110 protein-coding genes, 1 tRNA gene and 1 pseudogene (2 of these 112 cut by a window edge) are annotated in these 110322 nt (G+C 70.1%); 59 read left to right on the forward strand and 53 right to left on the reverse strand.

The features are described 5' to 3' along the window. Positions 1 to 594, reverse strand: the 5' portion of a protein-coding gene (locus RJT50_RS02455) for a PadR family transcriptional regulator (RefSeq protein WP_313693772.1). It extends 6 nt beyond the left edge of the window; 594 of the gene's 600 nt are visible here — the first part of the coding sequence; the start codon lies at positions 592 to 594; the stop codon falls past the left edge of the window. A gap of 517 nt (positions 595 to 1111) precedes the next feature. Between RJT50_RS02455 and thsA the strand changes: the two genes are divergently transcribed. After that, positions 1112 to 2764 carry a thermosome subunit alpha gene (gene thsA / locus RJT50_RS02460; RefSeq protein WP_313695900.1) on the forward strand — a complete coding sequence of 551 codons (1653 nt, stop codon included), beginning with the start codon at positions 1112 to 1114 and terminating at the stop codon, positions 2762 to 2764. A gap of 164 nt (positions 2765 to 2928) precedes the next feature. On the opposite strand, the gene RJT50_RS02465 is transcribed toward thsA, so the two are convergent. Then, entirely contained in the window at positions 2929 to 3381 is a 453-nt protein-coding gene (locus RJT50_RS02465) for a DUF302 domain-containing protein (protein WP_313693775.1), read from the reverse strand. A gap of 172 nt (positions 3382 to 3553) precedes the next feature. After that, entirely contained in the window at positions 3554 to 5251 is a 1698-nt protein-coding gene (locus RJT50_RS02470; RefSeq protein ID WP_313693778.1) for a histidine kinase N-terminal 7TM domain-containing protein, read from the reverse strand. Positions 5252 to 5645: 394 nt separating this feature from the next. Between RJT50_RS02470 and RJT50_RS02475 the strand changes: the two genes are divergently transcribed. Then, positions 5646 to 5909 carry a type II toxin-antitoxin system HicB family antitoxin gene (locus tag RJT50_RS02475; protein ID WP_313693781.1) on the forward strand — a complete coding sequence of 88 codons (264 nt, stop codon included), beginning with the start codon at positions 5646 to 5648 and terminating at the stop codon, positions 5907 to 5909. Continuing rightward, positions 5910 to 6128 (forward strand): type II toxin-antitoxin system HicA family toxin, encoded by a 219-nt coding sequence (locus RJT50_RS02480; protein WP_313693784.1) that lies wholly within the window; start codon positions 5910 to 5912, stop codon positions 6126 to 6128. It begins immediately after the preceding gene. A 272-nt stretch (positions 6129 to 6400) separates the two neighbouring features. On the opposite strand, the gene RJT50_RS02485 is transcribed toward RJT50_RS02480, so the two are convergent. The 5 genes from RJT50_RS02485 to gnd form a co-directional block, all read right to left on the reverse strand. Beyond that, positions 6401 to 6473 (reverse strand) — tRNA-Arg (locus RJT50_RS02485). Between the two features lie 48 nt (positions 6474 to 6521). Beyond that, positions 6522 to 8057: an MATE family efflux transporter gene (locus RJT50_RS02490; RefSeq protein ID WP_313695901.1), complete on the reverse strand. Its 1536-nt coding sequence runs from the start codon at positions 8055 to 8057 to the stop codon at positions 6522 to 6524. A 652-nt stretch (positions 8058 to 8709) separates the two neighbouring features. Next, entirely contained in the window at positions 8710 to 9291 is a 582-nt protein-coding gene (locus RJT50_RS02495; RefSeq protein WP_313693787.1) for a 2Fe-2S iron-sulfur cluster-binding protein, read from the reverse strand. Between the two features lie 72 nt (positions 9292 to 9363). Then, positions 9364 to 9948, reverse strand: coding sequence for a hypothetical protein (locus RJT50_RS02500; RefSeq protein WP_313693790.1), 585 nt, complete (start codon positions 9946 to 9948; stop codon positions 9364 to 9366). A 116-nt stretch (positions 9949 to 10064) separates the two neighbouring features. Further along, positions 10065 to 10979, reverse strand: a complete 915-nt coding sequence (gnd, locus tag RJT50_RS02505; protein WP_313693793.1) for a phosphogluconate dehydrogenase (NAD(+)-dependent, decarboxylating) — start codon at positions 10977 to 10979, stop codon at positions 10065 to 10067. 128 nt (positions 10980 to 11107) lie between these two features. Between gnd and RJT50_RS02510 the strand changes: the two genes are divergently transcribed. Further along, positions 11108 to 12241, forward strand: coding sequence for an aminopeptidase (locus RJT50_RS02510; RefSeq protein WP_313693795.1), 1134 nt, complete (start codon positions 11108 to 11110; stop codon positions 12239 to 12241). Between the two features lie 210 nt (positions 12242 to 12451). Here RJT50_RS02510 and RJT50_RS02515 read toward each other — a convergent pair whose 3' ends face one another. Continuing rightward, complete coding sequence (locus RJT50_RS02515) at positions 12452 to 13153, reverse strand: lipoate--protein ligase family protein (protein WP_313695902.1); 702 nt, start codon at positions 13151 to 13153, stop codon at positions 12452 to 12454. A 55-nt stretch (positions 13154 to 13208) separates the two neighbouring features. On the opposite strand from RJT50_RS02515, the gene RJT50_RS02520 reads away from it, so the two are divergent. The 4 genes and pseudogenes from RJT50_RS02520 (at position 13209) to RJT50_RS02535 (ending at position 15883) form a co-directional block, all read left to right on the forward strand. Beyond that, on the forward strand, positions 13209 to 14147 hold the full coding sequence (locus RJT50_RS02520; RefSeq protein ID WP_313693797.1) for a DUF8155 domain-containing protein: 939 nt from the start codon (positions 13209 to 13211) through the stop codon (positions 14145 to 14147). 92 nt (positions 14148 to 14239) lie between these two features. Next, positions 14240 to 14629 (forward strand): annotated as a pseudogene (locus RJT50_RS02525) (30S ribosomal protein S6e); the annotation flags it as partial. 237 nt (positions 14630 to 14866) lie between these two features. Beyond that, positions 14867 to 15301 carry a DUF7112 family protein gene (locus tag RJT50_RS02530; RefSeq protein ID WP_313693799.1) on the forward strand — a complete coding sequence of 145 codons (435 nt, stop codon included), beginning with the start codon at positions 14867 to 14869 and terminating at the stop codon, positions 15299 to 15301. A gap of 135 nt (positions 15302 to 15436) precedes the next feature. Continuing rightward, complete coding sequence (locus tag RJT50_RS02535; protein WP_313693802.1) at positions 15437 to 15883, forward strand: universal stress protein; 447 nt, start codon at positions 15437 to 15439, stop codon at positions 15881 to 15883. A gap of 283 nt (positions 15884 to 16166) precedes the next feature. On the opposite strand, the gene RJT50_RS02540 is transcribed toward RJT50_RS02535, so the two are convergent. From RJT50_RS02540 to RJT50_RS02550, 3 genes are all read right to left on the reverse strand, one after another. Then, complete coding sequence (locus tag RJT50_RS02540) at positions 16167 to 16547, reverse strand: hypothetical protein (RefSeq protein WP_313693803.1); 381 nt, start codon at positions 16545 to 16547, stop codon at positions 16167 to 16169. A 96-nt stretch (positions 16548 to 16643) separates the two neighbouring features. Then, a complete protein-coding gene (locus tag RJT50_RS02545; protein ID WP_313693804.1) occupies positions 16644 to 17207 on the reverse strand; it encodes a GNAT family N-acetyltransferase in 564 nt (187 codons plus the stop codon). Beyond that, positions 17204 to 17572 carry a universal stress protein gene (locus tag RJT50_RS02550; protein ID WP_313693806.1) on the reverse strand — a complete coding sequence of 123 codons (369 nt, stop codon included), beginning with the start codon at positions 17570 to 17572 and terminating at the stop codon, positions 17204 to 17206. Before RJT50_RS02550 ends, RJT50_RS02545 begins: the two co-directional genes overlap by 4 nt. A 158-nt stretch (positions 17573 to 17730) precedes the next feature. Here RJT50_RS02550 and RJT50_RS02555 point away from each other — a divergent pair, with 158 nt between their 5' ends. From RJT50_RS02555 to RJT50_RS02590, 8 genes are all read left to right on the forward strand, one after another. Next, positions 17731 to 18606: a DUF5806 family protein gene (locus RJT50_RS02555; RefSeq protein WP_313693807.1), complete on the forward strand. Its 876-nt coding sequence runs from the start codon at positions 17731 to 17733 to the stop codon at positions 18604 to 18606. A gap of 262 nt (positions 18607 to 18868) precedes the next feature. Beyond that, positions 18869 to 19429 (forward strand): GNAT family N-acetyltransferase, encoded by a 561-nt coding sequence (locus RJT50_RS02560; RefSeq protein ID WP_313693809.1) that lies wholly within the window; start codon positions 18869 to 18871, stop codon positions 19427 to 19429. 175 nt (positions 19430 to 19604) lie between these two features. After that, on the forward strand, positions 19605 to 21092 hold the full coding sequence (locus RJT50_RS02565) for a sulfatase (RefSeq protein WP_313693810.1): 1488 nt from the start codon (positions 19605 to 19607) through the stop codon (positions 21090 to 21092). A gap of 4 nt (positions 21093 to 21096) precedes the next feature. Beyond that, positions 21097 to 21516: a GtrA family protein gene (locus RJT50_RS02570; RefSeq protein ID WP_313693812.1), complete on the forward strand. Its 420-nt coding sequence runs from the start codon at positions 21097 to 21099 to the stop codon at positions 21514 to 21516. Between the two features lie 606 nt (positions 21517 to 22122). Beyond that, positions 22123 to 22656: a DUF5810 domain-containing protein gene (locus RJT50_RS02575; protein WP_313693813.1), complete on the forward strand. Its 534-nt coding sequence runs from the start codon at positions 22123 to 22125 to the stop codon at positions 22654 to 22656. Positions 22657 to 22679: 23 nt separating this feature from the next. Further along, entirely contained in the window at positions 22680 to 23168 is a 489-nt protein-coding gene (locus RJT50_RS02580; protein WP_313693814.1) for a DUF5809 family protein, read from the forward strand. Between the two features lie 31 nt (positions 23169 to 23199). After that, a complete protein-coding gene (locus RJT50_RS02585) occupies positions 23200 to 23583 on the forward strand; it encodes a hypothetical protein (protein WP_313693816.1) in 384 nt (127 codons plus the stop codon). Continuing rightward, positions 23580 to 24182 (forward strand): NUDIX hydrolase, encoded by a 603-nt coding sequence (locus tag RJT50_RS02590; protein ID WP_313693817.1) that lies wholly within the window; start codon positions 23580 to 23582, stop codon positions 24180 to 24182. Before RJT50_RS02585 ends, RJT50_RS02590 begins: the two co-directional genes overlap by 4 nt. Before the next feature lie 293 nt (positions 24183 to 24475). On the opposite strand, the gene lysS is transcribed toward RJT50_RS02590, so the two are convergent. Both lysS and pyrH read right to left on the reverse strand, forming a co-directional pair. Further along, positions 24476 to 26191 carry a lysine--tRNA ligase gene (gene lysS / locus RJT50_RS02595; protein ID WP_313693818.1) on the reverse strand — a complete coding sequence of 572 codons (1716 nt, stop codon included), beginning with the start codon at positions 26189 to 26191 and terminating at the stop codon, positions 24476 to 24478. Further along, on the reverse strand, positions 26188 to 26904 hold the full coding sequence (pyrH, locus tag RJT50_RS02600; protein ID WP_313693820.1) for a UMP kinase: 717 nt from the start codon (positions 26902 to 26904) through the stop codon (positions 26188 to 26190). The genes lysS and pyrH overlap by 4 nt, the downstream gene beginning before the upstream one ends. Before the next feature lie 432 nt (positions 26905 to 27336). Here pyrH and RJT50_RS02605 point away from each other — a divergent pair, with 432 nt between their 5' ends. The 3 genes from RJT50_RS02605 (at position 27337) to RJT50_RS02615 (ending at position 29955) form a co-directional block, all read left to right on the forward strand. After that, entirely contained in the window at positions 27337 to 28116 is a 780-nt protein-coding gene (locus tag RJT50_RS02605; RefSeq protein WP_313693823.1) for a molybdopterin synthase, read from the forward strand. 266 nt (positions 28117 to 28382) lie between these two features. Further along, positions 28383 to 28640, forward strand: coding sequence for a DUF7123 family protein (locus RJT50_RS02610; protein WP_313693825.1), 258 nt, complete (start codon positions 28383 to 28385; stop codon positions 28638 to 28640). A gap of 178 nt (positions 28641 to 28818) precedes the next feature. After that, positions 28819 to 29955 (forward strand): site-2 protease family protein, encoded by a 1137-nt coding sequence (locus RJT50_RS02615; RefSeq protein WP_313693827.1) that lies wholly within the window; start codon positions 28819 to 28821, stop codon positions 29953 to 29955. 157 nt (positions 29956 to 30112) lie between these two features. On the opposite strand, the gene thiL is transcribed toward RJT50_RS02615, so the two are convergent. Next, entirely contained in the window at positions 30113 to 30982 is an 870-nt protein-coding gene (gene thiL / locus RJT50_RS02620) for a thiamine-phosphate kinase (RefSeq protein ID WP_313693830.1), read from the reverse strand. A 134-nt stretch (positions 30983 to 31116) separates the two neighbouring features. Here thiL and RJT50_RS02625 point away from each other — a divergent pair, with 134 nt between their 5' ends. Both RJT50_RS02625 and RJT50_RS02630 read left to right on the forward strand, forming a co-directional pair. Then, entirely contained in the window at positions 31117 to 32145 is a 1029-nt protein-coding gene (locus tag RJT50_RS02625; RefSeq protein ID WP_313693833.1) for a lysylphosphatidylglycerol synthase transmembrane domain-containing protein, read from the forward strand. Positions 32146 to 32265: 120 nt separating this feature from the next. Continuing rightward, positions 32266 to 32721, forward strand: coding sequence for a 30S ribosomal protein S19e (locus RJT50_RS02630; protein ID WP_313693834.1), 456 nt, complete (start codon positions 32266 to 32268; stop codon positions 32719 to 32721). A 263-nt stretch (positions 32722 to 32984) separates the two neighbouring features. On the opposite strand, the gene RJT50_RS02635 is transcribed toward RJT50_RS02630, so the two are convergent. The 3 genes from RJT50_RS02635 to RJT50_RS02645 form a co-directional block, all read right to left on the reverse strand. Then, positions 32985 to 33803 carry an arylamine N-acetyltransferase family protein gene (locus tag RJT50_RS02635; RefSeq protein WP_313693835.1) on the reverse strand — a complete coding sequence of 273 codons (819 nt, stop codon included), beginning with the start codon at positions 33801 to 33803 and terminating at the stop codon, positions 32985 to 32987. Positions 33804 to 33917: 114 nt separating this feature from the next. Beyond that, positions 33918 to 34511, reverse strand: a complete 594-nt coding sequence (locus tag RJT50_RS02640; RefSeq protein WP_313693836.1) for a DUF7411 family protein — start codon at positions 34509 to 34511, stop codon at positions 33918 to 33920. Then, positions 34512 to 34862: a DNA-binding protein gene (locus RJT50_RS02645; RefSeq protein WP_313693837.1), complete on the reverse strand. Its 351-nt coding sequence runs from the start codon at positions 34860 to 34862 to the stop codon at positions 34512 to 34514. A 350-nt stretch (positions 34863 to 35212) separates the two neighbouring features. Here RJT50_RS02645 and hisS point away from each other — a divergent pair, with 350 nt between their 5' ends. Next, the gene (gene hisS, locus RJT50_RS02650) at positions 35213 to 36529 is read left to right on the forward strand and encodes a histidine--tRNA ligase (RefSeq protein WP_313693838.1); all 1317 of its coding nucleotides are present in this window, start codon (positions 35213 to 35215) and stop codon (positions 36527 to 36529) included. Positions 36530 to 36952: 423 nt separating this feature from the next. Next, entirely contained in the window at positions 36953 to 37774 is an 822-nt protein-coding gene (gene truA, locus RJT50_RS02655; RefSeq protein ID WP_313693840.1) for a tRNA pseudouridine(38-40) synthase TruA, read from the forward strand. Positions 37775 to 37807: 33 nt separating this feature from the next. Here truA and RJT50_RS02660 read toward each other — a convergent pair whose 3' ends face one another. The 4 genes from RJT50_RS02660 to RJT50_RS02675 form a co-directional block, all read right to left on the reverse strand. After that, a complete protein-coding gene (locus tag RJT50_RS02660) occupies positions 37808 to 39136 on the reverse strand; it encodes a M28 family peptidase (protein ID WP_313693841.1) in 1329 nt (442 codons plus the stop codon). Positions 39137 to 39220: 84 nt separating this feature from the next. After that, positions 39221 to 40465, reverse strand: a complete 1245-nt coding sequence (locus tag RJT50_RS02665) for an ABC transporter substrate-binding protein (RefSeq protein ID WP_313693842.1) — start codon at positions 40463 to 40465, stop codon at positions 39221 to 39223. A gap of 80 nt (positions 40466 to 40545) precedes the next feature. Further along, complete coding sequence (locus RJT50_RS02670) at positions 40546 to 41589, reverse strand: halocyanin domain-containing protein (protein ID WP_313693843.1); 1044 nt, start codon at positions 41587 to 41589, stop codon at positions 40546 to 40548. Between the two features lie 2 nt (positions 41590 to 41591). Further along, positions 41592 to 42737 carry a multicopper oxidase domain-containing protein gene (locus RJT50_RS02675; RefSeq protein WP_313693846.1) on the reverse strand — a complete coding sequence of 382 codons (1146 nt, stop codon included), beginning with the start codon at positions 42735 to 42737 and terminating at the stop codon, positions 41592 to 41594. A 234-nt stretch (positions 42738 to 42971) separates the two neighbouring features. Here RJT50_RS02675 and RJT50_RS02680 point away from each other — a divergent pair, with 234 nt between their 5' ends. The 7 genes from RJT50_RS02680 to katG all read left to right on the forward strand — a co-directional run bounded on the left by RJT50_RS02680 (position 42972) and on the right by katG (position 53413). Further along, a complete protein-coding gene (locus tag RJT50_RS02680) occupies positions 42972 to 44237 on the forward strand; it encodes an ABC transporter substrate-binding protein (RefSeq protein ID WP_313693847.1) in 1266 nt (421 codons plus the stop codon). A 208-nt stretch (positions 44238 to 44445) separates the two neighbouring features. Then, the gene (locus RJT50_RS02685; protein ID WP_313693848.1) at positions 44446 to 45564 is read left to right on the forward strand and encodes a class I SAM-dependent methyltransferase; all 1119 of its coding nucleotides are present in this window, start codon (positions 44446 to 44448) and stop codon (positions 45562 to 45564) included. Positions 45565 to 45632: 68 nt separating this feature from the next. Next, positions 45633 to 47429, forward strand: coding sequence for an oligoendopeptidase F (pepF, locus tag RJT50_RS02690; protein ID WP_313693850.1), 1797 nt, complete (start codon positions 45633 to 45635; stop codon positions 47427 to 47429). A gap of 200 nt (positions 47430 to 47629) precedes the next feature. Continuing rightward, on the forward strand, positions 47630 to 48493 hold the full coding sequence (locus RJT50_RS02695; protein ID WP_313693852.1) for a S49 family peptidase: 864 nt from the start codon (positions 47630 to 47632) through the stop codon (positions 48491 to 48493). Then, a complete protein-coding gene (locus tag RJT50_RS02700) occupies positions 48483 to 49454 on the forward strand; it encodes a hypothetical protein (RefSeq protein WP_313693854.1) in 972 nt (323 codons plus the stop codon). Before RJT50_RS02695 ends, RJT50_RS02700 begins: the two co-directional genes overlap by 11 nt. 130 nt (positions 49455 to 49584) lie before the next feature. After that, entirely contained in the window at positions 49585 to 50817 is a 1233-nt protein-coding gene (pan2, locus tag RJT50_RS02705; protein ID WP_313693856.1) for a proteasome-activating nucleotidase Pan2, read from the forward strand. A 457-nt stretch (positions 50818 to 51274) separates the two neighbouring features. Continuing rightward, positions 51275 to 53413, forward strand: coding sequence for a catalase/peroxidase HPI (katG, locus tag RJT50_RS02710; protein WP_313693858.1), 2139 nt, complete (start codon positions 51275 to 51277; stop codon positions 53411 to 53413). A 126-nt stretch (positions 53414 to 53539) separates the two neighbouring features. Here the strand turns inward: katG and RJT50_RS02715 are convergent, their stop codons facing one another. Further along, the gene (locus tag RJT50_RS02715; protein ID WP_425499699.1) at positions 53540 to 53857 is read right to left on the reverse strand and encodes a cupin domain-containing protein; all 318 of its coding nucleotides are present in this window, start codon (positions 53855 to 53857) and stop codon (positions 53540 to 53542) included. A gap of 116 nt (positions 53858 to 53973) precedes the next feature. On the opposite strand from RJT50_RS02715, the gene RJT50_RS02720 reads away from it, so the two are divergent. Together RJT50_RS02720 and RJT50_RS02725 are read left to right on the forward strand one after the other, a co-directional pair. Beyond that, positions 53974 to 54456, forward strand: a complete 483-nt coding sequence (locus RJT50_RS02720; RefSeq protein ID WP_313693860.1) for a pyruvoyl-dependent arginine decarboxylase — start codon at positions 53974 to 53976, stop codon at positions 54454 to 54456. A 66-nt stretch (positions 54457 to 54522) separates the two neighbouring features. After that, positions 54523 to 54903, forward strand: a complete 381-nt coding sequence (locus RJT50_RS02725; protein WP_313693862.1) for a DUF5811 family protein — start codon at positions 54523 to 54525, stop codon at positions 54901 to 54903. A 359-nt stretch (positions 54904 to 55262) separates the two neighbouring features. Here RJT50_RS02725 and infB read toward each other — a convergent pair whose 3' ends face one another. Further along, positions 55263 to 57077 carry a translation initiation factor IF-2 gene (gene infB, locus RJT50_RS02730; RefSeq protein WP_313693864.1) on the reverse strand — a complete coding sequence of 605 codons (1815 nt, stop codon included), beginning with the start codon at positions 57075 to 57077 and terminating at the stop codon, positions 55263 to 55265. A 226-nt stretch (positions 57078 to 57303) separates the two neighbouring features. On the opposite strand from infB, the gene RJT50_RS02735 reads away from it, so the two are divergent. Both RJT50_RS02735 and RJT50_RS02740 read left to right on the forward strand, forming a co-directional pair. Then, positions 57304 to 57552 (forward strand): PRC-barrel domain-containing protein, encoded by a 249-nt coding sequence (locus tag RJT50_RS02735; RefSeq protein WP_313693866.1) that lies wholly within the window; start codon positions 57304 to 57306, stop codon positions 57550 to 57552. Position 57553: 1 nt separating this feature from the next. Then, positions 57554 to 58012, forward strand: a complete 459-nt coding sequence (locus tag RJT50_RS02740) for an NOB1 family endonuclease (RefSeq protein WP_313693868.1) — start codon at positions 57554 to 57556, stop codon at positions 58010 to 58012. Positions 58013 to 58158: 146 nt separating this feature from the next. Here the strand turns inward: RJT50_RS02740 and RJT50_RS02745 are convergent, their stop codons facing one another. Both RJT50_RS02745 and RJT50_RS02750 read right to left on the reverse strand, forming a co-directional pair. After that, the gene (locus tag RJT50_RS02745) at positions 58159 to 58992 is read right to left on the reverse strand and encodes a CPBP family intramembrane glutamic endopeptidase (protein WP_313693869.1); all 834 of its coding nucleotides are present in this window, start codon (positions 58990 to 58992) and stop codon (positions 58159 to 58161) included. After that, positions 58989 to 60272 (reverse strand): glucose-6-phosphate isomerase, encoded by a 1284-nt coding sequence (locus RJT50_RS02750; protein ID WP_313693871.1) that lies wholly within the window; start codon positions 60270 to 60272, stop codon positions 58989 to 58991. Before RJT50_RS02750 ends, RJT50_RS02745 begins: the two co-directional genes overlap by 4 nt. A gap of 933 nt (positions 60273 to 61205) precedes the next feature. Between RJT50_RS02750 and RJT50_RS02755 the strand changes: the two genes are divergently transcribed. Both RJT50_RS02755 and RJT50_RS02760 read left to right on the forward strand, forming a co-directional pair. Continuing rightward, positions 61206 to 61769: a DUF8056 family protein gene (locus RJT50_RS02755; protein ID WP_313693872.1), complete on the forward strand. Its 564-nt coding sequence runs from the start codon at positions 61206 to 61208 to the stop codon at positions 61767 to 61769. Positions 61770 to 61856: 87 nt separating this feature from the next. After that, on the forward strand, positions 61857 to 62420 hold the full coding sequence (locus RJT50_RS02760) for a DUF5812 family protein (RefSeq protein ID WP_313693873.1): 564 nt from the start codon (positions 61857 to 61859) through the stop codon (positions 62418 to 62420). A 39-nt stretch (positions 62421 to 62459) separates the two neighbouring features. Here the strand turns inward: RJT50_RS02760 and RJT50_RS02765 are convergent, their stop codons facing one another. Together RJT50_RS02765 and RJT50_RS02770 are read right to left on the reverse strand one after the other, a co-directional pair. Continuing rightward, complete coding sequence (locus RJT50_RS02765) at positions 62460 to 62861, reverse strand: VOC family protein (RefSeq protein WP_313693876.1); 402 nt, start codon at positions 62859 to 62861, stop codon at positions 62460 to 62462. Positions 62862 to 62972: 111 nt separating this feature from the next. Then, entirely contained in the window at positions 62973 to 63284 is a 312-nt protein-coding gene (locus RJT50_RS02770; protein WP_313693879.1) for a DUF7968 family protein, read from the reverse strand. 495 nt (positions 63285 to 63779) lie between these two features. Between RJT50_RS02770 and secF the strand changes: the two genes are divergently transcribed. The 3 genes from secF to RJT50_RS02785 all read left to right on the forward strand — a co-directional run bounded on the left by secF (position 63780) and on the right by RJT50_RS02785 (position 66846). Next, entirely contained in the window at positions 63780 to 64649 is an 870-nt protein-coding gene (secF, locus tag RJT50_RS02775; protein WP_313693882.1) for a protein translocase subunit SecF, read from the forward strand. Beyond that, on the forward strand, positions 64646 to 66199 hold the full coding sequence (locus RJT50_RS02780; protein WP_313693885.1) for an MMPL family transporter: 1554 nt from the start codon (positions 64646 to 64648) through the stop codon (positions 66197 to 66199). The genes secF and RJT50_RS02780 overlap by 4 nt, the downstream gene beginning before the upstream one ends. Positions 66200 to 66375: 176 nt before the next feature. Continuing rightward, entirely contained in the window at positions 66376 to 66846 is a 471-nt protein-coding gene (locus RJT50_RS02785; RefSeq protein WP_313693887.1) for a GNAT family N-acetyltransferase, read from the forward strand. 94 nt (positions 66847 to 66940) lie between these two features. Here RJT50_RS02785 and RJT50_RS02790 read toward each other — a convergent pair whose 3' ends face one another. Next, entirely contained in the window at positions 66941 to 67252 is a 312-nt protein-coding gene (locus RJT50_RS02790) for a HalOD1 output domain-containing protein (RefSeq protein WP_313693889.1), read from the reverse strand. A 304-nt stretch (positions 67253 to 67556) separates the two neighbouring features. Here RJT50_RS02790 and RJT50_RS02795 point away from each other — a divergent pair, with 304 nt between their 5' ends. Then, complete coding sequence (locus RJT50_RS02795) at positions 67557 to 70037, forward strand: MEDS domain-containing protein (RefSeq protein ID WP_313693891.1); 2481 nt, start codon at positions 67557 to 67559, stop codon at positions 70035 to 70037. Positions 70038 to 70083: 46 nt separating this feature from the next. Here the strand turns inward: RJT50_RS02795 and rnhB are convergent, their stop codons facing one another. From rnhB to RJT50_RS02830, 7 genes are all read right to left on the reverse strand, one after another. Then, entirely contained in the window at positions 70084 to 70743 is a 660-nt protein-coding gene (gene rnhB / locus RJT50_RS02800) for a ribonuclease HII (RefSeq protein ID WP_313693894.1), read from the reverse strand. 120 nt (positions 70744 to 70863) lie between these two features. Next, complete coding sequence (locus RJT50_RS02805) at positions 70864 to 71076, reverse strand: hypothetical protein (RefSeq protein WP_313693896.1); 213 nt, start codon at positions 71074 to 71076, stop codon at positions 70864 to 70866. Positions 71077 to 71382: 306 nt separating this feature from the next. Beyond that, positions 71383 to 72666 carry a tRNA pseudouridine(54/55) synthase Pus10 gene (locus RJT50_RS02810; RefSeq protein ID WP_313693898.1) on the reverse strand — a complete coding sequence of 428 codons (1284 nt, stop codon included), beginning with the start codon at positions 72664 to 72666 and terminating at the stop codon, positions 71383 to 71385. A 119-nt stretch (positions 72667 to 72785) separates the two neighbouring features. After that, complete coding sequence (locus RJT50_RS02815) at positions 72786 to 73133, reverse strand: hypothetical protein (protein ID WP_313693899.1); 348 nt, start codon at positions 73131 to 73133, stop codon at positions 72786 to 72788. A gap of 1022 nt (positions 73134 to 74155) precedes the next feature. Further along, a complete protein-coding gene (sucD, locus tag RJT50_RS02820; RefSeq protein WP_313693901.1) occupies positions 74156 to 75025 on the reverse strand; it encodes a succinate--CoA ligase subunit alpha in 870 nt (289 codons plus the stop codon). After that, positions 75022 to 76167 (reverse strand): ADP-forming succinate--CoA ligase subunit beta, encoded by a 1146-nt coding sequence (gene sucC / locus RJT50_RS02825; RefSeq protein ID WP_313693903.1) that lies wholly within the window; start codon positions 76165 to 76167, stop codon positions 75022 to 75024. Before sucC ends, sucD begins: the two co-directional genes overlap by 4 nt. 108 nt (positions 76168 to 76275) lie before the next feature. Then, positions 76276 to 76569 (reverse strand): hypothetical protein, encoded by a 294-nt coding sequence (locus RJT50_RS02830; protein ID WP_313693905.1) that lies wholly within the window; start codon positions 76567 to 76569, stop codon positions 76276 to 76278. 90 nt (positions 76570 to 76659) lie between these two features. Between RJT50_RS02830 and RJT50_RS02835 the strand changes: the two genes are divergently transcribed. Further along, the gene (locus RJT50_RS02835) at positions 76660 to 77625 is read left to right on the forward strand and encodes an NADPH:quinone reductase (protein WP_313693907.1); all 966 of its coding nucleotides are present in this window, start codon (positions 76660 to 76662) and stop codon (positions 77623 to 77625) included. Positions 77626 to 77704: 79 nt separating this feature from the next. Continuing rightward, positions 77705 to 78409, forward strand: a complete 705-nt coding sequence (locus RJT50_RS02840; RefSeq protein WP_313693909.1) for an SDR family oxidoreductase — start codon at positions 77705 to 77707, stop codon at positions 78407 to 78409. 201 nt (positions 78410 to 78610) lie between these two features. Here RJT50_RS02840 and RJT50_RS02845 read toward each other — a convergent pair whose 3' ends face one another. Both RJT50_RS02845 and RJT50_RS02850 read right to left on the reverse strand, forming a co-directional pair. Next, positions 78611 to 79108 carry an SHOCT domain-containing protein gene (locus tag RJT50_RS02845; protein WP_313693911.1) on the reverse strand — a complete coding sequence of 166 codons (498 nt, stop codon included), beginning with the start codon at positions 79106 to 79108 and terminating at the stop codon, positions 78611 to 78613. Between the two features lie 63 nt (positions 79109 to 79171). Further along, positions 79172 to 79318 carry a DUF7563 family protein gene (locus tag RJT50_RS02850; RefSeq protein ID WP_179169186.1) on the reverse strand — a complete coding sequence of 49 codons (147 nt, stop codon included), beginning with the start codon at positions 79316 to 79318 and terminating at the stop codon, positions 79172 to 79174. A 237-nt stretch (positions 79319 to 79555) separates the two neighbouring features. Here RJT50_RS02850 and RJT50_RS02855 point away from each other — a divergent pair, with 237 nt between their 5' ends. Together RJT50_RS02855 and RJT50_RS02860 are read left to right on the forward strand one after the other, a co-directional pair. Continuing rightward, the gene (locus RJT50_RS02855) at positions 79556 to 80623 is read left to right on the forward strand and encodes an ABC transporter ATP-binding protein (RefSeq protein WP_313693913.1); all 1068 of its coding nucleotides are present in this window, start codon (positions 79556 to 79558) and stop codon (positions 80621 to 80623) included. Next, positions 80620 to 81513: an ABC transporter permease gene (locus RJT50_RS02860; protein ID WP_313693914.1), complete on the forward strand. Its 894-nt coding sequence runs from the start codon at positions 80620 to 80622 to the stop codon at positions 81511 to 81513. The genes RJT50_RS02855 and RJT50_RS02860 overlap by 4 nt, the downstream gene beginning before the upstream one ends. A gap of 3 nt (positions 81514 to 81516) precedes the next feature. On the opposite strand, the gene RJT50_RS02865 is transcribed toward RJT50_RS02860, so the two are convergent. After that, positions 81517 to 82434 (reverse strand): HhH-GPD family protein, encoded by a 918-nt coding sequence (locus RJT50_RS02865; RefSeq protein WP_313693915.1) that lies wholly within the window; start codon positions 82432 to 82434, stop codon positions 81517 to 81519. A 157-nt stretch (positions 82435 to 82591) separates the two neighbouring features. On the opposite strand from RJT50_RS02865, the gene RJT50_RS02870 reads away from it, so the two are divergent. Then, positions 82592 to 82744, forward strand: a complete 153-nt coding sequence (locus RJT50_RS02870; protein ID WP_313693917.1) for a hypothetical protein — start codon at positions 82592 to 82594, stop codon at positions 82742 to 82744. A 37-nt stretch (positions 82745 to 82781) separates the two neighbouring features. Beyond that, positions 82782 to 83102 (forward strand): ribbon-helix-helix protein, encoded by a 321-nt coding sequence (locus RJT50_RS02875; RefSeq protein ID WP_313693918.1) that lies wholly within the window; start codon positions 82782 to 82784, stop codon positions 83100 to 83102. 198 nt (positions 83103 to 83300) lie between these two features. Here the strand turns inward: RJT50_RS02875 and RJT50_RS02880 are convergent, their stop codons facing one another. Next, the gene (locus RJT50_RS02880) at positions 83301 to 84650 is read right to left on the reverse strand and encodes an aminotransferase class III-fold pyridoxal phosphate-dependent enzyme (protein WP_313693919.1); all 1350 of its coding nucleotides are present in this window, start codon (positions 84648 to 84650) and stop codon (positions 83301 to 83303) included. Between the two features lie 120 nt (positions 84651 to 84770). Then, complete coding sequence (locus tag RJT50_RS02885) at positions 84771 to 86057, reverse strand: MgtC/SapB family protein (RefSeq protein ID WP_313693920.1); 1287 nt, start codon at positions 86055 to 86057, stop codon at positions 84771 to 84773. Positions 86058 to 86190: 133 nt separating this feature from the next. On the opposite strand from RJT50_RS02885, the gene RJT50_RS02890 reads away from it, so the two are divergent. After that, positions 86191 to 87405 carry an AI-2E family transporter gene (locus tag RJT50_RS02890; RefSeq protein ID WP_313693921.1) on the forward strand — a complete coding sequence of 405 codons (1215 nt, stop codon included), beginning with the start codon at positions 86191 to 86193 and terminating at the stop codon, positions 87403 to 87405. A gap of 22 nt (positions 87406 to 87427) precedes the next feature. Here RJT50_RS02890 and RJT50_RS02895 read toward each other — a convergent pair whose 3' ends face one another. Beyond that, a complete protein-coding gene (locus RJT50_RS02895) occupies positions 87428 to 87709 on the reverse strand; it encodes a PadR family transcriptional regulator (protein ID WP_313693924.1) in 282 nt (93 codons plus the stop codon). A 203-nt stretch (positions 87710 to 87912) separates the two neighbouring features. Here RJT50_RS02895 and RJT50_RS02900 point away from each other — a divergent pair, with 203 nt between their 5' ends. Then, a complete protein-coding gene (locus tag RJT50_RS02900) occupies positions 87913 to 88188 on the forward strand; it encodes an amphi-Trp domain-containing protein (RefSeq protein ID WP_313693926.1) in 276 nt (91 codons plus the stop codon). Positions 88189 to 88419: 231 nt separating this feature from the next. On the opposite strand, the gene RJT50_RS02905 is transcribed toward RJT50_RS02900, so the two are convergent. Both RJT50_RS02905 and coxB read right to left on the reverse strand, forming a co-directional pair. Continuing rightward, the gene (locus RJT50_RS02905) at positions 88420 to 88566 is read right to left on the reverse strand and encodes a hypothetical protein (protein ID WP_313693929.1); all 147 of its coding nucleotides are present in this window, start codon (positions 88564 to 88566) and stop codon (positions 88420 to 88422) included. 70 nt (positions 88567 to 88636) lie between these two features. After that, complete coding sequence (gene coxB / locus RJT50_RS02910; RefSeq protein ID WP_313693930.1) at positions 88637 to 89401, reverse strand: cytochrome c oxidase subunit II; 765 nt, start codon at positions 89399 to 89401, stop codon at positions 88637 to 88639. Between the two features lie 289 nt (positions 89402 to 89690). On the opposite strand from coxB, the gene RJT50_RS02915 reads away from it, so the two are divergent. The 3 genes from RJT50_RS02915 (at position 89691) to RJT50_RS02925 (ending at position 92158) form a co-directional block, all read left to right on the forward strand. Next, complete coding sequence (locus tag RJT50_RS02915) at positions 89691 to 91085, forward strand: heme o synthase (RefSeq protein WP_313695905.1); 1395 nt, start codon at positions 89691 to 89693, stop codon at positions 91083 to 91085. Between the two features lies 1 nt (position 91086). Beyond that, the gene (locus RJT50_RS02920) at positions 91087 to 91767 is read left to right on the forward strand and encodes a DUF7546 family protein (protein WP_313693931.1); all 681 of its coding nucleotides are present in this window, start codon (positions 91087 to 91089) and stop codon (positions 91765 to 91767) included. Between the two features lie 148 nt (positions 91768 to 91915). Then, on the forward strand, positions 91916 to 92158 hold the full coding sequence (locus tag RJT50_RS02925) for an Rdx family protein (protein ID WP_313693933.1): 243 nt from the start codon (positions 91916 to 91918) through the stop codon (positions 92156 to 92158). A gap of 29 nt (positions 92159 to 92187) precedes the next feature. Here the strand turns inward: RJT50_RS02925 and RJT50_RS02930 are convergent, their stop codons facing one another. Then, complete coding sequence (locus RJT50_RS02930) at positions 92188 to 92826, reverse strand: class I SAM-dependent methyltransferase (RefSeq protein WP_313693935.1); 639 nt, start codon at positions 92824 to 92826, stop codon at positions 92188 to 92190. Between the two features lie 102 nt (positions 92827 to 92928). Beyond that, a complete protein-coding gene (locus RJT50_RS02935; RefSeq protein WP_313695906.1) occupies positions 92929 to 93924 on the reverse strand; it encodes an aldo/keto reductase in 996 nt (331 codons plus the stop codon). Between the two features lie 546 nt (positions 93925 to 94470). Between RJT50_RS02935 and ribH the strand changes: the two genes are divergently transcribed. From ribH to RJT50_RS02965, 6 genes are all read left to right on the forward strand, one after another. Continuing rightward, positions 94471 to 94881 carry a 6,7-dimethyl-8-ribityllumazine synthase gene (gene ribH / locus RJT50_RS02940; RefSeq protein ID WP_313693937.1) on the forward strand — a complete coding sequence of 137 codons (411 nt, stop codon included), beginning with the start codon at positions 94471 to 94473 and terminating at the stop codon, positions 94879 to 94881. Beyond that, complete coding sequence (locus tag RJT50_RS02945) at positions 94878 to 96029, forward strand: pyridoxal phosphate-dependent aminotransferase (RefSeq protein WP_313693938.1); 1152 nt, start codon at positions 94878 to 94880, stop codon at positions 96027 to 96029. The genes ribH and RJT50_RS02945 overlap by 4 nt, the downstream gene beginning before the upstream one ends. Before the next feature lie 148 nt (positions 96030 to 96177). Beyond that, on the forward strand, positions 96178 to 96852 hold the full coding sequence (gene nthB / locus RJT50_RS02950; protein ID WP_313693940.1) for a nitrile hydratase subunit beta: 675 nt from the start codon (positions 96178 to 96180) through the stop codon (positions 96850 to 96852). Between the two features lie 636 nt (positions 96853 to 97488). Further along, positions 97489 to 98124: a nitrile hydratase subunit alpha gene (gene nthA, locus RJT50_RS02955; RefSeq protein ID WP_313693941.1), complete on the forward strand. Its 636-nt coding sequence runs from the start codon at positions 97489 to 97491 to the stop codon at positions 98122 to 98124. Further along, positions 98121 to 98633: a nitrile hydratase accessory protein gene (locus RJT50_RS02960; RefSeq protein ID WP_313693943.1), complete on the forward strand. Its 513-nt coding sequence runs from the start codon at positions 98121 to 98123 to the stop codon at positions 98631 to 98633. Before nthA ends, RJT50_RS02960 begins: the two co-directional genes overlap by 4 nt. 76 nt (positions 98634 to 98709) lie before the next feature. Next, positions 98710 to 100701: a DEAD/DEAH box helicase gene (locus RJT50_RS02965; protein ID WP_313693944.1), complete on the forward strand. Its 1992-nt coding sequence runs from the start codon at positions 98710 to 98712 to the stop codon at positions 100699 to 100701. Here the strand turns inward: RJT50_RS02965 and RJT50_RS02970 are convergent. Next, entirely contained in the window at positions 100698 to 102077 is a 1380-nt protein-coding gene (locus tag RJT50_RS02970) for an oxidoreductase (protein ID WP_313693945.1), read from the reverse strand. The two genes, RJT50_RS02965 and RJT50_RS02970, sit on opposite strands and share 4 nt — an antisense overlap. Before the next feature lie 124 nt (positions 102078 to 102201). Here RJT50_RS02970 and RJT50_RS02975 point away from each other — a divergent pair, with 124 nt between their 5' ends. Continuing rightward, on the forward strand, positions 102202 to 103047 hold the full coding sequence (locus RJT50_RS02975; RefSeq protein ID WP_313693947.1) for a formate/nitrite transporter family protein: 846 nt from the start codon (positions 102202 to 102204) through the stop codon (positions 103045 to 103047). Between the two features lie 67 nt (positions 103048 to 103114). On the opposite strand, the gene RJT50_RS02980 is transcribed toward RJT50_RS02975, so the two are convergent. The 6 genes from RJT50_RS02980 to RJT50_RS03005 form a co-directional block, all read right to left on the reverse strand. Then, the gene (locus RJT50_RS02980; RefSeq protein ID WP_313693949.1) at positions 103115 to 104347 is read right to left on the reverse strand and encodes a digeranylgeranylglycerophospholipid reductase; all 1233 of its coding nucleotides are present in this window, start codon (positions 104345 to 104347) and stop codon (positions 103115 to 103117) included. 102 nt (positions 104348 to 104449) lie between these two features. After that, entirely contained in the window at positions 104450 to 104950 is a 501-nt protein-coding gene (locus RJT50_RS02985) for a macro domain-containing protein (protein ID WP_313693950.1), read from the reverse strand. Between the two features lie 331 nt (positions 104951 to 105281). Next, positions 105282 to 107450, reverse strand: a complete 2169-nt coding sequence (locus RJT50_RS02990) for a S9 family peptidase (RefSeq protein WP_313693951.1) — start codon at positions 107448 to 107450, stop codon at positions 105282 to 105284. Positions 107451 to 107595: 145 nt separating this feature from the next. Continuing rightward, positions 107596 to 108483, reverse strand: coding sequence for a DUF4349 domain-containing protein (locus RJT50_RS02995; protein ID WP_313693952.1), 888 nt, complete (start codon positions 108481 to 108483; stop codon positions 107596 to 107598). A gap of 146 nt (positions 108484 to 108629) precedes the next feature. After that, a complete protein-coding gene (locus tag RJT50_RS03000; protein WP_313693953.1) occupies positions 108630 to 108983 on the reverse strand; it encodes a VOC family protein in 354 nt (117 codons plus the stop codon). An 8-nt stretch (positions 108984 to 108991) separates the two neighbouring features. Beyond that, positions 108992 to 109651, reverse strand: a complete 660-nt coding sequence (locus RJT50_RS03005; protein WP_425499700.1) for a bifunctional 4-hydroxy-2-oxoglutarate aldolase/2-dehydro-3-deoxy-phosphogluconate aldolase — start codon at positions 109649 to 109651, stop codon at positions 108992 to 108994. Between the two features lie 400 nt (positions 109652 to 110051). On the opposite strand from RJT50_RS03005, the gene RJT50_RS03010 reads away from it, so the two are divergent. Then, positions 110052 to 110322: the 5' portion of a zinc-binding dehydrogenase gene (locus tag RJT50_RS03010; protein ID WP_313693958.1), read on the forward strand. 770 nt of this gene lie beyond the right edge of the window; only the first 271 of its 1041 coding nucleotides appear in the window; the start codon lies at positions 110052 to 110054; its stop codon lies beyond the right edge, outside the window.

Here is a 110322-nt window from a genome sequence, read left to right on the forward strand (position 1 = left end):
GTCGCTGGCCCGTCCTTCGGCTTCCACGTTGTCGTCGTCGTCCTCCCCGCCATCTTCGTCCGCCTCGTTCCGTTCGGATGCGGGGGAGCCGCCGTGTGTCCCGTAGAACTCCGCGGGCGTGTCGGGGATGCGCTCGAACTCGCCGAAGTCGCGCTCGTGGTGTCTGACCATCTGCTCGACGATCCAGGCGGAGAAGGTGTCGTCGAAGCACCACTCGTCGGCGGGGGCGTCGGTCTCGAAGCGCTCGTCGGTGGCGAACGCGACGTAGACGTGATAGAAGCCGAGGATGACGTCCGCGAAGTCGCGGGCTTTCCCGCCCGTCTCGGCGCGCTTCTCGGCGAGGTGCTCGTGGCCGGCGTCGGTCAGTTCGAAGTACTTCCGGTCGGGTTCGTCCTCGCGCTCGATGCGTTCCGCCCACCCCTCGTCCTCGAACTTGTAGAGGATGGGGTAGACCGAGCCGTAGGAGGGCTCCCAGTGCCCGCCGCTGATCTCCGTGATCTCCTTCAGTATCTCGTACCCGTACCGCGGTTTCTCCTCCAGCAGTTCGAGCACGAGATACGAGATGAGGCCACGCGGCGGGCCGCTCTTCCGCATTGCCCGTGAGTTCCCGAGTTCGGAGGGTAAGGGTTTCGGTCCCTACAACGCCGTTTACTGGCCGGTCAGTTCGTCGGGTGGGATCTCGGTCGGTTCGTGGTTCGGGCAGCGTCCCGGTCCGTGGCTCGGACGGGAGGGCCGACGAATGGACCACTGCTGCTGGCGGTGAGTACGGGCCACAGCCTCCCGTCCCTCGGAGCGAACGTTTCGGAACTCGCTCTCGCTCCGCTCACGTGAACAGCCGCTTGCGGCCCTCGCGGGGCTCGCGAGCTCGCTGTACATCTCACCTCTCGCGCGCGAGCCCCGCGAGGGGCGAGCGTCACGCGCGCCACCGCGCCGGAAACGGCTCATCGGACCCGTTCGGACCGATATATAAATACTCGCGTGTTATTCGGTGCCATACGTCGGAATCGTGGTGTGTGAGTGGGGTTGTCAGCCCCAGGCCGATGCTTTTATATAGAACTGAGAACAATCAACGCTCGTCATGTCTCAGCGGCAGCGCATGGGCAACCAGCCCATGATCGTACTCTCGGAGGACAGCCAGCGCACGTCCGGAAAGGACGCGCAGTCGATGAACATCACGGCCGGCAAGGCCGTCGCCGAATCGGTCCGCACGACGCTCGGCCCGAAAGGGATGGACAAGATGCTCGTGGACTCCTCGGGCGGCGTCGTCGTCACGAACGACGGCGTGACCATCCTGAAGGAGATGGACATCGACCACCCCGCGGCCAACATGATCGTCGAGGTCAGCGAGACCCAGGAGGACGAGGTCGGCGACGGCACCACGACCGCCGTCGTCATCGCGGGCGAACTCCTCGACCAGGCCGAGGAGCTCATCGACTCGGACGTCCACGCGACGACCATCGCGCAGGGGTACCGACAGGCCTCCGCGAAGGCCAGCGAACTCCTCGCCGAGAAGGCCATCGACGTCTCCGCCGAGGACCGCGAGACGCTCGAACAGATCGCCTCGACGGCGATGACGGGCAAGGGTGCCGAATCCGCCCGCGACACGCTCGCGAAGCTCGTCGTCGACGCCGTGCTCGCCGTCCGCGACGACGACGGCGCCGTGGACACCGACAACGTCTCCGTCGAGACGGTCGTCGGCGGCTCCATCGGTAACTCGGAGCTCATCGAGGGCGTCATCGTCGACAAGGAGCGCGTCGACGACAACATGCCCTACATGGTCGAGGACGCCAACGTCGCGCTGTACGACGGCGCCCTCGAGGTGCAGGAGACCGAGATCGACGCCGAGGTCAACGTCACCGACCCCGACCAGCTCCAGCAGTTCCTCGATCAGGAGGAGAAGCAGCTCCGCGAGATGGTCGACCAGCTCGTCGACGTCGGCGCCGACGTCGTGTTCGTCGGCGACGGCATCGACGACATGGCCCAGCACTACCTCGCCCAGGAGGGCATCCTGGCGGTCCGCCGCGCGAAGGACTCGGACCTGAAGCGGCTCGCCCGCTCGACGGGTGCCCGCGTGGTCGCCAACCTCGACGACGTCGAGGCGGACGACCTCGGCTTCGCCGGCTCGGTCGGCCAGAAGGACATCGGCGGCGACGAGCGCATCTTCGTCGAGGACGTCGAGGACGCCAAGTCCGTCACGCTCGTCCTCCGCGGCGGGACCGAGCACGTCGTCGACGAGGTCGAGCGCGCCATCGAGGACTCGCTCGGCGTCGTCCGCACGACGCTCCAGGAGGGCAAGGTGCTGCCGGGCGGCGGCGCCCCGGAGACCGAGCTCGCGCTCGAACTCCGTGACTTCGCCGACTCCGTCGGCGGCCGCGAGCAGCTCGCCGTCGAGGCGTTCGCCGACGCGCTGGAGGTCATCCCGCGCACGCTCGCCGAGAACGCCGGTCTCGACCCGATCGACTCGCTCGTGGACCTGCGCGCCAAGCACGACGGCGGGCAGTTCGACGCCGGCCTCGACGCCTACACCGGCGACGTTGTCGCCATGGAGGAGGACGGCGTCGTCGAGCCGCTCCGCGTGAAGACGCAGGCCATCGAGTCCGCGACCGAGGCGGCCGTCATGCTCCTCCGCATCGACGACGTCATCGCGGCCGGCGACCTCAAGGGCGGCGGCACCGACGACGGCGGCGACGACGAGATGCCCCCGGGCGGCGGTGGCATGGGCGGCGGCATGGGCGGCATGGGCGGCATGGGCGGCGCGATGTAAGCGCGGCTCAGGCCAACACCCATCCACCCGCGGCCGACCCTCGCACCGCTTCCCGAACACGTTCCGACTTCCTTCGCGCGCACCGTTCACCTCCCCGGAGCGCCGCCGCTCGCGGTGCTCCTGTCGGCGGGCCGACGTAATCGCGTGCCCGAACGCCCGCCGGCTCAGGCGACCGAGTCGGCGTGCGTCTCGATGTTCGTCCAGACCGCCCGCATGCGCTCGCCGGTCAACTCGATGAGCGCCTCGACCTCGGCGTCACAGTCCCCGGGCGCACAGCCCAGGTCCCGAATCGCCTTGGTGGCCGAGAAGTGGTGGACGTGGACCAGGTCGTCGTCGGCCCGCTCGTAGACGACGGTCGTACAGGGTAGCATGCCGCCGAGCGACGGGTCGATGGCGAGCGCGTCGCGGGCGATCTCCGGGTGACAGACGACGAGCAGCGCCGTGCGCTCGACGTCCTCGCCGAGCATGCCGGCGATCATCTCGTCGAGTCGGGTCACTTTCACCGTCTCGAAGTCCGCGAGCTCGTGTTCCAGCTGGACGAACGGGACGACGTCCTCGAACGGGGCCTCCAGCGTGAGGTGCATCGCCTCCTCGGCAGTGGGGGACCGCTGGCTCATACGTTCGGCTGTGAGCGGTGGTCGCATAAGCGTGTTCCCCCGTCCGATTCGCGGGACGCGTGGTGCCGCCGTCCGTCTGATTTCGCCGTCCGTGCCGCCCCGCCATGGACGACTCAGCGGCGTTCGTTCCCGCGCCAGACCGCCCCGCCGCCGACGTCGGCGAGCGGGCGTCTCACCGATCCCGGTCGCCGTCCGGCGGGTCCGCCCGCGGCAGGTCGATGGCGATGACGCTCCCGTCCCCACCGTCGGTGTCCACCGAGAGCTCGCCGTCCGACGCCTCGACGACCCACTGGACGAGCCACAGCCCCAGCCCGCTGCCGTGTTCCAGGGACGTCTCCCGCTCGCGCTCGATCACGGCGACCTCGGCGGCCGGGATGCCCGGGCCGTCGTCGGCGACGGTGATCCGAACCGTCTCCGCGCGCGGCTCGACGGTCAGCCGGACCGACGCGTCGGCCGCGGGGTTGTGCGTGATCGCGTTCTCCCCGACGCTCTCTACCGCCACCGAGAGCTGGTCGTACCCGACGGCGGTCGCCCACGCGGCGTCCGGCGCGTCGACGTGAACCGACGCCTCAGGGTGGGTTTCCCCGAGGCTGTCCGCCGTCTCCCTCACGATCGCCGCGACGTTCACGACCTCGTCCCCGGTCCGCTCGGAGCCGATGGTCCGCTGGACGTGGCGGGCCTTCTCGCTGATCTGGAGGATGCGGTCGGCGGCCCTGTCGATCGTCTCGACGTGTTCGCGCCGGTCGCCGTCGAGTTCGCCAAGCAGTAGCTCGCTGTGGCCGGCCACGACCGTGAGTTCGTTGCGGATGTTGTGCCGGAGCACCCGGTTCACGACCGAGAGCCGCTGTTCGTGATCCCGGAGGATCTGGAGCGTGGTGACGTCACGCAACAGGACGAGGCGGCCCACCAGCTCGTCCCGGAAGTCCGTGAGCGGCGTCTCGGACACCTCGTAGGTCGTCGACCGGCCGTCGCCATCGAGGGACACGACGTCGCGGTCGATGTCGTCGGACCGGCCGATCACGGTGTCGGCGACTGGTCGCCCCTCGACGTCCTCGCCGAGCGCGCGCCGGGCCGCCGGGTTGGCGTCGACGATCCGGTCGGCGGCGTCGAGGACGAGGATGCCGTCGGTCATGTCCTCGATGAGCGTCTCGCGGGCGACCGGCGAGAGCCCGAGCATCCGGAAGCGGAACAGCGCGAGCGCGAAGCAGACGCCCGAAACCGCGAACGCGAACGGCGTCAGGTCGAGGTTCGTGATGGGGTTCAGCCCCGGGACGACGTGAAACAGGGTGTTCACCCCGATGGCCACGGTCGCGCCCAGGAGGATGAGGACGCTCTGCCGGCGGTACAGCCGGCTCGCGCGGACGATCACGCCGACGAACAGGGCGGTCCCGACGAGAAACAGGAGGTACGAGTAGGCGACGTTCGCCCAGTAGGCGGGCCCGAAGACGAGTTCCGGCGTCGTGATCGGCCCGGTCGCGTCCAGCGACGCGCTCTGCCAGATGAGCCCGTGGGATCCGTTCGTCCACACCAGCAGCAGGACGACCGCCGGTTCGACGGCCAGCAGGCCGACGCGCCGCCGGGTGAGCCACTCCTCGTAGCCGGCGTACTCGACGGCCAGCAGCAGCCAGGCGGTCGGGGCGACCACCGAGCCGATCCACGCCACGCGGTCCCAGAACAGCATCGGTTCGAGCGCCGTGTAGCCCAGTTCGATCCCGTAGCCGAACGACCAGACCGAGAGGCCCATCAGGAAGACGGCGAAGGGGACGGCGGCGCGGTTCTCGCGTCGTCGCCAGGCGTACACGGCGAGCGCCAGCGTGACGACCCCGGCCGCGAACGTCGGCAGGAGGTACGGGGAGAACCGCCAGGCCATTTTCGAGTATGGGCCCGTGTGGCGGCATAAATGTGTGTCTCAGTTTGCGCGTCGTTGATACTCGGGCGGTCACCGATGGGGGTTTCTGTGGTGTGGTAAACTTGCCCCGGTCTCGGTGCCGTTGGATACACCGGATGCGTTCCCGTCCGTCGGGAGTGGCGGCGACCCGGTTTGGCTTGAGGGATGGCGCGAGGGACCAAGGTGGCGGTTAGATCGGGGCGGATTGACCTTGCGATTCTATGCACGATTCGGCGGGGCGCTGCTCGTCGAGATACATGGATCGCGTTCGGCGTATCATCCGTGCATGTTCCCGACGTTCCGACCTCTGAACCCCCATTCGCGGGGTTCCTCGGCGGCCGAACGCTTATGCGGCCCCGACGACTCGTTTTCGAACATGGCGAGCGCGACGCGCAACGGAGATGACCCGGACGGTGGTGTCGAGTTCATCCGAGAGGACGACGGGAGTATCACCGCGCGGGACCTCGAAACCGGCCTCGCACGCGGCGGCGACTCGCGGGCCGAGGCGCTCGCACAGTTGGCCGAAATCCTCGCACTCGAAGCGGGCGAGGGCGAACCAGTGACTGACGACGATATCCGGGAGATGGGGTTCGACCCGGACGCTGGCGACGACGAGGAACTGCCCGAGTTCATGCGGTAGATGGTCAGGTACACCTTTTCCGGTCGGGAAATCATCTCCGTCCTCCGAAGCTTCGGCTACGTGCCGAAATCGCGGCGTGGGAGTCACGTTCGCCTTCGGTACGAGAACCCGGACACGGGTGAGATTCGCAACGTCGACGTCCCGATGCACGACGAGATAAAAATCGGGACGCTCCGGTCCATCGCAGACCAGTGTGGAGCCGACGACTTCGAGGTCTAGTGTCGGTGGATCGACGAACACGCGTAGGGTTCTCGGTGGAGTTAATCGCGGGAGAACGGCGGACAGCTCGGCGACAGCTCCATCCCGTGCAGTTCGAATTGGGACCACGTTTGGCACCGGAACCGGGCAGACTGCGAGGAACTTGACCCACGCCGAGACGGTCACTCCCTTCGGTCGCGCTGCGACTCGTCTCCTTCGAATCCCTCTCGCAATCACGATTCGCCGGACTCGGCTCCTCGCTCCGCTCGTCGCGGTGAGTCCGGCAGAACTAGCGGGCGGCGAGGGATTCGAACCCCCGACCTTTTGGTTCGGAACCAAACGTTCTATCCACTGAACTAGCCGCCCTCACCGTCGACTTTCACACCTCGGAGGTTAAGGCTTCGGAAAGCCGCGCTACCCACCCGCGGCCGTCTCCCGGCCCTCGATGACCGTCTCCTTCCACGTGCCACGGGTGAACCACGCCGCCGCGGCGACCGCGCCGATGATCTGCCCGGCGGCCATGCCGATCCAGATGCCCTGCTCGGCGAAGCCGAACTGGAACGAGAGCAGGTAGACGATCGGCACCCGGCCGAGCCAGAGCGCGACCAGCGAGAACGCCAGCGCCGTCTTCGTGTTCCCGGCGCCGCGGTAGGCGCCGAGGACGACCTGGAGCACGCCGATGAACGCGAACTCGACCGCTCGGACGCGGATGTAGTCCGCGCCGTAGCCGATGGTCGCCGCCGCGGCGTCGGTGCCGGTGGCGATGAACACGCCGACGACGGGTTCGGCGAACAGGTACGCGACGATCGCCACGACGACCATCACCGCCGTCCCGACCTTCGCCGCGAGCCAGACCGCCCGCTCGGCGCGCCCCGGCTTCTCGGCTCCGAGGTTCTGCCCGACGATGGTGTTCGTCGCGCGACCCAGCCCCAGCGCCGGGAGGAACACCAGCGAGACGAGCCGGTTGCCCAGCCCGTAGGCCGCCACAACCTCCGGCGCGAACGTCGCGACCATCGCGGTCAGCGCGATCTGTCCCAGCGCGGCCGCCGACTGCTCCAGCGCGGAGGGGACGCCGATGGAGACGATCTTCCGGATGAACTCGAGCCGCGGCCGGAAGTCCGCCAGCGAGACGGTCGGCCCGGCGTCGGTGCCGAGCAGCACGTAGAGGCCGACGACCGTGGCGAGCCCGCGGGAGACGACCGTCGCCAGGGCGGCACCCTGCACGCCCGCGCCGGTGTAGTTCGTCGCCGCCAGGAGGCTCGCCTCCAGCCCGCGGACCCCCAGCATCCCGAACAGCGGGTTCGACTCGAAGCCGAAGATGAGGAACGGGTCGAGCGCGACGTTGACCGCGACCGAGAACGCCATCACCAGCATCGGGGCGCGGGTGTTGCCGTAGCCGCGCATCAGCGAGGAGAAGACGAAGAAGCCGAACAGGAACGGCATCCCGAGGAAGAACACCTCCATGTAGCCGCTGGCGGCGGGGATGACCTGGGTCGCCGTGGCCTCGTTGGCCGGGAGCAGCCCCAGCAGTTCGTCGGCGAGCAGGTACCCGAGAACGCCGACCACGACGGCGATGGCCCCGATGAACGAGAGCGTCTGGCCCGCGACCGTCCCGGCCGTCCCCCGGTAGTCGCCCTCGACGGGCGGGGCGTCCAGGTCGGAGTCGGCCGACGGGTCACCCTCGTCGGCAGCCTCCGCGTCCTCGACGGTCGCCGGGTCCGATTCGTCGCCGTCGGACCGCGAGCTCGCGCCGGTGTACTGGGCGACCAGCGTCGCGCCGGCGACGTTGAACCCGCCGCCGACGCTGATGAACAGGAAGATGAGCGGGAACGCGAGGCTCAACGCGGCGACGGCGTCGGTGGAGTAGCGCCCCAGCCAGAGCGTGTCGGCGAGGTTGTACGCGACCTGGAGGAGCTGCGTGACGACGATGGGCCACGCGAGCGCGAACATCGGGCGTGCGAGGGTCCCCTCGGTCAGGGACCCGCTTCCGGGGAGTCGACTCGACACTTTCGGTTCGTAGTATCCGCTCTCGGCGGGGGGTGTTGAACGATTCGGAACGGTTCCTGGATGGACCGTTCACCGATTTCGCCGCAGGGATCGGCTCGGTAAGCGCGACTGCTACCGTGGTGGCGATCGCGGAAGCCCCCGCGTTTCTCGGCTCGCGCGCCACGCGCTGGGCTCCTCGCGCTCGCTCCGCTCGCGCTGTGGTGCTTACGGTGTCGTGCTTCCCCGAGAAACGCGGCCCCTTCCATTTCCGCCCGTCGGTAATTCGGTCGAGCGACGCTCCGCTGGCTGACCGATGTGTGCCGTCGGTCGGTCAGCCGGCATCGGCGCGCGGCGGCCGCGCTCCGCGCGGCCGCTCGTGCGAGGCTCAAGCGAGCGCAGCGAGGGTGAGTTCCGAGGAGCGTGCTCCGAGGTAAAGACGAGGTCCCGACCGAAGGGAGGGGCATCGCCGGTTGGGGAGGGCGAGGCTGCGGTCGGGTAGGGCTTCGTGGATGGTCGCAGTCGCGACCCGGCTTCACTACCGATCTAGTCATCGCGGCTCGACCGCTACTGCGCGTTGTTGTGGACGAACACCGTCACTCGAAACTCTTCCTGAAAATCAGGGCGCTTCGCCCGTCTCGATCGTGAAGTCCGCGCGCGGGTAGGCGACGCACGTCAGCGTGTAGCCGTCGTCGAGTTCGGTCTCGTCCAGCATCTGCTGGTTGTCGTGGACGACGTAGTCCTCGGCGTTGCCGCCGTCGGTGATCTGTCCGGCACAGGAGACGCACTGGCCCTCCCGGCAGGCGTACGGGAGGTCCCAGCCCTCCTCCTCGCCCTGGTCGAGCACCGTCTCGTTGTTGGCGAGTTCGACCGTCGCACCCTCCTTGACGAACTCGACCTCGAAGTACTCCACCTCGTCCTCGGGGATGTCCGCCGGGCTGGACGACTCCTCGGCGGCCTCGTCGCCCTCCTCCAGTTCGCCCTCCTCGCCGGCCGGCACCGCGCCGGCGACGCCGCCGCCGCCGATGGCCCGATTTCCGGGCTCGGGGAAGTCCGTCTCCGGGACGGTGGAGGCGCGCTGCTCGAGCACCTCCTCGGAGATGTCCGCGGTCGGCTCCCAACCCGTCCCGCGGGCGAAGTGCAGGGCGACGAAGACTAGGACGAGGCCCGCGCCGAACCCGATTGCAACGGGGTCAACCATGGGCGCTGGTTGGGAGTGGGGGGTAACAAGGATTGTGATTGTCCACCGGTCGGGACGGCGGGACGGCTCGGACTACGTCGCGGCCCCGGACCCGTTCGCCCAGACCTGCCGGGGCTCGCCGTCGCCCGGGCGGAACCGACTGCACCCCGTTTCGAGCGGGCTGGTAACGCTCCCGGAACAGCCGGCGTACTCGCCGTTCTCCAGCCAGAGAACCCGCGTCCCGTGCGCGTCCGGCACCAGCCCCTCCGGGCTTCCACCACCGGGGGTGATCGTGACCCGGTACAGCACGCCGGTCTCGCAGGTCGCGTTCGCCGGCCCCTCGTGGTGGGAGTCGACGCGGACGCGGAACGTGCTGAGGTCCGCGCCCGGCGGCGACGTTCGCACGACGCGGGCCGAGAGGTTCGCGTCGACGCTCCCGGTTCGGACGAACGCGGTCTTCGTGTAGTTGCCCGCGTCGTAGGCGCTCCCTGCGCGAGTCGCCACCTGCTCGGCACAGCCGGCTTCGAGGCGGTCGAACGACGTGACGCGCATCTCCGACGGGCCGGTGTGATCGGAAAAGCCCGGCAGGGCGTTCACCGACGGGCCGAGGAGGAGACCGATCGCGAGTCCGGCGAGGGCGGCGACGGCGACCCGTCGCCACGACGGGCTGGGGACCATGTCGACCCGTTCCGCCGCCCGCCGGAAAGTCGTGGTGTTCCGCTCGTCCCGGGTGCGCGTGGGCGGCTCCGCGTCGCGCCGGAACGCGAAACCGGGACGCTCCGCGGTGTCGAGGACTACTCGCCGTCGCGCCGCGGCACCTCGTGCCGACCGAAGCCGTACCGGAGCCGGTTCGACAGCCGTCGCGAGAACCGGCCGTCGTCGGCCCGCGACCCGAACCGTTCGGAGAGCGCCTGGTAGATGAGCGGCAGCGGCACCTCCTGTTCGAGCGCCTCCTGCACCGTCCAGGTCCCGGTGGAGCCGCCCTCCACGCGGTCGGCCACGTCGCCGAGGTCGCTCCCCTCCTCGCGGAACGCCTCCTCGCAGAGCTCGAGCAGCCACGATCGGATGACCGCGCCGTTGTTCCACGTCCGCGCGACCGCCTCGAGGTCGAGGTCGTACCGGCCCTCGTGGAGCAGTTCGAACCCCTCGCCGTAGGCTGCCATCAGCGCGTACTCGACGCCGTTGTGGACCATCTTCACGTAGTGGCCCGCCCCCGACCCGCCCATCCGGTCGTGACCTGCCGGGCCGGTGGCGACGGCGTCGAACACCGGCGCCAGTTCATCGTAGGCCCACTCGGGGCCGCCGACCATCAGCGAGAACCCCGCCTCGGCGCTCGCCGGGCCGCCGGAGGTGCCACAGTCGAGGTACGCGGCGTCGGTCGACTCCGCCCGGCGCGTCGAGTCCCGGAAGTGGGAGTTGCCGCCGTCGACGACGACGTCCGCCGCGTCGAGATGCGGGTCGAGTTCATCGAGGGTCGCGTCCACCGCGTCGCCCGCGGGGACCATGAGCCAGATTCGCTTCCCGTCCCCGCCAGTGGCGAGCCGCTCCGCGAGGTCCGCGACCGAGTCGGCGGGGGTCGCGCCCGCCTCCGCCGCCGCGGCGGTCGCCTCCGCGTCGAGGTCGAACGCGACCACGTCGTGGCCGGCCGCGAGGCTCCGGTCCACCACGATCCGCCCCATCCGTCCGAGGCCGATGACGCCCAGTTCCATACGGTCGCGTCGGCCACGTGGGGGGTAGGCGTTGCGGTTCCCCCGGAGCCGGCCGTCGCGGTTCGGATCCGCCCCCGATTCGAGCGCGAACCGTCGGGGCTTTGGCCGCCGGAACCGCCAGTGACCGCATGGACGAGCGAGTCAGGGAGCACGCGAAGGTACTGGTCGACTGGAGCGCACGCGTCGAGGCGGGCGACCGGGTCGTGGTGGACGTCGCGGAGGACGCCCACGACCTCGCGGTCGCCGTCGCTGAGAAGCTCGGCGAGCGCGGCGCGACGCTGTTGACCACCTACGGGAGCGACGAAGTGTCGCGGGCGTTCCTCCGGGCTCACGACGGCGAGTTCGCCGAGAACGACCCGAAGCTGGCGATGCTCGAGGCCGCCGACGTCTACCTCCGCCTCGGCGGCGGGCGCAACACGACCGCGACCGCCGACGTCCCGACCGAACGCCGCCGCGCCGCGAAGCAGGCGAACAAGCGCGTCCGCGAAGCCCGGATGGACACCGACTGGGTGAGCACGGTCCACCCGACGCGCTCGCTCGCCCAGGGGGCCGGCATGGCCTACGAGGAGTACCAGCAGTTCGTCTACGACGCCGTCCTGCGCGACTGGGAGTCGCTCGCAGACGAGATGGCGAAGGTGAAGGACGTGCTCGATGAGGGGAGCGAGGTCCGCATCGAGACGGATCGAACGGACCGAGACGGCGGCCGGGGACCGTCTCGGCGCACCGACCTGACCATGAGCATCGAGAACCGGACGGCCGTCAACTCGGCCACGTCTGTCGCGTACGACTCGCACAACCTCCCCTCGGGCGAGGTGTTCACGGCCCCCTATGCGACCGAGGGCGAGGTGTTCTTCGACGTGCCGATGACCATCGACGCGACCCGCGTGGAGGACGTGTGGCTGGCGTTCGAGGGCGGCGAGGTCGTCGACTTCGACGCCGAACGGGGCGAGGAGGCCATCGCGGGCGTGCTCGACACCGACGAGGGTGCCCGCCGGCTGGGGGAACTCGGCATCGGGATGAACCGCGGCATCGACCGCTTCACCGACTCCATCCTGTTCGACGAGAAGATGGGCGACACGATTCATCTGGCCGTTGGTCGGGCCTACGACTCCTGCCTGCCGGAGGGCGAGTCGGGCAACGACTCGGCGGTCCACGTCGACATGATCACCGACGTGAGCGAGGACTCGCGGTTGCTGGTGGATGGCGAGGTCGTCCAGCGAGACGGGACGTTCCGCTGGGAGGACGGCTTTTCTTCCGCGTAATCGGGGTTCTGATCGGTTTCTGGTCGGTTCCTCGTGCGGCCGAGTTCGGGTTCGGGGTCCCGGTCGTGACCTCGGTCCCTCTCCTCGCACTCGGCTTCTCCGGGTTCCCGTCGCCGTGGCGTCGTTCCCGACGGCCCTCCCCCCGCTCGATCGGCCGTGCGGTCGAAGCAAGGACATCGCTCCTACCGCGGCGGGTACCCGGAGTCACGCTCAGTCCTCGGTGAGCAGGTCGCTCGCGTCAAGCCGAACCGGCTCCTCGTCCCCGAGGAAGGCGGATTCGAGCGCGTCGCGCACGGCGTCGGGGTCCGCGGGGCCGGCGGCGGCGGCGACCGAGCCGACCGATCGGGGGTCGAAGGGGACGGCCAAGGCGTCGTACACCGGGGCCAGGACGTCGCGGAGTTCGTCGCGCCCGGCGACGGTGACACAGCCCGAGACCAGCGCCGCGTCCTGCCGGACCCGCTGTGCGATGCCGGCGATCTTGCCGCCGTCTGCGACCCGGACCGAGTGGTCGCCGGGGCAGTAGGAGTCGCGCGGCTCGCCGGGTTCCGCGTCGGCGCCGATTCCACGGAGGGCGTCGACGATGGTTTCGACCGCCGCGTCGTAGCGCTCGTCCATCCCCCGGCGCATGTCGGCGAGCGGGACGGCGTGGGCGAACGCGAGCGTCGAGTCGGCGTACGCGACCGCCCGGCCGCCGACCGAGCGCTCGGTCGGGGGAAACCCCCTGTCCTCGGCCGCTCGCCTCGCCTCGTCGTACCCCTCGGCGCGGGCGTCGCGGCGGCCGAACGCGACCTGTCGGCCGGGCGTCCAGACCCGGAGCGCCGGCTCCCCGGAGTCGGCCGTCCCGGCGAGCATGGCGGCCGTCGCGGCCCGGTCGCGCTCCCGCGTCGGGAGGGGTCCACGGTACACCCGAATCACGCCCGCCGGTCGGAGTCGCGTCGCCTAAGCGCTTCCGCCACGGAGACGGGGTATGGACGAGACCGGGGGGACGGAGCCGGTTCCGCTTCCGGCCCACTTGATCGAGCGCTACCCCCGCTTTTCGCTGTACAACTCGCCGTACCCGGCCCACGACCACGGGCACGCGATCGACCTCTACCCCGACGATGATGCGGGCCGTTCGGGCGTCTCGCCCGTCGCCGGCGAGGTCCTCGACGTCAGGACGGTCGGCTGTCCGGACCGCCCGTACGCGGTCGACACCGACCACCTGATCGTCGTCGACGCCGGCGAGCACCTGGCGCGGATCCTCCACGTCGACCCCGCGGTCGAACCCGGAGACTCCGTCGCCGTCGGCGACTCGCTCGGGGAGATGGTTCGCTCGGGCTTCTTCGGCCGCTGGGTCGACAACCACGTCCACCTGGAGTTCCGCGGGCACGACAGGAACCCGTACCGGGCGTCCGGGTCGCTCCCGCTGGACGTCGACGTGCCGGTCGCAGCGCTCGACTGGGACGGGACCGGAACCGTCGTCGAAACCGGCGACAGCTACGCGCTGCTGGACGCGCCCGGCGGCCGGGTGGACGGCTACGCCGCCGTCGGTTCGGACGCGGGAGTCCCGCTGGACGGCGGACTGGCCCACTACGGCGCCGGCGGACGGTTCGGGCCGGCGCCGGGGTCGTCACAGTTGGCGGCGATGTCGTCACCGTCGGCGTCGGCGGGAGCCACGGACGCCACGGTGGTCGAACTGCTCGGCGAACCGGTCGGCATCGTGGACGGGCGGGACGTCGCGTGGGGCGACGTGACGGTGCTGGCGAACGGCGACCCCATCACGGGGCTGTCGCTGTTCGCCTCCCGGGACGACGGGTTCGGCGTCAAACTCGTGACGCGGCCGGGGGCGGGCGACCCGCAGTTCGGGGTGGGCGAGGACGTCCGCGTCTCGACGGTGTCGACCGACGAGCCGGTTCGGCTGGATTGAGCCGCGACGGGCAGCGTGGCGGACTCTCCCGGAGTACCCCGCGGACCTCGCTTTCGACGCTCTTTTCTCTAACCGACGAGTTCGTTCCCGTAATGGCTGAATTCAAGGTCGTCGTGGGCGACTCCGCCGGCGACACGCAGCAGTTCGACGTGGACGGACAGGACGCGAACCGGTTCCTCGGGCTCGACATCGGCGACGAGGTCGACGCCGGCGTCGTCGACGCCGAGGGGATGACGCTCGAACTGACCGGCGGCTCGGACACGGCCGGGCGGCCGATGCGCGAGGACGTGCCCGGCGCGAACCTGAAGGAGCTCCTCCTGGAGGGCGGCGTCGGCTACGAGCCGTCCCGCGACGGCGAGCGCAAGCGCGTCACCGTCCGCGGCCGCGAGGTCTCCGAGGAGACGGTCCAGATCAACGCCCGGCTCGTCGACGGTACGTTCGAGGGCGGCGCGGAGGAGGCCGAGGCGGAGACGGAAGACGCCGGGGCGGTCGAGGCGGACGAGGAAGCCGAGGCGGACGAAGCGGAAGCCGAGGAGGCCGAAGCGGAAGCCGAGGAGACCGACGAGGAAGCGACCGAGGACGCCGAGTCCGGGGAGGAGACGGCCGAGACGGAGGAGGCGGACGAGTCGGATGCCGACGTCGAAGACGACGACGAAGCGGAGGCGGCCGACGACGAGGACGGCGGCGAGGACGACGAGGAGTAGCTCCCTTCCCGCTCCATGTCCGACAGCATCGCCAGCGACGCGGACGCGGTTACCACCTATCGGGCCCACCTCACGCGCTCGGGCGGAACCCGGCTTCCCTGCCTCCGGGTCCCCGAGGACGCCGCGGTCGAGGCCGGGGACGAGATCCGACTCGTCATCGACGGCGAGTCCTGCCACGCCCGGGTCGAGAGCGACGCCCGGGGTCGGCTGCTTCGGGGCGCGTACGACAACCGGCGGCTGGCCCGGAACCCCGGCGAGGGCGAGAACCGCCTCGTCGAGTGGTGTCGCGAGCACGGCCGCGAGGCCGACGACGCGGTCGACGTCGACGAGGTGGATCCCGGCTACCTGTACGGCGTACGGGTGCCCGGCGAGCGCACCGTCTACGAGATGACCGGTCGGCCGGACGAGGGGCTGCGGGACATCGCCGATTCGCTGCTCGGGGACGAGTAGCACGGCGACGCCGCTCGGTCGAGCGCCGCGAGGTCCGGCGGCCGTACCGGGACACCGCCCGAAACGGCCCGATGATGGGGTTCGAACACGACGAAGAGGGCAACACCTTTCACGAATTCCGCCACAGTACCCGCCATGAGCCTGACCGTCGAACGCGTCCTGGCCCCGGTGGACGGGAGCGACGAGTCCCTGGAGGCCGTCGAGTACGCCGTCGCGGTCGCCGAGCGCTACGACGCAGCGGTCCACGCGGTGTACGTGCTCGGCGAGGAGGTCGTCCGGGCCATCGAGACCGACGCGATCGACGAGGCCGAGGTCGCCGAGGACACCGAGGTGTTCACCGAGAGCGTCGAGCTGGTGGCCCGGGACCACGGCGTCCCCGTCTCGAGCTCCATCGCCTACGGCTTCTCGACGAACCGGAAGTCGCGCCACCCGGGCAGCGTCATCCTCGACACCGCCGAGGAGATCTCCGCGGACTTCCTCGTCATCCCGCGCGAACCGCTCACGGGCGAACCGGGCGAGGTGCTGGAGAAGGCCGCCGAGTACGTGCTGTTGTACGCGAGCCAGCCGGTGCTGTCGGTCTGAGCCGCTGTCATCCCCCGATTCGTCGGTGGTCGCCGAATCGACCGATCACTCGTCGTTCCCGGTCCAGGAGAGCACGTGAGAGAACAGCCCGGCTCCCTTCCCGGAGCGCTGTCCCTTCGAGAGCGCTTCATCGCGTTCGTCGTCTCTCATCACGTCCCGACGTAGGTCGGTCTCGGTTAAAAATCACGGCGAGTGCGGTCGACAGGAGTCCGAGAACGAGGAACGCCTGACACGCCGAGAGGAGACGGCTGTTCCGCTCGGTCACCGAGTGGTTCTCCTCGATCTAGAACCCCGTCGTGTGGAGGTGGTCCTCGTTCCACGGCCGACCGTGGAAACCGTTCCGAATCAGCTGTTCGACGTAGGTACCCGTCGGCCCGAGAACGAGGTCCCGTGACTCCGAGTACGTGATGAGGCCGGCGACGATGGAGACGAACAGCGCCCCGCCACCGACGACGAGCAGTTCCCGGTGGAACAGCGACCCGTCGCTGACGTTCCACGCGGTCAGAACGGCCCCGACGAGGAGCGCGGTCAGGCGGACGGTCCGCATCGCCTTCTCGTCGATGTCCGAGACGATCCGTCGCTGGGAGTTGAGCACCTCACGGACCTCCCGATACGTTACCGCCTCCCGACGTTCCGGCCACGCGAGCTCCGGGTCGTCCGACATGGGGGGAGTGGTCCCGTCTCCCCCGATAGAGGTTACCGCCCTCGACGTGGCGTTCCAGTGGGCTGGAAAACGGCTTCTCCAGGCTGTCTCTCGCCGCTATCCGTCCCCACGGGGAGTTCCCAACCACGCCGTCATCTCCAGTTCGAACGACTCGGCGTCGCTCGTCTCGAAGCCGACCTTCTCGTACAGCGAGACGGCCGGACGGTTCCAGCGCTCGACGGTGAGCCACACCCGCTCGACGCCGTTTTCGGCGCCGTGGCCGAGCAGCCCCTCGATGAGTCTGGTGCCGATGCCCGCGCCCTGATACGCCTGGAGGACGAAGATCGCCAGTTCGTACACTTCGTCGTCGTCAGGGACGAGCGTGGCGTGGCCGGCCGCCCGGTCGCCGTCCCAGGCGATGACGTTGAACCCGCCGCCGCCGAGGATGCTGTCGAGCCAGTCGCGGATCGCCGACTCCCGGCTCGGCGGGATGCCCTGCGCGCGGTCGGCCGGGTCGAACGCGTCGTACATCTCGACGAGCGCCGCGAGTTCCTCCTCGCTGCGGTCGGCGTCGGCGTGGAACGGCCGGACCTCGATCTCGCGCCCCTCGCCGTCCGAGAACGAGAACGGCGGTTCGGCGAACGGGCCCGCCGGCTCGTCGGGGTAGGTTCGGTCGCTCATCGGACGAGGGTCACCGAAACGTGGGAGTTCAGGAGCACGAACTGTGCGATCTGGCCGAGGTTGATCTTCCCCATCGGGCTGGTCTGTCCGCCGCCGAGCGCGATGTGGTCGAACCCCTCCGACTCGGCGATGTCCACCAGCCGGCTCCCCGCGTCGCCCTCGACGCGCCGCACCGTGGCGTCGAGGTCCGCATCGCCGAGGAGGTCCCGGACGCGCGATTCGACGTCCGCCAGCGAGGCGTCCGACTCGGGGTTCTCCACGACCGCCACGGTGAGGTCGTCGCCCGCCTCCCGCGTGCGCTCGACGGTCCGTTCGAGCGCCGTGAGCGAGTCGCCGCTCCCGCCGATTCCGAGGAGCACCTTCATGGCCGAGGGGTCGGAAGCGCCGGCCAAAAGCGTGCCGCCACGGTCGACGGCGAGCGGATGCCGGGACGGGCGATCCGAGGGTTTGGGCCACCGTTCCTGTCGGCCGGGCGTCAGACGCGCGGGAACGGGTTTTTACCAGCGGGCCGGATAGGGCCGGTATGGCCGATAACGCCGGGCAGGGGCGGGGACGACCGCCCGAAGGGGAGGGTGACGGGGTCGAGGGCGACCGTGCCGGGGACGCCGACGGCCGGGACGCGTCCGGGACCGAGCGCAGGGAGGACGTGGCTGGCGAGGAGACGGCCGCCGGGGATGAGGCCGTCGGCGAGGGGACCGCCGGTGCCGACGGCGCGGGGGCGACCGAGGACGAGGCCGTTCCGGGAGACGAGCCGATTTCCGGGGACGAGGTGGCTCCGGGCGACGAACCAGCGCCCGGCGAGGACCCGGCCGCCGGCGACGACGCTGCCAGGGAGTCGCCGCCGGGGTCGGTGCCGGGGCCGGACGTCGACGCCGACGTGCCCGCGGACGTGCGGAAGTACGACCGCTTCCAGAAGATGGAGCGGGCCGAGTACGACCGCGTCAACGAGTTCCTGCGGGACCGCACCTACGTCACGGCCCGCGAGTGGGCCATCGCGCGCCTCTGTGCGGACTTCCGGACGGAGACGGGCGTCGAGATGACGAAGATCGGCGAGAACCTCCCGCGGCTGGTGCCGTTCATGACCGACACGTACACCCCGCAGGCGGTGAACCAGGCGCGGGCATCCTTCGAGGAGAAGGTGAACAAGGCCGGCGCGACGTTCCTCTACGGGGCGATGTGCGGCTTCTTCACCGCCGAACAGCTCGACGACATGATGTACGAGGTGACGGAAGTCGCCAAGTTCCTGCTGGAGGTCGAGGGCGTCGACCTCGCCGTCGAGGACGAACTGGAGGCCGAGGACCGCATCTCGACGGTGATGCGGGAGGTGCGGCAGGCGAGCGCGGAGGTGCGCGGCGAGGAGGTCAAGTGTCCCGAGTGCGGGCACGTTCACGAGTCCTGAACTGCTTTCCTGGCGACTGAACGGGGCTATTTTCCGCGGGATCCGAGTGTGCTGCTCGACGTGCGCCTGCGATGACCGCCTCGAAAGCCCCCGCGGCGCTCGACTCCCCCGCACCACGCGGTTGGTCGAGCAGATGCGGTCGGTGCGGGCCGTTCACGCGAGCGAACCGAACGCGACGAGCGTCCGACTCCACGCCGAACGCCGACCCAAACCGACCGGAACGGCCGCTGTTCTTATCCCTCGCTCCGCCGTACACGGACCAATGACGACGTCGCGCCGCGCGTTGCCCGACGACGCCGACGGAGCGGCGAGCGGGGCGGCCGCGGACGTCGAGATCAGGCCGGCGACGCGGGCCGACCTGCTCGACGTGTTCCGCATCGAGAAGGCCGTCTTCGACCAGCCATGGCCGTTCGCCGCGTTCGAGAAGGCGCTGAACGCGCCGGCGTTCCTCGTCGCCGACGGGCGCGACGCGGCGGTGTCGGTCGGCGCCGACGGCGTCGCCGCGGGCGACACGCTCGGCTACGTCATCGGCGACGTGACGCCGAACCACGGGCGCGACATCGGCCACGTCAAGGACATCGCCGTGCGCCCCGACGCGCAGGAGCTCGGGCTCGGCCGGCGGCTGCTGCGCGAGTCGCTGCGGGAACTGACGGCGGCCGGCGCGGCGGTGGTGAAACTGGAGGTGCGCGAGTCGAACCATCGCGCCCAGCAACTGTACGCCGACGAGGGGTTCGAGCCGGCCAGGCGGATCCCGCGCTACTACGCCGACGGCGAACCGGCGTTCGTGATGGCGCTCGACCTGGAGGGGTGGGCCCGCCGGTGAGTCGCGCGACCGGTCGCGTCCGCTCGGCCCGACCCCCGTTCGACGCGTGCAAGACGATGCAAAACACTTAGCCGTCTCGACCAGAATCCCCCGTGAGTAACCCGAACACGCGCCACGAAGCACGGGGGAACGGCCGGCAGGGCCGGGCGGGTGCGAGCACGGGAGCCTCACCGACATGACCGACACAACACCCGAGGTGGAGAACGTCCTCCTCGTCACGGTCGATTCGCTGCGAGCCGACGCGCTGGGCGGCGACCGCACGCCGGTCATCGACGACATCGCCGCCGACGGGACGACGTTCGAGAACGCCTTCGCGACGGGCAACTGGACCCCCTTTTCGTTCCCGGGCATCCTCGCCTCGCGGCCGGTGTTCGCCGAGGGGGCCGACATCGGCGTCCCGTCGACCCCGACGCTGGCGGAGGCGCTCTCGGAGGCCGGCGTCCACACCGGCGGTTTCAACGCCGCCAACGGCTTCCTCACCGAGCACTGGGGGTACGACCGCGGCTTCGACGCGTTCGACTCGTTCGTCGGCGACGCCTCCAGCCGGTACAGCCGGTATCTCGCCGCCCACCCGACCGTGCAGGGCTGGCTCCAGTTGCTCCGTTCGCCGTTCCGCCGCGCCGCCGCGAAGCTCAACCGTTCGGACGACGGCCGCCCCTTCGCGGACACCTCGCGCATGCTCGACGTCGAGCGGAACGCCATCTCGTTCATCGAGGAGACCGAGGGGCCGTTCTTCCTCTGGGTCCACTACATGGACCCGCACACGCCGTACGTCCCCGCGCCGCGCTACCTCCGGGCCGTCTCCTCGGACCGGGTCGGCACCGGCCGGATGCTCCGGGCACACGTCCGAACGGGGCTCGGTCGCGCCGTCGGCCCGCGGACGCTCGCGGACCTCCACACGCTGTATCACGGCGGCGTGCGGCAGGTCGACGACAGCGTCGGCAGACTGCGGGACGCGCTCGCCGGGGCCGGACGGGCCGACGACACGGCCATCGTCTTCGCGGGCGACCACGGCGAGGAGTTCCAGGAGCATGGCCACCTGGCCCACTACCCGAAGCTGTACGACGAGCTGATCAACGTCCCGCTGGTCGTCGACGTGCCCGGCGCCGAGGGGCGGAGCCTCGAGCGCGCGGTCGGCCTCGACGCGATTCCGCCGACCGTCGCGTCGCTACTGGGCACCGACGCCCCCGACGCCTGGGAGGGCGAGGACCTGACGGGCGCCGTTCGGGACGGCGAGTCGACCCGGCCGGCCGGTGAGTCCGAGCCGGTCGTCTCGGTCGCCGTCCGCGGCGAGGAGGTGACCCAGCAGCCCATCCCGCGCTCGCTGGTCGAGGGCGACCTGCTCGTCTCGGCCAGGACCGCCGAGTGGGCGTACATCGAGAACACCGAGACCGGCGTCGCGGAGCTGTACGACCGCCGGAACGACCCCGACCAGGAGTGGGACCTGCTCGCCGAACCCGACGCGAACCGGCCCGCCGTCCTGACGACACTCCGGGAGACGGTCCGGGAGCACGCCGAGCGCATCGGCGGCGAGGGCTCCGAGGCCGCTCCGGATCGCGGCGACCACGGCCGCGAGGGCGACCGGACCGCGCCCGACGAGGAGGGCGAGGAGGGGATGGACTCGGCGATCGCCGACCGCCTGGACGCGCTCGGCTACCGCTGACCACATGGCGACACCCACAACGAGCACCGTCGACGGTGCCACGGTCGGCCGGATCGCCCGGTTCGCCACCGTGGGGGCCAGCGCGGCCGGCGTCCAGACCGGGCTGCTCTGGGCGTTCGTGGAGCACGGCGGCGTGAACTACCTCGTCGGCGCGGCGTTCGCCATCGAGATCACCATCCTGCTCCAGTACGTGCTCAACAACGCCTGGACGTTCAGCGCCTCCCGGCACACCGGCCGGGGCGAGTACCTCCGGGGGCTGCTCAGGACGAACCTGGTTCGCGGCTCCGCCATCCCGATCCAGCTCGGGCTGCTGGCGGCGTTCGTGAGCTGGGCCGGGGCCGGCTACATCGCGGCGAACCTCGGCGCGATCCTCATCAGCGGGACGTACCGCTACCTGCTCGACGCCAGGTGGACGTGGAAGTAGGCTGGGGGCATTTCGGTCCGTGGTTGTCAATTTCGGGGTTGGTTCGTTCACCGACTCCGGTTTTCTCCGTTTAGACGGTTACTACCTGGTTCGATCTCTCAGGCCGGTTGGTCGGTGAGGTAGACCACTACTGTTGGCGGTGATTGTAGCCACGGCCTCCCCAGCCGATTGCGATGCTCGCTCGCAGGCTCGCTGCGCTTCTCATCCCTCGCGCGCATCCGGCGCGGACGGAGCCGCGCCGGCACGCGCCGACCGCGGCCAACTCGACCAGGCCACGTGGTGCGCGGCGGCCGCCCCTCGTGGGCGACCGCTCGTGCGAGGGACGAGCACCGCAGGCCGAAGCTCTCGTGAGCGACGCAGGAGCGAACGAGAGCACGCGGGTCGAGCGAAGCGAGTCCCGCGAAGGCCGAGAAGCGCAGGAGGCTGGCGAGAGTGAGGTGCGGTGCCGTGCGGTGGGTGGGACTGAAAGGGGCCGCGGGGGCTTTCGAGGCGGTCACCACGAGAGGGAAACCAACGAACGAGTCCACAGATGAGGGAACTCGCCGAACACGACGAGCCAGAATCGAGACAAGAGGGGTTTTCCCGCCCCGCCCCACACGACCGAGCATGGGATACGCCTGCCCCGTCTGTGAGGTCCCCCAGCGGGACGGGGAACACCTCGCCAACCACCTCGCGTTCACCGCGATGCTCCGGGAGGACGACCACGAGGCCTGGCTCGACGAGCACGTCCCCGGCTGGGGCGAGGAGACGCCGGGCGAACTCGCCGAGCGCGTGACCGACCACGCCGAGGAAGCCGAGTTCGACGAGGTGTTCGAGGACACGACCGAGGGGGCGGGCTCACACGACCACCCGCACGGACACGACGGGGAGCACGATGGCGGGAGCCGCCCCGACGCGATGAACGGCCGGGAGGCTGGCGGGTTCGAGGGGATGGCCGAGGCAGTCACGGATGAGGCCGTCGAGTCGGTCATCCAGGACGCACAGGAACTGACCGAGGAGATGTACGGCTTCGACGAGGAGGAGTCCGAGGAAGCCGAGGAGGCGGGCGACAGCGGTGCCGATACCGGAGACGCCGGGGAAAACGGGCGCGATACCGGGAACGCTGACGAGGACGACGACCCCGAAGGGAACGACTCTTGATTCGCCCGGCCGCCTAGCCTGACATGGACACCGAGGGGACGCTGGCACCGGCGACGCCGGCCGAGGCGCGCGCGGAGTACGGATCGCTCGTGCCGGCCGCGAAGGTCGCCGTCCGCGAGGCGGCCAGGGCGATGGACTTCGACCGCGAGGAGTACCGCGACCGCGTCACCGGCGAGGTGATCGAGACCGTCCGGGACGCGCTGTTCGCGTCGCTGCTCCGGGTCCACGTCGGGACGGACGAGGAGTTCGACGAGTGGCTCGACGCGAACCCGGGGTACGGGTCGGACGTCGCCGGGAGCGAGAACGTCGAGCGCGTCGCCTGGCACCCGGTCCCGTTCGCGGGCGAGGGCGGCGTCGCCGTCGCCGCGACGTTTCAGGACGAGCGGGAGGCCGCGCTGGGGACGCTCCGCCGTCGAGCGTTCGGGGTGGTCTATCGGGAGCACGTCGCCGATTCAGACGACCACGACGACGCCGGCGTCGGCGACGACGAGGTCGACGACCCCGAGGCGTAATCGGTTTGCTGGGGGCCTCCCAAGCCGGGGTATGCGACCCATCGCGCGGAACGGACTCCTCCTCCTGGTCGGCGTCGTCCTGGCGCTGCTGGCGCTCGGGGCGCTCCCGCAGTTTCTCGCCGCGGGCGACCCGTACTACCTGACCGTCGAGGGGGCCGAGGACGGCCCGACGCTCGAGGTGGACAACTTCTCGGCCCGGCAGTACCCGTACCTGTTCGAGGCGCTTTCGAGCGACGACGGCCGGTCGTCGGCGTACCGGCGCGGACCGTGGGGCCTGAAGGAGCCGTTTACCAACTCGCCGTTCGACGAGTTGCAGTCGCTCCTGGAGTTCGCGCCCGAGGGCGCGGCGACGGCCGAGGCCGCGTTCGTCGAGTACGAGGGGACCAGATACCGCGTGGCGGTGGTGCAGCCATGACCGACGGAACGGAGGAGGGTGCGGACGACGCGCCGGCGTTCGACGACGGTCGGCGACACGACTGGCCCGGCGAGCCCGAGTGGCCGGTCGTGGAGAGCGCGGTCGAGTACGAGACCGGCTGGGTGACCGCGGGCTACGATCTGGTCGAACAGCCGGACGGCACCCGGAAGCGCTACTACTGGGCGGAACTCCCGAGCGCGGTCGTGGTCGTCGCGCGGGCGGATGACCGGCTCCTGTTCGTCGAGCAGTACCGGCCGACGATCAGGCGGACGCAGCTCGAACTCCCGGCCGGCATCATCGAGGCGGGCGAGTCCGACACCGCCGCGGCCGAGCGCGAACTCCGGGAGGAGACGGGTTTCGCGGCGGGGAGTACGTCGCTGCTCCAGGAGGTCTGGTGCTGTACGGGGCTGTTGCGCCACCGCCGTGCGTTCGTGTTCGCCGAGGACCTGACGCCCGCCGAGCAGTCGCTCGACGAGAACGAGTTCCTGACGCCCCGGTCGGTGCCGGTCGAGGAGGCGATCGACCTGGTTCGTGGCGGCTCGACGAACGACGCGACCGTCGAGGGGCTGTTGCTCGCCGAGGTCGAGGGCCTGCTCTGAACGGTGCTGGTTCGCCGTCGGCGCCCTCGTCGTCGGGCACGGTACGTCCCTCTATCGGCTGATCGGTGACGCGGATCGCTGCTTCCGGCGGTGATCGGGCCACAGTGTCGTTTCGCTCGGAGCACCCTCCTCGGAACTCACCCTCGCCACGCTCGCGTGAGCAGCCTCCTGTGCTCCTCGCGGGCGTCGACTCAACCCCATCAGGAGGGACGGGTCACGCGCGCAAAACGCCAAACAGCGCCGACCGCAGGAAATGCCCCGCGTGACCCGACCGTTCGGTCAACGCGAGAACCCTATTCCTCGCGCCGAAGCCGCCGGACGACGAACTCCCGCTCCAGTTCGCCGAGGAACTCCCCGAGCCGCGGCCCCTGCGTCTCGTCGAAGAACAGCCGGTAGCCCGCCGCGAAGAAGTCCGACACCTCCACGTCGTGCCGGCGGGCGGTCTCGTGGATTTCGCCCTGGATCGCCTCGCCGTCGTGGCCCGCCGCGACGAACTCCGCCAGGTCGTCCAGGGCCGCCTCGACGTCGGCGTCGAACTCGTGGTCGGGGAGGTCCGTCTGGAGTCGGTAGGCGTACTCGTTGTCGTTGCGCTCGGCCCAGCGACGGGCGCGCTCGACCCGTTCGAGCGCGTCGTCGATGGCCCACTCCGGGGTCTCGTCGGTGAAGTGTCCCTCGTCGCGTGCCAGTTTGATCCTGAACTCGCGGTCCTCGACCATCCCGAGCACCGCCGCGAACGTGTACGGGAGGCGGACGCGTTCGGGGCGGACCTCGTCCACGACGAACGGGTACGCGCGCTCGGCGAGCGCCGTCAGGTCCTCGTCGGCGTCCGCCTCGCCGAAGGAGACGCGCTCGAACCGGTCGAACTCGTCGACGAGCAGGTCCAGCCGTTCGAGGTTCAGGTCCTTCGCCTTCTTCGGATTCCGGGCGAAGAAGTAGCGGAGCACCTCCGGCTCCACGAGGTCCAGCACCTCGCTCACGGTGACGACGTGGCCCTCCGAGGATGAGAGCGACTCCCCGTCGAGCGTGAACCATTCGTACACCATCGGCACCGGCGGTTCGTTCCCGAGCACGTTCCGGGCGACGTCGACCCCCGAGGGCCAGGAGCCCTCGGCGTGGTCCTTCCCGAACGGCTCGAAGTCGACGCCGAGCACCTGCCACTGGGCGGGCCACTCGAAGCGCCAGGGAAGCTTCCCGTCCCGGAACGACGCGGTCCCCTCGTGCCCGCAGCCCTCGATGTGTCGGCCGCCGGCCTCGATGCCCGAACAGCGGTAGTCGACGGTCCGCGCGTCGAGGTCGAACCCGAGGATGTCCTGGGTCAGCGTCCCGCACTCCCCACACTGGGCCATGAACGGCACGTAGTCCGCGTCGACCCCGTCCTGGTACTTCGCCAGCGTCTCGCGCGCCAGGTCGACGTTCCGGAGGACGTGCTCGAGGACGTCGTCGAACGCCCCCTCCTCGTACAGCTCGGTGTTGGAGACCATCTCCACTGGAATCCCCAGCGCCTCGGCGTCGGCCGACAGCAGCGCCGCGAAGTGGGCGGCGTACGACTCGTGGCCGTCCTCGAACGGGTCCGGGATGTCGGTGTAGGGTTTCCCGAGGTTCTGCCCGAGCGCGCCGGCGTTCACGTCGCCGAGTTCGACGACGTTCCCGTCGGTGTCGGCGAGTTTCCGGGGGAGCTTCCGGAGCGCGTCCCGGTCGTCGCTGGTGAACACCTGCCGGACCTCGTGGCCCCGCTCGCGGAGCACTGCGGCGACGAAGTAGCCGCGGATGATCTCGTTGAAGTTCCCGATGTGGGCGATGCCGGACGGGGAGACGCCGCCCTTGATGACGATCGGTTCGTCGGGGTCACGGGCCTCGATCTCGTCTGCGACCTCGTCGGCCCAGAACGCCCGGTACTCGTCGTCACGCCCCTCACGGTCGCCGCCGCCGACCGCGTGCGGGTCGATGGACCCGTCCACGTCGCCGGCTTCCTCGCCTCCGGGCCCGCCGCCGTCCGCGTCGGCGCTCATCGCTGCGCCCAGTACGTCGGCTCCTCGCCGCCCGTCGGGACGATGTCGGTGCCGGTGTGCTCGCCGCGGAGCACCGCGTCCTCGACGGCCGCGGGGTCGTGTCCGTCGAGCACGACCGTCCGCATGCCGGAGCGTTCGATGAGTTTCGCCGCGAGCAGGTCGACCGGCGCGGACGCGCCGGCGTCGCGGCTCATCGGCGCGATGATGTCGACCAGTTCCGCCGGGGTGAGTTCGCCGTACTGCTCGGCGTCGTCGACCTCGTTCGGGTCGGCGTCGTAGATGCCGTCCGCCCCGGTGGCGTACACGAGCAGGTCGGCGTCGACGTACTCCGCGAGCGCGGCGGCGACGGCGTCGGTCGTCTGGCCGGGCATGACCCCGCCCATGACCGAGATGTCGCCGCGGCGGATGGCGTCGCCGGCCTCGTCGTAGTTGTGGGCCGGGGTCGGGTCGACCATCTGGCCCAGTGCGGCGATGAGCAGGCGGGCGTTGATGCGGGTGACGTCGATGCCGAACTGGTCGAGCTGGACCTCGTTGGCGCCGAGCTCGCGGGCGGCACCGATGTAGTCCCGGGCGGTCCCGCCGCCGCCGACGACCGTGCCGAGCTCGCAGCCCTCGTCCGCGAGGCGTTCGATGGCGGCGGCGTGGCCCGACACCCGCTCCGGGTCGAGTTCGGGCGCGAGCACGCTCCCGCCCAGCGAAATGACGACTCTCATTGCAACGGCGTTGCCGCGATTCGCTCTTAAGGCTCCCGGACTGGTCGTTCCGCGGGTCGCGCTGGCGGGGACGTCCTTCCCGGTTTCGAACGACCAAACGACCGGATGGCGCGCGGCGGCCGCCCCTCGTGGGCGGCCGACTCGCGCGAGGGATAGAGTGAGGGGAGCGACCGAAGGGAGCGCCGAGCGAATCGGCTGGGGAGGCGTGTGGCCGTGCCGTGCGGAGCGGGTGCGGTGGGTGGGACTGAAAGGGGCCGCGGGGGCTTTCGATGGGCCGAAGCGACGACCGAACCAACGCTCGAACCGAGAGCAGCCGGGGCTTTCGAGGCAGACACCATACTCTCAGTCGATCACACGATCGCCCCGACTCAACGAACACGAACCACCGAGACTGGCCGAAGGTCTAAGCCGCTCGCACGCCCCCACTCTCCCATGCAGGCACTGAGCATCGTCGGCCCGGACGCCCACGCCGTGCTCGACTCGCTCGCGGCCCGCCTCGACGGCCGCGTGGCGACGGTCCGGCGGGCCTACGTCGAGGCGGAACTCGGCCCAGAGGACGCCGATTTCCGGGTCGACGAGGACGGGTCGTGGCGCGGGACCGGCCGGGGGGAGTCCGTCGACGCCGTCCTCGACCGGCTCGCGCCGGAGTTCGACTACGCGCTCGTGGCCGGCTACTCGCGGCTGCGGCTCCCGACGGTCGTCATCGGCGAGGAGTCCGTCCCCGGTGACGTCGTGGCGCGCCACGGGGACGTGGGCGACCTCGATCTCGACGCGCTGGCGACCCGGATCGACGACGTCCAGCCACACGTCACCCTGGAGACGCTCGTTCGGGCGGTCAACGCCCACGAGGACGCCGAGCGCTCGGGGGCCGTCGCCACCTTCACCGGGCGCGTCCGCGCGAAGGACTCGCCCGACGACGACCGGACGACGCACCTCGCGTTCGAGAAGTACGACGGCGTCGCCGAGGAACGGCTCGAACGGATCGAACGGGAACTCGAAGCGCGCGATGGCGTGTTCGCGGTTCGAACCCACCATCGCGTCGGCGTCGTCGAGGACGGCGAGGACATCGTCTTCGTCGTCGTGCTGGCCGGCCACCGGGCCGAGGCGTTCCGGACCGTCGAGGACGGCATCGACCGCCTCAAGGACGAGGTTCCCATCTTCAAGAAGGAGACGACCACCGACGAGGAGTTCTGGGTCCACGACCGCGCGTGAGTCACGTTCGGTCCCCGCGACGGCCGGATATGGGCCAATATTGCCTGATTACGCGCCCGTCAGCCCGGCGTCAGACGGCGGCTCTTCAGGAGAAAACGAACGGTTCTAACACGGCTATAAAACATCTAACCGTCTCCTGAACCGTCGTGAACGGTTTCGTTTCCCCCGTTTCACGCGGCGCCTGACATGAACGGAGTCGAATTACCGGTAACGGACGCGCCCTTATACCATCCCCTGGGCAGTAGGCAGGAACGAGGTGACACAGGATGAGCGCAACTGCAAACCCCTCCACCGAACCTGACGTCGATAGCCCCTCCAAGGAAGAGCGCCTCAAGGGCTTCCTGCTCTCGAAGGCCCAGGATGGCGAGCTCTACTTCAAGAGCAAGTTCATCGCCGAGGAAGTCGGGCTCTCCCCGAAGGAGATCGGCGCACTCATGGTGAAACTCAAGGACTCCGCCTCGGAGCTCACCATCGAGAAGTGGTCGTACACGAGCGCGACCACGTGGCGCATCGAACCGGCATAACGAACCGACCCGACGACCGATCGACCGGCGGATCGAATCGGCGCACAGTTCGCTCACGCGTGGTCCCCGCACGCGTCGAACGACCGGCCCCTCGCGGCCTCGTCCCCCGCTTTCCTCCGGTTCCCATCGTCGATAGCGCCGGGGAGGACTTATCCATCCGTGGACCGAACGCTCGCCAATGAGCGAAGCGGTCCCGGGGGACGTCCCCCGGCCCCCGGAACTGAACGCCGTCTTCCACCTCTCCGAGGTGCGGACCGACGGCGAGCGCGTCCTCTACTACGGCGTCAGCGACGTGGGCGAGGACGCGCTCGTCGAACGGATCTGGCCGGCGTTCCGCGAGCGAGGGTACGAGGTCCAGGTCGTCCAGACGGACCGCGGACTCGACGTCGTCGTCGCCCGGCCCTACTCGACCGGCGTCGACGGGGTCCCGTGGACCAACGTCGTCCTGTTCTGTGCGACCCTGCTCTCGACCCTGCTCGTGGGCGCGACCGCGTGGTACTACATCCCCTTCTCGGCGATCCGCGAGAACCCGCTCGTCGCGCTCCAGGCGTGGCCGTTCACCGCGGCGGTGCTCGGGGTGCTGTTGACCCACGAACTCGGCCACTACGTCATGGGCCGGTACCACGACGTGGACGTGTCGCTCCCGTACGTCATCCCCTTCATCCTCCCGTTCGGGACGATGGGCGCGATCATCCGGATGCGCGGGCAGATGCCCGACCGGAAGGCGCTGTTCGACATCGGCGTCGCGGGGCCGCTCGCGGGGCTCGGGGCGACGGTCGTCGTCACGGTCGTCGGCCTCCTGCTCGGCCCGTTCCAGGTCCCGGCTGAAATCGTCCAGCAGGGCGGGCGCGTCATCGTGTTCAACAACCCGCCGTTGCTCGATCTCATCGCGGGCGCGATCGGCCAGCCGACCGGCTACGCCGACCCGAGCCGGACGGCCCACCCGGTGATCATGGGCGCCTGGGTCGGGATGTTCTTCACCGTGTTGAACCTCCTCCCGGTCGGTCAGCTCGACGGCGGACACGTCGTCCGCGCGATGGTGGGCGAGCGCCAGGAGACGGTCGCCTCGCTCGTCCCCCTCGCCCTGTTCGGCGTCTCGGCGTACCTCTACTACGTCCGCGACCTCGGGCTCAACGAGTCGGTCGGCCTCTGGGCGTTCTGGGGGCTCTTCTCCGCGTTCATCGCCTACCGCGGCCCGGCGAACCCCATCGACGACTCGTCGCTCGACGGGAAACGGATGGCCGTCGGCGTGGTGACGTTCGCGCTCGGCCTGCTGTGTTTCATGCTGGTTCCGATCCGCGTCGTGACGCTGTGATCGGGCCGCCAGCCGCCCCGGCCGACCTCCGTACTGATCCATTCCGGACCTGACTCGTCCCGGACTGATCCATTCCGGACCTGACTCGTCCCGGACTGATCCATTCCGGACCTGACTCGTCCCGGACTGATCCGTCCCGGACCCGACCCGTCCCGACTCAGTGACTGTATCCGCGGTCCGGCAGCGGCTCACCGTCCATCTCGACGCCCGACCCGGTCACGGTCCCGATGCGCGTGAGCGCCGTCGGCGACGCCGCGCGCGCCGCCTCGACGTCGCGCTCGGGAACCGTGCAGACGAGTTCGAAGTCCTCGCCGAAGAACAGCGCCAGTTCGCGCTCGTCGGCGTCGTCACCGGCGACCTCCGTCACGGCCGGGTGAATCGGAACGGCGGCGTCCTCGACAGCGAAGCCGCAGTCGCTCGCGGCCGAGAGCTGGTGTAACGAGCGCGCGAGTCCGTCGCTCGAATCCATCATCGCGGTCGCGTATCGCCCGACCGCGCCCCCGGCGGCGACGCGGGGGGTGAACCGGAACAGCTCGTTTCCGCGGTCGACGTCGCCCCGGTCGAACCGCCGGACGGCGGCCGCGGTCCGGCCGAACGACCCGGTGACACAGACGGCCTCGCCGGGGTTGGCCCCCGAGCGCGGAACCGGGTCGTCGGTGACGCCGACGGCGGTCGTGGCCACGGTGAACTCGTCGGTCCTGTCGAGGTCGCCCCCGACGTACTCGCCGCCGACCGCCTCGCAGACGTCGCGCGCGCCGCGGACGTACGCGAGCAGTTCCTCGTCGTCGAGCGTCGGCGCGGCGTAGGCCGCGACGGCAGCCTCGGCGCTCGCGCCCATCGCCGCCACGTCCGAGAGCGAGGCCCCGACCGAGCGCCACCCGGCGGTGTAGCGGGTGACGCCGGGCGGGAAGTCCGTCGTCTCGTGGAGCATGTCCGTCGTGAGCACGCGGTCGCCCACGACGGCACAGTCGTCGCCGACGCCGGGGAGTTCCCCGGCGAGCAGCGAGAGCGCCTCGCGTTCGTCCATCGACGGAGTGTCGGTGTGGCCGGCCCGAAACGCTTTCGACGTGGGCCGGTCTGACCGCCCCGGATCGGGCCGCCACCGCCCCGCCGCCCGAATCTTTCGACGGCTTGATACCGCGCCCCGCCGGACTCGGGGGCATGGATCGGGACCAGCTTCGGGCCACCGTCCTCGGGTTCGGCGGCGCGATCGCCGTCCTGTCCGTGTTGCTCTACTTCGTCGGCGTCGACGAACTGGTGGCCGAACTGTCCCGCGCCGACAGCTCGACGGTGCTGCTCGTCGTCGGCGTGACGCTCGCCTGGCTGCTGGCCTGGGCGATCGCGCTCAAGACCGTCCTCGGGGTCCTCGGCGTCTCAGTCTCGCTTCCCCGGTCGTTTCTGGTGTTCAACGGGGCGATGTTCTCGAACAACGTCACGCCGTTCGGGCAGGCGGGCGGCGAGCCGGTCGCGGCGCTGCTCATCTCGAAGATGGCCGACACCGAGTACGAGAAGGGGCTCGCCGCCATCGCCAGCGTCGACACGCTGAACTTCGTCCCGTCGGTCTCGCTGGCGCTGATCGGGGCGGCCTACTTCGCCACCGAGACGACGTTCGGCACGCGATTACAGCTCGCCACCGGCGCGGTCGTCCTCCTCGCGGTCGCCGTCCCCGGCGCGGTGTACGTCGGGTGGAAGTACCGCTACAGCCTGGAGAACCGGGTCGTCTCCGGGCTCACGCCGCTCATCCGGTGGATCACCGACCGGATCCCGGGCGTCCCGGTCCCGACCCCGGCGTCGCTCGAGTCCCGGATCGGCCACTTCTTCGGCGCGATCGAGCGCGTCGCGACCGACAGGCGGGCCATCGCGGTCTCGCTGGCCGCCTCGACGCTCGGCTGGGGGTTACAGATGTCCGGGCTCTGGCTCGCGTTCGTGGCCATCGGCGAGTCCATCCCGTTCTCGGCGGTGCTGTTCGTGGTGCCGATGGGCGCGATGGCCGGAATCACGCCCCTCCCGGGCGGGACGGGCGGCATCGAGGCGGTGCTCGTGGCCGTGCTCGCGGCGCTTCCGGGGGTCACCATCGGCGTGGAGACCGCGCTCGCGGCCGTGGTCATCTACCGCGGCGCGGTGTACTGGGTGCCCGTGCTCGTCGGCGGGACGGTCGTGAGCGTCGTCGGCGCGGACAGCTTCGGCTGAGCAGTACCGATGGAACCGCCGGACGACGGTCGTTGCTGGCCGGCCGGTACGGGCCGTGTGGCCGACCACGAGCGGCGGAGATACGACGAGTTTAAACGGCGGGACACTGAATTCGGCCGTATGGTCACTCTCTACGACGTCCCGGCGGCGGACCTCATCGAGGAGGTCGCCGACCGGCTCGAGGAACGCATCGAGGAGCCGGAGTGGGCCGGCTTCACGAAGACGGGTCCGAACCGCGAATTGCCGCCCCAGCAGGACGACTTCTGGTTCGTCCGCACGGCCTCGCTGCTCCGCAAGGTCGCGGACAACGGCCCCATCGGCGTCGAGCGCCTGGCGACCGAGTACGGCGGCTCGAAGGCCGGTACGAACCGCTACCGCGTCTCCCCGTCCGAGCACTCGGCCGGCTCGAAGAAGATCATCCGGGTGGCGCTCCAGCAGCTCGAGGAGGAGGGGTTCGTCGAGACCGCGAAGGGCGAAGGGCGACGGATCACCGACGACGGGACGGCGTTCCTCGACGAGGCCGCCGGCGACGTGCTCGAGGAGCTCGATCGGCCGGAACTGGAACGCTACGCGTAACGTTTCCCCTGTTGTGGCGTGTGGTTTTCGAACGTGATCGGTGAGCGACCGGTATCGTTTCCAGTTGCTAGCGGGGTCGGTGGCCGTGTGTCCGGCTGGGGCAGCAATCGTCGGGGAGTCTCCTGATCGGTGACCTCGAGCGCCGCGGGGGCGCTCCGGAACTGCGTCAGACCGACCGACTCGACGACCGAGTCGGCCACCGCCGTTCCCCACTCCGTCGGTTACGTACCGACCTCGGGGACGGATCCGGCCGAATCGATCACTCAGGAGGACTCGTACCGGAGGCCAAACTCGCGTTCCAGCGCCTCGAACCACTCGTCCTCCGTAACCGACTCCCCGGTTTCCTCCCCGTCCACGTTCCACGTCACCGAGTCCACGCGCAACTTCACGTGTCCCCCGGGTGTCGCAACCGAGACCACGGGGTCGCCCGTGAACGTCGACTCGGGCGCGCTCTGGAGGTAGTCACACGTCGCCTCGAAGTACGACAGCGAACGCGGCTCGTCGCTGAACAGGTACCGATCGGTCCACTCGTCACTCCCGGGCTCCCGGTACTGGGTCAGGTACGTCTCGTCGGGGCGGTCGCTCTCGACGACGCGCCAGGCGTAGCCCGCCGCATCGACCACCACCGCGCCGTCGAGCGGCGTCGGGCGGCGCATCGTCGGCACGCCCATCCCCACGTCCACCAGATACCGACGGCCGTCCGGTTCGACGACGTTCGCGTGGTGGTTCGCGGGCGGGCGACCGGTCCCGTCGTCGCCGACGACCCTGGCGGCGACCCGGTCGACGTCGACGCCGAGGTCGGCGAGCAGCGCGTGGGCCAGGCCGTTGAGTTCGAAACAGAACCCGCCGCGCTCGCGCTCGACGATCTTCTCGTACAGGTGCGGCAGGTCGAGAACCACGCCCGCGCCGTCGTCGGATCCGTCGAACGGGTGACCGGTGACGGCGAGCGTCTCGAACGGCACCGAGCGGACGTGTGCCGTCTGGAGGCGCTCGATCGCGTCCAGGTCGGGCCCGCCCGGGGCGTGCCACGCCGGAGCGTCGGGGTCCAGCCCGATTCGAGTCAGGTAGCGGTCCGAATCCATGGTCGTCCCGGCCGGACCTACCGGGCCGACGGTCAAAAGCGGTCCCTGAACCTCGTTCCTGTAACGGGGCTGATCCGTCCGCGGAATCGGCGGACGTGACTCACTCCAGCGTGCTCACTCCAGGGTGCCGCGGACGTACGTCTGCTCGTGAGCCGGGAACACCTCGGCGACGGCGTCGTCGCCGCCGTCCGCCCGGAGGAGTTCGCGGAGTTCGCCCTCGTAGTCCGACTTGGGGATCTCCTCGCTCGGGCCCGATTCGACCTCGAGCGTCTCCCCGACCAGCCGGTCGACCGCGTTGCGGCCGAACCCGGAGAGCGGGGCGATGTAGTCGACGCCGTGTCGGTCCTCCAGCGACTGGGCGAACGCCCGCGAGACGGAGGGGACGCGGTCGTCACGCCGTGTGCCGTCGGCGACGGCGTCGACGTCGAGCGCGGCGACCTCCTCCATGGCGTGCTCGTGGACCTGCTGGATGCCGTTTCGGGGGTAGCCGTCCTCGCGCATCGTCTCGACTGCCTCCGCGGCGACCTCGGGGTCGAGTTCGTGCGTCTCGAACGGGAAGCCGAGCGCCGCGGCCGCCTGGCGCGCGTGCTCGTGGTCGTCGGTGACGTCGAAGTGGGCCGTGACGAGCCGGACGTCGTAGAAGCCGTCGAGGACGAGCGCCGCGAGCGAGGAGTCCTTCCCGCCGCTGTAGAGGAGCGCGAGTTCCATTCAGCGGCGGCGGATGTCGAAGCTCTTCTGCTCGGGCTGGAGTTCGCGCAGCAGCGACTTCATCTGCTCCTCGTCGATGCGGTCCTGGATGCGCCCGCTCTTGGCCAGCGCCGTGACCTGCTGTTTCACCTGCTTGGCGAAGTCGGGCTTGCTCATCTCGACGGCGTTGAGCCGCTGGCGCGCGCCGTCGGTGAGGTACTGTTTGAGCAGCGCGTCCTGCTGTTGCTGGGCGCGCTCCTGGGCGGCCTGCTGGGCCTCCTGGTCGCCTTCGCCGCCGGCCTGTTCCTGAAGCTCCTGCATCTTCTGCTCCCGGAGCTCCTCCAGTCGCTCGTCGTCGGGGGTTTCGCTCATGCTGGGTGTGCGTTACTGTGGCGCGGCCAAAACGATTGCGGGTGAGGCGTGGATGGTGTGGGGAGAGTTGGTACGCGGGCGGTCACCGTCGCTTCTGCTCCGTCGGCTCATTCTCCTCGATGCAGTTCCGGAAACTCCCGGCCACTCTTGGCTCCCGGTGTGCGGTCTTCGGTCCTGGCTTGGTCGTCGTGGCGGTCGAAACGACGACCAAACAACCGCAGAAGCCGACAGCCACGGGAGTCCGCGAGGCGACTCACGTCGTAACATCGCGACCGACCGAACCCACCGACTCCGAAGGAAGAAACGGAAGAACCACGACCTTAAACCACGTCACGCGAATACTCCGACCCATGCCCACCTACGAGCGCCTGAAGGGGTTCCGCGACTTCTACGCCCCCGAGATGGCCGCGCGCCGCGAGGTCATCGACACGATCGAGGACGTCGCGCGGCGCTACGGCTTCCGGGAGATCGACACGCCGCGGCTCGAACGCGCCGAGATGTGGACCGACAAGAGCGGCGACGACATCGTCGACGAACTGTACGCGTTCGAGGACCACGGCGGCCGCCACGTCACGCTCGCCCCGGAACTGACGCCGACCGTCGCGCGGATGTACGCCGCGAAGGCCCAGGAGCTGTCCAAGCCCGTCAAGTGGGTATCGACCCGGCCGTTCTGGCGCTACGAGCAGGTCCAGCAGGGCCGCTTCCGCGAGTTCCACCAGACGAACGTCGACGTCTTCGGCTCCGCGGAACCCGAGGCCGACGCCGAGGTGCTCGCCGTCGCGGCCGACGCGCTCACCGGCCTCGGCCTGACGCCCGAGGACTTCGAGTTCCGCGTCTCCCACCGCGACATCCTCGGGAGCCTCCTGCGCTCGTTCGACGCCCAGGTCGACGTGACCGCCGCCATCCGCGCGGTGGACAAGTCCGAGAAGGTCGACGAGGACGAGTATCTCGGCCTGCTGTACGACGCCGGCCTGTCGTACGACCAGGCGCGCGAGTTCGACTCGCTGCTCGACGTCCGCGACCCGGCGACCCTCGACGAACTCACCGAGTTCGCGCCCGACGCCGAGGGGCTCGCGGACGCGGTCGAGAACCTCCGTGCGGTGCTCGCTGCCGCCGAGGACTTCGGCGTCGGCGAGCACTGCGACCTCTCGCTCCGGACCGCGCGGGGGCTGGACTACTACACCGGCGCCGTCTTCGAGTGCTTCGACTCGACGGGCGAGGTGTCCCGCTCGGTGTTCGGCGGCGGGCGCTACGACGACCTCATCGAGGAGTTCGGCGGCCAGCCCACCCCCGCGGTCGGCGTCGCGCCGGGCCACGCCCCGCTCGCCCTGCTGCTCGAACGCGCCGGCGTCCTCCCCGACGCGGAGCTCTCGACCGACTACTACGTGCTCGGGGTCGGGGACACCCGCGACGTGGCGGCGCGGGTCGCACGGGACCTCCGCGCGGGCGGCAACGTCGTCGAGTCGGACGTCGCCGGTCGGAGCTTCGGCGCGCAGATGGGCTACGCGGACTCGGTGAACGCCGAGACGGTCGTCATCGTCGGCGAGCAGGACCTGGCAGACGGGAACGTGACGGTCAAGGACATGGGGTCGGGCGAGCAGACGACCGCGCCGGTCGAGGAGTTCCCCGGCGGACTGGAGCGGCCGACGTACGACGACTTCGCGTGATTAGTCAGGTTTGGGGGGCTATGGGTTGTTGCAGCCTTCGTTGAGTCGTTCTCGAACGGCCCCAAGGCGCTTGGCTTCGGTGCAGGTCCGGTAGTCGTGGCGCACCCCTCGAAAGGCCCCCGCGGCGCTCGGCTCCCACGAACCGCGCTGCGCTCCTCGTCACTCGCGTTGCTCGCTCCTGTGGTGCTTGCGGGTTCGGGGTTCGCCGAGAGCCGCGGCCCCTTTCAGTCCCACCCTCCGCACGGCACCGCACCTCACCCTCCCCAGCCTCCTGTGCTCCTCGGTTCACTCGCTTCGCTCGTTCACCTGCGGTGCTCGTCCCTCGCGCGCGTCGCCTCGCCCCTTGGGGGCTCGCCGTCACGCGCGCCGTCCGGCTGGTTCCCATCCACGTCGCCTAAGTCGGACGCCCGCCTGCCACGAATCGTGCGCGCGTTCCGAGTCGCCTACGACGGCCGGCCGTTCTACGGCTTCCAGCGCCAGCCGGACGTCCCGACCGTCGAGGGCGCGCTGTTCGACGCGCTCCGCGCGCTCGACGTACTGGAGGACGACGATCGGAAGCCGCCCGGCTACGCCGCCGCCGGCCGCACCGACGCGGGCGTCTCCGCGGTCGCCCAGACGGTCGCGTTCGAACCCCCCGGCTGGCTGACGCCCCGCGCGTTCAACGCCGAACTCCCGGGCCGGATTCGCGTGTGGGCCAGCGCCGACGCCCCCGCCCAGTTCCACGCCACCCACGACGCGGCCGGGCGCGTCTACCGGTACCACCTCCACGCGCCCGCCGACGGGCCGGCCGGGTCGGACGCGCCGCTCGACCGGGCGCGCGACGCTGCCTCGCGGCTCTCGGGCGAACGCGACTTCCACAACCTGACGCCGGACGACGACGGGACGGTCCGGGAGCTCGACTGCTCGGTCGCCCGGGACGGGGAATTTCTGGTGGTTCGGGCCGCGGCTGGCGGGTTCCCGCGCCACTTCGTCCGAAAACTCGTCGGCGTCGTCCACGGCGCGGCGACGGGCCGGACCGGACCCGAGCGCGTCGACGCGGTGCTCGGCCCGGAGCCGCTGGCCGACGAGGCCGGCGTCCCGATGGCGTCGGCCGAACCGCTCGTGCTCGTCGGGGTCGACTACCCGGACCTCGACTTCGACCGTGATTCGCAGGCAGCCGGGACGGTGGCGGACGTCTTCGGGGCTGCACGGACGGACGGGCTCGTTCGCGCGCGCATCGCGGACGAGGTTCTCGACGGCGTGTAAGCCTGAACTGCCGGGTCGCCCGGCCGCCCGACTCTACTCCCAGCTCTCGGGCCAGAGCCCGGCGGCCTTCATCCCGGGCTCGAACGCCGCCTCCCTGAACGCCGCCTCCAGGTCGTACTCGTCGAGCGCCGGCACCTCGACGGGCTCGCGGGCGAGTTCCCGCACCAGCAGCGCGGCGAGGATCCCGTGCTCGCGGACGTTCCGGTCGTCCACCTTGTCCCGCGTGTCCGCGTGTGTGTGCCCCCAGCCGCGACCGCGCTCGCCGCTGTCCGAGTGGAGCTGCAGCGCGGGAACACCCCCGCGGACGAACGGCCACTGGTCCGAGAACGGGTGCGGCTCCTCGCGCACCTCGATCGGCTGGCGGGTCCGTTCCTCGATCCGTCGGGCGACGTCGGCGGTCGCCTCGGAGGTGTGGCTCATCGCGACGAGGTCGCGGAACCGCCCCGCGCCGTCGACGTTGACGACTGCCTTCACCGAGTCGAAGTCGGTCTCGGCGGCGAGGTGTTCCGAGCCGAGCAGCCCCGTCTCCTCGCAGCCGACCGCGCCGAACCGGACGCCGACGTCGAGGTCGATCGCGGCCAGGACGCGGGCGGCGACCAGCAGCGTGGCGATCCCGCAGCCGTTGTCGAGCGCGCCCTCCGCGATGTCGTGTGCGTCGTAGTGGGCGAGCAGCAGCACCGACTCGTCCGTGTCCGGGCCGACCCGGCCCAGGACGTTTCGGCTCTCGCCCGGCACGGTCTCCGCCTCGACGCTCAGTTCCACCTCGCCGTCCGCGTCGGCGTACTCCGTGAGCCACGCGCCCGTCTCCTTGCTCACGCCGACCGCCGGGATCGACGCCTCCTCGCCGAACGTCAGCGACCCCGTCGGCGGAAGCTGACCGGGCACGTGGTTGACGAAGACGAACGCCACCGCGCCGGCGTCGGCCGCGTAGCCGTACTTCTCCATCCGGTGGACGAATCGGCCGCCCGAGGGCGTCGTCGTGCTCGCGACCGCGACCTTGCCCTCGACGTCGACCTCGTCGATCTCGGCGGGCGTGCCGTAGCCGACGTCGACCAGTTCGCCCGAAACTTCCCCGGCGGGACTGTACGGCAGCGCGATCGCCTCGAACTCGCGGCCGTCGGGCGAGACGAGGTGCAGGTCCGTCGTGCCGCGTCGCCACTCGTTGACGGCGAAGGGCCGTTCGCGCACCCGATCCAGGCCGGCGTCCTCGAAGGCCTCCGCGACGAGCGCGGCCGCGCGAGCCTCCCCCTCGCTGCCGCCCATCCGGTTCCCGATGGCGGTGAGGTCGGTGAGGAACGCCCAGGGTCGATCGTCGAGCCACGCGCGTCCCACGGCGTCGGCGGTGTCGTCCTCGAGTTCCATATGTACGGGGTCCGTCACCGGCGCAAAAAGTCCGCGGGTGGCGGGGAACCGCGCCGCCGGCACGTCTCGCTCGCGTGACCGGTTTCAGAGCTCGCCGGCGATCGCGTCCGCGACGGCCTCGCGATCGAACAGCCGTTCGCCGGCCGGGATCTCCGGGTACGGCTCGCCGTCGACGTAGCCCGGCCACTCGCCGAACGCGTCGGGATAGAGCTGCTTTGCGGCCATCTCGGTCTGGAACAGGTTGAGGATCGGGCCCTGCCGGCGCGCCCCCTGCGTGTAGACGCGCCCCTCCCGGACGGCCGTGATCTCCCGCGTGACCTCGTCGTCCTCGAGCCCGCTCCTGATCTCGGCGATGTCGTGGTACTCCGTCATCGGGCCGAGCACGAGGAGCACGTCCGGATCCGCCTCCAGCAGCAGTTCGTCGTTCAGCGTGATGTTCCGCCCGTCGTCGCCGTACCCGTCCCCGACGGCGTCGGCGAGCGCGTCGGTCGCGCCCAGCGGCCGGGTGTGTGCGGCGTAGTAGCCGGGGTAGTTCAGCTTGTACCCCCACATGCCGTCGTCGCTCGTCGAGAACAGCACCTGGGCCGCGCTCGGCCGCTCGTCCGCGGGCGGCAGGTTCGACTCGATCTCGCCCATCATCGAGTCCCGGACGGCCGCGAGCGCCTCGTACCGCTCGGTCTCCCGGAACACCTCGGCGACCCTGCCGAAGATCTCCCAGAGGTCGTAGTACTCGTACTCCTCGCCCCACCCCGCCGGCGGGGACTGCCGGGTCCCGCTGAGCGTGTTGCCGAACCACGGCGCGACGTTGCGCTCGATCTCCGCGAGGTCGTCCTCGTCCCACCCGTCCGCGGTGGCGACCTTCGCCGGGTCGGCGAGGTGGACGTCGCTGTCGAGTTCGTACAGCTTCTCCTTGGTCGGCGGCCATGAGGAGTACAGCCCCTCCCAGTCGACCGAGACGCCGTCGAGTCGCTCCAGGAACTTGGTGTACAGCGACTGGGTGTACCCCGGCGCGTGCATCGCGTTGACCGCGTCGCCGCGGCCGAGCGCGAGCACCATGTCGGTGTGGTGGCTGAGGATCGTGAACACGTCCTCGGGGACCGACTCGAACTCGACCTCGCCGGCCGGCGCCATCGTGACCGTGTACGACTCGTCCCCGGCCGCGGTCCCGGTGGCCGTCGCCGTGTCGGTGGCAGTGGCCGGCGAATCGGGCGTCGACCCCGCTCGGTCGCCGGTACAGCCCGCGAACAGTCCGCCGCCGATGACGGTGCCGCCGTACTTTACGCAGTCGCGCCGCGTCGGTGCGCCCTCGTCGTCCGCTTCGGATCCCATGGTTTAGGCTCACCAAAACAGTTGAAATAGGTTCCGGATTTTAGGCGGTCCGAAATCCTTCGCCCGTTCCGACCGCCCGATCAGCGCTCGGACCACCTCCGGGCGCTCCCGTCGGTCACGTTCTCGAAGTGGTACCTGACGCCGAGCGCGACGGGCGCGGCGATCAGGCCGGCGACGCCGACGCCCGCGCCGACGCCCCGCCAGGTCAGTTCCCCGACCGGCCCTTCACCCACGAGGACGACGCCGCGCATCCCGCGGTCGCCGTACGCCGAGCACTCGTACTTCGAGAGGCCGTCGCCCCCGAACTCCACCGCGAACACGCTCCCCTCGCCCCGGCCCTGCTCGCTGGCGTATCCGAGCGTCTCGTCGACGACGTCGTACGGACCCTCGGTGCCGACCCACTCCCAGCGCACGACCGTCCCGGGGTCGACGTGGACGGCGGCGGGTTCGAAGGCGAACTGGCCGCCGTTGCCCGACGCGCCGACCTCGACGGTCACCTCGTCCTCGCCGCGCCGGTCGGCGACCCCGCGGTAGTTGTCGGTGTCGTCGAGCCAGCCGTCGAACGAGCGCATCGGGCCCAGTTGCTCGGGTTCAGGCGTGCTCGTCGGGGTCCCCGCGGGGCTCCCCGTCGAACTGCCGGGGAGCGTGACCTCCACGTCGCCGACGACCAGCGCGCCGCGCATCCCCATCGCCCGGTGGGGGGCACAGGCGTACCGGACGACGCCGGCCGAGGCGGGCGTCCGGACGAACGTCTCGCCCGCCTCGCCGTGGTACTCCGACTCGAAGGACCCGTCGCTCGCGACGACGTTGTGGCTGCCGCCGTTCCCGGTCCACTCCCAGGTCACCTCGGTCCCCGGGTCGACCCGGAGTACGGGCGGGCCAAAGCCCAGCGCGCCGCCGTTCCCGTCCGCGCCGACGGCGACCGTCACGGCGTCCCGACCCCGCTCGTCGACGACCCGCGTCGCGTTGTCGGTCGAGGAGAGCCACTCCGTGAGGTCGACAGGTCCCTCCTGGGCCGCGCTCGCCCGGCGCGGCAGGAGTCCCGCCCCGAGGGCTGCTCCCGCCCCGACCAGTACCGTCCGTCTGGCGTAGCCGCGTCCCGTCCGTCCGGCGTGGTCCGACATGGTCACCCCTCGTAGCCGGCGTAGTCCATGATCTGTCCGAACAGTTCGGTGTCCATCGCCGGCGTGTACACCACCGCCGAGAGCATCCCGCCCGGGTACGAGGAGCCGTTTCGGACGTGGTTCACCTTGTGGCAGTGGATGAGGTAGATGCCGGGGTCCGCGTTCGCCTCGAACTCGATGGTGTACCGTTCGGCGGGCGCGACGTTCACGACGTCCTCGGTCAGTTGCATCGCCTCGGGGATGGGGCTCCCGTCCTTCTCCACGACCCTGAACCGGTGGTTGTGGAGGTGCATCGGGTGGCTGTGGAACCCGGCGTTGACCCAGTGGATCCGAACGGTGTCGCCGGGTTCGACGATGACCGGCGACCCCGTCTCGGGGTTGAACGACGCGGGTGCGGACTTCCCGTTGATGGTGAACGTGTCCATCCGGCGGTCGGTGAGGTCGTAGCTGACGTCCTCGCCGCCGTACTGGCGGGAGAGCCTGCTGTCCCACTCCCTGATCGTCATGAAGTACTCCCGGTCGGCGCGCTCGTACCCCTCCGGTTCGACGCGCATCGTCCCGTACATCCCCATCTCCATGTGCATCGGCGTCTGGTAGTGGCAGTGGTAGAGGTGGGTCCCGGGCGTGTTCGCGGTGAACTCGTAGGTGTGCGTCTCGCCGGGGCCGACGGTGATCCCCGTCGTCGTCGGGACGCCGTCGTTCTCCCACGTCTTCTGGATGCCGTGGACGTGGAACGTGTGGGGCATGTCCATCCCCGTGTTGTCCAGCGTGACGGTGAACTCCGCGCCCTCCTCGACCCGGAGGATCGGACCGGGAACCGAGGGCGTGCCGTCGTCGGCCTGCCAGGCCCAGACGACCGGGAGCGTGATGGGGCCGTTCATCGACTCGCCGGGGTGGACGTGGTGGACCGCCTCGACCGTCTTCAGTGTCACCTCGTAGTCCCGTTCGGCCAGGTCGACGACCTCCGGGCGTCCAGTCGTCGGAAGGTCGCTCGTCGCCGCCCGCCGCCCGTCCGCAGCCACCTCCGAGACCGAGGGCCGTGACGTCGTCACACAGCCCGCGACCGCGGAGAGGCCCGCCGCGCCGGAGGCCGCGAGGAACCGTCGCCGTCCGATGCCGTCGCCGGGTGCGCCGATCTCGCTCGTCATACATGTCGACGTGGGGCCGCGGACGCCAAATGAACACCAGACGGTTCCCGGGAACTGGGAAACGGCATTGAGAGGGAATCTACCTTGCGAAAATCGGCCTTTTCTCCGAATTGGTCCGAGTCCTCTGCCATGATGCCCCCGAGGACGGACACGTTCGGAACGGATGCGGCGGTCCGAATGATTCGGCCGACCTAAATCGGAGGCGTTAACAGTTATTAGGTGGGCCTAAATCACATGGCGAACGACGAAACTGAACACGGGGAACCGACGCGGCGCGACTGCGTGAAGTACGGCGGCGCGGTCGTGGGTGGCGGACTGCTCGCGGGCTGTTCGAGCCAGCCCGGGTCCGGTTCGACGCCGACCCGGACGGACGCAGCGGGCGCGTCGACCGCCACGGAAACGGACACGGAACCGGTCAGTTCGGAGGACGGGAGCTACTCGGTGACGATGTCGCCGGTGGGCGAAGTCGAGTTCGACCAGGTTCCGACGAGTCTGCTGACGTACTATCCGATCTCGGCCGGGACCGCGGTCGCGCTCGGGCACGGCGATTCGATAACCGCCATCGGCTACGACAAGGAGCTGTTCGGAAACACCGTCGATTATTACTACGACAGTCTCGACGGCGTTGCCTTCCAATGGGAGGACCTTGGTCGGGTCACACGAAGCGGCAGCCCCGGTTCGCTCGACAGGGAGCTGTTTTACGAACTGGACAGCGACGTGCACTTTCTCGATCCGGCGCTCCTCCGGAGTAGTTCGTTCGGCTGGAGTCAGCGGGAGGTCGAGTCGATCGCGTCGGACGTCGGCCCGTGGTTCGGGAACTACTACAGCCGAACGAACGGCCAGCCGCCGGAGGCGTATCGCGAGCAGTACGAGTACTACTCCCTCTGGGAGTACATCGGCAACATCGCGGCAGTGCTCCGTGAGGAAGAGCGGTATCGGGCGCTGAAGGGGCTCCGTGACAACGTGGTCGATCGGATTCGGGCGGACCTCCCGCCCGAATCCGAACGGCCGTCGCTCGCGGTCGTCGCGTACACCGGCGGGACGTTCTGGCCGTACGACTTCACGCAGGACGGCTACCTCTGGGAGCACGTCCGCCCGTTCGGCGTGAAGAACGCGCTCTCGGAAACTGCAGGTGGGCCCGGTGACGACGGGTCCTACGATTACGAGGGGCTGATCGAAGCCCAGCCGGACGTCGTCGTGCGCTACTGGGGGACGGCGCTGGGGGAGTCGTTCATCGAAAACAGATCGACGGTCCTGAACGACCCCCTCGCGGAGGAGGTGCCGGCGTTCCGGAACGGGCGCTACCACGCGTCAGGACACGGCATGCAGGGGCCGGTCATGAACCTCTTCCAGCTGGAGATGACCGCCAAGCAGCTGTTCCCCGAGCGGTTCGGCGAGTGGCCGGGGTTCGGTGCCGGGGAGTCCTATCCGGATATCCCCGCCGAGGAACAGTTGTTCGACCGCGAGGCCGTCGCGGACATCATCACCGGCGACGGATAGCTGGACGGAACAGCGCTTGCGCGAGCGTTCCACGCTCTGCTCAGTTCACGAGTTCGGGGCCCGATTCGAATGGACGCCTCTGTACGCTCCGCCAACACTGTGGGCAGGAGTATCCGATTTCCTATTGCAGCATAGGATTTACAGGTTGGACTTATGCGTCGTCCGGTCGTATCCCTCGCATGACCGAATCCGGCACGGAGGACCGCTAATGCCCATCAAACCCGGACTCGTCGACCGGATCGCGCTCCGTGCGAACCTCGCGCCCGCCGCGATGACCGACTTCTACGGCGGGGTGGCGCTCCACGCCGCTGTCACGGCCATGGACCTGGGGCTGTTCGAGGAACTGGCCGAACCGCGCTCCGCCCGGGAACTCGCGGCCGACCTCGACTGCGACGAGCGCGGGATCGAGTCGCTCGCGAACCTGCTGGTCGAAACCGGCTACCTCGGGCGGGATGGCGTGCTCTACTACACGACCAACCGGACCCGGAAGTGGCTCACCGACGCGAACGGGACGAACCTGGGCCCGTGGCTCTGGTTCTGGGTCGACGTCGTCCTGCCGTACTGGCGCGACCACGTCGACGCCGCGGTGCGGACCGGCGACCCCGGCGAGACCATCTACGACTGGCTGGGCGAGGATGAGGCGGGGTGGGAACGGACCCAGGAGGGGTTCCGCGCGGCGGCGACGCTGCTGGTCGACCCCGTCTCGGACGCGCTGGGCGACGTCTCGGAGCTGCGAGTGCTCGATCTGGGCGGCGGCCACGGCGCCTACGCGGTGGGACTCGCGCGGCGGGGGGCCGACGTGACGCTGTTCGACAGGCCGGACGCGCTCGGCGTCGCATCCGAGACGGTCGCGGGCGAGCCGGCGGCCGTGCGCGACCGGGTGACGCTCAGCGGCGGCGACTACATGACCGACGACCTCGGCGATCTCGACGGCGACGATGGCGACGATGGCGACGATGGCGACGACGGCGGCGACGGCGACTACGGTGACGAGGGGAGATACGACCTCGTCCTGCTGTTCAACGTGCTCCACGCCCACGACCCCGACGAGTGTGAACGCCTGCTCGGCCGCGCGGCCGACTCGCTGTCACCCGGCGGGCGGATCGCCGTCCTCGACCAGTTCGCGGACGACGGCCCGACGCGACTCGCGGACGTCGGCATCGCCGTCGTGGACCTGGCGTACCTCGTGACGCTGGGCGGTCGGACCCACGAAACCGGGGCCGTCCGGCGGTGGCTCGCGTCGGCCGGCTGTCGGGTGACGGATTCCGAGACGTTCCGGCGCGCGCCCGGCGTCCGCCTGCTCGTGGCCGAGAACCGGCAGCAGTGACCGGGAATCGGAACCCCCGTTCGGCCGGGTTTGACAAGACTTAGGGCCGAGGACGGGTAGCTTCGGCCATGAGTTCGGTTCCCGAGCGGTCCGAAATCGACGAGGAGTACACGTGGAGCATCGGCTCCATCTACGCCTCCGACGACGAGTGGGAGGCGGCCTACCAGGCGGCCGAGGAGTCGGTCGAGGACGTGGCGGCCTACGAGGGTCGGGCGACCGAGAGAGCGGCGACGCTCCGCGAACTGCTCGAGACGTACGAGTCCGTGATGCGCGAGGTGTCGAAGGTGGTCCAGTACGCGAACCTCCGGTCGAACGAGGACACGCGCGACCAGGAGTATCAGGCGATGGCCGCGAAGGCGTCCTCGCTCTCCTCCGAGGCGTCGAGCGCGGCCAGCTTCATCGAGCCGGAACTGCAGGAGCTCTCCCGGGACGACATCGCCGAGTTCGTCGACGAGGAGCCGGCGCTCGCCGAGTACGAGCACTACTTCGACGACGTGTTGCGGACGAAGCCGCACACGCGCTCGGCCGAGGTCGAGGAGCTGCTTGCGGAGCTCTCGGAGGTCACAGACGCTCCGGGCGAGACGTACTCGATGCTCACGAACGCGGACATGACGTTCCCGACCGTCGAAGGGCCCGACGGCGACGAGATCGAGATCTCGCAGGGCAACTTCACCACGCTCCTCCAGAAGCCCGACAGGGAGTTCCGCCAGCGCGTCCACGAGTCGTTCTTCGAGGAGTGGGCGACCGTGCGCAACGCCGTCGGCACGACGCTCTCGAAGTCGGTAAAGACGGACGTGAAGATGGCCGAGGCGCGCGACTACGAGACCGCCCGCGCGGCGGCGCTCGACGGCACGAACGTGCCGGTCGAGGTGTACGACACGCTCGTCGACACCGTCCGTGACAACCTCGACTCGCTCCAGCGCCACGCCGACCTGAAGCGCCGCGCGCTCGACGTCGACGACCTGGAGATGTGGGACCTCTACATGTCCCTGACGGGCGACGAGGGGCCGGAAATCCCGTACGAGCGGGCGAAGGAACTCGTCGTCGAGGCGGTCGAACCGCTCGGCGAGCCGTACCAGGAGCGGATGGCCGAGGGGCTCGAGTCGCGCTGGGTCGACGTGTACGAGAATCGGGGGAAGCGCTCCGGGGCGTACTCGGCCGGAACCTACGACACCCAGCCGTACATTTTGATGAACTACCAGGACGACGTCTCCTCGATGTTCACGCTGGCCCACGAACTGGGTCACTCGATGCACTCGGAGCTCGCCAAGGAGGCCCAGCCGTGGCAGTACGCGAGCTACGAGATCTTCGTCGCGGAGGTCGCCTCCACCGTGAACGAGACGCTGCTCACGGAGCACCTGCTGGAGAACGCCGAGAGCGAGGAGCTGCGTGCCCACGCGCTCGACCAGTACCTCGAACGGTTCCGCTCGACGCTGTTCCGCCAGACGATGTTCGCGGCGTTCGAGCAGGCGATCCACGAGCACGCCGAGGCCGGGCAGCCGCTCACGCCCGACGTCCTCGACGAGCTGTACGGCGACCTGAAGGGCGAGTTCTACGCGAACGCGGTCGTCGACGAGCACATCCCCCGCGAGTGGATGCGCATCCCGCACTTCTACTACAACTTCTACGTCTACCAGTACTCGACGGGCATCTCGGCGGCGGCGGCCATCGTCGACCGCATCCGCGAGGAGGGCGACCCGACGGCCGCCGAGTACCGCGCCGCGCTCGAAGCCGGCGGCGCCGAGTACCCCATCGACGTGCTCGAGATGGCGGGCATCGACATGACCTCGCCCGAGCCGGTCGAGTCGGCCATCGGCGTCTACGACGAGTTCCTCGGGCGGGCCGAGGAGCTGCTCGATCTGTAGGAACCGGGACGGCGCGGCCCGGACTCGACCACCGTCAGGATTCGTTATCGGGCCGGATTCGACCACTGCCCGGGTTCGCCACCGGTGGGATTCGCCCCCCGCGACGGGGTCGACTCCGTGTGGTGTGTGAACGTCACACGAGATATTATCGCGCGTCTTCCGGGTGAATTAAGGGACGACTCCCTGACGATTCGGACGCAATGTTCGACAACTCGGGCCCGTCGAGCAGGACCGCGATCCTGCTCGTCGTGGCCGCTGCCCTCCTCACGAGCGCCGCGCTCGCGCCGATGGCCTACGAGGCCAGCGGTGGGCCGGAGGGATCTGTCATGGTCGTCTCCATCGGCAGTTCCATCTCCGCCTCGTCGGTCGACGAGGCCGTCGCCCACCTGCGTGACGCGCGGACGAACGACTCGGTGGAGGCAGTCGTCCTGAAGGTGGACAGCCCGGGCGGGTCGGCCGCCCAGAGTGAACGACTGTACATGGCCGTCGAGCGCACGGCCGCACGAATGCCCGTCGTCTCCAGCGTCCAGGGGATGGCCGCTTCCGGCGGGTACTACGCCGTCGCGCCCACCGACCGCATCTACAGCCTCCCCGCCGCCGAGGTCGGCTCGGTCGGCGTGATCGCCACGGCCCCCGCCGACACCCCCTCGAGTTACATCAAGAGCGGTCCGGACAAGTCGGCCGGGCGTGCCGACCAGACCCGCCGCGAGGTCGAGGAGCTCCAGGCGGCGTTCGTCGGGAGCGTCATGAAGCACCGCGAACTGAATATGACGCGCACCGAACTCGAGCACGCGAAGACGTACATCGGGATGCGCGCCGTGGAGAACGGCCTCGTCGACGAGATCGGCACGACCGCCGACGCCGTCGACTACGCCGCGAGCGAGGCCGGTCTCGACAGCTACGACGTCGTCCGCCGCGACGCGACCCCGAGCACGGGGCTCCTCTTGCTCCAGGAGAACGCCAACGGGACGGTCGTCCTCTCGGCCGACACCGACTCCCCGTACCGCTACTACATGACGGTCGGCGAACCCGCCGACGAGGTGGTGATCTACGATGCCAGCTAACCCCGCACGACTCGTCGGGACGTTCCTGCTCGTCGTCGTCGTCGTCGTCGGCGGCGCGGCGGCCGTCCCGCTCGTGTCGACCCAGCAGACCCCCGACCCGGCACAGCTCGACAACCCGCAGTTCCAGCCCGACGAGTCCCTGATCGAGGACGCGGCCGAGGAGGGAACCGTCGAGATGGAGTCTGACGCCGAGCCGAAGACGGTGCTCGTCGACGCGGGGCACGGAGCCGCACCGTCGGCATCCGAGCTCGATCCGCTCGCCTCGGCGCTCGTCGCCAACGGCCACACGGTCGAGTTCTACGACCCGCAGGCCGAGCCGCGCGTCACGCTGAACGAGTCGCTGCGCGGCGCCGACGCGTTCCTCACCGTCGCGCCGTCGGCCCGCTACAGCGACGCCGAACTCGCCGGAATCGCGGCGTTCACCGACGCCGGCGGCCGGCTCGCGGTGCTGTCCGACCCCGCAGGCGGCTCCTCGGCCTCCAGCGTCCTGGGCGGGCTGCTCGGCGTCTCGGCCGGCGCGTCCGGCCCCGCGACCACGGGGCTCTCCTCGCAGTACGGCATGGAGTTCCAGTCCGGGTCACTCTACGAGATGGACTCCGAGCGCAACTACGCGGCCGTCTCGGCCACCGGTGCCGACGGCTCGCTGGGCGCGGGCGTCGAGAACGCCGTCCTGCGCGACGCCGCGCCGGTCGTCACGAGCGACTCGGCCACGGTTGCGCTGACCAGTACCGAGGGAACCACCCGTTCGACCACGCGCCGCGAGGGCAGCTACGCCGTCGCGGCACAGCAGGGGAACGCCGTGATCATCGGCGACACGGACTTCATGACCCCCGACGACGCCTACCGCGGGGACAACGAGGTCCTGATCGGCAACCTCGCTGACTTCCTGGTTTCGGGCGAGAAGTCGCCCGAGGACGCACCGACGACGTCCTCGCCGGGCGGCCCCGCGGGCGGGGTCTGAGCCGGTCAACGCCCGATCCGTTCATTTTTCGACCGTCGAGTGCCGATCCCGTCGGTTCGCCAACCCGCCGAGGCGAACGCTCCCGCGACCCAAAGCCACATTAATGCCGCAGTCGAAAACCCGGGCAAGAATGTCTCGGAGCCCGTCCCTTCCAGACCGCCCTCGCCTCGATCTCGATCCGGACATGAGCGAGGCCGAACGGCTGGAGGCCCTGCGCCAGCACTTCGAGCGGCTCGTGCAGGTGAACGACGAACTGGACGACCGCCTCGAACGGGCGGAGTCCCGCGGCGGCGACCTCCAGGGCGAGGTCGACGAACTGAAGCGGCGAAACGAGGCGCTGAAGACGTCGTCGCTGTACGTCGCCACCGTCGAGGAGATCACCGACGACGGCGCGGTCATCAAGCAGCACGGCAACAACCAGGAGGTGCTGACCGAGGTGTCCTCGCGGCTGGCCGACGACCTGGAGGCCGGCGACCGTGTCGCGATCAACGACTCGTTCAGCGTCCAGACGGTGCTGGACGACGAGACCGACGCGCGGGCCCAGGCGATGGAGGTCGACGCCTCGCCGGCGGTCGACTACGCCGACATCGGCGGCATCGACGACCAGGTGCGCGAGGTGCGCGAGGCCGTCGAGGCCCCGCTGGTGAACGCCGAACAGTTCGAGTCGGTCGGCGTCGAACCGCCGAGCGGCGTCCTGCTCCACGGGCCGCCAGGCACCGGGAAGACGATGCTGGCGAAGGCGGTCGCGAACGAGACGGACGCGACGTTCATCAAGATGGCCGGCTCCGAACTCGTCCGGAAGTTCATCGGCGAGGGCGCGCGGCTGGTCCGGGACCTGTTCGACCTGGCCTCGGAGCGCGAACCGGCGGTCATCTTCATCGACGAGATCGACGCCGTCGCCGCGAAGCGGACGGACTCGAAGACGTCGGGCGACGCGGAGGTCCAGCGGACGATGATGCAGTTGCTCTCGGAGATGGACGGCTTCGACGAGCGCGGCGAGATTCGCATCATCGCCGCCACCAACCGCTTCGACATGCTGGACGAGGCGATCCTCCGGCCCGGCCGATTCGATCGGCTCATCGAGGTGCCAAAGCCCGAGATCGAGGGCCGTGAGCGCGTCCTCGACATCCACACCGACGACATGAGCGTCGCCGCCGACGTCGACTTCCACGGTCTCGCCGGCGATCTGGAGGGCTACTCCGGCGCGGACATCGCCGCGCTGTGCACCGAGGCGGGGATGTTCGCCATCCGCGACGACCGGACGACGGTGACCCACGGGGACTTCGAGTCCGCCCGCGAGAAGGTGGAGGCCGACGACGAGGGGGCGGTGACGAGCGACGGGTTCGGCGCGTACCAGTACTGAACGCAGGGTTGCGGCTCCCCACCGACGGGTCCCGTCGGTCGCGGGCGGCTTCCGCGGACCGGGACGCCGTCCGCGTTCGAACTCCATCCGCCGATCAGCCGCGTTCGAACTCCGTCCGGCGATGCTCGCTGCAGTTCCGGAAGCGGAACCCGTGCTTTTGCTCGGCGGCCCTTCGAACCGCATCTCGGCCGTCGTCCGCCGCGGTTCGAGCGCGACGGGTGGGTACATCCCCGAGAGCGGAACGAACGGCGGGTGTCATCGCCGTCGCAGCGACGACGTTCACGGCGCGCTCGATCAGGAACTCGTCGCTGACGGTGCGGGACGGGCGTGCAGCCGACCGGCGAGGGGGCCCGTTCGCCCACGAAACTTGATTAATGGGAAAGATTGCTTGGGGTGTAGCGAATAGTTCACACCGGATTAGAAACTCATTAATACGGAAAGCAGTAACAATTCGGTGATGACTGGGTCCGATCAGGGCTGGTGGCCGAATCAGTTGAAACTGGATATCCTCGATCAGAACGCTCGCCGGACCGATCCGATGGGCGAGGAGTTCGACTACGCCGAGGCGTTCGAGACGCTCGACCTCGACGAGGTGAAGGCGGACATCGAGGACGTAATGACGACCTCCCAGGAGTGGTGGCCGGCCGACTACGGCCACTACGGGCCGATGTTCATTCGGATGGCCTGGCACAGCGCGGGCACCTACCGGACCGTCGACGGCCGCGGCGGCGCGTCCGGCGGCAGACAGCGCTTCGCGCCGCTCAACAGCTGGCCGGACAACGTGAACCTCGACAAGGCGCGCCGACTGCTCTGGCCGGTCAAGCGGAAGTACGGCCGCAAGCTCTCCTGGGCCGACCTGCTCGTGCTGACCGGGAACGTCGCCCTGGAGTCGATGGGGTTCGAGACGTTCGGCTTCGCCGGCGGGCGCGAGGACGCCTTCGAGCCCGACGAGGCCGTCGACTGGGGGCCCGAGGGCGAGTGGGAAGCGTCCGACCGCTTCGACGAGGACGGCGAGCTCTCGGAGCCGCTCGGCGCGACCGTGATGGGGCTCATCTACGTGAATCCGGAGGGTCCCGACGGCGAACCGGACACCGAAGGGTCGGCCGAGAACATCCGACAGGCGTTCAGCCGGATGGCGATGGACGACAAGGAGACGGCCGCGCTCATCGCCGGCGGCCACACGTTCGGGAAGGTCCACGGCGCGGATTCGGGCGACAACCTCGGGCCCGAACCCGAGGCGGCCCCCATCGAGAAGCAGGGGCTCGGCTGGGAGAACGAACACGGGTCGGGCAAGGGTTCCGACACGATCACCAGCGGCATCGAGGGCCCCTGGACGGAGTCGCCGATCTCGTGGGACATGGGCTACGTCGACAACCTGCTCGACCACGAGTGGGAAGCCCACAAGGGGCCCGGCGGCGCGTGGCAGTGGCGCCCCGTCGGCGACGAACTGGAGCGGACCGTGCCGGACGTCGAGGGTGCCCCCGATTCGATCACACCGATGATGCTGACGACGGACGTCGCCCTGAAGAAGGACGACGAGTTCCGCGCGATCCTGGAGGAGTTCCGGGAGGACCCGGCCGAGTTCCGCGACGCCTTCGCGAGGGCCTGGTACAAGCTGATCCACCGCGACATGGGCCCGCCCGAGCGGTTCCTCGGCCCGGAGGTCCCCGACGAGGAGATGCTGTGGCAGGACCCGGTCCCCGACGCCGACCACGACCTCGTCGACGAGGCGGACGTCGCCGAACTGAAACGGGCGCTCCTCGACTCGGAGCTCTCCGTCCCCGAACTGGTCAAGACGGCATGGGCGGCGGCGTCGACGTACCGCGACAGCGACAAGCGCGGCGGCGCGAACGGGGCCCGCATCCGCCTCGACCCCCAGCGAAACTGGGAGGTGAACGAGCCGGAGCAGCTCGCGACCGTGCTGGAGACCCTGGAGGGGATCCGCGAGGAGTTCAACGGGTCGCGCGCGGACGGGACGAAGGTGTCGCTCGCGGACCTGATCGTGCTTGGCGGCAACGCGGCAGTCGAGCGGGCGGCCGCTGACGCGGGGTACGACGTTGAGGTGCCCTTCGAACCGGGCCGGACGGACGCCACGCCCGAGCAGACGGACGTCGAGTCGTTCGAGGCGCTCAAGCCGCGTGCCGACGGGTTCCGGAACTACCTCGGGGACGAGGCCGACCAGTCGGCCGAGGAGCTGCTGGTCGACAAGTCGGAGCTGCTGAACCTGACGGCCCACGAGATGACGGTGCTGGTCGGCGGCATGCGGGCGCTCGGTGCGACCTACGGTGACGCCGACCACGGCGTCTTCACCGACCGGCCGGGCACGCTGACCAACGACTTCTTCGTGAACCTCCTCGGCCAGGACACGGAGTGGGAGGCGGTCGCGGACTCGGAGAACGTGTTCGAGGGCTACGACCGCGAGACGGGCGAGCTCGAGTGGACGGCGACCCGCGCGGACCTCATCTTCGGGTCCCACGCCCGGCTCCGGGCCGTCGCGGAAGTGTACGGAAGCGACGACGCGGAGCGGAAGTTCGTCGAGGACTTCGCGGACACGTGGCACGACGTGATGACCCTCGACCGCTTCGACCTCGAGTGAGCTGAGCCGAGGGCGGCGTGGTCGGCCGGGCGACCCGTTTTTCACCGACGAACGTCAGGCCGCTCGATCCCTTCGGCCGCTCGGTCGTGTCGACCGCTCGATCGCTCCTGTCCGTCCCCCGATTCCCTACGGTGCGCCGACGACGACCATCCGGCTCGGCTCCGCGAACTCGTAGTTCCGGGTGGCCGCGGGCGACACGCGGACCGCGTCCCCGACGTCGAGCGGGAGGGCCTCGCCGTCGACCGTGATGGTTCCCGAGCCCTCCAGCAGGAGGTACACCTCCTCCTGTCCGCCGTCCGCGTGGTCGTGTTCCATCCCGGTCCACTCGGAGTCGCCCTCGACGACCGTGATGCCGAGCGAGTCACAGTCCAGCGCGTCCCGGAGGAAGTGCATGCCGGGCGCTTTCGGTTCGACGTCGCCGTAGTTCTCCTTCGAGTATGCCACGTCGGAGGGTGGGCGGAGCGGGCCAAAAGCGTTCGGCCGGGCCGCCGTCGGAACGAGTCCGCCGTCGGAGCGCCCGGCTTCGATACGCACTTCACCCGCCGCCCGCTGGTTCGGATATGGAGATCCACGTCGCCGGCGGCAGCGGGCGGGGCCCGACCGCCATGGCGGCTTACGACGCCGCGCTCGCGGACGCGAACCTCCACAACTACAACCTCGTGACGGTGTCCTCCGTCGTCCCCGCGGACGCCACGGTGCGGGCCGTCGAGGCGGTGCCGGACCTCGGCCCCGCGGGGAACCGCCTGACCGTCGTGCAGGCCCGCGCGGCCGCCACCCCGGCGGACGCACGCGAGACCGAGGAGGTCGTCGCCGGACTCGGCTGGGCGACCGGCCCCGGCCCGGGGCTGTTCTATGAGGCCGACGGCACGGATCCCGAGTCGGTCCGGACCACGGTCGAGGAGGGGCTTCGAGCGGGCGCGGCCCTCCGGGACTGGTCAATCGTGGACGAGCACACGCTGGTCGAGCGCGCCGACACCAGCGAGGACGCCTACACCTCCGCGGTCGTCCTCGCGGCCTACGGCGAGAGCGAGCCCATCGCGTGAGGGGACTCCGCTTGCGGCCGCCGACGGCTTTATACACGCCACACGCCAATCCCGCCTACATCCTCAATGAACGGCAACAACCCGTACGCGGGGGCCCCTGGCGTCGTCGATGCCGGTCGACCGGAGGAGGTCGACCTCTCGATCGAGCAGAAGGACGCGCTGAGACGGGCGGTCGCCGGCATCGTCTCCCGGACCGAATCGTACCTCCCCGACGGCTACGCCGTCGGCTCGGAACTCTCCTACGGGACGGAGGGTCCCCAGGCAACCGTCGCGGTCCGGCCGCCCGTGGGCCACGCCGTCAGCGCCGGCTTCACGCCCGATCTGGACGACCTGGAGGCCGGACTCGACGAGACCGACCACGGCGAGGTTGCCCGTGGGCTCGCTGCGAGTGCCGCGGCGCAGGTGATGAACGCCGTCGGCGACGACATCGAACCGACGGCTCGCTAGGGGCGACTTTCGGATTGCGACTCGTCGAGTACCGTTTCGTGGTTTTCTCGTGGTTATTCGTCGGTTTTGCGTAATGAAGTGGCTGAATAGGGGTCTCAACCGTCGGCTCTTCCGTTGATCCGGTCGTCTTACGAGCCACTACGGCTGTCGTCCCCGTCAGTTTAGTCGTCGCTTCGACCGCCTCGAAAGCCCCCGGCTGGCTCCGCTCCCGCGAACCACGCTGCGCTCCTCGGTTCACTCGCTGCGCTCGTTCACCTGCGGTGCTCGTCCCTCGCGCGCGTCGACTCACCCCACGAGGGGGTTCGCGTCACGCGCGCCATCCGGCTGGGTCCCGGTCGACCCGACGAAAAATCGTCCCTCTACTTGCCCCAGAACGGATCCGACTTCCGGCGCGCGTTCAGGTAGGCGTTCAGCGCCTCCAGTTCGTCGGCTGGGATGTCCTCCGAGAGCTCCTGTTCGAGGATCTTCGCGTGCTTCTCGGGCAGTTCGATCCACAGTTCGTCGCCCTCCTCGATCTGTCTGCCCACCGTCGGCCCGTCGATGGCGATCGAGACGCGCTCGCCCGCTCGGGCCTCGTCCACGTCGTCGCCCTGGTGCTGGATGCCGGAAAGCTGGCCGACGCGCTTCGGGTCGTTCCCCTCGAACTTCGCCACGTGGCGGTTGTTCTGCACGGTTCCCGAGACCACCTCGACGCCGACGACCGCGGGGTCGTTCTGCCGGAACGTGTGGTCCTCCAGGATTCGGAAGCGGGCGGGGCGGACGATGCGGTCGAGCACGGTCTCCTGCTGGGCGCGCTCCAGTTCGTCGACGTACTCCTCGTACTCCTCCACGAGCTGATAGATCACGTCGTCGGTGAACAGTTTCACCTCGCTCTCCTCCAGTTCGCGCTCAGCGTTCGAGAGGACGTCCACGTTGAACCCGAGGACGACCCGGTTCGTCTCCTCGTTCGCGGTCTCGGCGACCGCGACGTCCCGCGGCGCGACGTCGCCGACCTCGGCCCGGAGGATCGGGATCTCGGCCTCGTCCAGCGCGTTCGCCATCGCCTCCAGGCTCCCGAGCGTGTCGGCCTTGACGACGACGCCGTCCTCGGCGGTCTCGACTTCGATCCGGGCCAGTTCCTCGCGCACCTCCGCGAGAACCTCCGCCTCGGGCCGGTCGCGGACGACCCGCACCGGCGCGCCCGCCATCGCCTCGTCGAGGTCCGGCGCGGCGATCTTCACCCCGGCCGCGGCCGAGACCGACTCGACCGTCTCGAACCGCTTTTCGGTCCGGATCTCGGCGTTCGGCCGCGGCTGGAGGAGCGCCCGAACCTCCGTGACGATGGGCTCGTTCTGCCCGCCGACGACGATGGTGTCGCCCGTCCGGATGACGCCGTCGTACAGCACGACGTCCAGCGTCGCGCCGAACCCGCGTTCCTCCTTCACCTCGAGCACCGTCCCCTTCCCTGGGCCGGTCGCGTCCACCGACATCTCCGATTTCAGGTAGCGCTGTGAGAGCCCCATCAGGACGGTCAGCAGGTCCGGAATCCCCTCGCTCGTGAGCGCCGAGAGCGGGACGACGCCGATGTTCGCCTGGAAGTCCTGGACGCGCCAGTAGAAGTCCGCCGAGAAGCCGGCGTCCGAGAGGTCGCCGATGAGTTCGTAGAGGTTCTCGTTCAGCCGCGACTCCGCGCGGTCAGACTGGGCCTCCAGCGACCGCTGGATCGGCTCGCCCTCCTGCGGGTTCCACCCCGGCGTCGTGTCCACCTTGTTGGCGGCGACGACGAACGGCGTGCCCGTCCGCTTCAGGATGTCGATGGCTTCGACCGTCTGTGGCTGGAACCCGTCGTTCACGTCGACGACGAGCACCGCGATGTCCGCGAGCGCGCCGCCGCGGGCCCGGAGCGTCGAGAAGGAGTGGTGGCCCGGCGTGTCGATGAACAGCAGGCCCGGCAGGTCGAAGTCCGACGGGTCGACGAGCGCGCCGGCCATCTCCGAGACGGTTTCGAGCGGGACGGCGGTCGCGCCGATGTGCTGGGTGATCGCTCCGGCCTCGCCCTCCTGGACTGCCGAGCCGCGGATGCGGTCGAGCAGCGTCGTCTTCCCGTGGTCGACGTGGCCCAGCACGGCGACGATGGGCGTGCGGAGGGCGTCGGCGTCCTCGTCCGTGGTCGTGTCGGCGTTAGTGTCTGACATGGCGAAATCCCCGAAGAACGGTCCTTGTCACCCTTCGTCCGGGCGGAGCCCTAAGCGCTTCGACTCGGCGGGGCCGCCGCTTCCGACCGACTGCTCTCCGATTCGACTCGCAGTCGGGTGGTTTCGGACACGCTCCGGGCCGGCATCGCTCCGGTGGCCGGGACCCGTGCGCCTCGCGTCAGACGTTGGCGTGGCGTTTATTGCGCCGCACCGAAATTGGCGATGTATGGCCGATATCCTCGCCGAGAACCTCTCGGGCAAGGCAGTCATGGGTTCGGACGGCACCGAGCTCGGCATGCTGTACAACATCACGATGGACCTGAAGACTGGGGCGCTCTCGGACCTGCTGGTCACGCCCAACGAGAACGTCTCGCCGGGCCGCATCCCGTTCGAACGAGACGAGGCCGGCCGCGTCCACATCCCCGTCTCGACGGTGCAGGCGGTGAAGGACTACATCGTCGTCGACACGTCGTAGGATGCGAGTGCTCGATTCGTCGGCGTTTATCCACGAGTATCACACCGACGAGCCGACGGCTTCGATCCCGAGGGTCCACGAGGAACTCGAGGGCGAGGCCGCGTTGCGCTTCGACGCGAACGAGGGCGCGGGGATGCACATCCACGTCCCCGACGGCCAGACGGTCGATCAGGTGCGGCGCGCCTCCGGCGAGACGGGCGACGAGGAGACGCTCTCGGAGACGGACACGCGCCTGCTCGCGGCCGCGTTCGAACTCGACGCGACGCTCGTGACCGACGACTACGCGATGCAGAACGTCGCCGGAAAGCTCGGCGTCGACGTCGAGGTCATCGCCCGCGACGGCATCGAGGAGCAGCGCGACTGGACGTTCCAGTGTGCGGGCTGTGGCCGCGAGTTCGACGAGGACCGCGACCGCTGTCCGGTCTGTGGCAGCGACCTCTCGCGGAAGAACCCGGCCTGACTCGGCCCACGGATTCTCCGATTCCTCACACAGTACTGCGATTCCTTCGAGAATCCCTCGTCCCGCCGGAACCCGGGGACGACGCGGGCAGACTCTCAGTCTCGGGGTTCGATCCACGGCACGACTCTCGGTCTCCGGATTTCGATTCACAGCATCCCGGTCGCGCCGCCGTACTGGATGGCGTACAGCGCGGCGTTGTACAGGCCGTGTGCGAGCGCGGGGACGACGAGGTTGCCGGTGTACTCGTAGAGGTAGCCGAGCGGGAGCGCGAGCAGCGTGACGACGAGGACGTAGGCCGACTGTTCGAGGACGGTGCCCGTGCCGGCGATGAAGTGGATGGAGCCGAAGAGGAACGCCGCCAGCGAGACGGCCGGGGCGGCGGGCAGCGCCTTCCTGAGTTCCCCCTGCACGACGCCGCGGAACACCAGTTCCTCGGCCGGGCCGACGACGAGGATCGACACCGGGATCATGTAGAGGAAGTAGATCGGCGCGTCCCGGCCCGGCCCGAGCGCCCGGTTCGTCGCCACCTCGACGCCGACCGCCCCGAGCACGAGCAGCAGAGCGAACTGCGCGAGTACCATCCCGACGGCGGTCACCGATCCGAGGCTCCACCCGCGTGCGTCCGGGAGCCACGCCGTCACGAGCCCCCGGTCGTTCGCCGACGTCATGAACGCGGCCGCCGCGAGCGCGAAGCCGACGAACTGCCCGACGTTCCGGATCGCCGCCAGTTCGGGCGATTCCGGCGCGACGCCGACCGCCAGCGCGAGGCGCTCGGACCAGGGGAGCACGGCCGCGGCCGCCAGATACGCCGCGACGACCATGAGGAGCGACTGGCCGAGCCTGATCGCGACCGCGTTCCCGTCCACCTCGGACGTCCTCGAGGTCGTCCCGCCCGCCGCGCTCCCCTCGCTCGTTCCGCTCCCCTCGCCCGTCCTGTTCCCCTCACTCGTCCCCCTTGGTCCCGACGCCCCCGACATCATTCGACCTCCAGCCGGCGCTTGCCCCGGACAGCCTCGGCCTCGGTGAACTCCCCGCCGCCCAGCAGCCCCCGCGCCGCCTTCTTGCCCCACTCGACGGCCGGCTGTGTAAACGTCGAGACGTCCGCGAGTTCGCCGTACAGCACGCAGGCGGCCTCCGTCGCGTACAGCAGTTCGCCGAGGCCGCGCTCGTCCACCCGGTCGATCTCGAGGCGGACGTTCTCGCGCCCGGCCGCCGCGAGGCTGGCCTCCGTCGCCCGGAACTCCGCGTCGAGCAGGTCGCCCAGCGTCGAGCCGCCCAGGTACGAGAGCCCCGCCAGGTCCGTCTCCGGGATGCTCGCGTCCGTCGATTCGCGCGGTCGGACGAGCGTGACGAGCTTGTCGGTGGGGCCGGCGCGGTACAGCTGGAGCTGGGAGTGCTGGTCGGTCGCGCCGAGCGCCCGCGCGGGGGTCTGCCCGCGGCCGTCCTTCCCGAGCGACTCGGCCCAGAGCTGTGCGTACCACTCGGCGAACCGTTCGAGCGACTCGGCGTACGGCATCATCGCGTTCACGGCCGCGCCGCGCTCGGCGAGGGCGTACGAGACGGCGCCGTAGGCGTACGCGGGCGAGTCGTACAGCGACCCGGAGAGCTTCTCGGCCTCCGACGCGGCGCCCGCCAGGAGCGCGTCGAGGTCGTGGCCGGCCACCGCCGCGGCGAACAGCCCCACGGTGGAGAGCGCGGAGAAGCGGCCGGGGACGCCGTCGGGGACGGTGAGGGCGGGCAGGTCGTGTCTGTCGGCCATCGCCCGCAGGTTGCCGGACTCGCCGGTGGTGACCACCGTCCGCTCGGTCCAGTCGACGCCCGCCGACGCCATCGCCTCGCGGACGACGAGGAAGTTCGCCAGCGTCTCGGCGGTCGTGCCCGAGCGGGAGACGACGTTCACGACCGTCTCGGAGAGGTCGAGGCCGCCGACGAGGTCCCGGACCCAGGCGGGGTCGACGTTGTCGAGATAGCGGGCCTCGACGGGCGAGTCGAGCGCGTCGGTGATCGTGGCCGCGCCGAGCGCGCTCCCGCCGATGCCGACCGTCAGGACGGTCTCGGGATCGAAGCCGGCGGCCGCTCGGCGGACCGGCTCCGGGTCGCAGGTCTCGGGGAGATTCAGCGCGGCGTAGCCGTGCTCGGATTCCCGTCGCCCGCGTGCGATCGTCTCGTGGGCGTCGGCGACGCGGTCGTCGAGGTCGTCGAGGGCCGCGCGGTCGAGGCCGAGTGCCCCGTCGAGCGCGTTCCCGATGTCCGCCTGCATGGTCGTGTGGCGGGGCCGGGGGCCGAAAACGATTGCCCCCTCATTCTGGGTGTTCGGCCTGGCCCTCCGGATGATGGGTAGTTTTGCTTCGGGGAACGGCTCGAAAGCCCCCGCGGCTCTCGACTCGGTGCGGCCGCTGCGCTCCTCGCTCCCTTCGGTCGCGCTGTCGTTCGAAAATCGAAGATTTCGTGATGACGAGAGAGCTCCGCTCTCTCGAACCACGGTGCTTGTCGGTCCGCGCCGTTCACGAGAGCAAAGCTCTCGTGAGCTCACGAGACGCCGTGCGTCTCGTGAACGTCGTCGAGAGCCACGGCCCCTTTCAGTCCCACCCGCCGCAACCGCCCCGCATCCACGGCCTCTCCAGCCGACGAGGTCCCGACCGGAGGGAGGGACCTCGTCCCTCGCGCGCGTCTGCTCGCCTTCCGGGCTCGCCGTCACGCGCGCCACGGCGTTGACCGACCGAGCCACGTGGCGCGCGGCGGCCGCGCTCCGCGCGGCCGCTCGTGCGAGGCTCACGCGAGCGCAGCGAGGGTGAGTTTCGAGGAGCTCGCTCCGAGAAAAGACGAGCACCGCAGGCGAACGAGCGAAGCAGTGAGCCGAGGAGCACAGGAGGCTGGGGAGGGTGAGGTTCGGGGCGGTGGTGTGGGTGGGACTGAAAGGGGCCACGGCGCTCGGCGAACCCCGAGGCCTCAAGCACCGCAGGAGGGAGGCCGCAGGCCGACCGACGAGGAGCGCAGAGCGTCTCGCGGGAGCCGAGCGCCGTGGGGGGGCTTTCGAGGCGGTTGGAACGGTCCAACTCGCGGCTCGATCGACGTTGACGAGGACGGGGGCGTTCGAGACAGTCGCACCACGGTTGTCGCGAGGAGGACGACACCGACGATCACTGCGTCGAATGACGGGGTGCTTAACAGCCGCCACGCCCAAGCCCGGCCAATGCCCGCGGAGACGAGCACCGAGGACCCCAAACCAACCGAGAAAGACACGTATCGGGGCCTGTTCGGCGCGTTCCCGTACGCGTTCCGCGCGAGCGACTCGTGGCTCTTCCGGAGCTACGTCGTCGTCGGCGGCCTCGCGGCGCTGCTCCTCTCGGTCGTGTTCGCGCTCGCGCTGATTCGGCTGTTCGGCGCGACCGCCCGCGCCCGCTTCTCGGTCGTCCGGGCGTTCTTCTTCCTCGTCGGCCTCGCAGCCGTCGCGCCGACTATCGCGCCCGTGCTGCTGGTCGCCCGGTCACGCCGCCGGGAGATCGCCCGCGCCCCCGGCTACGAGGCGGGCCTCGCGCTCGCCGGCTACCTGTTTCTCGCCTCGCTGTACCTCGGACTCGTCGCGGCGATGCCCGAGACGTTCACGCTCGACGGCGAGACGATCACCCGCCCGCCGCCGACGGGCGCGTTCGCGCCGGCCATCAGCTTCCTCTACGGCGTCCCGCAGGCCGTGGGAGCGCTGTTCCCGGTGCTCGGTGCGGCGCTGATCGCGCTGGTCCACCGGCTCCGCGGCTGAAGTCCCGGCCGGCGACCCGCCGAGCGGCCCGAACCACGTTCGCCCGGGAGCGAAACCCCGAAACCGCCCCGCCGCCTACCGGGTCCAATGACCGACGACGAGTTCGACGTCGACGCGCTCGAACGGGCCCTGTCCGAAGCGGGGGAAGCCCCCGGGTCGAGCGAGACTGCGCAGGGAGCCGATCCCGAGCGGACGGAGGGAACGTTCCTCGTCACCCACGCCGAGGAGGAGTCGGCGGTCCTCCGGGAGGTGTCCACCGGGCGGGTGCTCACGCTCTCGGAGAACCCCGGCGTCGAGGCCGAGGAGGCGATCGAGGGCGTCCTCGCGCCCGAACCGCCGATGAACGTCACCTGGGAACTCGTCGAGGTGGCGGAGCGCCGGACGCTCTCGCTGGCGGAGGGCGAGGAGCCGCCGACGCGCGACAGCCTCGACACCGCGGCCGAACAGGAGGTGGGCGAACTGACGCGGACCGAACGGGCCGGCGTCGGCGAACTCCACGTCGTCACCGTTCCCGAGGAGCGGACGGAACGGGCGGTGGCCGACGTGCTCGGGGACCGCGAGGCGACGCTCGCACGCGCCGCCCGTCTCGGGGTCAACCGCGTCGAGGTCCGGTCCGCGCCCGGCGTCGTCGTCGTCCGGTATCTGCCCTGACCGTCCGGACGGCGACGGTTCGTCCGCCCGTGGCGGGCCTCAGTCTCGGGGCTCGTGGAGCTCTGCGAGGACGATGCGGTTCCCGTACGGGTCTTCGAAGTGGACGTTCGAGCCGGACGGCCCGGCTTCCGGCTCGCCGCTGAACTCGACGCCGCGCTCGGCCAGCGTCTCGTACGTCTCCCGGATCTCATCGGTGTAGAGCACGAACGCCGGCTGACTGCCCGTCTGGTTCCCGATCAGGGCGCGCTCCTCCTCCCCGGTCGCTTCCATGAGCCAGAGTCCCGAACCGGATTCGCCTGCCGGTCCGACGTGGAGTGCTCGAAAGCCGCCGTCGAGTTCCACGTCCGCGATCACGTCAAACCCGAGCGTCCCCGTGTAGAACGCCAGCGCTTCCTCGTACTCCTCCACGAGCACGGTCGTCCGGCCGATCTGAGTGATCATCGACTTCCACGAGACGGTACACGACGATAACCGCACAGGTTCCGGTCCCGCCCGGTGTTAACTGTTCGGTCGCCGAACTCGACGTCGTCCATCGAGTCTCGCGGCCCCGAGCTATCGAGGTCCGCCGGCGCTCTGGACCCGCCAGCCGCCCTCCACCTCACCCACGCGCGTGACGAGGTCGACGTCGGTGTCCTCCCCGACGCGCCCTCCGGCCTCGACTGCTTCGACGCGGAAGGTGAGATCCAGCGAACTCCCACAACAGCCGACGTCGACGAACTCCTCGCGCTCGTCGCCGACCGCCGGCGTCTCGAAGACGCGCCGGAGGTACCTGCGGTAGCGGCCCGTCTCGATCTGGTCGCGCCCCCACTCCGAGAGTCCGCTCGGGTACGAGAGCACGAGTCTGGTCGCCGTCTCACTGCTCATGTGTCCACGGAGGAGTGGGAACTACATCGACCTGTCGCCGGCGGCGGCGGATTTAATCCGAAGAATAGAAGGGAGGAAAGCATTGGCTAAACGTCGATATTGTGGTTGCAGGAGGCTCGAACCGCTCGAATCGGCATTTCCCATTCCTCGTAGTAATGAACTGCAAGACGCTATATCGAATACTCGGGGGCGGCTATTTCACGACCACTTCTGGTGAATCAAATTCGAAAACTACGAAACAAGCTGGAGAAGAGTTCTACTGCCGAGAATGGCGGCTTGAGGGCTCGAGTGCACGTTCGGTGCGCCCGGTCATCGGCCGGGCGAGTCCGGCCACCGGCTGACCTGGCTCGTCCGGGGGGAGCGTGCTGGCCGGCGGACGGCCCGCCATCGGCGAGGGCAGGCTCGGGCCTCCTCTGGCGAGGACGAGCGACGTGGCCGCGCCGGCCGTCCTCGAACATAAGAAGGCTTATTCGGGCCGCGGGGGGAGTCGGCCCCATGGCTCGTTTCGAGGTACCGGAGGTCGATTACACCCGGTACACGAACCGACAACTCGCGGCGGTTCCCCTCGCCGTGCTCGCGGTCGCCCTCCTCGTCATCGGGGGGTTCTACGCCACGACGGGCTCGCCGGTCACGCCCGGCGTCGAGTTCACCGGCGGGACCGAACTCAGGGTCGCCGTCGACGGGGGGAACGCCCAGGAACAGATCGACTCGGCGTTCTCTGCCGAGCCGGACAGCGTCCAGTCGGTCGTCGACAGCGACGTCTACATCCTGACGTTCAAGGAGGCCGACGCCACGACCGCGGAGCTCGAATCGCAGGCGGAGGCGGCGGACTTCACCGTCCGGTCGACCAGCGACGTGTCCGCAAGCTTCGGCGAAGACACGCAGTTGCTCGCGCTGCTGGGTGTCGGCGTGGCGTTCGCCGGGATGGCGGTCCTCGTGTTCGCCCTGTTCCGGTCGTTCGTCCCCAGCATCGCGGTCGTCATCTCGGCGTTCTCGGACATCGTCATCCCGGTCGCGATGATGAACCTGTTCGGCATCGAACTGACGCTCGGGACCGTCGCCGCGCTCCTGATGCTCATCGGGTACTCGGTCGACTCGGACATCCTGTTGAACAACCACATCCTCCGGCGGTCGGGTGACTTCTACGAGTCGACCCACCGCGCGATGCGGACCGGCGTGACGATGACGCTCACCTCGCTCGCGGCGATGGCCGTGATGGCGCTCACCGCGTCGCTGTTCGGCATCGGCCTGCTCTCCAGCATCGGCATCATCCTGGTGTTCGGGCTGGCTGCCGACCTGATGAACACGTATCTGCTCAACCTCAGCCTGCTGCGCTGGTACCAGTTCGAGGGGGTGGCGCGATGAGCGTCCTCGACTCGGTGCGCGACAACTGGCGCGTCGCGCTGCTCGTGGTCGTGCTGGTGCTCTCGGCGGGGTTCCTCTTCGCGCCGGGCTTCGGCCAGCAGGGCTCCTCGGCCCCCGACACGGCGACGAACCTGAAGTACGGGCTCGGGCTCTCGGGCGGCACCCAGGTCCGGGCGCCGGTGGTCGGCATCACCGCCGAGGACGTTCGCTTCGGCGGCGATAGCCTCTCGGAGGTCGAGATCGCCGTCGCGGGGAACCTCGAGGGCGTGGAATCGACCGACGTCATCGCCCGACAGACCACGGGCACGAACGGCACCGTCGAGGTCGTCAGCCGGAACGCGACGACCGACGAACTGGCGACGGCACTCGACGAAGCCGGCTATGCCCACGGCGAGGTCAGCGACGGCGTGACCCAGGCCACCATCGACGACATGGTCAGCACGCTCGAGTCGAAGATCAACGCGGCCGGCCTCTCGGGCGGGAGCGTGACCGACACCACGACCGCCGGCGGCGAGACGTTCATCCTCGTGGAGGTGCCCAACGAGGACCGCTCGGAGGTGCTCGACCTGGTCAGCTCGCGCGGGAGCGTCAGCGTCGTCGCCTACCACCCCGCCGCGAACGGCTCCGGCTACACGAACACGACCGTCATCCGCCAGGAGGACTTCCAGCGCATCGGCAGCGCCCAGCGCGGCGAGCAGGGGCCCGGCCCGCACGTTCAGGTCTCGGTGCGGGCGGACCAGGCCGAACGCGTCCAGCGCCAGTTCGAGGAGACGGGCGTCGCCCAGCAGGGCGGCACCGTCTGTACCTTCGAGTCGAGCCCGCAGAACACCCAGCCGTGCATCCTCGTCGTCCGTGACGGGGCCGTGGTCTCCTCGTTCGGCATGGACGGGGACCTCGCCGGGTCGATGCGCTCGGGCGAGTGGGCCGAGAACCCGACGTTCATCCTGGTGACCGGGAACTACTCGGACGCACAGCAGGTCGCGGTCGACCTCGACGCCGGTGCGCTCCCCGCGCCGCTGGCGATCGACCAGGGGACGACGACCTCGATCACGGCCGCCCAGGGTGAGACGTTCCGGACCGACTCGCTCATCATCGGCATCGTCGCCGTGCTCACGGTGAGCATCGTCGTCTTCTTCCGGTACGGCGACCTGCAGGTGGCGGCCCCGATGGTCGTCACCGCGATGTCCGAGGTGTTCGCGCTGCTCGGCTTCGCCGCGCTCATCCAGTACCCGCTGGATCTGGCGGTCATCGCCGGCTTCATCGCGGTCATCGGGACCGGGGTCGACGACCTGGTCATCATCGCCGACGAGGTGATGAGCGAGGGCGAGGTGAACTCCCGCCGGGTGTTCCAGTCGCGCTTCCGCAAGGCGTTCTGGGTCATCGGCGCGGCCGCCGCGACGACCATCATCGCCATGTCGCCGCTCGCGGTGCTCTCGCTGGGCGACCTGCAGGGGTTCGCCATCTTCACCATCCTCGGCGTGCTCGTCGGGGTGCTCATCACCCGGCCCGCCTACGGCGACATCCTGCGGGCGCTGCTGACCGAGCAGTGACCGGCTCGGGCTGACGCCCCGGGGTTCTTCGAGTTCGGATACGCTTCGAGAAATCACCGTACGGGAGCGGAGTTCGGAACGGACGCCCTCGACGTCCTCTGGACCCGGAAGCCGCCGGGCCGTCCGACCGCCGCGACGAAAACGACTACCGGACCGCCTTCCGTAGCGTGTGGTCGATGGACGACCTCGAGGTCCGGCCGGCGCGGACGGCCGACGCCGACCGGCTCGCCGCGGTGTATCGGAGCGCCTACGAGCGGAATCGCGAACTCGGGTTCCCCGCAAAGGCTGAGTCAGCCACCGGGGCCGAGGTCGCCGAGTGGATCAGCGAACGTCGGGTGTACGTCGCCACGGTCGGGGACGACCCGGTTGGCGGGGTCAGGCTCGAGGAGACCGACCCCGGTCGCGTGAAACTGGGTCGGCTGGCGGTCCACGACCGCTGGAAGGGACGGGGAATCGGAGGGCGGCTGTTAGACCACGCCGAGGAGGCGGGCCGCGACCTGGGTGCCGAAACCGTCCGGCTCACGACGCCCGAGGGCCACCCGTTCCTGCCGGCCCTGTATCGGGATCGTGGCTACGAGAAGACGGGCGAGTACCCGCTGGCGTACCGCGAGTACGACGAAATCGTGCTGGAGAAACAGCTCCGGTAACGGAACGCGTACCGTCCGTTCACTCCCCCGTGGCCTCACGCGCCGGATCGGTGGCCGCAGGCGCGACCACGCGCGTCACGTCGCGGTCGCCGGTTCAGTCGTCGGCGGGGGTGCTCGGCGTCTCGACCGTGCTCGCTGCCGTCGGAGTGACGGTGACCTCCCCCGCCGCGTGGACGCGGACCTCGTGTTCGGCGAACCCGAACTGCACGAACGCGTCGGTCCCACGTCCCTCGCTCCCGGGCGTGTCGAACAGCGACTCGATCGCGTCCGGGTCGACGGCGTCGTTCAGTCGCGTGTCCAGTTCGGTCGGGTCCGTCCGCTTCGCCGCCGCGACCGCGTCGACGATCGTCCCCACGAGCGTGTCGGTCCCCACTTCCCGCGTGATTTCGCGTGCCTCCGATGTCATCCACCGACGGTACGACCCACGGGAGTTTTCGGCTTTCACCTATCAGGATGTGCCGCCCCGAACTCGGTCCCTATCCAGATTTGGGCCGCGGCGTGACCCCGGCGGCTTCGCTCGGTTTCCTCGATCGCCCGAGTTCCCCGGGCGGCCGGTTTCCTCGATCACGTCCTCGCCGTTCCGTGACGGTCGCCGGTGGAAGCGTTCGTCCGCCCGGGTTCGGGACGCGCTCGCAAGCCACTCGCTAGTAGGTGGGGCGTGCTCCTTTTCAGCGTTCGGCGATAACGGGGTGGAGAGGCTTATTCGTTCGATGTCCCACAACTCACAGTCCGAGCCGACCGATGGCGACCCCGTCGGGACGGAGCCGAACGGCCCCGGCTCCCCCGGTCCCGCCCGACAGGGACACGAGCACGGACCGGACGGCGACGGCGGCCCGGAGAACCACCGGGCGCTCATCTACGAGACCCGCGCCGAACAGCTCTCCGCGGTCGTCCCCTTCGTCCGACAGGGGCTCGAACGGAACGAGCGGGTGATGTACGTCCTCGACGAGAACTCGCGGGCGGACATCGTCGACGCGCTGGCGCGGGGCGGCGTCGACGTCGATGCGGCGCTCGAGTCGGGAGTGCTCACCTTCCACTCGAAGGCCGACACCTACGGGCGGAACGACGAGTTCGACGCCGAGGAGATGATCGAGTACGTCGACGAGACTGCCCGGGAGGTGATCCACGACGAGGGCTACGACCGCTTCCGGATCACGGGCGAGATGACGTGGGCGCTCGAGGAGGACACCGACACGCTGGACCGGATCGTCGAGTACGAGGGAAAGCTCAACGACTACTTCCCCGAGAACCCCGTCATCGGCCTGTGCCAGTACGACCGGACCCGGTTCCCCGCGGACCTGCTGTACGACATCGTCCGGGCACACCCCCATCAGGTGTACAACGCCACCGTCACGCAGAACTTCGCGTACCTCCCGCCCGAGGAGTTCTTCGCAGCCGAGACCCCCTCGGCCGGCGTCGAGGAGTTCGTCGACGCTCACCTCGACCGGGTCCGGGCCCACGGCCGCCTGGAGGAACGGGAACGGACGCTCTCGGCGCTGGCCGACTCCGGCCGGGACCTGGTTCACGGCGACACGGACACCATCGTCGACCGGACGGTCACGACCGTCGACTGCGGGCTCTCCCCGTCGGTCGCGGCCGTGTTCTCCTACGACGAGGAGGCCGACGAACTGCGCCCCGAGCGCGTGGCGCTCTCGGGGCGGGCGGACGCGGACGCCGTCTCGCTGCCCGGGAGCTACCGCGACCTCCTCCGGAACACGTTCGAGGCCGACGACGCGCGGGTGTTCTCGAACTTCCAGTCCGACGACGAACTCACGGAACTGAACGCGGTTCTCCAGAGCGGGATGGCGTTCCCGCTCGACCGCTACGGCGTCATGTTCGTCGGCTCCACGCGGGCGTACGCCTTCGACGAGGCCGACGTGGAGTTCGCGCGCACCGTCGCGCTCTCGGCTCACACCGCGCTCGAACGGGCCGAACACGAGCGCACGCTCGAACGCCGAAACGAGGAACTGCGCCACCTCGACGGGATCAACCGGACGATCCGACGGATCGATCAGGCGCTCGTCCGCGCCTCGAACCGCGAGGAGATCGAACGCGTCGTCTGTGACCGCCTGGCCGACGCCGACTCCTACCGGTTCGTCTGGATCGGCGACCGGGACCCGCTCTCGGAGCACGTCACTCCCCAGCAGTGGGCCGGCGACGGCGAGCAGTACCTCGACGAACTCTACTCGACGGCCGGCGCGGCGAGCGGGGCCGACGGATCGACCGACGACCGCGACGTCGTCGAGCGTCCCGAACGCCGGGCGATGAACTCGGGGCAGGCCTGTCCGGTCCCGAACGTGTTGACGACCACCGAGTTCGACGACTGGCGACGGGTCGCACTGGAGAACGGCTTCAACTCGGCCATCAGCGTCCCGCTCGTGTACGAGGGGACCGAGTACGGCGTCCTGAACGTCTGTGCCGGGGATGCGAACGCGCTGACCGAGATGGAACGGACCGTGCTCGAGGAGCTCGGGGCGACCATCGCGTACGCCATCGACGCGACCGAGACGCGGGCGGGGCTCCAGGCGGACAGGCTGACGGAGGTTGGGCTACGGATCACCGACTCGCGGAGCCGCCTGCTCCGCTTTGCGGACCGGATCGGAGGCCCGCTCGACGTCGAGACCGTCCTGCCGGCGTCCGACGACGAGCTTCGGCTGTTCTTCACGGTCGCGGACGTGCCCTCCGAGACGGTGCTCTCGGTCGCCGACGAGTCGGTGAGCGTGACGTCGGCCCGGCTTGTCGCGGACCGCGAGGGGGCGTCACTGTTCGAGGCGGTGTTCAGCGTCGATTCGAGCGTCCTGACGACGGTGCGGTCGTTCACGGGCTCGGTGACCGAGTTCACCGTGAGCACCGACGCGGTCGAACTCGTCGTGGCCGTCCCGCAGACCGCGGACGTGCGCTCGTTCGTCGACCGGTTCCGGGAGGCGTACCCCGGGACTGCGGTGACGTCCGTCCAGTGGGTGACCGAGCGGTCGCCGACCCACGAGTCGTTCTACGAGGAGGTCGAGGACCGACTGACCGAGCGACAACTGGAGTCGCTCCGGCTCGCGTACCACAGCGGCTACTTCGAGTGGCCACGCGAGAGCTCGGCCGAGGACGTCGGGCGGTCGCTCGGCGTCTCACAGCCGACGTTGAGCGGCCACCTCCGGGTCGGCCAGCGGAAACTCCTCTCGCTGCTGTTCGACGACTGATCGCGGGAACTCGGAACGCGCTCGCGGCGAAGGGTGCCGCGCGGGGTCAGAACTCCTCCAGTGCCGACTGCTCCGCGGCGGCGAGCACGTCCGCACACGTCGCCCACGAGCGCCGGGCGCAGTCGGGCAGGTCACCGGTCGCACCGACGTACTCGCGCAGGAACTCCCTCGTCGCCGGATCGGACGGGTAGCCGCTGCCGACGCCCCCGTAGTCGGCGTACTCCTCGTCGATGGCTGCGACCCGGCTGTCGCGCTCCACCTTGGCGACGATGCTCGCGGCCGCGACGACCGGGTACGACTCGTCCGCGCCGTGCTCGCCGCGGACCGCGATGTCGACGCCCGGGTCCGCGTCGGCGACGCCCTCCCGGACCCGTCGCGCGAAGCGCGTCTCGCTCACGTCGCCGGCGTCGACGACGGCCTCCTCGCCGGCGTCCGCGACCTGGGCGAGCGCTTCGGCCTGCCCGGCGGCGGTGAGCCGGTTCATGTCCGTCTCCGGGGCGTCGATGCGCGTCGGCGTGACGAGAGCGACCCCGACGGACACGTCCGGGTGCTTCCGAAGCGCCGCGTCGAGTCGCTCGCGTCGCTCCGCGGGGAGGCGTTTCGAGTCGTCGACGCCGTCCGGGATGGCCTCCTCGGGCGCGCTGACCGCGGCCGCGACCATCGGCCCGAGCGCGGGTCCCTTGCCTGCCTCGTCGGCGCCGAGCATGGGCGGGTGGTCGACGGGCGACGACTAAGCGGTTGTCATGCGGGCGCGGCTGCGACGTGGGATCCGGGCGGTGCGGCGAAAAACGGGGCTGGGTCCGATTCCGGGCGGCGTCCGGACCGCTCAGTCGCCGGCCGGCGACGTCGGCACGTCGGGCACCTCGGACTCCTCGCGCTCCTCCTCGGCATCCGGCGCTGTCTCCTCCGGTTTCGCCGGCTCGTCGGTCGGTTCCGCCGCCGGCTCGTCGGTCGGTTCCGCCGCCGCCTCGTCGAGCCGTTCCCGGATCGCCTCCCACTCCTCGATTTCACTGTGATGGCACATGGTATCTCCCCACATGGCGTTCGGGAGTGTGGGTGAAAAAATCGGGGGTTTTCTCGGGCCTCAGTGGCTGATTCGGTTGAATTTGGTTACCAGAGGATGTCCGAGTGGGTGTCGGGATCCGTCGGGTTCGTCGGCTCTTCCGTCGACACGTTCCGTGCTTCGACTGCCTCGAACGCCCCCGTTCAGTCCCACCTGACCGCCACCGCACCCTCCCCAGCCGATTCGCTCCCTTCGGTCGCTCGTCCCTCGCGCGCGTTTGCTCGCCCCTGCGGGGCTCGCCGTCACGCGCGCCGTGGCGGCTCTCGGTATCGACGCCCCCGGTCAGTCCAGGAAGAACGCCTCGTCCTCGAACGGTTCCTCCTCGCCCTCGACGGCCAGCACGTCGAGCGCGGTCACGACCGCGTCGACGCCGAGCAGGCCCGCCAGGCTCGGCTCCGTCCGGCCCTCGTCGCCGGAAATCAGCTCCTTGATGTACAGTCCGCCCTCGCCGTGGACGTCGACGGTCGCGTGCCGGGCGTCCGCGAGTTTGCCCTCGACGTCGTGGACGACGCGTGTCCGGGTCTTGGCGGCACGGCGGTGGTCCACCCGGTTGGGCGTGTACTGCTCGATGGTGGCCCCGTCGAGGCTGTCGAGCGCGTCCGCGAGTTCGTCGGCGGTCACGTCCCCGCCGAACTCGACCGCGGCGCGGTAGCGCTTGCTCGCGTCGTGCCGCTTCACGCGCTCGACCATCCCGTGGCCCGCGAGCCGCAGGCCCTCAACCTCGACTTTCCCCTCCGCGAGGGCGTTGACGTCGGCCTCCAGCCGCTCCACGTCGACGTCGCGCCGGCGGGGCTCCTCCACCTCGACGACGAACGGGCGGCCGGTGCCCAGCATCAGCGCGTCGACGTCCTCGCGGCCCGCGCCGTGGAACACCGAGTCGACGCCGTCCATCACGTCCTCGACGACCGGCGCGGTGAGCTGCTGGACGCTCTCGGGGTACAGGAACCCCGTCCCCTCGCACGTGGGACACGGGTCCGCGCCGTCGCGTCCCGAGCCGCGGCAGTCCGAGCAGGGCCACTCAGTCTGGGGGATGTCCCGCTCCAGTTTCCGGTAGCGACCGTAGACGAACGCCGAGTTGACCTCGACGTCGACGCGGTCGGCCTCCAGGTCGAGGAGGAACTGCACGTCGGGCCGGCCCAGGTCGACCTCGGTGTCGGTGAGTCGCCCGAACCGCTTGCCGACCTCGCGGTTGCACTCCTTGCGCAGCGGCTCGCCGGCCTCGGGGTCCATGCCCGCGTCCTCGCGGAGCAGGGCCTCGTTCTCCTCCAGCAGCGGGGGGACGCGCGTGCCGACCTGGTAGGTGGCGAACTCCACGCCCTCGACGGCATCGACGGCGCGCTCGGCCCACTCGTCGAACCGGGCGGTCGCGCCCTCACAGACCCAGCACTCCGCGGGGTCGGGCGCGTCGTAGTCCTCGTCGTCGGCCAGCGCCAGCGCGACCCGGAGCCCGCGGCCGCGGTCGGCGTTGCCGAGGCCGAACGAGCGGTCGGCGAACGGCCGGCCGAGGCAGTGATCACAGAGCGGCCCGGTCGCGAGCAGGCCGCGGGCCGGCGAGAGAACGTCCATGCGGGCCACTCCTCGGGGCGGCCACTACCGTCTTTCGTTCCGCGGGCTACGGGGTCGGCGTCGCCGAAAAGACCGCGTCGGCTGAACCGCAGTCGTGCTTGCGTCGGCTGAACCGCGGGTCAGGCCGCGTCGGCGGCGGTGCCGTCGGCAGCCTCGGCGGCGTCGGGCGGGACGCCGCGCGTCGCGTCGACGGTGACCGCCGAGACGCCGAAGGCGTCCTCGAAGTCGGCGGCCAGCGCCGCCGGCTCGTCGGGCAAGTCGGCGTCCAGCGCGAGCGTGGTCTCGACCTCGACGGTGAGGTCGTTCAGGCCGGGCTGGAGGCCGCACAGCTCGAGCGACTCCACGGCGCGGACGCCGTCGAGGCGGGCGAGCTTCGTTTCGACGCCCGCGGCGAGGTCGCCGGGGGCGGCACGGGACACCGCGACTGTCATGCTGGCATCGGCCAGTCGGGCCAGTTGGACCGACATAGGCTCCCCGCGCGAGTCGAACGCGCGTCGGGCCACTCCGCGTGGGTGCGGTTCGTGCACCCCGATGCGGTTCCGTGGGAGTGGCCGCGGGAACGTGGACGTCGCCGGGACGATGACCCGAACGGTAGGAAGGACAGGGAGAGTCCGCCTCCGTTCGGGCGTTCGCCCGAAGCGTCGTCGCGTTCACGCGGCGATGGAGGCGGACCGTACGTCGAACCGGAGTCCGTCCGCGTTCCCCTTCGGATTCGCCATCGGGGAATCGGACCGCCACTCGCCATAGCCGGCACTGGTCGCGTGAGCGAGCGTGCCGGTGGTGGTAGTGGCGGTCATCGGAGTCCGGCCGACTTGCGTCGGTACCTGCCACGTTCGTGGGTGTTCACTTAACGATTCTCCCGCCGTGTTGCGGTGTGGCATGGGTTCGAGTGTGGGTCTGTGGTGGATTTCCTTCCGCCGGGAGTACGGCTACCTCGAAAGCCCCCGCGGCTGTCGGCTCGGGGGACCACGCCTGCGCTCCTCGCGCTCGCTTCGCTCGCGCTGTCGTTCGAAAATCGAAGATTTTCGTGATGCTGTCGGATTCCGACGGAATCCGACCGCTGACGGGGAACCGTCGGTTTCCCGTACTGACGAAAGACGCCCTGGCGTCTTTCGAACCACGAGGGTGCGTTCCGAGGAGCTCGCTCCGAGGTAAGACGAGCATCGCAGGCCAGCGAGCGGAGCGACCGAGGCGAGAAGCACAGGAGGCTGGGGAGGGAGAGGTGCGGTGCGGTGCCGTGCGGTGGGTGGGACTGAAAGGGGCCGCGGCGTTCACGGGCGCTTGCGCCCGTGAATTCGGGAGAGCGTGCTCTCCCGTAAGTCGACGCGGGCGCGGACCGACAAGCACCGCAGCCGAACGAGCGAAGCGAGTGAGGCGAGGAGCACAGCGGCCGCACCGAGTCGAGCGCCGCGGGGGCTTTCGAGGTGTTCGCGTCGCCGAAAACCCTTCCACCGAACTCGAAACTCCGGGAAACCGAAACGAACCGACGCTAGAGGAAGTCCTCGATGTGGTCGGCGACCTCGTTGGGCGTGTCACCGACCGGAACGCCCGCGTCGTTGAGCGCCGAGATCTTCGACTCCGCGGTCCCCGTCCCCGAACCGCTCACGATCGCGCCCGCGTGGCCCATGCGCTTGCCCGGCGGGGCCGTCCGCCCGGCGATGAAGCCCGCGACGGGCGTGTCCATGTTCCCCGCGATGAACTGGGCGGCCTGCTCCTCGTCCTCGCCGCCGATCTCGCCGCACATCACGACCGCCTCGGTGTCGGGGTCGGACTCGAACGCGTCGAGCGCGTCGACGAACGACGTGCCGATGATCGGGTCGCCGCCGATGCCGATGGCGGTCGTCTGGCCGATGCCGCGCTCGGTCAGGTTCGAGACGACCTGGTAGGTGAGCGTCCCCGAGCGGGAGACGAGGCCGACGTCGCCCGACTCGAAGATGTTGCCCGGCAGGATGCCCAGTTTCGCCTCGCCCGGCGTGATGATGCCGGGGCAGTTGGGACCCAGGAGGCGGGTGTCGACCTCGGAGAGGCGCTTGTTCACCTTCGCCATGTCCTGGGTCGGGATGCCCTCGGTGATGGCGACGACGAGGTCCACCGGCGAGTCGAGCGCCTCGAAGACGGCGTCGCCGGCGAACGCCGGCGGGACGAACACGACCGAGGCGTCGGCGTCCTCCTCGCGCGCGGCCTCGCTCACGGTGTCGTACACCGGGACGCCGGCGACCTCCTGGCCGCCCTTGCCCGGCACCGCGCCGGCGACCACGTTGGTGCCGTACGCGAGCATCTGTTCGGTGTGGAACTTCCCCTCCCCGCCGGTGATGCCCTGCACCACGACGCGGGTGTCGTCGTCGACGAATACACTCATTGGTTCACCTCCTCGGCGTTCGCGACCGCACGCTGGACGGCGTCCTCCAGCGTCGATTCGACCTGCACCAGGTCGGTGTTCAGGATCTCCATCCCCTCCTCGGCGTTCGTGCCAGCGAGGCGGACGACGACCGGCTTCGGGATCTCGTCGAACTGCTCGAGCGCCTCGTTGATCCCCTTGGCGACCTCGTCGCCGCGGGTGATGCCCCCGAAGATGTTGAACACGACCGAGTCGACGTTCTCGTCGGCGAACACCATGTCGAGCGCGTTCGCCACGCGCTCGGCCTTCGCGCCGCCGCCGATGTCGAGGAAGTTCGCGGGCGACCCGCCGTAGTGGTCCACGAGGTCGAGCGTCGTCATCACCAGGCCCGCGCCGTTGCCGATGATGCCGACGTTGCCCGAGAGGCGGACGTAGTCGAAGCCGTACTCGTTCGCCTTCGCCTCGAGGTCGTCCTCGGCGGCCTCCTCCTCCATCTCGGCCAGTTCGGGCTGGCGGAACAGCGCGTCCTCGTCGATGTTCATCACCGCGTCGGCCGCGACGACCTCGCGGTCGGCGGTGATCATGACGGGGTTGATCTCGATGTCCGCGGCGTCCTTCGCCTCGTAGAGATCGTAGAGCGTCGAGACGATGGAGGCGACGTCGCCGGCGACGTCGCGCGGGATTCCGGCCTCGTAGACGACCTTCCGGGCCTGGTACGGGTGGAGCCCGAACGCGGGGTCGACGTGCTCGCGTGCGATGGCCTCCGGGGTCTCGGCGGCCACCTCCTCGATGTCGACGCCGCCCTCGGTCGACACCATGGCGACTGGCTCGCCCTCGCCGCGGTCCATCGTGATGCCGACGTACAGCTCGTTCTCGAAGTCGACGCCGGCCTCGACGAGGACCTTCTCGACCGTGTAGCCCTTCAGGTCCATGCCGAGGATGTCCTCGGCTGCCTCGCGCGCCTCGGCCTCGCTGGTCGCGATCTTGATCCCGCCGGCCTTGCCACGTCCCCCGACGTGTACCTGCGCCTTGATGGCGGCCGGGTAGCCGATCTCCGCGACCGCGTCCACGACCTCCTCGACGGTGGACGCGAGCCGCGAGTCCGGGGTCGGAATCCCGGCGTCGGCGAAGACCTCCTTCGCCTGATACTCGTGAAGTTTCATCCGTTTCGAAACCGGGTCCTCGCGCGCTTAAATCCCGACGATTCGGTCACGTGCTGCCGCGGCAGCGCGGTCGATTACGGGGGGAGCCGTCACCCCAGCTCCGACCCGCTACTCCGTTCCGAGCGACGCCCGGACGTGGCCGGCCGCCGCGACGACGAGGCCGAACAGCGCGAGGAGGTACGCGAGCGCGAACGTCGGGTCGAGCGTCCTGGCGTTACAGCCGTTCGAGTAGAACACGCGCGGCGGCCAGACCTGCACGCCCTGGAGGACGTACTCGGAGAGCGACCGCTGGCCGGGACAGAACGCCTCGGTGGTGGCGAGAACCGGGTCGAGCACCAGCAGCACCGTTCCGACGAACAGCGCGGCCGCGAACGTCGTGAACCCGACCCGTCGGAGGGACATGAGACGCCCGTCTCGCGCACGGGAAATCAGTCCGTCGGTCCACCTCGCCTCGGCGGCCGGTTTTATGCCCGCTCCGCGGGAGGAGTGACCATGCGCGCAGTCCGCTTTCACGAGCACGGCGACGAATCGGTGCTGGGGGTCGACGAGGTGGACCGACCGGATCCGGGTCCCGACGAGGTGCTCGTCGAGGTTGCCTCGGCCGGCGTCAACCCGGTGGACACGTACTTCCGCGAGGGGTCGTACACGCCGTACGCACTGCCCGCGGTTCCGGGCGTCGACGCCGCCGGCAAGGCGGTCGAAGTCGGCGAGGGAGTCGAGGGGATCGCCGAGGGGGACCTCGTGTACGCGACGGGGCTGAGCATGGCGATGCCCGGCGGCTACGCGGAGTACGTCGCGGTGCCGACGGACCGTCTCGCGGTGCTCCCGGACGACGCGGACCTCCGGGCGGCCGGCGGCGCGGGCGTCGCCGCCGTCACGGCCTGGCGGGCGCTGATCGAGCACGCGGACCTCCGCCCCGCCGAGACCGCGCTGATCCACGGCGGCTCGGGCGGCGTCGGCCACGCCGCGGTCCAGGTCGCGGCGGCGACCGGCGCGCGGGTCCTCACCACCGCCTCGCCGGCGTACCACGACCGGCTCCACGAACTCGGCGCGGACGCGGCGTTCGACTACGACCGCGACGACCTCGCGGACGCGGTGACGGACGCGACCGACGGCGACGGCGTCGACGTCGTCCTCGACCACCGGCTCGACGACTACCTCCAGTTCGACGCCGACGTCGCCGCCCACGGCGCCCGCGTCGTCGGCATCGGCGAGAACGAGCAGGCGATCGGGTTCGACAGTTCGGCCGGCGCCCGTTCGAAGGACCTGCGGCTCCAGCTCATGTCGATGTTCAACACGCCGAGCCTCGCGGACGCGCTGGCCGAGCTGGCGACGCTCTGGGAGGCGGGCGACCTGACGGTCGAGGTGGATCGGAGCTACGACCTCGCGGAGGCGGGCGAGGCCCAGCGGGACGTGATGGCCGACAGCTTCCTCGGAAAGCTGGTCATCGAACCGTAGCCGGTTCGGAACCGTTCGCGGGGCGTCGGAGCGGCCCACCGACGGTACCTTTGTGGTCGGTCGCGCCGAACCACGCCCCATGCACGCCGAGTTCGACTTCACGGATCGAGTCGCGCTGGTCACCGGCGCCTGCGGCGCGCTCGGCAGCGCCGTCGCGGAGGCGTTCGCCGACGCCGGCGCGACGGTCGCGGCCTGTGACGTGATCGACGTCGACGACGAGGACAGCCTGCTCGACCCCGGCGAGGACACGACGTTCCACCGGGCGGACTTCACCGACGAGGCCGAGGTCGAGGCGACGATCGAGGACGTGATCGACCGACACGGTCGCCTCGACTGCCTGTTGAACGTCGCGGGCACCTGGCGCGGCGGCGATCCGGTCGGCGAGACGGACGGCGACCAGTTCGGGATGCTGTTCGACGTGAACCTGAAGACGGCGTTCCTCGCGACCAAGCACGCGCTGCCGCACCTCCGGGAGACGGAGGGGTCGATGGTGGCGGTGTCGGCCCGATCCGGGCTGGAGGGCGGCGAGGGCGACGCGCTCTACCGGGCGAGCAAGGCCGGCGTGCGCATCTTCACCGAGTCGGTCGCCGAGGAGAACCTGGGAACGGTACGTGCGAACTGCGTCATGCCGTCGGTGCTCGACACGCCGACGAACCGCGAGATGATGGAGTACAGCGACGAGTGGGTAAAGCCCGCGGAGGTGGCGCGGGTGATGCTGTTCCTCTGTTCGGACGCCGCGACGCCGACGAGCGGGGCCGCCGTTCCCGTGTACGGCGAGGCGTGATCGCTAGCCGGCCGACCGGAGGCGAGGCCACCGATAGCGATCGCGTCTCGTTCGAAGCGTAGGTGCCAGCCGGCCGAACGGAGGTGAGGCCATCGCTTACACCTACGCTTCAGAGAGGCGTGACCCGAACCCTGCGAGCGGATGCGAGCCCCCGGTCGGAGTCAGGCTTCAGAGAGGTGTGATCGCTGGCTGCCCACCCTGCTACCGTGAGGATTCGGTCTCGCGCCGTCGCGTCCGGGACCCCTCCCGACGGTCGGGTCCGGGTCGTCGGTCGTCGGCGTCGAACAGCGCGTCGAGCCGTTTCTCGAACTCCTCGCGCGAGATCTCGCCCTTCGCGTAGCGGCGCTTCAGCGTCGCCTCGGCGTTCTCGGCGGCCTCCCGGCGCACGTCGAACGACCGCTCCTGCTCGGGGTACGCGTCGGGCGACTCCACGTTCCCGATGAGCGAGAGGTAGACGGGCCAGAGGCAGACGACGCCGAGGAGGAGACTGAACGGCGACGCGAGCAGGAAGAGCAGTCCCATGAGGAAGACGAGAAGCGAGGTCGGCCCGCCGAGCATGGCGAAGCCGCCGATGAACAGAACCGGCGCGAGGGCGAGCATCGGAAGCCCGAGCAGTACTCTGCCGAGCAGGCCGTCGGGGGTGTAGTGTTCGAGGAGGCGATGGAGGCGTCGTGGGGTGGAGGCGTCGGGACCGGACATGATTCGAGAGTGTCAGACCGAGCGGCAAAGCCGTTCCGGTCCAGCCGCTGTCACGAGTCGGGCTCAGTTCTTCTTCGCGCGAACCGTCTTCCCGCGACGAACCATGTCCTCACAGTGCGGGCACGCCCGGGGGCTGGTGATCCCCTCGGGTTCGAACACCTTGACGTACCGTTCCGTGACGAACGACTCGCAGTTCTGGCAGGTAGGCATACCACCTCCGCGGGCCGACCCGGATAAACCGTTTGTGGTCCACGGCGGGGGTGTGACGAAGTTGCTTGGGGACCGTTCGCACGACGAGTACGGGTCGTGACTGGCGGATCTATCACTGACGTTTCACTCCCGACCCGGTGGCGCCCCGATCGGCCGGCTCGGCGATCGCCGCCGGGCACACGGTCGAACGATCGCCCCGTCCCAAGGTCTATGCGAGCCCTCGCCGTTGCCGATGGCGTGAACGCAATCGACGCTCGCAACGTCGAGTTGACGTACGCCGACGGGACGGAGGCGGTCGAGGACGTGACCCTCGAGATCCCCGAGGGCGAGTTCTTCGGCTTCCTCGGCGCGAACGGCGCGGGAAAGACGACGACGATCAAGACGCTTGTCACGCTCCTGAAACCGACCGGCGGGGCGATCACGGTCAACGGCTACGACGTGGTCTCGGAGTCGCGCTCGGTCCGGGAGTCGATCGGCTACATGGCCCAGGAGACGAGCATCGACCCGGAGCTCACCGCGCGCGAGAACGTCCGGTTCGCCTGCGAGGCGTACGGCGTCCCCGCCGGACGGCGCGCCGACCGCATCGACGAACTGCTCGAACTGGTCGATCTCGCCGACGTCGCCGACAAGCAGGCGAAGGACTTCTCGGGCGGCATGAAAAAGCGGCTCGACGTCGCGACAGCGCTTGCCCACGAGCCGCCGATCGTATTCCTCGACGAGCCGACGACCGGTCTCGACCCGAAGGCGCGCAACCGCCTCTGGGAGTACTTCGAGCGCATCAACGACGAGGGGACGACCGTGTTCCTCACGACCCAGTACCTCGAGGAAGCCGATCACCTCTGTGACCGAATCAGCGTCATCAGGGACGGCCGGATCGTCGCCTCCGGCTCCCCCGCGGAACTCAAGTCCCGGGTCGGGGGCGACGTCCTCGAGGTCACCCTCGCCGACCCCGACGAGGACTCGATCGAGCGCGCACGCGAGGTCGCGCGCGAGTCGGGGCTCTTCGACGCCGGGGAGCCCGTCGAGCCGATCGAGCAGGGGATCAGCGTTACGTCGGGCGACGCGAGGCGGCTGGGCACCGACCTGCTCGTCGCGCTGCGGGACGCGGGCTTTACCGTCACCGGGTTCAACGTCCGGAGCCCGACGCTCGACGACGTGTTCCTGGCCGTCACCGACGAGGGGCTCGGCGACGACGGCAGCGGTCCCGACGACGGCGGTCCGGATGACGAGGGAGCGGCCGACCCTGCCGGCGAGGGATCGACGGGGGACTCGTCCGCGGAGACGGCCACGGAGGCAACGAAATGAGCGCCGGGACCGGAGGCGGTCGGACGGCACCCGGGACCGGGTTCCTCTCGGACACGTGGGTGAACCTGAAACGCTGGGTGCTGAAGACGACGCGGAACCCGTTCGTGATGACGGTCTCGCTGCTGAACCCGGTCATCTTCCTCGTCCTCTTCACCGAGGTGTTCGGCCAGATCACCGGCGCCGCCATCGGGCGGAGCCTCGGCGCGGACGTGAGCTACGTCACCTACCTCGTCCCCGCCATCGTCATCCAGGTGGCGCTCATCGCCGCGACGACGTCGGGCATCGGGCTGGTCGACGACATCGAGAACGGGATGTTCGAGAAGGTGCTCGTCTCACCGATGCACCGCGGCGCGGTGTTCCTCGGCAAGTCGCTCTCGGAGGTGCTGCGGGTCGTCGTCCAGATCTGTATCATCCTCACGCTCGGCTACGTGCTCCTCTGGTTCGACACCGGCGCGAGCCCCGGCGAGTACGTCGCCACCGGCCTCGCCGGCGCGGTCGGCATCGTCGCGGTCGGCATCGTCTTCTCCGTCTGGTTCACGGCGTTCTCGAACATCACGGCGCTTTTGACCCGCGACCAGGAGTCGACCATCATCGCGGTGAACCTGCTCCAGTTCCCGCTGCTGTTCCTCTCGAGCGCGTTCCTCCCGCTCGACATCCTCCCGGGGTGGGTCCGGACGGTCGCCGCCCTCAACCCGATCACGTACGGCGTCGACGCCGCGCGGGCGCTGATGTTCGGGCAGGACGTCATGACCGTCATCGAGGTCACCGTCTTCGGCGGGATGTGGAACACGCTCGTCCCGGCGCTCGCCGTGCTCGGCGCGCTCGACCTGGTGCTCGGCGCGGTCGCCGTCTACTTCCTGAACCGGGCGTCGAGTTCCGAGGTCGCGTAGGGTTCAGCGGCGAAGCGTCGCCACCGTCTCCCCGTCGCGCTCGGCCAGTTCGACCAGCCCGTCGTCGGCCAGATCACTGAGCAACCCGCGGAGCCACTCCTCCCCGGTGTCGCCGCCGTAATCGACGCGGACGCGGGGTCCCAGTTCCGAGAGCGCGAGCGCGTCGTGTTCGCCGAGCGTCCCCACGACCCGGCCGCGGAACTGCCGCCTGCTCCCCTCGAAACTCGGCTGTTCGGGCACGTCGGGAGCGGTGAAGTCGCCCGTCTCGTAGGCGTGACACCAGCGCCGCCACGGACAGCCCGCCTCGTCACAGCGCGGGGTCCCGCCGCACGCGACCCCGCCGAGTTCCATGACGGCGTTGTTCCAGACGCGCGACTCGCCCTCGGGCATGAGAAACGTCGCGGCCTCCTCGAACGCCGCGTCGTCGTCGGGGACGCCGAACGCGCGGTGGAGCACGCGCTTTACGTTCGTGTCCACCACGGCGTCGCCGGCGTTGAACGCGAACGAGGCGACCGCGTTCGCGGTGTACGGGCCGACGCCCATCAGCTCCTGCAGTTCGTCGGGCGATTCGGGGAACTCGCCGTCGTACTCCGAAACGACTTGCCCGGCAGCCTCGTGGAGGTACTTCGCGCGGTTGTTGTAGCCGAGCGAGTGGTCCGACCAGAACGCCACGACGTCGCCCCGGTCGGCGGCCGCGAGGTCGTCGACCGCGGGCCAGCGGTCGAGGAAGTCGGCGTAGGCTTGCTCGACCCGCGAGAGCTGCGTCTGCTGGCTCATCACCTCCGAGACGAGGATGCGGTACGGATCGTCGGTCCGCCGCCACGGGAACGCGCGGTGGTCGGCCTCGTACCACGACACCAGCGCCTCGCGGACGGCGTCCGGGTCCGCGTCGGCGGCCAGTTCCGGGAGGCGCTCGCTCATCGTGGGAGCCTGGGGGGAGCGGGCGTTTATGGCTCCCGGTTGTCCGGCGTGACGAGCGTCGGGCCGGGGTCGCGCCGCGGCCCCGGACGTGTCGTCGCCCGGACACCCCGCGGACCAGCACGGAAGACTTACAACCGTCACCCGGTTTCCCCCGCCCGTGTCCCGCTCCGCAGTGACCCTCGGTGCCGGCGTCGGCGTCGTCGCGGTCCCGCTCTCGCTCGTGGCCGGGTCGTCGTTCGGCGCGACGGCCGCCGTCGCCGCCATCGCCCTGATGGGAACGGCCGTCGCGGCCGCCATCAAGACGGCGTAGCGTAACTGGTATCCCGCGCTCGACCCTCGCGCTCCACATGGGACTCGACGACCTCGAGGACGCCGTCGGCGACGCCTACGCCGACCTGGACGAGGAGACGACCGTGGAACTCGACCGACAGAGTCGCAACGAACTCGCGCTGCTGGCGGCCGCCTTCGACGCCGACCGCGACGAACTGGTCCGGCGCGGCATCCACGCGCTGTTCCGGCAGACGGTCGACACCGCGGACCTGGATTTCAACCTGCGCGAGGGGTTCGACGTCACCTACGACGAGTATCTCGCGGGGATGACCTACGACGAGATGACCGGGCAGGACCAGTACCCGCAGCGCGACGACGAGCGACGGTACCAGATGTAGGAACGAACCACGACCTCTTTTCCGGGGGTCCTCCTCGCTCGGCCGTCGAACCCCCGCAAAACCCGTCGATGCCAAAATGCCGCGAGCCACGGTCGGCGCGGCTTCGCCGCGCTTCCCTCGCTCGCGGTACTGATGCTGGTGACTCCGCAGTCGGTTGGTCGGCAGTTGCGCGGAAACGGGGTTCGGCCCGATTCAGTTCTACGCCGCGTCCTCGATCGCGTCGAGCAGCATGTGTGCGCCGACGTCGATCTCGCGCTCGGTGACGTCCAGCGGCGGGAGGATGCGCAGGACGGTGGTGCCACAGGCGAGCGTGAGCAGGCCCGAGGTGAGCGCCTGGTGCTGGACGTCGTCCCGGCGCTCGGTCGACTCGAACTCGACGCCGAGCATCAGCCCCTTCCCGCGCACGTCGACCACGCCGTCCGGGTCGGCGTCGCGCAGCGTCTCCATGAACTGCTCGCCGCGGGCCGTCGCGTTGTCGAGCAGGTCGTACTCGTCGATGGCCTCCAGCGTGAAGGTGCCCTGCATCGACGCGACGACGTCGCCCGCGCCCCACGTCGAGGAGAGCCGGGATCGCTCGTCCGGGAACAGTTCGTCCCTGCCGATCGTCGCGCCGACGCGGGCGCCCTTCGCGGCCGTGATGACGTCCGGTTCGATCGGGTAGTGGTCCGAGCCCCACAGCTCGCCCGTCCGGCCGATGCCCGACTGGATCTCGTCGGCGACGAGCGGGATGTCGTACTCGCCACACAGGTCCGCGACCTCGCGCATGAACGCCGGCGAGGGGAACCGATAGCCGCCCTCGCCCTGGATCGGCTCCATGATGAGGTAGGAGACCTCCTCCGGGTTGATGTGGCCGCGCTTGGGGTGGAGTTTCTCGCGGAGGACGGAGGTGTCGCCGCCGTCGACGAAGAAGCCGCAGTCGCAGGCGGCGGGGTCCTCGCCCGCGTCGTCACAGAACGGGACGTCGTGAACCCCCTGGATCTCGGGGAACCGCTTGCGGTAGACGGACTTCGACCGGTTGAGCGAGAGCGCGCCGAGCGTCCGGCCGTGGAACGCGCCGTCGAACGTGATGCCGTACTTCCCGCCGCCCGAGTCGTCATAGCAGATCTTGATGGCGTTCTCGACGGCCTCCGCGCCGGAGTTCGAGAGGAACACCGTGTCCATCCCGTAGTGGGACGTGACGTCGGTGAGGCGGTGCATCAGGTCGGCGGGGCCGGGGAGCGTCGAGTCGCCGGGGTCGCTGCCGTCCGAGACGTAGAAGTCCTGCCCGGCGATCTTCGTCGGGTCGACGAGGTCGAACTCGGCCATCCGGTCCATGATCTTCGGGTTGTTGTACCCGAGCGGGGCGGCGGCGACGTGGGAGGTGAAATCCAGCAGGACGTTGCCGTCGACGTCGGTGACGAACGGTCCCTCGGCGTCGGCGGTGATGTCCCAGACGAAATCGTAGACGTACGTGCTCGTCGCGGCCGCGTCACGGTGGTACTCGGCCCACTCCCGTGCCCGCTTTCCGGGCACGGTCGTGACGCTGGGTTCGACGGTGTCGCGGTCCATGTCGGCGGGACGGCAGGCCCGGAAATAAACTCGTTGTAATCGTTTCCCTCCCGACAGTGATTGCCGGGCGGGCGCGCCGTCGTCGTCCGTTTCGTCGGGGCTCGCGCCCACCCCGCGCGGTCAGACGATCGCCAGCACGACGGTCGCGCCGCCCGCGACGACGAGCAGCGTCGCGCTCCATCCCGCGACCCGCCGCCCGAACCCTGGCGGGCCGGCCAGCGCCAGCCCCGCCTTGACGGCCACGCTCGCGGCGGTTGCGAGCAGGATGGCGACGACGGCCGCCTCCTCGCCGATGCTGCCCGCACGGTAGAGGAGCACGGCCGAGGTCGTCGCGCCCGCCGAGGAGACGAGTCCCGAGACGAACGCGGTGATGTAGAGCCCGGCGGTGCCCAGTTGTGCCTGTGCCACGCTGCTCCCGGCGAGGATGAACAGGAACACCGAGCCGAACGCGAGCGCGTTCTTCAGCGAGAACGGCGACTCCAGGTCCACGTCGACGTGCTCGGTCCAGTCTGCGGTCAGCCCGGCGACGGCGAAACTACCCAGCACGAGCAGCCCGAGCGGGACGAACACCCCGGTCAACATCGGCCCGTCGTGGCCGACCGTGAACGCCACGGCGATGGCGAGGTTCCGCACGGCCATCGCGGCGTTGGCGAGCAGCACCGCGGCGACGGCGTAGGACGCCCCGGTCGACTGGTCCCGGACGTAATCGAGCATCGTGCCGACGACGGCCGTCGAGGAGGCGAGCCCGCCCAGGAACCCCGTGACCGCGATGCCGCGGCCGCCGTACGTCCGGACGAGCGCGTAGTTCACGATGCCGATGCCGGCGACGGTCACCACCATCAGCCAGGCGACGCGCGGTTCGAACGTGATCCCGAGGACCGTCTGGCTGCCGGCCGGAAGCAGCGGGTAGACGACGAACGCGAGGATGGCGAACTCGATCATCGAACGGAGCTCCTCGCGGGAGAGGTCGCCGGCGAACGAGTGGAGTTCCCGCTTCAACACGAGCAGCGCCGAGGAGACGAACGCCACGGTCACGCCCTCGAGCACGTAGCCCGCGGCGACGAGCGCGCCGACGCCGTACGCGGCCATCAGCGACACGGAGGTCGTGAGCGAGAGCGACTCGTCCTCGCGGTCCCTGCGCAGACCCCGCACCGCCAGCAACACCCCCTGGACGATGACGAGCACGCCCCCGACGGCGAGCAACGCCTCGCCGAAGCGGGTCTGCAGGGCGAACAGCGTGAACACCGCGGCGACGAGGCTCGTCAGCGAGAACGTCCGGATGCCGGCGGTCTTCTGTGACCACTCGCGTTCCAGTCCGAGGAACAGCCCGAGGACGGCCGCGAGCACCAGCCGGACGACGGGCTGTGAGAGCGAGCCGGCGAGGGCGTCAGCCTGCAGGGGGACCATGATGGCTATGTAGTACTCAATAGCACTCCTTAAATCTCTCCCCGGACGGCGGTTCGTTCGGCTCGGGCTTGCGGCCGGTTCGTTCCGATCACGTCCACGACACGCTTTTGTCGGTTCCGCGACGGAAGGGGGTATGGGAATCTCGGCGATCGACCGCGGCCGCGCGACCTGGTGGGGCGTCGGTGCCGTCCTGGCCGCCGCGGTGCTGTTCGTCGTCTACTCGTTCGTCGGGACGTTCGTCTTCGGGGTGTTCATCTACTACTCGACCCGGCCGGTCTACAGGCGGATCCGCCGACGGATCCCCCAGCCGAGCATCGCCGCCGGGGTCGCCATCTTCGCGCTCGCGCTCCCGGCGATGGTGCTCGTCGCCTACGCGCTGCTCATCGTCGCAGACCAGGTGTCGACGCTGGCGGGCAACGGGGTGTTCGACCCCACGGACCTCCCGGGCGTCGATCGGGAGCTACTCGAGTCCGTCTCCGACCCGGAGGTGCTGCTGGCGATGGACTGGCAGCAGTACATGACGGCCGACACGCTCCAGAGCGTGCTGGACTCGCTGTCGGGGGCGATCGACACGATCGCGCTGCTGGGCACGGCCCTGATTCACCTGTTCGTGATGCTCGCGCTCGCGTTCTACCTGCTCAGGGACGGAAGTCGGCTGTGGCGGTACGTCGTCCGGTACGCGGACCAGGGCGGCGTCGCCGAGGCGTACGGGCGAGCGATCGACAGGGACTACAACAGCATCTTCTTCGGCAACATCCTGAACGCCGTCCTCACGGGAACCATCGGCGTCATCGTCTACTCCGTGCTCAACGTGGTCGCCCCGCAGGGCGCGGCGATCCCGGCCGCGGCGCTGGTCGGCCTGCTCGCGGGCGCTGCGAGCCTCATCCCCATCGTCGGCATGAAGCTCGTCTACTTCCCGGTCGGCATCTTCATGGCCGGCCGCGCGGTAGCGCTGGGTGCGACCGAGACGCTCTGGTTCGTCCTCCTGTTCGCGCTCGCCTCGTTCGTCGTCGTCGACACCATCCCCGACCTCGTGCTTCGCCCCTACGTCTCGGGACGGTCGCTGCACGTGGGCGCGGTGATGGTCGCCTACACGCTCGGACCGCTGCTGTTCGGCTGGTACGGCATCTTCCTGCTGCCGATGCTGCTCGTGCTCGTGGTCCACTTCGTCAGGATCGTCCTCCCGGAGCTGATCTCCGGGACCGAGATCAAGCCGTACGCGGTCGACCCGTCGTACCTGACGGTCGATGAACCGTTCGTCTACGGGGACGTAGAGAGCGCCGACGGGGGAACCGCGGACGGCCCGTCGGACGCGTCGGTGGGGTCAGGCGGGCAAGAGGAGGCGTGAGCCCCGCCTCCCGACCGGGTCCTCACTCCTCGAGGTCGACGTACTGGTCCTCCCACTCGCGACGGGCCTCGATCTCGCGGCGGCCGCGGCGCGTGAGGGTGTAGTAGTTCGTTCGGCGGTCGCGCTCGCCCTTCTCGACGAGCCCCTTGTCGACCAGCGTGTCGAGGTTCGGGTAGAGTCGGCCGTGGTGAATCTCCTTCTCGTAGTAGTCCTCGAGTTCGTCCTTGATCGCCAGCCCGTGCGGCTCCTCCTGTCCGGCGATGGTGTACAGCAGGTCCCGCTGGAACCCGGTCAGGTCGTACATTGGTAAGTTCTGTACGACGGTTATTGTCGGTTCGAAATAAACATATCGGCCTCCCGCCGGAAGCCGGCCGTCCGTGGCTGATTTCGGAGGGTTCCACCCGCCGAGGACACGTAATCCGACTGTAACGTTCGCCGATCGGACCGTATCCGCCTGCCGACAGGCCGGCGGGGGGCTTATGCCGGTCCGGAGCGTAAAACCGTCCCATGCCCGAGGAAGTCATCTTCGAGACGGAGCGTCGCCGGAGCAGAGCCGACGTCGCCGCACTGTTGCGCGACGTTGCCGACAAACTCGACGGCGGTGGGGACCTCACCCTCTCGGCCGGCGAGGAGTCGCTCACGCTCGACGTTCCCGCGGAGGTGACGTTCGAGGTGAAAGCCGAGCGGGAGACGGGCGGCGGGGAGGACGAGTTGAGCGTCGAGTTCGAGCTGGAGTGGGACGAGGGCGACCACACCGCTGACGGCGCGTTCAGCGTCGAATAGCGTCGTCAGAGGTAGTCACGTCGTCAAAAAGATGGCGCCGCGTGAAATCCGACGCCGCGGTCGTCGACGGCGCCGTGGCTCACGAATCTGAGAAACCAGGGGCGGCGGGCCGCAAAAACGCGGCCGGCCGCCCGTGAATTGGTCCCCGCTGACGCTTCGGCCCTCCAGACGAAGCGTCACCTACCGCTATCGGAGTATTCCACTTAAAGCTACCGGGCCATCATGGTCGGTCTATATGTACTCTTCCTCAAGCACCCAGCCCAGCGCCCGCTTGTAGTAGGTGAACATCCCCCTGATCCGCTCGTGGCGCATCTCGTCGGACTCTAGCTGTTCGGCCAGGAACTCGTACTGCTCGCGGATCTCCTCCTCGTCTCGCATGCCTTCGACTACGGGCGTGGAGAACTTGAAAGGGGAGCCACTCGGGTCGCCCGGCGTGCCGGACCGGCGCTCAGGCGGACGCGTTCGCCGACGTCGCGTTCTGGTTCGACAGGAACGACTGGTAGTCGTCCTGCGGGACGACGACGACGCTGAAGTACATCTGGGAGTGGGCGACGCCGCAGTACTCCGCACAGTAGCCCTGGTAGACGCCGGTGTCGAGGGTGTGGGTCTTGATGGTGTTCGTCTGGCCGGGGACCGCGTCCTGTTTCAGCCCCATGTCAGGGACGTGGAGCGCGTGGATGACGTCCTGGGACGTCACCGAGATGTAGACGTCGCGGTCGGCCGGCAGGACGATCACCGGTCCTTCCACCCCGTCGGCCTGTGCGAGTTCGACGTCACCCGCCGTGAGCGCGCTGACGTTCTCCTCGGGGTAGTTCATCTCCCAGTTCCACTGGTAGGCGTCCGCCTGGACGTGGACGTCGCTCTCGTTGGGCGCGATCTCGTCGCCGGTGTAGGTGACGTCCTCGTGGGCCAGCACGCCGTAGGAGGCGACGCCGACGAACAGGAGGATGATGGCCGTCGCCACCGTCCAGGTGATCTCGAGTCGACGGTTCTCGCGGGTCGGTTTCGCCTCGTCGGCGTCCTTGAAGTTCAGGACGGTGTAGATGAGGATGACCTCGACCAGCAGCGTGATGGGAACCCCGATGTAGAGGAGCCGATCGTTGAGCTGATTGATGAGCTCGGCTGTGGTGGACGGCTGGGCCGCCGCCGTTCCGACGAACAGCGTGAGGCCGCCCAGCGTCGCAAGGAGGGTCCCGAGACGCGTGCCCTTCATGTGTTCCCGGGTTCGGCCAGGCGACGTAAATACCTGCTGTCTTCCGTCGAATCCGACCGCGTCCGTGCGGTTTCGCCACCCCCGCCGAGCCGCCAGTTCGCGCGTCTCACACCCGTTCGCGGCTCGCTGGCTCCCGCCCGTCCCGGTAGCGCTTCCCGCCGGCTCCCGCTCGTGTACCCGCTTGTCCGCGACCGCGACGTTCCCCGAAGCGGGGGGTTGATATGCGACGCGTGGATACCCCCCGCTAGTGCACACGAAGCGGCTCCCCGCCCTGCTCGCCGCGACGGCGATGGGGGTGTACCTCCTGCTGGTCGTCGGTGCCACGACGGCCGTCACCGACGCGGCGGCGGCCTGTAGCGCCTGGCCGGCGTGTGGCGACGGGCTCGCGGCACCGACCTCGCTCGCGGGGTGGGTCGCGCTCGGCCACCGCGCGGTCGCGCTCGCGGTCGGGGTGCTCGTCCTCGCCACCGGCGTCCTCGCGCTCCGCGAACGTCCGTCCGGCCGCGTCGCCGTCTCGCTCCTCGTTGCCGTCCTGCTCTACCCCCTCCAGTCGACGCTCGGCGCGTCGATCGCGCTCGGCGGCGGCGGCACGGTCGGCACCCTCGCGGGCGTCACGCTCTCGACCTCCGGGCTCCACCTCGTCGTCGGCCTGTTCATCTTCGGCGGCCTGCTCGCCGCGCTCGCGTGGCAACTGGAGGCCGAGACGGGCGAGCCGGACGGGGTCGCCGACACCCCATCCGACGGCCCGAAGCCGGCCGCCGAACCGATCGCCTCGACCGGCCGACCGACCCCGCCGACGTGGCGCGAGGCCCCGGTCCGGCGCGCGCGACTCACCGTCGGGGCGTACTTCCGGCTGATGAAGCCGCGGCTGATGTGGCTGCTCTGTCTCGTCGCCTCGGCGGCGATGGCGCTGGCCGGCGGTGCGGACCTCTCGCCCGCCGTCGTCGTCACGACGCTCACGGCGGGCGCGCTCTCCATCGGCGCGTCGGGGACGTTCAACCACGTGCTCGAACGCGACGTGGACCGGAAGATGCAGCGCACGAGCGACCGACCGCTCGCGGTCGACCTCGTCTCGGTACGGAACGCGACCGCGTTCGGCCTGCTGCTCACGGTCGTCTCGGTCGGCCTGTTCGCCTCGGTGAACCTCCTCGCGGCGGCGCTCGGGCTGACGGCGATCCTGTTCTACTCGGTCGTGTACACGCTCGTCCTGAAGCCGAACACGGTCCAGAACACGGTGCTCGGCGGCGCGGCCGGCGCGCTTCCGGCGCTCATCGGCTGGGCCGCGGTGACGGGGACGGTCGGGCTGGGCGGCGTCGCCCTGGCGACGTTCATCTTCCTCTGGACGCCCGCGCACTTCTACAACCTCGCGCTCGCGTACCGCGACGACTACGAGCGCGGCGGCTTCCCGATGATGCCGGTCGTCCGCGGCGAGACGGCGACCCGCCGGCACATCCTCTGGTACTTCGCGGGCACGCTCGCGGTCGGCGCGGCCCTCGTGGGGTTCGCCAGCCTCGACTGGCTGTACGCGCTCTCGGGGGTCGCGGTCGGCGCGGTCTTCCTCTGGACCATCGTCCGCCTCCACTACGAGCGCGACGAGTCGGCCGCGTTCCGCGCGTTCCACGCCTCGAACCTCTATCTCGGCACCGCCCTGCTCGCCATCGTCGTCGACGCGCTCGCCGTCTGAGATGGCTGTTCGGCTGGCGGGCCGTCGGGTCGACGTCTCCCGGGCGGACCTCCTGACGGCGACGCTCGTCGTCAACCTCGAACTCGCGCTGGCGGTCGCCTACTTCGCGGTCACGAACGCGAGGCTCACCTCGCCGCTGTTCACGCTCTACGGGCTGGTCTGGGTGAACGCCGCGCTGCTGGTCCTCGCGCGGTACTCGCCACCCGGCGGCACGGCCTCGGAGCGACGTCGTGCCGGCGTCGTTGCCGTCGGCTACCTCGCGCTCCTGGCCACGTTCGGGGGCGTCGTCGGCCCCCCGACGCCCACGACGCCGACCGGCCTCGGCGTCGCGCTCCTCCCGCCCGGCTGGGGGCCGGCACTCACCTACGGCGGGACCGTCGTCGCGGCGGTGTTGATGCCGGCGAAGGTGCTCGGCTACGCGGCGCTGGCGTACCTGCTGTACGGGACGGTCGTGGAAGCCTCCGGCGCGGGCGTCGCCGGCCTGCTCGGAATCTTCTCGTGCGTCTCCTGTGCGCTCCCCATCCTCGCCACGGTCGTCGCCTCGACGCTGGGCGGTGGCGGCGCGCTGCTGGCGGCCGCCGCGGGCGTCGGCTACGGCCCCTCGACGCTGGTGTTTCTGGTGACCGTGGCGCTGCTGTGGTGGCGGCCGGGGTTCGATGCGATCGCTGCGTGGCGGTCCTGAGCGACTGGACGCGGTACTGCTGGCTCGGGGATGAATCGACAGCATGGGGCTTTCGAGGCGGTCACAGCAGCAGTGGCTCGGGCGCTTCGATCCGATCCCCCGAATGTGCCACGAGCTTTAGGGCGTCCCGCGACAACACGAGAACGGAATGACCGAAGTCGAAATCGAGTACTGCGTCCCCTGCGGGATGCTCGGCCGCGCACAGGACATCCAGCAGGATATCCTCGAGGAGTTCGGCGAGGAGGTCGACCGCGTCGCGCTCGTCACGGGCGACGCCGGGGTCTTCGAGGTGCGCGCGAACGACGAGGTCGTCTTCGACAAGGAGGCCGACGAGTTCGATCGGGCCGCCATCGTCGACGGCGTCCGCTCGCACGTCGGCGCGACCGCGTAGGGACGACCCGCAAACGCCCCACCGTCGTCTCACTCGCCCCGCTTCTGAGCGGTCAGAAACAGCCAGGCTGCGTCGTCGTCTCCCTCGGCCAGTTCGTCCGCCACCAGTTCCTCCTCGACCACCTCGAAACCGGCGGCCCGGAGCTGTTCGCGGGTCTCCTCGACGCCAGGAAACGACCACTCCATGCGCGCGCCTCCCCCGAGCCAGTCGTCGTTCGCGCCCGCCCACCCGTCAGAGTTCGCGGTGAGCAGCAGTTTCGCGTCCGGGCCCGTGATGCGCCCGAACTCCCGAACCACGGCGGGATGCTGCTCGGTCGGGACGTGGATGAGCGAGTGGAGCGCGGTGAGGGCGTCCGCGCTATCGTTCGCCACGGGGAGCGCGGTCATGTCCGCCTGCAGGAGGTCGGCGTCGGTGGCCTCGCGGGCGTATCGAAGCTGTTCGATCGAGAAGTCGAGCCCCGCGGCGTCGACGGCGTCGGGGAGGCGATCGAGCACCGGAGACCCCTGTCCGCAGCCGACGTCGAGCAGTCGGCTCCCGTCGGGCAGCGAGTCGAGGAACGACTCGACGAGTGGGGCCTCCGGGGGGTCGCGCGACTTTCCGTAGTCTCCGGCCAGCGCGTCGTAGCCCTCGCGGACCGTCCGCCGCTGGGCGTCGTCGTCGTCGGTCACTATCCGTCCCTGGACGAGTGTCGACAAGTGCCTTCGGGTGGTCCGTCGGTCGATGACACCGGCGGGGAGCCCCGCCACGACGCGACCGCTCGGCGGGGGACGCTACTCGACGTCCGGTTCCGCTTCCCGCGCGTCGGTGATTCGTCCTCGCTGGTCGTCCGAGAGCGAGATGGTGACGGCGCCGAGGTTGTCCTCGAGCTGGTCGACCGTCCGAGCGCCGACGATCGGGATGCAGGCGTAGTCCGGGCGCTCGACCAGCCAGCGGAGCGCGACCTGGGGCGGCGTCGCGTCGAGTTCGTCTGCGACCGACCGGATCTCGTCGAGGACGCGCCAGCTTCGCTCGTCGACGTAGTACTCCTGGAACGAGTCGACGAGGTCGGCGCGCGAGCCCTCCGGGCCGACCGCGGAGCCGTCCTCGGCGCGCTCGTACTTCCCGGTGAGGAAGCCGCCGGCGAGCGGGGAGTACGGGCAGACCGCCAGATCCTGATCGGCTGCGACGTCGAGGTACTCCTCCGTGTCGCGGTAGGCGGCGTGGAACAGCGGCTGGGTCACCTCGAACCGTTCGAGGTCGTGGACCTCCGACTTCCAGAGCATCTTCGTCAGCTGCCAGGCGGCCATCGAGGAGGCGCCGAGGTAGTTGACCCGGCCGTCCTCGACCAGCCCGGAAAGCGTCGAGAGCGTCTCCTCGACGGGCGTCTCCTCGTCGAACCGGTGGACGTAGTAGACGTCGAGGTAGTCCGTGCCGAGCCGGTCGAGCGTGCCCTCGATCTGCCGGCGGATGTGCGTGCGCGAGAGGCCCGAGCCGTTGGGGTTCTCGGGGTCGAAGCCGAAGTACACCTTCGAGGCGAGGACGAACTCGTCGCGGTCGCGCCCGGCGAGCCAGTCGCCGACGTACTCCTCGCCGGTGCCGTTCGGGTCGCCGTACACGTTCGCCGTGTCGATGAAGTTCCCGCCCGCGTTCGCGTAGGCGTCGAGCAGGTCGTGGGCCTCTCCGCGGTCGGTCTCGACGACGCCGTCCGAGCGCTTGCCGAAGCGCCAGGTGCCGAAACAGAGCTGCGAGACCTTCGTTCCGGTCGAGCCGAGTCGTCGGTACTGCATGTCGGTGGTCATCGGTTTCCGGTTGGGTTCGCGGTGACTAAAACGCGGGTGCTCCGGCGAGATGGGTGCTCCTCGGAGAGTCCTCGGACCGTCGTGCTTGCAGTGGCTGTGACGGAGTCGAATCACTACCCCTGGCGGTGATTTCTGCCTCGCCCTCCCCAGCCGATTCGCTCGCTGTCGGCGCGCCACAGGGGCGCGCCGGCTCGCTCACCCCTCGCGCGCGTCGACTCACCCCACGAAGGGGGTTTGCGTCGCGCGCGCCACCCGCCAGCACGCGTCGACCACTCACCTGCTGCCAACTCACCCGCCGGCTGACCGGGCGACCGTCACGGCCGACCAACCGATGGGTGGGACTGAAACGAGCCGCGGGGGCTTTCGCGGTCTACACCACGGCGTTCTCGGGCCCGCGAACGACCAGCTACCGTTCCGGCTACTGGAGTTCCCGCACGAAATTCCGACGAACGCTGCTCCACACCGAACCGAAGCCGATGGGCGACATCGGCCCCGAGCGGTACGCCTTTCACCGGCGACGCCGACCGCTCGCGTATGACAGTCACACTCGGACTGGTGGTGGCACGCTTCAACGCGTCCGTCACCGAGCCGATGGCCGAAACCGCCCGGGAGGCGGCCGAGGACCGCGGCGTCGAACTCGCCGAGACCGTCGAGATACCGGGAGTGTACGACGCGCCGCTCGCGGCCGACCGCCTCGCGCGCCGGGACGCAGTGGACGCCGTCGCCGTCGTCGGCGCCATCGTCTCGGGCGACACGGACCACGATCGGGTCATCGGCCACGCGACCGCGCGGAAACTGACCGACGTGAGCCTGGAGCGGGACAAGCCGGTCACGTTCGGCGTCTCGGGGCCGGGCCAGAGCGGGGCCGTCGCGCGCGAACGGATCCACAAGGGTGCGGAGGCCGTCGACGCCGCGGTCGACCTCGCGGAGGGGCTCCCGGCATGACGGCGTTCGACTTCTCCGCGCGCGTCGAGCGCGTCGAGCCGTCGGCGACGCTGGCGATCAGCAACGCCGCGACGGAACTGGAGGCCGACGGGATCGACGTCGTGAACCTCTCGGTGGGCGAGCCCGACTTCCCGACGCCCGAGAACGTCGTCCGGGCCGGCAAGGAGGCGATGGACGCCGGGAACACCGGCTACACCTCCTCGAACGGGATCCCGGAGCTGAAGGGCGCGATCGCCGACAAGCTTCGCGCGGACGGCGTGGCGGCCGACGCGGACGACGTGATCGTCACGCCCGGCGCGAAGCAGGCGCTCTACGAGGTCGTCCAGACCCTGATCGACGACGGCGACGAGGTGGTCCTGCTGGACCCCGCGTGGGTGTCCTACGAGGCTATGGTGAAACTCGCCGGCGGCGACCTCGGCCGCGTCGACCTCGCGCCCCACGACTTCCAGCTCGAACCCGCGCTCGACGCGCTCGGCGAGGCGGTCTCGGACGACACCGAACTGCTCGTCGTGAACTCCCCGGCGAACCCGACGGGCGCGGTGTTCTCCGAGGCCGCGCTGGAGGGCGTCCGCGACCTCGCGGTCGAGCACGACGTCGCCGTGATCTCGGACGAGATCTACGAGCAGATCACCTACGGCGTCGAGCCGACGAGCCTGGCGAGCCTGGACGGGATGGCCGACCGCACGATCACCGTGAACGGCTTCTCGAAGGCGTACTCGATGACCGGCTGGCGGCTCGGCTACTTCCACGCGACGGGCGACCTCGTCTCCCAGGCCGGCAAACTCCACAGCCACTCCGTCTCCTGTGCGACGAACTTCGTCCAGCACGCCGGCGTCGAGGCGCTCTCGAACACGGAGACCGCCGTCGACCAGATGGTCGAGGCGTTCCGCGACCGGCGCGACCTCGTGCTCGACCTGCTTGCCGACCACGGCGTCGAACCCCCGGAACCGGACGGCGCGTTCTACGTGATGCTTCCGGTCGACGAGGACGACGCCGCCTGGGCCGAGTCCGCCATCCAGGACGCCCACGTCGCCACGGTCCCCGGCTCCGCCTTCGGCGCGCCGGGCTACGCGCGCATCTCCTACGCCGCGAGCGAGGAGCGCCTCCGCGAGGGCGTCGAACGACTCGCGGAGCACGGCCTGTTCTGAAGGCGGGCGACGAATGGCTCCGCCGTCGGTCTTTCGTGTCCCCCGTGACCGGGGGCTTTCGCGGTCGTGGTGGCGGTTGCGGTCGGGGTTCCGTTGACCGTGCCAAGAGTTGACAACGTTTTAGACCGGACGGCGCGACGAACCGATCATGGACGGCATCCACGACGTCGGCGGGATGGACACCTTCCACGACCTGCCCGCCGACGAACCCGACGACGCCAGCCCGTTCCACCACGAGTGGGAGGGCGTCGTTCAGGCGCTCTACCTCGCCGGCCTGGGGTCGGACACGTTCGAACTCGACCGCTTCCGGTACGAACTGGAGAGCCTCGACCCGGAGTACTACCTCGGGACGCCGTACTACGAGCGCTGGTTGACTGCGGCCGAATCGCTGTTCGCAGAGGCCGGCGTCGTCGATGCCGACGAACTGCTCGAACGCGCTCGCGCCATCGAGGCGGGCGAGGCCGAGGCGACCGAACGGACCGACCCCGAGCGCCTCCCGGAACTCCTCGAGGGCGTCCGCGAGGTGTACATGAGCGGGCGCGACGGCGGGGAGCCAGCGTTCGAGGTGGGCGACCGGGTTCGGGTTCGAAAGGAGCACCCGAAACGGCACACCCGCTGCCCGCGCTACGTCCGCGGCGCGGAGGGCGAGGTCGTGGCGTATCGCGGGTCGTACGTCTACCCCGACGCGAACGCACACGGCGAGGAGCGGGCCGAGCCACTGTACAACGTCCGCTTCGGTTCTGGTGAGTTATGGGGCGAGGCCAACACTGACGGGGACTGGTTGCACGTCGAACTCTGGGAACCGTACCTGGATTCGGTCTGAGTTCTCCGTCCGGCGGACTACGAAACCTCCCCAACTGTCAGCTCCTGCGTCGGTTCATTCATCGTTTCGACCGCCTCGCCAGACCCCGTGGCGCTATCTATTGGAACTTGTTCGGTTGTCGTGACCACCGCCTCGAAAGCCCCCGTGGCGCTGGACTCGGTGCGGCCGCTGCGCTCCTCAGTCGCTCGCTTCGCTCGCTCCCTGCGGTGCTTGACGGTCCGCGCCGTTCACGAGAGCAAAGCTCTCGTGAGCTCACGAGACGCCGTGCGTCTCGTGAACGTCGTCCAGCGCCGCGGCCCCTTTCAGTCCCACCCACCGCACCCGCACCGCAGCCACGGCCTCCCCAGCCGACGAGGCCCCTCCCTCCGGTCGGGACCTCGCCTTACCTCGGAGCACGCTCCTCGGAACTCACCCTCGTGGTTCGAAAGACGCCAGGGCGTCTTTCGTCATCACGAAAATCTCCGATTTTCGAACGACTGCGCTCGCGTGAGCCTCGCACGAGCGGCCGCGCTCCGCGCGGCCGCCGCGCGCCAGGCGGCTGATCTCGTATCGACGCCCCGAAGCGTCCACGTTCGCGGCCGTTCGCGGACCACCCCGAGGCCAACGGCTAAGTCCGCGCGACCGCCACCGACTCACATGAAAGAGGACGCGGGAGAACGAACGAGCACCGCCGCGCGTGACCTCCGCGACGTCGACCCACAGGCGCGGGCGCGGGCGCTCCAGTCGCTGCTCGTGGAGGAGGGCATCCTGAGCACCGACGCCGTGGACGAGGTCGTCTCCACCTACGAGAGCGAGGTGGGACCGATGAACGGCGCGCGGGTCATCGCGCGGGCCTGGACCGACCCCGACTACCGCGAGCGGCTGCTCGAGGACGGCATCTCGGCGGTCGCCGAACTCGACATCGGCGTCAACGACGAGGTGATGGAGCTCCGGGTCGTCGAGAACGCGCCCGACGTCCACAACGTCGTCGTCTGCACGCTCTGCTCGTGTTACCCCTGGGCCGTGCTGGGCCTCCCGCCGACGTGGTACAAGTCGCCGGCGTACCGCTCCCGCGTCGTCGACGAACCGCGGGCCCTCCTGCGCGAGGAGTTCGACACCGACCTCCCGGATTCGGTCGACGTGGAGGTGTGGGACTCCAACTCGGAGATCAGGTACATGGTGCTTCCACAGCGCCCCGGGGGGACCGACGACCTGAGCGAGGACGAACTCGCCGACCTCGTCACGCGGAACGCGATGATCGGCGTCGAACGGCTCGGGGGTGTCGAGGCGTGAGCGCCGGGGACGACCGGCGAGGCGCGGGCGAGCGGGACCACCGACGACCGCTCGGCGACGGCGATTCGGACGGCCCGACGTTCGCGGAACCGTGGCAGGCCCGCGCATTCGCGCTCGCCGTGGCGCTCACCGACGAGGAGGAACGGGACCGGAACTGGGACGACTTCCAGGGGGAACTCGTCGCGGAACTCGACCGGACGCCCGGCGCCGACGACGGCGACGAGGACGACTACTACGGCGCCTGGCTCGCGGCGCTCGAACGGTTCCTCGTGGAGCGCGACCTCGTCGACCCCGACGCGTTCGCCGAGCGCGCGGCCGAGTTCGCGGGCGGCGACCGCGACGCCCACGAGTTCGTCGAGGGCGACCCGCACGCACACGCCGACGGCCTGCCGGACGGCCACGCCGACGGGTCGGACCACCATCACGAGCACCTCCAGCACGGCGGCGACGGACACCACCACGTCGACCATCGGCGCCACGGCGACGGCCACGCTCACGAGGGCCACTAGCGCCGTCTCGGTCGCGACCACTGACGCCACGGTCCACGACACGTTTTTACCCGATACCGACCCAGTACCGCCAACCGTGCGCGTCGACTCCCTCCCGCTCGCTCCCCAGTTCGTCGACCACTTCCGGGAGGAGGGTATCGAGGAACTGTACCCGCCGCAGGCCGCCGCCGTCGAGGCCGGCGTCTGCGAGGGCGACAACGTCGTCGCCGCCATCCCGACCGCCTCGGGCAAGACGTTCGTCGCCGAACTCGGCCTGCTCACCGCCGACGGCCCCGGCCTCTACATCTGCCCGCTCCGCGCGCTCGCCCGCGAGAAGTACGAGGAGTTCGACGCCCTGCCCGGCGTGGACGTCGGCATCTCGACGGGCGATTACGACTCCGCGGCGAGCGACCTCGCCGACCACGACGTCGTCGTCGCCACCTCCGAGAAGGTCGACTCGGCCATCCGGAACGGCGCCGACTGGGTCGCCGACCTCGCCTGCGTCGTCGTCGACGAGGTCCACCTGCTCGGCGAGGCCGAGCGCGGCCCGACCCTGGAGGTGACGCTCGCGACGCTCCGCCGCCGCGCGGGCGACGCCCAGGTCGTCGCGCTGTCGGCGACCGTCGACAACCCCGAGGCCGTCGCGGCGTGGCTCGACGCCGAACTCGTCGAGTCCGAGTGGCGACCCGTCGACCTCCGGACGGGCGTGTACGCCGAGGCGTCCGTCCGGTTCGACGACGACACCGAACTCGCGGTCGACGGCATCGACGTCGACGACCCCGCGAGCGAGGCCGACGCCGAGGCGACCGCCGCGCTCGTCCGCGATGCGGTGGCCAACGGCGGGCAGGCGCTCGCGTTCGTCCGCTCGCGGCGGGAGGCCGAACGGCTGGCCGACCGTCTCCGACAGGCGGGGCTCGCCGAGGCGGCCGGCATCGGGGTGGAAGCGGCCGCCGTCGCCGAGGAGGTCCGGGACGCCGGCGGCACCGACGTCGGCGAACGGCTCGCCGAGAGCGCCGCCTGGGGCGTCGCGTTCCACCACGCGGGCCTCCGCTCGGAACACCGCGCGGTCGTGGAGAACGCGTTTCGGGACCGCCGACTTGCGGTCATCTGCGCGACGCCGACGCTCGCCGCCGGGGTAAACGTCCCCGCGCGCCGGGTCGTCGTCCGGGACCAGCAGCGCTACACCGGCACGGGGACCGAGTGGCTGCCCGTCCTCGAGGTCCACCAGATGTGCGGGCGCGCCGGCAGGCCGCACCTCGACCCCTACGGCGAGGCGGTGCTCGTCGGCGACGCGGACGACCGCGACGAGCTCTGGACGCGCTACGTCGAGGGCGAATCCGAGGCCGTCGAGTCACAGCTTCGCGACCGGGCCGCGCTCCGGACCCACACGCTCGCGCTCGTCGCCACCGGCATCGCCGGCTCGCAGGCCGGCGTCCTCGACGCGCTCGGCGGGACGTTCTACGCCTCGCGGACGCCGAACCCGGATCTGGGGGGCGTCGTCGGCGACGTGATCGCCGAACTCATCGACATGGACATGCTCGAACCCGACGGCGACGGCATCGCCGCGACGCCGCTCGGCTCGCAGGTGTCCAGACAGTACGTCAAGCCCGCCACCGGCCGCGACCTGGTCGCCGGCATCCGAACCGCGGCGGCGATGGACCCCGGGGACGTGACCGCGCTCACCGCGCTGGAACTCGTCTGTTCGACCCCGGACATGCACGACACGTACCTCGGCGAGCGCGAGCGGGCCGCCATGTACCAGTTCGCCCGCGAGCATGACGCCGAGTTCACGACGGGGATGCGGGAGGCAGACGACTTCGAGGCGTGGCTCGAGTCGGTGAAGACCGCGAGAATCCTCGCCGAGTGGGTCGAGGGCGCCACCGCCGAGGAACTGGTCGAGGGGTACCGCATCGGCCCGGGCGACCTCGAATCACGAATCGAGCGCGCGGAGTGGCTCCTCGGCGCCGCCGAGGCCATCGCCGACGTCGTCGACGTCGAACTGCCGGCGCTCGAGTCGACGCGGGAACGGCTCGTTCCCGAGGGTGCCGCGCCCGATGAAACGGTCGAGTCGGTCGACCCGAACAGCTAATCGGACCCGTCCGGGCGGTCGTACTCGTCGGCCGCACGACGCTCCCCCACGCGGCCCAGCACGGCCGGCGTCCGGCAGACGCCGGCCTCGCCGGCGGCCTGCGGGACGACGCAGTTGTTGCAGTTCTCGCAGGCGACCGCCACCTGGCCGTCGGTCGCGTCCCCGGACCCGCCCGTCCCGTCGCGTGCTGCTGCACCGGATCCGGTCGCCCGGTCGAGCAGGCGGGCGGGCAGCCGCGGTTCCGCGTAGAACGGTCGTCCCATCCCGACGGCGTCGCAGGCGTCGCCGAGGAGTCGGTCGATCGTGGCCCCGTCCCGGACGCCGCCCTCACAGAGCACCGGCACGTCGACGCGCTCGCGGACCCGCCGGCAGAGCGCCTCGTTCCACGCCGGGTCGAACCCGTAGCCCAGCGACTCGACCCAGTTCGCCAGCGCGACGAGCGCCGCGCGCGGCCGGGAGCCGAAGGCGGCGGCGTACCCCTCGCGGAACCGCTCGTCGCGCCAGGACCGGGCCGGAAACTCGCCCCTGACGATGCTCATGTCCCAGAAGACGGAGCCGGAGACGGGGACGAGCGCGTCGTAGCCGGCGGCGTCGAGCCGCTCGCAGAGCCGGACGCAGTCGTCGGCCGAGAGCCGGCGGCGGACGAACGGCGGCGCGTCGGTCTCGGCGGGCACCTTGGTCATCACCGGGACGTCGCCGGCACGGTCGCCGATCTCCTCGCGAACGAGTTCGAGGAAGCGCGCGCCGTCGCCGAACTCGTCGTCGCGCCGGTTGTAGAACGGGGAGAGGAACTGGTGGACGATGCCCATGTTCGCGCCGGCGAGGTGAATCAGGTCGTAGCCGGCGTCGACCGCCATCGCCGCGGAGCGGCCGAAGTCGGCCGCCAGGTCGTACACCTCGCTCGTGGAGAGCACGTGCGGGTCGTACGAGAGGAGTCCCGCCCCGTCGAGTGCGCGAAGGACGAACGGCGGCTCCGAGACGGCGAGCTGGTGCAGGTCCGGATTGGCTCGGCGGAACTCGCGGTGCCACGTCTCCATCGAGCGCAGCCCGCCGTGTTCGAGCTGGACGGCGATCTTCCCGCCGTGGGCGTGGATCGCATCGGTGAGCCGCTCGAGTTCGGCGACGAACTCCGGGTCGTGGACGCGGGTCATCCCCGGCGCGGCACAGCCGCCCTCGGGCCGGACGATGGTCGCCCCCTGGCAGACGAGCCCCGCTCCGGCCGCGGCGGCCGGCTCCAGTTCGGCGACGAGCGCGTCGACCGCGCCGGGGCCGTTCCCGGCGCACTCGAGCAGCGGGGCGCGGTAGAGCCGGTTCGGGACGGTGACCCCGCCGATCTCGAACGGCGTGTCGAGCGCCGGAGGTCGCGCGTTTGCCATCGGCCCTCGTTCGGACCGACGACGGTTCAAGCCACCTGTGGTCCGTGCGGGAAGCCACGCGGTCGTCGCGGTACCCCCGCGACCGGCCCACCGAATTAACCCGCCTCGCGGCGAATTCGTCCCCATGGACTCGGCCGACTCGTCGGACGAGAGCGACCCGTCCGGGGCCACGCTCTCGTATCGGAACATCCTCGAGCGGGAGATGGAGAACGCGCTCCGGGAGATGGACCGCCCCCTGTCGGGGCTGTTCCTCTCGGGCGTCTCGGCGGGGTTGAACCTCAGCTTCGGGGCGCTGTTCATGGCGCTGGTGCTGACGCTCTCGGGCGGGTTCGACTCGGCGCTGGTTCGACAGACCGCGCTCGCGGCCGCCTCCTCGGTCGCGTTCCTGTTCGTCGTCGTCGGGCAGACGGAGCTGTTCACGGCCCACTCCACGCTCGGCGTGCTGCCGGTGCTCGACGGGCGCTCCTCGACCCGCGACCTCGGTCGGCTGTGGGCGGTCACGTACGCGTCGAACCTCGTCGGCTGTGCCGTCTTCTCCGTGCTGCTTGCCGGCGTCGTCGCCTCGCGTGACGTCGTCTCGGCCACGGCGTTCGGCACGCTCGCCGGGGCGCTCGTGCCGCTATCCTGGTGGGCGATACTGCTGAGCGGCGTGCTCGCGGGCTGGCTGATGGGGCTCGTGACGTGGCTCTCGGCGGCCAGCCGCGACACCATCGGTCGCGCGGCGTTCGTCCTACTCGGCACGGGCGCCATCGGGTTCGGCCCGTTCCACCACAGCATCCTCGGCACGACGGAGGTGCTGACCGCGCTGCTGCTGGGGCAGGGAATCACGGCCGGGGGCTTCGGCCACTTCCTGCTCTGGACGACGCTCGGGAACGTCGTCGGCGGGACGGTGTTCGTCGGACTGCTCAACTACGGCCACGTCGCGCTGGTCGGCCGCGACGTCGATCTCGAACCCGAGGAGGAGGCGTGACCGAGGACCTGAGAGATGGCCGCCGGAGCCGGGTCGGTGAGCGGCCCGCGACGGGTCCCGTGGCGACCTACCCCAGATAGCGGTTCCGGAGGTACTTCGCCAGTAGCGGCGCGTCGCCCGGCCTCAGCAGGTTCAGGATGGCCCGGACGTTCCCCTGGTTCGCCTTCGTGAGCGTGTCCGGTCCGAGCCGGTTCAGGTCCGCGACCAGCCGGTCGTACCGGTCGTTCGAGGCGAGATAGAGCAGTTCCGTCATGACCAGCCGCGTCCGGGCCTTCGGCGCGACCTCGTCGTGCCAGAGCCGGTCGTACACGGAGACGGCCTCGGCGCTCGTGTCCGGCTCTTCGGGGGTGAGGCAGGCGTCGACCGTGGCCGCGGCGGCCCGGCCCGAGCGCATGCACTTGTCGATTCCCTCGCCCCACAGCGGGTCGAGCGTGGGCACGGTGTCGCCGATGGCCATGAAGCCGTCCGTCGACATGCTCGTCGGCGGCTGGATGTGCGCGGAGCCGCGGTGCTGCTTCCCTTCGAGGCGCTCCGCGTCCGCGAACCGGGGGTCCGAATCGACCCAGTTGGTGAGGTAGTCGTCGATGGTGAAATCCTCGCGGGCGTTCTCCCGGTGGGCCGCGTTCTGGATGTAGCAGACGCCGACCTTCGCGGTGTCCCCGCCCGTGTGGAACAGCCACGAGTAGCCGCCGGGCGCCATCCGATGGTCGAGCCTGAGCATCATCGCGTCGGTCAGGTTGGCGTAGCCGTCCGGGTCCACGTCGACGCCCTCGTACTCGTACTCGACGCCGATGGCCTGCTTCTCCCGCTGGAGGTCGACGACGCCGAGTTTCTTCGCCAGCGGGGCGCTCGGCCCCGTGGCGTCGATGATCACCTCGCCGCGCACCTCCTCGTCGCCGTCGTAGACGACGCCCACGATCTCGCCGCCCTCCATCAGCGGCTTCGAGACGCGCGCGTCGAAGCGGTACTCGGCCCCGTCGGCGCGACCCTCCTCGACGAGCCAGTTCTTGAAGTCGGCGAACTCCAGGACTGCGCCCGACTGCGTCCGGTCGAAGTGACCCGTCGGGGACTCGATGACGACGCTGTCGGTGAAGTTCATCACCACGTCGTCCGGCACCCCGAACGAGGTCATGGTGGAGGGGAACGTCCCCGCCGTGGACTTGTTGCTCCTGCTCGGGAACTCGTCTTCGCCCTCGGTCTCGAGGACGACCACGTCGTAGCCGCGTGCGGCGATGTCGCGGGCACACTGGGCCCCCGCTGGCCCCGCGCCGGCGATCACCGCGTCGTATGTCTCACTCATGGATATGGCTGCGGACTGGACGCCCGCGACGCTGGATTAGCGGCTTCTTCTCGTCGGCCCCTGTAAGGTATTCCCATTTGTCCGTCGGTGCCCGAGTGGCGATCAGTTCGTCCCGACCGAGTTCCGAATCGTCCGATGCTCCCCGTCCGAGTACGCGATGAACCGGACGTCGCGGAGCGAGTCGGGGTCGAACCCGCGGATCTCCTCGGCGATGAGCCGCGCCCCCTCCCGGAGGTCGAACCCCGCGACGCCACAGCCGAGCGCCGGGAGCACCAGCGACTCACAGCCGCGTTCGTCGGCCGCGGCGAGCGCGTTCCGCGTCGCCTCGCGGATGCTCCCCTCGGTTGCCTTCCCGTCCCCGTAGTGGGGCATCGCGGCGGCGTGGATCACGTACCCGGCGTCGAGGCCGAACGCGTCGGTGACGGCGACCGCGCCGAGGTCGACCGGTCCCAGTTCCATCGCGGCCTCGTTCAGTTCCTCGCCGCCCCGTTCTCTGAGCGCGCCGGCCACACCGCTGCCCATCCGGAGGCTCGTGCCGGCCGCGTTCACGAGCGCGTCCGCCGACTGGTCGGCGATGTCGCCCCGGACGACGGTGAACTCCATGCCTGTCGTGTTTGGACGTCGGGCGGAAAATCGTATCGTCGGTTGGGTGTGGTGCAGTTCTGGATCGGATGTCGGTTCTGGTAGCTAGATCCGGTGGCACCGTCTCGAAAGCCTCCGCGGCGACCGCTCCAGGAGCTAGTTCGGCCGTCGTGACGCACTCCTCGAAAGCCCCCGCGGCCCCGCTCAGTCCCACCCGACGCACCGCATCCGCACCACGGCCTCCCCAGCCGACGAGGACCCTCCCTCCGGTCGGGACCTCGTCCCTCGCGCGCGGCTGCTCGCTTCGCTCGCCGTCACGCGCGCCGGAGAGAAAAATCGACCGCGCCGCGTCCTACTCCTCGTCGGCCCGTCCGTGCGGATCCGTCGCGTCGGCCGAATCCACTGCGGGGTCGTGGCGCTCGTACCACGCGGTCAGTTCCTCCAGGCGGTGGATCGCCCGGTCGGGCGTGCCGATGTCGTGGTGCTCGTCCTCGTAGAGAATCAGTCGCGCGTCGACGCCCTGGGCCTTCGCCGCGACGTAGAGCTGTTCGGACTGCGAGGGCGGGCAGCGCCAGTCCTCCCCGCCCGCCGTGACGAGCAGCGGCGTCTCGATGTTGCCCGCGTCGGTGATGGCCGAGGAGGCGTCGATCTCCTCGGGCACCTCCCACGGGTAGCCGTACTCGTTTTCCATCCAGAGGTGCGCGTCGTCGGTGCCGTACGCCGACCGGAGGTCGTAGATGCCGTGCTCGGGCGCGGCGGCGGTGAACAGCTCCGGCTCCTGGGTGACGAGGAAGCCCTGCGCGATGCCGCCGTAGGAGAAGCCGTAGCCGAACACGCGTTCGGGGTCGACCCAGCCCCGCTCGACCATCGACGCCACGCCGTTGGCGACGTCGGTCACCTCGTGGGTGCCCCACTGGCCGTGGAGCGCCTCGCAGAAGTCGCGGCCGAACGAGGAGCCGCCGCGGTAGTTCGGCCGGAGGACGACGTACCCCCGCGAGGTGAGCACCGCGTGGTCGAACGAGAAGACCGGCTCGTCGTAGCTCACCGGCCCGCCGTGGATGGCGACGACGAGCGGGTGGTCGCCGTCGGCCGGGTCGACGTCGGGGTCGTGGTACACGATTCCCGAGATGGACTCGCCGTCGCTCTCCCACTCCACGCGCCGCGCCTCGGGCATCGCGTACTCGTCGGTGAGGCCGGCGTTCACCGCCGAGAGCCGGACGAGCGAGTCGGGCTCCTCCCCCGCGCCGGCGTCCAGGTCGGTGGCCGAGTCGGCCCCGGAACCACCGGCGAGGTCCGCGGTGTCGACCGCGTACACGTCCTGGCCCTCGCCCGGGTGCGAGAAGGTGAACGCGGTCCGCTCGTCGCCCACGTCGACGGTCGCCAGCGCGCGACCGTCGCCCTGCGCCTCGAACGTGCGGTCGACCGCGCCGTCGGTCGAGACCCGCACCAGCCGGGTCCGGGCCTCGTCGCCGATGGTCGTGTACAGCGTGTCGTCGTCTGCCCAGTCGAGCGGCGCGCCGCGGGCGAGCGTCCGGTCCAGGTCGGCCGTCAGCGACTCGGAGCCCGCGTCAGCCTCGTCGGCGGTGACGTGCGCCTGCGTCGGGATGCACCAGTTCACCGGGTCGCCGCCGGCGAACGCCAGCCGTTCTCCCGAGGGCGACCACGAGGGGGAGTCCACCGAGAGCTCCGAGTCCGTGAGTTTCCGCAGGTCGCCCCCGCCGGGGTCGACCGTGAACAGGTCCGTGACGAGCGTCGCGTCCCCGTCCTCGCCGTGGTACGCGCAGAAGGCGATGCGGTCGGTCGGCCCCCAGGCCGGCTGGAGTCCACTCAGGTCCGCGAACGCGCCGCCGTCGTGGGCGCCCTCGAGTTTCTCCGCCTCGCCGGAGTCGACGTCGACCATGTGGAGGTACGTCCGGACGGTGTCGGTGTAGCCGACGCCGTCGAGCTTGTGCTGGAGGCGCTCGGTCTCGAGCGGGCCGCCCTCCGTCCGCTCGTCGAGGTAGGCCGACTCCTCGTCGGTCGGGTCGCGCGCGGCGACGACGAGCCGCTCGCCCTCGGGGCCCCAGTCGAACTCCTTTGCACCCTCCTCGAACTCGGTGACCTGGCGGGCGTCGCCGCCGAGCGCGAGGTCGAACAGCCACACCTGCTGTTTCGGCTCCTCGTCGTCGCCCGCCTGCCCGCCCGGCTCGTCCCCGGCGTCGTCCCCGTCCGTCCCGTCATCCGCGTCCGATTCCGCGTCGTCCCCGCCGACGCGTCGTTCGGTGTCCTCCTCGCGCGGGGCGAGGAACGCGAGCCGGTCGCCGTCGGGCCCCCACGTCGGGCTTCCCGCGCCCGGGACCCGGGTGAGCCGGTGGGGCTCGCGCGAGCCGTCGGCCGGAACGACGAACAGGGAGGCGACGCGCTCGTCCGCGTCGGCGTCGAACTCGTCGGCCAGGTACGCGACCCGGTCACCGTCCGGGGAGAGGACGACGTCGAGGACCTGCGTCAGGTCGTAGTAGGCGTCGATGGGGAGTTCGCTCATCGCCCGTGGGTGGGCCGCGCCGTCGAAAATAGCTTCCCCAAGCGGCCGTCGCGGCCGCTTCGGCCGTGCGTCCGACGTCGCCCCGTCAGCGTCGTCCGCCCGCGCTCACCGTTCGCCCACGACCGCCATCGCTTCTCCGCGACCGCTACCGGATGTCGGGTCCGCGCAGGTACAGCGCCACGACGGCGACGGCGGGAATCCCGACGAGCATGGCGTACGGCAGCGCGTACGCCGAGAACACCACGAGCGAGCGGACCAGCACGACGACGCCGTTCACCGACGCGAGGAACGCCTGGAGCAGCGGCGTCTCGTGGAACTCCGTCCGTTCGAGCGGCTGGGGGTCGGGTCGGGGCTCCTCAAGCCGAACCGTGATGGTGCTGTAGGCGACCTGCCGTTCGAGGCTCTGTAGCTGCGCCTCGGTGCGTTCGATCTCGGTCTGGACGTCCGAGAGCTCCCGCTGGACGGCCAGCACGTCCTCGGTGTCGTTCGCCCGCTCGTACAGTTCCCGGAGGCGGTCCCGCTCGGCGCGGAGGCTCTCCAGTCGCGCCTCGAGGTCGACGATCCGGTTCGTCACGTCGTTCGTGTCCTCGGTCGAGCGGAGCACCGTGCCGGTGCCGTTCACCGCCGCCATCGCGCCCGAGTAGTTGCCGGAGGGCACCCGCAGGGTCACCGTGCCGACGGTGTACGTGTCGTTGCCGCTGCCCCGGACCTCGCGGCTCGCGTCGCCGACGTAACCGCCCCGCTCCTGGACGGCCCCGGTGAGTCGCTCGCGGGCCGTCCCGTAGTCGTCGACCCGCAGGGTCACTTCGGCGGTGTAGATGATCTCGCGGTTCTGGATGTTGGCCTGGACGCCCGCGCCCGCGTCCTCGGCCTCGCCCCCGGACCCGCCGTCGCTCGCGGGCGTCGACTCGGGCGCGCCGGTCGTGCCGCCGGCCTGGGGACCCATCCCGGCGTCGCCGCTTCCGGCACCCGAACAGCCGGCGAGGACGACCGCGAGGACGCAGACGACCGCGAGGAGGTGTCTTCGGCGCATACCCCCCAGTCCAGTTCGACCGTCCTAATGATTCGGAAATATGAAAGAGCCGTTTGACCCATCGTGCGCGCGTCGGTGGTACGCCCGCGGGGGTCGGCGTGGCACCCGTCTCCGGCCGTCCTCGACGCGCGCAAGCCGGTCGCCGATCAGCCCAGCGAACCGTCGTCCGCGAGGAACGTCTGGAACTCCGCGGTCCGGCCGTCCGGGTCGTCCGCGAAGAACTGGTAGATGTCGTACGTCTCGTTGACGTGGGGCCCCTCGCGGGCGGCGTCGCCGACGCGGTCGTGCATCCGGTCGACGCCCTCCCGGTCAGGGTACACGAACGTGAGGATGCCACAGTTTTCCGTCCCGTCGGCGTCACAGAAGCCGAACCGGAAGCCGTCGAACGAGCAGATGGTGCAGCCGGGCTGTTCGAGCCACACGTCCGCGCCGACGACGTCGGCGTACCACTCGACGACCGCCGGGCGCGACTCGGTGCGGAAGAAGACGATGCCGGACATCCGGCCCGCTACCGCGCGTCCTCGATGACGCCGCGGAACGTCCGGGCGCGCTCGGTGATCGCCCCGAACTCGCCGGCCTCGACCGCCTCGCGGTCCACGAGCGCTGAGCCGGCACCGACGGCGACCGCGCCGGCCTCGACGTAGGCCCCGGCGTTGTCCGGCGAGACGCCGCCGGTCGGGAGCATCGGGATCTGTCCGAGCGGCCCCTTCATCGCGGCGACGTGGTCAGGACCGAGCGTCGTGGCGGGGAACACCTTCACCACGTCCGCGCCGGCCTCGTAGGCCTCGACGGCCTCGGTCGGGGTCATGACGCCGGGCGCGACGAGGACGCCGTAGCGGTTGCACGTCGCCACCACGTCCTCGTGGAACGACGGCGAGACGACGAACTCCGCGCCGGCGGCGATGGCCGACTGGGCGGTCGCCGCGTCGAGCACCGTGCCCGCGCCGACGAGCACGTCGTCGTCCAGTTCCGCCGAGAGCGTTCGGATCATCTCGGCCGAGCCGTCGGTGTCGGCCGTCACCTCCAGCGCGGTGACGCCGCCCTCCACGAGCGCCCTCGCGGTGTCCACGACCGTCTCCGACTCCGCGCCGCGCAGCACGGCGACCACCCCGCTCTCGCGCAGCGTTTCGAGCGTACTCATACGCGAGTGAACTCTCGCGCCGGCCATAAACTCGGGGGTTGCGGGCCACGTTTTGCCCGAAGTCGGCACGAGAAGAAGGGGGGAGTTCCCGGACGGCGCGCGGCGGTCGCGCGCCAGCGCGACCGCTCGTGCGAGGCTCACGCGAGCGCAGTCGTTCGAAAATCGAAGAGTTTCGTGATGCTGTCGGATTCCGACGGAATCCGACCGCTGACGGGAAACCGTCGGTTTCCCGTACTGACGAAAATCCACGATTTTCGAACCACGAGCGGGAAGCGCACAGCAGCTGTCGCGGAAGCCGAGCGCCGCGGGGACTTTCGAGACGGACGAACCGACGACCGGCCCGACGGACGAACGGTTTCGAAAACCCACACCCATCAGCATCGCCGCGGGGGGTAGGGTTTAGTCCCCGGCCGCGTCAACACGACCCATGCAGGCAGTCCAGTTCTCGGAGCACGGCGACCGCGACGTGATCGAGTACGGCGAGTTCCCGGACCCGGAACCCGGGCGAGACGAGGTGCTCGTCGACGTGAAGGCGGGCGCGCTGAACCACCTCGACGTCTGGACGCGAAAGGGCCTCCCCGGCGTCGACCTGGAGATGCCACACATCCCCGGCAGCGACGGGGCCGGCGTCGTCCTCGAGACCGGCGAGGACGTGACCCGGTTCGAGGAGGGCGACCACGTCGCCGTCAGCGCCGGCG

This window comes from Halobaculum sp. XH14 (genome assembly GCF_032116555.1).
Taxonomy (GTDB): domain Archaea; phylum Halobacteriota; class Halobacteria; order Halobacteriales; family Haloferacaceae; genus Halorarum; species Halorarum halobium.

Bases quoted from the DNA above. Each gene is read 5' to 3' on its own strand.
- thsA (WP_313695900.1), top strand. From the start codon at position 1,112: ATGATCGTACTCTCGGAGGACAGCCAGCGCACGTCCGGAAAGGACGCG.
- RJT50_RS02465 (WP_313693775.1), bottom strand. From the start codon at position 3,381: ATGAGCCAGCGGTCCCCCACTGCCGAGGAGGCGATGCACCTCACGCTG.
- RJT50_RS02470 (WP_313693778.1), bottom strand. From the start codon at position 5,251: ATGGCCTGGCGGTTCTCCCCGTACCTCCTGCCGACGTTCGCGGCCGGG.
- RJT50_RS02475 (WP_313693781.1), top strand. From the start codon at position 5,646: ATGGCGAGCGCGACGCGCAACGGAGATGACCCGGACGGTGGTGTCGAG.
- RJT50_RS02480 (WP_313693784.1), top strand. From the start codon at position 5,910: ATGGTCAGGTACACCTTTTCCGGTCGGGAAATCATCTCCGTCCTCCGA.
- RJT50_RS02490 (WP_313695901.1), bottom strand. From the start codon at position 8,057: ATGTTCGCGCTCGCGTGGCCCATCGTCGTCACGCAGCTCCTCCAGGTC.
- RJT50_RS02495 (WP_313693787.1), bottom strand. From the start codon at position 9,291: ATGGTTGACCCCGTTGCAATCGGGTTCGGCGCGGGCCTCGTCCTAGTC.
- RJT50_RS02500 (WP_313693790.1), bottom strand. From the start codon at position 9,948: ATGGTCCCCAGCCCGTCGTGGCGACGGGTCGCCGTCGCCGCCCTCGCC.
- gnd (WP_313693793.1), bottom strand. From the start codon at position 10,979: ATGGAACTGGGCGTCATCGGCCTCGGACGGATGGGGCGGATCGTGGTG.
- RJT50_RS02510 (WP_313693795.1), top strand. From the start codon at position 11,108: ATGGACGAGCGAGTCAGGGAGCACGCGAAGGTACTGGTCGACTGGAGC.
- RJT50_RS02520 (WP_313693797.1), top strand. From the start codon at position 13,209: ATGGACGAGACCGGGGGGACGGAGCCGGTTCCGCTTCCGGCCCACTTG.
- RJT50_RS02530 (WP_313693799.1), top strand. From the start codon at position 14,867: ATGTCCGACAGCATCGCCAGCGACGCGGACGCGGTTACCACCTATCGG.
- RJT50_RS02535 (WP_313693802.1), top strand. From the start codon at position 15,437: ATGAGCCTGACCGTCGAACGCGTCCTGGCCCCGGTGGACGGGAGCGAC.
- RJT50_RS02540 (WP_313693803.1), bottom strand. From the start codon at position 16,547: ATGTCGGACGACCCGGAGCTCGCGTGGCCGGAACGTCGGGAGGCGGTA.
- RJT50_RS02545 (WP_313693804.1), bottom strand. From the start codon at position 17,207: ATGAGCGACCGAACCTACCCCGACGAGCCGGCGGGCCCGTTCGCCGAA.
- RJT50_RS02550 (WP_313693806.1), bottom strand. From the start codon at position 17,572: ATGAAGGTGCTCCTCGGAATCGGCGGGAGCGGCGACTCGCTCACGGCG.
- RJT50_RS02555 (WP_313693807.1), top strand. From the start codon at position 17,731: ATGGCCGATAACGCCGGGCAGGGGCGGGGACGACCGCCCGAAGGGGAG.
- RJT50_RS02560 (WP_313693809.1), top strand. From the start codon at position 18,869: ATGACGACGTCGCGCCGCGCGTTGCCCGACGACGCCGACGGAGCGGCG.
- RJT50_RS02565 (WP_313693810.1), top strand. From the start codon at position 19,605: ATGACCGACACAACACCCGAGGTGGAGAACGTCCTCCTCGTCACGGTC.
- RJT50_RS02570 (WP_313693812.1), top strand. From the start codon at position 21,097: ATGGCGACACCCACAACGAGCACCGTCGACGGTGCCACGGTCGGCCGG.
- RJT50_RS02575 (WP_313693813.1), top strand. From the start codon at position 22,123: ATGGGATACGCCTGCCCCGTCTGTGAGGTCCCCCAGCGGGACGGGGAA.
- RJT50_RS02580 (WP_313693814.1), top strand. From the start codon at position 22,680: ATGGACACCGAGGGGACGCTGGCACCGGCGACGCCGGCCGAGGCGCGC.
- RJT50_RS02585 (WP_313693816.1), top strand. From the start codon at position 23,200: ATGCGACCCATCGCGCGGAACGGACTCCTCCTCCTGGTCGGCGTCGTC.
- RJT50_RS02590 (WP_313693817.1), top strand. From the start codon at position 23,580: ATGACCGACGGAACGGAGGAGGGTGCGGACGACGCGCCGGCGTTCGAC.
- lysS (WP_313693818.1), bottom strand. From the start codon at position 26,191: ATGAGCGCCGACGCGGACGGCGGCGGGCCCGGAGGCGAGGAAGCCGGC.
- pyrH (WP_313693820.1), bottom strand. From the start codon at position 26,904: ATGAGAGTCGTCATTTCGCTGGGCGGGAGCGTGCTCGCGCCCGAACTC.
- RJT50_RS02605 (WP_313693823.1), top strand. From the start codon at position 27,337: ATGCAGGCACTGAGCATCGTCGGCCCGGACGCCCACGCCGTGCTCGAC.
- RJT50_RS02610 (WP_313693825.1), top strand. From the start codon at position 28,383: ATGAGCGCAACTGCAAACCCCTCCACCGAACCTGACGTCGATAGCCCC.
- RJT50_RS02615 (WP_313693827.1), top strand. From the start codon at position 28,819: ATGAGCGAAGCGGTCCCGGGGGACGTCCCCCGGCCCCCGGAACTGAAC.
- thiL (WP_313693830.1), bottom strand. From the start codon at position 30,982: ATGGACGAACGCGAGGCGCTCTCGCTGCTCGCCGGGGAACTCCCCGGC.
- RJT50_RS02625 (WP_313693833.1), top strand. From the start codon at position 31,117: ATGGATCGGGACCAGCTTCGGGCCACCGTCCTCGGGTTCGGCGGCGCG.
- RJT50_RS02630 (WP_313693834.1), top strand. From the start codon at position 32,266: ATGGTCACTCTCTACGACGTCCCGGCGGCGGACCTCATCGAGGAGGTC.
- RJT50_RS02635 (WP_313693835.1), bottom strand. From the start codon at position 33,803: ATGGATTCGGACCGCTACCTGACTCGAATCGGGCTGGACCCCGACGCT.
- RJT50_RS02640 (WP_313693836.1), bottom strand. From the start codon at position 34,511: ATGGAACTCGCGCTCCTCTACAGCGGCGGGAAGGACTCCTCGCTCGCG.
- RJT50_RS02645 (WP_313693837.1), bottom strand. From the start codon at position 34,862: ATGAGCGAAACCCCCGACGACGAGCGACTGGAGGAGCTCCGGGAGCAG.
- hisS (WP_313693838.1), top strand. From the start codon at position 35,213: ATGCCCACCTACGAGCGCCTGAAGGGGTTCCGCGACTTCTACGCCCCC.
- RJT50_RS02660 (WP_313693841.1), bottom strand. From the start codon at position 39,136: ATGGAACTCGAGGACGACACCGCCGACGCCGTGGGACGCGCGTGGCTC.
- RJT50_RS02665 (WP_313693842.1), bottom strand. From the start codon at position 40,465: ATGGGATCCGAAGCGGACGACGAGGGCGCACCGACGCGGCGCGACTGC.
- RJT50_RS02670 (WP_313693843.1), bottom strand. From the start codon at position 41,589: ATGTCGGACCACGCCGGACGGACGGGACGCGGCTACGCCAGACGGACG.
- RJT50_RS02675 (WP_313693846.1), bottom strand. From the start codon at position 42,737: ATGACGAGCGAGATCGGCGCACCCGGCGACGGCATCGGACGGCGACGG.
- RJT50_RS02680 (WP_313693847.1), top strand. From the start codon at position 42,972: ATGGCGAACGACGAAACTGAACACGGGGAACCGACGCGGCGCGACTGC.
- RJT50_RS02685 (WP_313693848.1), top strand. From the start codon at position 44,446: ATGCCCATCAAACCCGGACTCGTCGACCGGATCGCGCTCCGTGCGAAC.
- pepF (WP_313693850.1), top strand. From the start codon at position 45,633: ATGAGTTCGGTTCCCGAGCGGTCCGAAATCGACGAGGAGTACACGTGG.
- RJT50_RS02695 (WP_313693852.1), top strand. From the start codon at position 47,630: ATGTTCGACAACTCGGGCCCGTCGAGCAGGACCGCGATCCTGCTCGTC.
- RJT50_RS02700 (WP_313693854.1), top strand. From the start codon at position 48,483: ATGCCAGCTAACCCCGCACGACTCGTCGGGACGTTCCTGCTCGTCGTC.
- pan2 (WP_313693856.1), top strand. From the start codon at position 49,585: ATGTCTCGGAGCCCGTCCCTTCCAGACCGCCCTCGCCTCGATCTCGAT.
- katG (WP_313693858.1), top strand. From the start codon at position 51,275: ATGACTGGGTCCGATCAGGGCTGGTGGCCGAATCAGTTGAAACTGGAT.
- RJT50_RS02720 (WP_313693860.1), top strand. From the start codon at position 53,974: ATGGAGATCCACGTCGCCGGCGGCAGCGGGCGGGGCCCGACCGCCATG.
- RJT50_RS02725 (WP_313693862.1), top strand. From the start codon at position 54,523: ATGAACGGCAACAACCCGTACGCGGGGGCCCCTGGCGTCGTCGATGCC.
- infB (WP_313693864.1), bottom strand. From the start codon at position 57,077: ATGTCAGACACTAACGCCGACACGACCACGGACGAGGACGCCGACGCC.
- RJT50_RS02735 (WP_313693866.1), top strand. From the start codon at position 57,304: ATGGCCGATATCCTCGCCGAGAACCTCTCGGGCAAGGCAGTCATGGGT.
- RJT50_RS02740 (WP_313693868.1), top strand. From the start codon at position 57,554: ATGCGAGTGCTCGATTCGTCGGCGTTTATCCACGAGTATCACACCGAC.
- RJT50_RS02745 (WP_313693869.1), bottom strand. From the start codon at position 58,992: ATGATGTCGGGGGCGTCGGGACCAAGGGGGACGAGTGAGGGGAACAGG.
- RJT50_RS02750 (WP_313693871.1), bottom strand. From the start codon at position 60,272: ATGCAGGCGGACATCGGGAACGCGCTCGACGGGGCACTCGGCCTCGAC.
- RJT50_RS02755 (WP_313693872.1), top strand. From the start codon at position 61,206: ATGCCCGCGGAGACGAGCACCGAGGACCCCAAACCAACCGAGAAAGAC.
- RJT50_RS02760 (WP_313693873.1), top strand. From the start codon at position 61,857: ATGACCGACGACGAGTTCGACGTCGACGCGCTCGAACGGGCCCTGTCC.
- RJT50_RS02765 (WP_313693876.1), bottom strand. From the start codon at position 62,861: ATGATCACTCAGATCGGCCGGACGACCGTGCTCGTGGAGGAGTACGAG.
- RJT50_RS02770 (WP_313693879.1), bottom strand. From the start codon at position 63,284: ATGAGCAGTGAGACGGCGACCAGACTCGTGCTCTCGTACCCGAGCGGA.
- secF (WP_313693882.1), top strand. From the start codon at position 63,780: ATGGCTCGTTTCGAGGTACCGGAGGTCGATTACACCCGGTACACGAAC.
- RJT50_RS02780 (WP_313693885.1), top strand. From the start codon at position 64,646: ATGAGCGTCCTCGACTCGGTGCGCGACAACTGGCGCGTCGCGCTGCTC.
- RJT50_RS02785 (WP_313693887.1), top strand. From the start codon at position 66,376: ATGGACGACCTCGAGGTCCGGCCGGCGCGGACGGCCGACGCCGACCGG.
- RJT50_RS02790 (WP_313693889.1), bottom strand. From the start codon at position 67,252: ATGACATCGGAGGCACGCGAAATCACGCGGGAAGTGGGGACCGACACG.
- RJT50_RS02795 (WP_313693891.1), top strand. From the start codon at position 67,557: ATGTCCCACAACTCACAGTCCGAGCCGACCGATGGCGACCCCGTCGGG.
- rnhB (WP_313693894.1), bottom strand. From the start codon at position 70,743: ATGCTCGGCGCCGACGAGGCAGGCAAGGGACCCGCGCTCGGGCCGATG.
- RJT50_RS02805 (WP_313693896.1), bottom strand. From the start codon at position 71,076: ATGTGGGGAGATACCATGTGCCATCACAGTGAAATCGAGGAGTGGGAG.
- RJT50_RS02810 (WP_313693898.1), bottom strand. From the start codon at position 72,666: ATGGACGTTCTCTCGCCGGCCCGCGGCCTGCTCGCGACCGGGCCGCTC.
- RJT50_RS02815 (WP_313693899.1), bottom strand. From the start codon at position 73,133: ATGTCGGTCCAACTGGCCCGACTGGCCGATGCCAGCATGACAGTCGCG.
- sucD (WP_313693901.1), bottom strand. From the start codon at position 75,025: ATGAGTGTATTCGTCGACGACGACACCCGCGTCGTGGTGCAGGGCATC.
- sucC (WP_313693903.1), bottom strand. From the start codon at position 76,167: ATGAAACTTCACGAGTATCAGGCGAAGGAGGTCTTCGCCGACGCCGGG.
- RJT50_RS02830 (WP_313693905.1), bottom strand. From the start codon at position 76,569: ATGTCCCTCCGACGGGTCGGGTTCACGACGTTCGCGGCCGCGCTGTTC.
- RJT50_RS02835 (WP_313693907.1), top strand. From the start codon at position 76,660: ATGCGCGCAGTCCGCTTTCACGAGCACGGCGACGAATCGGTGCTGGGG.
- RJT50_RS02840 (WP_313693909.1), top strand. From the start codon at position 77,705: ATGCACGCCGAGTTCGACTTCACGGATCGAGTCGCGCTGGTCACCGGC.
- RJT50_RS02845 (WP_313693911.1), bottom strand. From the start codon at position 79,108: ATGTCCGGTCCCGACGCCTCCACCCCACGACGCCTCCATCGCCTCCTC.
- RJT50_RS02850 (WP_179169186.1), bottom strand. From the start codon at position 79,318: ATGCCTACCTGCCAGAACTGCGAGTCGTTCGTCACGGAACGGTACGTC.
- RJT50_RS02860 (WP_313693914.1), top strand. From the start codon at position 80,620: ATGAGCGCCGGGACCGGAGGCGGTCGGACGGCACCCGGGACCGGGTTC.
- RJT50_RS02865 (WP_313693915.1), bottom strand. From the start codon at position 82,434: ATGAGCGAGCGCCTCCCGGAACTGGCCGCCGACGCGGACCCGGACGCC.
- RJT50_RS02875 (WP_313693918.1), top strand. From the start codon at position 82,782: ATGGGACTCGACGACCTCGAGGACGCCGTCGGCGACGCCTACGCCGAC.
- RJT50_RS02880 (WP_313693919.1), bottom strand. From the start codon at position 84,650: ATGGACCGCGACACCGTCGAACCCAGCGTCACGACCGTGCCCGGAAAG.
- RJT50_RS02885 (WP_313693920.1), bottom strand. From the start codon at position 86,057: ATGGTCCCCCTGCAGGCTGACGCCCTCGCCGGCTCGCTCTCACAGCCC.
- RJT50_RS02890 (WP_313693921.1), top strand. From the start codon at position 86,191: ATGGGAATCTCGGCGATCGACCGCGGCCGCGCGACCTGGTGGGGCGTC.
- RJT50_RS02895 (WP_313693924.1), bottom strand. From the start codon at position 87,709: ATGTACGACCTGACCGGGTTCCAGCGGGACCTGCTGTACACCATCGCC.
- RJT50_RS02900 (WP_313693926.1), top strand. From the start codon at position 87,913: ATGCCCGAGGAAGTCATCTTCGAGACGGAGCGTCGCCGGAGCAGAGCC.
- RJT50_RS02905 (WP_313693929.1), bottom strand. From the start codon at position 88,566: ATGCGAGACGAGGAGGAGATCCGCGAGCAGTACGAGTTCCTGGCCGAA.
- coxB (WP_313693930.1), bottom strand. From the start codon at position 89,401: ATGAAGGGCACGCGTCTCGGGACCCTCCTTGCGACGCTGGGCGGCCTC.
- RJT50_RS02915 (WP_313695905.1), top strand. From the start codon at position 89,691: ATGGGGGTGTACCTCCTGCTGGTCGTCGGTGCCACGACGGCCGTCACC.
- RJT50_RS02920 (WP_313693931.1), top strand. From the start codon at position 91,087: ATGGCTGTTCGGCTGGCGGGCCGTCGGGTCGACGTCTCCCGGGCGGAC.
- RJT50_RS02925 (WP_313693933.1), top strand. From the start codon at position 91,916: ATGACCGAAGTCGAAATCGAGTACTGCGTCCCCTGCGGGATGCTCGGC.
- RJT50_RS02935 (WP_313695906.1), bottom strand. From the start codon at position 93,924: ATGCAGTACCGACGACTCGGCTCGACCGGAACGAAGGTCTCGCAGCTC.
- ribH (WP_313693937.1), top strand. From the start codon at position 94,471: ATGACAGTCACACTCGGACTGGTGGTGGCACGCTTCAACGCGTCCGTC.
- RJT50_RS02945 (WP_313693938.1), top strand. From the start codon at position 94,878: ATGACGGCGTTCGACTTCTCCGCGCGCGTCGAGCGCGTCGAGCCGTCG.
- nthB (WP_313693940.1), top strand. From the start codon at position 96,178: ATGGACGGCATCCACGACGTCGGCGGGATGGACACCTTCCACGACCTG.
- nthA (WP_313693941.1), top strand. From the start codon at position 97,489: ATGAAAGAGGACGCGGGAGAACGAACGAGCACCGCCGCGCGTGACCTC.
- RJT50_RS02970 (WP_313693945.1), bottom strand. From the start codon at position 102,077: ATGGCAAACGCGCGACCTCCGGCGCTCGACACGCCGTTCGAGATCGGC.
- RJT50_RS02975 (WP_313693947.1), top strand. From the start codon at position 102,202: ATGGACTCGGCCGACTCGTCGGACGAGAGCGACCCGTCCGGGGCCACG.
- RJT50_RS02980 (WP_313693949.1), bottom strand. From the start codon at position 104,347: ATGAGTGAGACATACGACGCGGTGATCGCCGGCGCGGGGCCAGCGGGG.
- RJT50_RS02985 (WP_313693950.1), bottom strand. From the start codon at position 104,950: ATGGAGTTCACCGTCGTCCGGGGCGACATCGCCGACCAGTCGGCGGAC.
- RJT50_RS02990 (WP_313693951.1), bottom strand. From the start codon at position 107,450: ATGAGCGAACTCCCCATCGACGCCTACTACGACCTGACGCAGGTCCTC.
- RJT50_RS02995 (WP_313693952.1), bottom strand. From the start codon at position 108,483: ATGCGCCGAAGACACCTCCTCGCGGTCGTCTGCGTCCTCGCGGTCGTC.
- RJT50_RS03000 (WP_313693953.1), bottom strand. From the start codon at position 108,983: ATGTCCGGCATCGTCTTCTTCCGCACCGAGTCGCGCCCGGCGGTCGTC.
- RJT50_RS03005 (WP_425499700.1), bottom strand. From the start codon at position 109,651: ATGGCCGGCGCGAGAGTTCACTCGCGTATGAGTACGCTCGAAACGCTG.